This is a genomic window from Rhizobium sp. T1470, assembly GCF_042140505.1.
In the GTDB taxonomy this organism is placed as follows: domain Bacteria; phylum Pseudomonadota; class Alphaproteobacteria; order Rhizobiales; family Rhizobiaceae; genus Rhizobium; species Rhizobium favelukesii.
In genome coordinates, this window is the sequence record NZ_CP148091.1 from 1123867 (window position 1) to 1237212 (window position 113346).

Genomic DNA, 113346 nt, shown 5'->3' on the forward strand with positions numbered 1-113346 from the left:
TGGGCTCGGCCGATACGGCAAATCGGATCATCGCCGATCTGCGCCAGGCGGGTGTGCGCATCTCGCTGGATGATTTCGGGACCGGCCAGTCGAGCCTCGGTCGCCTGCGTGATTTCATGTTCGACAAGATCAAGATCGATCGTGCCTTCGTGTCGCGGATCACTCCGACCGCGCGTCCGAGCACATCATCAAGGCCATCCTCACGATGTGCGAGGGGCTTGACCTGGAAGTGGTCGCGGAAGGAATTGAGGATTATTCCGAGGCCGTCAAGCTACGCTCGCTCGGCTGCGGGATGGGGCAGGGCTATCACTTCGGCAAACCCGCCGATGGCATAGCGACGCTGCGGTTCCTGCACGAAAATTACTACGATACGTCAGATCGCGTCAGCGCCTGAAATGGCGATGGCGCCCTTCCGGACGCCACCTGGTCCTCACTGCGCATATCTTACTTGTTCGTTGTCGAGCCTGTGGCCGTCGTGTCTGTTGTGCCGGCTGGCGCAGGGGCCTTCTCGGCTGCCAGCATCTGAAGCGTCTTGAACTGCGGAGCGGCCTTCAGCGATTCGGCGGTCTCAGAGGTGGTCAGCTTGACGCTGCCGTCCTGCGTGTTCTGGGCGATCGTGATCTTATCCATCGGAACGGCCACGTCCTTCTCGCCGATTCCGAGGAAGCCGCCGACACCGACGATCGCTGCTACCAAGCCGCCGTCCTTCTTCATGATCAGGTCGTTGACGCTACCGATGCTTTCGTTCTGACCATTATAGACCGACTGACCGATATAAGTGTTGGCACTCACTTGGTCGGCAGCCTGCTCGGTCAGGTATGAGCCGCCACCCGCTTTCGCAGTGTCGGTCGTGGCAGCCGGTGCCGGAGCCTGAGCGTCACCAGCCGGTGCCGGAGCCGTGGCACCTGGAACCTTCGGCGGAGCTGCCGGATCGCTTGGCGCCACCTGTGTGGCCGGAGCGTTCGGATCAGCCGGCTGGGTTGCGCTCTGTGAGAATGCCGCCGGTGCGAAAGCCGTGGCAAACAGGGCACCAGCGGCAACGGTTGTGAGAAGTTTGCGGGTCATTTCGAACCTACCTTTCAGTTCAATAATGTTCTCTGGCCAGTTCAGCCGTCCTTCGCAGTCGGGCGTCCACATTGGCCAGTTCCTATCGAAATGAATGAGAATTCTATTGGTTCCCGAAAAAAATCGCGCAAAAATTGCTAATTTCGCGGAACTTTTAGCGCAGCTGCTGCACAGGGCTTTAAACTCAACCATACCGGGGAACAGTAAGGGCGCCGCAGGCAGGCGCCCTTACTATTGTGCCCGGTGTCGCTTCAGATCAGATAAACGGGGTCAAAAACGCCCTTCACCGTGACGTCAAGCTCAAGCAGGGATCCAGCCTGCGGTTGCATGGACCGCGCGTCGTCATCCAGTCCTTCCCACGCCGTAGTGACTGCGAGGCGGTCGCCGTTCGTTCCGATGAAGGCAGGGCAGGATGGCTGGGCCGCCGGCACCTTGTAACGTGATATGCGCAGTCCGTCCGGGCTGTAGCGATCGACCGTGCCGGCACCCCAGCGCGCGTTCCAGATGTATCCGTCGGCGTCGACGACAGAACCGTCGATGCCGCCCGGCTCATCCATGGTATCCACGAGGACGATCGGTTCACCGGTCGGCAGACCGGTCTGCGCATCGACCATCACCCGCATCAGGCGGCTGAGGCGGGTGTCGGTGAAGTATCCCATCGTTCCATCCGGCGAGAAGCAGATCGAGTTCGGAATGCTGATGCCGTCGAAGATCTTTGTCACGCGACCGCTGGCGACATGATAGATGGCGCCTGCGCGGGTTTCCGCCCGCTTGCTCATCGTGCCAATCCACAGTGCGCCAGATGGATGCGTGCGGCCGTCGTTCGAGCGGTTTTCCGGCTTGTCACTTTCGACTGCCGCATAGAAGGTGAGGTTGCCGCTCTTCGTGTCGCGGACGAAGAGGCCCTGTTCGGTCGCAAGCAGCTGGCGCCCCGCATCGATGCGGGCGAGCACGCTCGCCATCATCGGCAGTGCGTGCACCTTCTTTTCTTCCGTCGAAAGGTTCAGCTCGTGCAGCTCCTTGCCGAGAATATTGAACCACCAGACCGTGTTCGTGTCCGGATCGTAGGTGGGGCCTTCACCCAGCACGGAGTTGGTGTTGCAGAGTGTCCTGCCCGCGAACTCATGAATTTCCGTCATAGGCCTTAAGCTCCTACCGCTGCGTCATAGGCGTAAATGGTCGCCTTGGCACGCTCGGCAACCTCTGCGGCGGTCATTCCCGGCTTGTACAGGCTGGTGCCGAGGCCGAAGGCATGAATGCCGGCCTTGGTGTAATCAGCGAAATTCTTGTCCGAGACACCGCCGACGGCTGCGATCACGAGCTCCGGCGGCAGAATTGCGCGGATTGCCGTGATGCCGGACGGTCCCAGAACGCTGGCCGGGAAAAATTTCAACCCCGTCGCGCCGGCGCGGGCTGCAGCCAGCGCTTCCGTCGGCGTGAAGACGCCGGGCATCGTGACCATGCCGTAGTTGCGGGCGAGCACGATGACCTCAGGCTCGACGTTCGGCGTAACCAGCAGCTTGCCACCCGCGGAGTGGAGGCTGTCGACGGCTTCGGTGGTCAGTACGGTTCCGGCGCCAATCAGACAATCGGCAGGCGCCATTTTCGCGGCGATCTCGATAGACCTGAAGGGCTCGGGCGAGTTCAGCGGGATTTCGATCGCGGTCACCCCGTTTTCGATCAGTGCGCCGACCACGCTTTCGGTTTCTTCGGGTTTAATCCCGCGTAGAATGGCAATCAGCGGGCGCTTCATCGTGGGGAAAGGGATGCGGTTCATCGCTTTGGTGCTTTCTTCAGTTCGGCCAAATGGCTTTGGCGGCGGCAGTAAGGCCGCCACGGACGGCCGTATCAGCGTCGATCGTGTTAAAGGATAGAGATAGTGCCTTGAAGGCCGCTTCATAAAGGCCCTGCAACCGCCCGGCGGCGACAAGGGTGATATTGACGCCGGTCCCGGCATTTGACATGGCGCCCGCAATTTCGAGGCCGATCAGGGTTCCGGAGATCTTGGCCTGTGCGGCCGCGGCGGTCAGACCGTGCAGCAGCTGGCCCGAGCGCGCCGTAAAGAAGAGGTTGGTCGCCATTGCGGGATGCTCATAGGCTACCCTGATCGCCGTTTCGAAAGCTGCCTCATCTGCCAGCGTCTGATCGGCGCCGGCTACGGCATGTGACAGGATCGTATACTTGGAGATCGCATCGAAAAGCTCGCCGGTCATGAAACTGGAGAAGCCCGTGACCCGCCCATCCTTGACATGCACCCATTTCGAGTGCGTACCGGGCATGCAGACCGCCTGTGATCCGGTGCTTGCGGGGCCAAGCGCGCCGAGAAGCTGCGTTTCCTCGCCACGCATGACATCGGGCCTTTCCTGATCCCTCTGGGCTAATCCCGGAAGGATACGCACGTCCCGGCTCTGACCGGGAACGGATACCGCGCCGGTCAAGATAGAAGGAAGCGATGCCGGGACGTCGACATAGCCTGCCTCGACCCATCCCTGCTTTGCGCCTGCCATGCCGCAGATGATGACCGGAAGATTTTCCGGCGCATTCACCTTGGCCAAGTGCGAGGCCAGAACGTCGGCAAAGCCGGTCTTCGCAGCCGTGGTCATGCCTTCGTTGCTGCGGCTTTCGCCAAGGATGCTGTCATCCTTGCCCATCAGCCAGAGCCGGAAACTGCTCGTTCCCCAATCCACCGCGACATAAGCGGGGTTCGCCATCAGAAAATGCCTCCATCGACAATAAGGGATTGTGCGCTGATCGCTGCCGCGCAGCTGGACGCCAGAAACAGGCACGGACCAACGATGGCGTCTGCGTGCAGAACCTTCTTGATGCACTGGCGCTGCACGGTCCGAGCAATGCCTTCCTCGGTGAGCCAGAGTTTCATTTGACGATCTGTCACGATCATCCCCGGCAGAATGCAATTGACGCGGATGTTGTCAGGTCCGAGCTTGCCGGCCATGCTCTTGGTCAGCCCGATCACACCCGCTTTTGCTGTTGAATAGGCAGGGAATTCGGGCATGTTAAGGAGAAAGGCGATCGACGACATGTTGATCACCGCGCCGCCGCCGGCGGCGCGCATAGAGGGCGCAACAGCCTGTGTGGTGAAAAAGACGTGGCGCAGATTGATCGCCTGGTTGTCGTTCCAATATTCCTCGGTCACCGCCTCGAAATCGTGCCGGTCGTCGCGCGCGGCATTGTTGACGAGTACGCTGATCGGGCCGGAGTGAGCGACAACCTCATCGACCGTCCTGCGGATGGCTGCAACATCCCGCAAATCCGCCTTGTGGAAGCGAACGGGGTGGAGCGTGTCGCGCGACAGCCTCTCGACAAGGTCATGGCTTTCCGTTTCATCGATGTCGATGAAGGAAACCTTGGCGCCCTGCCTGGCAAAGCCCCCAACAATCGCTGCCCCGATGCCTGACGCGCCGCCCGTGATCAGGACCGTGCGATCCCTGAATTCCGGAAACTGCGCAACAATGTCCACCACTATTTCCTCCCGGCCGTAGTTCTATTATTTGGAACTCAATTTGACTATGTGGAATTATCCAATTACCCTGGCGTCTCTGTCAAGGCGTTTGGGGCAAGGATGAGTGCGGCAAAAGAGAGTGCATCCGAGGCGCGCGACACGGGCACCCTCGGTAAGCTGATGGTCCTTCTCGACCGGGTGACCCACGCAGACGAGCCTATGCGCTTCACCGACATACTGGCGGGCGCCAATCAGCCCCGTGGTACGGTTCACCGTCAGCTGGGCCATCTCGTGGAGGAGGGCCTGCTTGAGATCGATGCAGACGGCCGCTACTCGCCGGGCTTGCGGTTATTGGATCTCGCCTCTCGCAGCTGGGCGCGCAACGAGTTCCGTCTCATTGCGGAGCCGCATCTTAAAGCTCTGCAGGATCTGACCGGCGAAACCGTTCACCTCGGCGTGCTGCGCGGAACCTCGATCATCTATCTCGACAAATTCGAAGGGCAGCAGCCTGTCAGAATGTACTCGCAGATCGGCAACGCCTCACCGGTCTATTGCACCGGTGTAGGCAAGGCTGCCCTGTCCATCCTGCCCAGAGAGCGGGTTAAGGCGTTGGTGGCGGACCTCGCCTTCCATCGGTTCACGGCCAACACCCATACGGCCGAGTCGCTTCTTGCCGAGATTGAGGAGATACGAAGGCAGGGTCATGCCTTCGACCGTGAGGAGCACGAGGTCGGGATCCGGTGCATTGCTGCCCCGATTTGGTCGGAAAACCTGTCGCTTGTCGGCGGCGTTTCCGTAACTGGCCCGGCTTACCGGCTCACCGTGGAAAGGCTTTCGGAATGGGCGGCTGCGATCCAGCAGTCGGCCGAACGGATCATGGAGGCGATGCGCATCGGGCTTGGTCCTCGTCGCTGACGATGTCCCACGATCGGCAGGTACCCACCTAAAGCATAATATTGAGATTTTCTGACGAATCATCACAATTGACGCTCGTCAATCCCCCGTCCTGGGGTGTATGTGCTGGTAAATCGTCACCGGCGATACAAATTAGCGACGGCGCGGACGAGACGTCGCCTCCTTCAGCAATCCATCTTTCGAGTCGAATAAGTAAATGACCCCATCGCAGCCAGGATCTTCCGTGGACGTCCACGTTAGTGAGATCGCCGCACTGAAAACGCAGTTCGATATTTTCCGCTTCATGAAGAAAGTAACGGAAGCCTATCGTGCGCGGGCCTTCATGGTCTTCAATATCCCCTCCGTGACGGCACGTGATCTGCAGAGTAACGCAGTCATCTCGAGTTGGCCGGTGGAACTTCTTGCCGCCTACGATCACGAAGGACTGGTGGCCAACAGCCCAGTCATGAAGCGGCTCCGGACCTCGACCACGCCGTTCTTCAACGACGTGTCACAGGCAAAGCTGGATCGGCCTGATGGAAAGGCTGGCATCGTCAAGGCGCTCTTTGAACGCTTTCGCATGATGCGTTGCGCTTATTTTCCAACCCACGAGGCCTCCGGTGGCCGCGGTGCCGTTTCATTTTCAGGCGATCGCGAGGCATTCACCGCCGAGGAAATGCGCGAACTCCACTATATTTCCATCCACGTCTTCGACCGGCTGGCAGAGATCCGCAGCTATGACAATCGGGTCACGGGCACCTTGACCGATCGCGAGATCGACTGTCTGAACTGGACTGCCGCCGGTAAGACCAGCGTTGAGATTGCCGAAATCCTCAGCCTGTCCGAACACACGGTGAACCACTACCTCAACCGCGCGACCAAGAAGCTCGATACGGTGAACCGCACACAAGCAGTCGCCAAGGCACTGCGGATCGGCCTCATAAAGTAAGGGTTGCGCAAATTGTGGGCTCCACTGGCATTCGCGCCTAAATCTTCGCCAATGCCGACCACTTTGTCACAAGGTCACATCGGCATTTGCGAATGTTTGCCAATTGGCACGCTTTCTGCTTCCTTATCTCCAGCGGTCCAGAGGGGACCTGGGAACGACGCCGGATAAACGGCGCGACCGCACACCGCCAGCCGACGCCACGGTGCCTGATCTCGGGCTTGGGCGTCGGCGGCGGTTGTTGCTTTTGGGACACGCCGTTGACGGCATTCCCCTGCGCCTGGTCTTCCAATGGGCGTTTTGTGCTGGCCTTTTGCCGCGCCTGCTCTAGTTCGCAAGGCTTACCTCGGTATCCTGGAAGGCCGTTGCGACCATCAGGGCGAAAGCCCGGCGGACTTGGTGGACGCAGTGGCCTTTCGGTTGGCCTCGTTTCCCTCAATTGCCATCTGATCAACGATTTTGTTTGGCGAAGGCGCGGCGCTCCTCTATCTAGAATGCCAACATGGGCAGTGAGGATGGAATGACCGGCGTCACGAAGGAACAAGTTCTCGAAACGCTGAAGACGGTCCGCGGCCCCGATCTCGAACACGATATCGTCGAGCTCGGCATGGTGTCTGATGTCTTCATTTCCGATGGCAAGGTCTATTTCTCCATTACCGTTCCGGCGGAGAGTGCCAAGGAGCTGGAACCGCTTCGCCTCGCGGCCGAACGGGTCATCAAGGAGATGCCGGGCGTCAAGGGAGCGCTGGTTGCGCTGACGGCAGACAAGAAGGCCGGTTCAGGCGCGGCGCCCGTTTCGCGCCCTCAACCCCAGGCGGGACATGACCACCATGGCCATGCACACGCGCCGCCACAGCAGCCCCGCGCGGGCAAGCTCGGCGTTCCCGGTATCAACGCCATCATCGCCATTGCCTCGGGTAAAGGAGGCGTGGGCAAGTCCACGACCGCCGTCAATGTTGCGCTCGGTCTCCAGGCAAATGGTCTGCGTGTCGGCATTCTCGATGCCGATATCTACGGCCCGTCGATGCCGCGGCTGCTGAAGATCTCCGGCCGCCCCACCCAGATCGATGGCCGTATCATCAATCCGATGGAAAATTACGGGCTGAAGGTCATGTCGATGGGCTTCCTCGTCGACGAGGACACGGCCATGATCTGGCGCGGCCCGATGGTGCAATCGGCGCTGATGCAGATGCTGCGCGAGGTTGCCTGGGGCGAGCTCGATGTGCTTGTCGTCGATATGCCGCCCGGCACCGGCGATGCGCAACTGACGATGGCACAGCAGGTGCCGCTCGCCGGCGCCGTCATCGTTTCGACTCCGCAGGATCTCGCCCTCGTCGATGCCCGCAAGGGGTTGAACATGTTCAAGAAGGTCGAGGTTCCCGTGCTCGGCATCGTTGAGAACATGAGCTATTTTATCGCGCCCGATACCGGCACGCGTTATGATATCTTTGGTCATGGCGGCGCTCGCAAGGAAGCCGAACGCATTGGCGTTCCTTTCCTCGGCGAAGTGCCGCTGACGATGAACATCCGCGAGACGTCGGACGCCGGAACGCCACTTGTTGCCACCGAACCGAACGGCATTGTCGCCGGCATCTATCGAGAGATCGCCGCCAAGGTCTGGCAGCAGCTCGGTGGGCAGCCGCAGAGGGCCGCGCCGGCGATTGTTTTCGAGTGAACGCTTCGCCGCCGCTAGACTCCCAATTGCGGAGGAAATGTGGTCAAACGGCGCCGCGCACGTAAGATGTCTTGATTCTTTCGCAGCTTTCCGTCATATGGCGCGCCGTCGCCATGAGGCGGCTTTTTGCGAATGCTCGATGATGGCCACCCCGATTGGGACCGGTCACCTGCATGTTCGGAGTTATCTTGGTCGAAGGATTGGTGACTGCGATGCGATTGAGCACGTTGCATATCTCGGCGGTTGCCGGATGTGCCAGGAGTCGTATGAATTTTCGTCAATCGCTTTCGTTAAGATCGGGAACGTGCATCCCGCGCGCGCTCGCAGGCGGCGCGCCGTGGAAGGGCTTTCGATGAAAGCAGTGATGTGCGCAACACGTCCGGATTGCCGGAGGTCCAGCTGGTGATCACGGCCTACTGTTCCGATTGTAAGCCGGTTGAAATCGGCGATCTGTCGCAAGGTTCGTTGCGTGACGATGTGATGTGGATCGACATGATCGAGCCTTCGCGCGAGGAGGAACTCTTCGTCGAAAGAACCCTGGGTGTCGAGGTTCCGACGCGAGACGATCTCAAGGACATCGAGCCGTCGGCCCGCCTCTACATGGAAAACGATGCCGTGTTCATGACCGCATCCCTCGTCTGGAAGGTTGAAACGGACGCGCCGACGCTGACCGACGTTGCGTTCATCCTGGCTGGCAAGCGGATGATCACGATTCGCTACGCGCAACCAAAGTCCTTTTCGCTGTTCATCGCCGCTCTTCACCGCGTGCCGCAACAGTGGCGAAGTGGCGCCGCGTTGCTGGCAAAACTCTTTGAAACCGTGATCGATCGGACTGCCGAAATCCTGGAGCTGTCGGTCGCGCGTATCGACATCCTGTCGACGCATGTGTTTGGCGACCGCGCCAGGAAAGTTCGCAAGCCGTCGAACTATCTGGAAGAAAAGCTCAGGGACATCGCAGGCCATCATCGACTCGTCAGCAAGGTCCGGGACAGCCTCGCATCGCTGTCGCGGCTGATGACGTTTTTCTACACCGTCCCGGCCGTCCAGCAGGATCGTGACACCAAGGAACTCTGCAAGACGGTTTCGCGTGACATCCAGTCGCTCAATGAGCATGCGTCCTTCATCGCCGGCAATATCACCTTCCTGCTCGACGCCTCGCTCGGCCTGATCAACATCGAGCAGAACTCGATCATTAAGATTTTTTCGATCGCGTCCGTGGTGTTCTTGCCGCCGACGCTGGTCGCCTCCATCTACGGTATGAATTTCGAATTCATGCCGGAACTGCACTTTGCCCAGGGATATCCGTATTCGCTTGGGCTCATGGTGCTGTCCGCCGTCATTCCCTTCTTCTTTTTCCGATGGAAAGGCTGGCTCTGAAGAGCCTGTTTTCATTTCATGCACGAAGGCAGCCATTCACACGAACGAAAAATGAAGCCGCGCAAGCTGTTCTATCTGGCGCTGGGCTCCGTCGGCGTCGTCTATGGCGATATCGGAACCAGCCCGCTCTACGCGTTCCGCGAAGCATTGAAGCCCGTCGCGATCGACGGCCTCACACGTTTCGAGGTGATCAGCCTCATCTCGCTGATGATTTGGGCTCTGACCATTATCGTCACCATCAAGTACGTGCTCTTCCTGCTGCGCGCCGACAACGAAGGCGAAGGCGGTACGCTCTCCCTGCTGGCGTTGCTGATGAAGACCGCCAACGGGCATACCGCGCTACTGATGCTGCTTGGTCTCGTCGGTGCAGCATTGTTCCTCGGCGATGCGATGATCACACCGGCGCTGTCGGTTCTGTCGGCCGTTGAAGGTCTGAAGCTCGTGGCACCTAGCCTAACGAGCTATATTGTGCCGATTTCGGTCTTCATCCTGGCCTTGTTGTTTGCTGTGCAGTCGCGCGGAACCGGCGCCATGGCCCGTTTTTTCGGGCCGATCACGGCGCTCTGGTTCATCGTGATGGCCGCCGCCGGCATTTCGCACATCTCGGATGACTTCGGCATCCTTGCCGCCTTCAACCCCTATTATGCGATCAGCTTCCTGCTGCATGAGGGATTTTACGGTGTCGTCGTGCTCGGCGCAGTCTTCCTGACGGTGACGGGCGCGGAAGCGCTTTATGCCGATCTTGGCCACTTTGGCCGTCGGCCGATTCAGTGGGCGTGGTTTGCGCTGGTTTTCCCGGCATTGACGCTGAACTATTTGGGGCAGGGCGCTCTCGTGCTCGGCAATCCGATGGCGATGTCTGATCCTTTCTACCTGATGTATCCGCAATGGGCGCTGCTGCCGGTCGTCATCCTCGCGACCGCTGCGACGATCATCGCCAGCCAGGCCGTCATTACCGGCGCTTTTTCGCTTGTTCGACAGGGCATCAACCTCGGCTTCCTGCCGCGCATGGAAATCCTCTTCACGTCGGAGACGAATACGGGACAGATCTTCGTACCCTCCGTCAACGTCGTGCTCTTCTTCGGCGTCATATTCCTCGTCATCAGCTTCAAGACGTCGGATGCACTGGCAACCGCCTACGGTATCTCGGTGACGGGCGCGATGGTCGTCACTTCGATCATGGCCTTCGAGTTCGTGCGCGTTCGCTGGAACTGGTCTATCCCGGTCGCAACACTCGCCCTGGCGCCGCTCGTCGGTCTTGAACTCATCTTCCTTGGCGCGAACCTGCTGAAGATCCACGACGGTGGCTACATTCCGATCATGATTGCCACGGCGTTCACCGTGATCATGTGGACCTGGCGACGCGGCTCGGCTCTGCTGATGGAGAAGACGCGCCATACCGATATCCCGCTGGCATCTTTCGTCAGCTCGATCGAGCGCAAGAGCGACCATTCCCCCGCCCAGGTGCCCGGCACCGCGATCTTCCTGACCAGCGATCCGGAATCGGCGCCTGCCGCGCTGTTGCACAATCTGAAGCACAACCACGTTTTGCATGACAAGAACGTGATTTTGACGATCCGCACGATCAACAAGCCGCGTGTTTCGAGCGCCGATCGCTACAAGGTCGAGCAGATCTCGGAGCGGTTCTCGCGCGTCGAACTGCTGTTCGGATTCATGGAATCGCAGAACGTCTCGCAAGCCTTGGCGACGCTGCGCAAGTCCGGCCTGAAGTTCGACATCATGTCGACCTCCTTCTACCTCGGCCGCCGCAAGCTGGTTCCCGATGCCAAGTCCGGAATGCCTTACTGGCAGGATCGCCTTTACATTGCACTTGCCAATGCTGCAGCAAATCCGTCGGATTACTTCCGCCTGCCGGCAAATCGCGTGGTGGAACTCGGCTCGCACGTCATTATCTAGCCGAACCAGTGCCCTTCAAAAGCCCGGCCCCGCCGTCGGCCCCGCCGGGCTTTTATTTTTGCTGCCGCTAATGCTTTCGTCTCTGGAAGGCGCCCGCATTAACCATGCATCAAGGTTAATGAGACATTTTCAACGGCATGTTCATGCGTCTCATGCCGGAGTCTCGCGTTGCGTCGAAATAGCCGTTCCCGTGGCAAGCTGCGCCGCTTGCTTCAAAACTGGAGTTCACCCGCGCTCTTCGGCGTTTGCGGGGGGCTGATGTCGCCGACGATGGTGTCCCATGCGGACCTCGCCGCTCTGCTTGCCGGCCTCGACCAGGAACGGGAAAACTGGCGTATGGTATTGACCAATTCGCCGGCAGGGTCGATCCATCAGGCGGAACTGGCCTTTGCCGATCCTGTCGTGACAGGCACGATCGCCGCAGGTGCAGGCATGGTTCTGCCTGACGGGCGCAAGGTCGCCTTTATGGCGAAGGAAAAGGGACATGAGGCGACGCCGGACGAAGACCGGGTCAATCGCCCGTCTAAAAAGGGCCGCGTCGTTGCCGTCGAAAAGGTGCGGCCGCCAAAGGATTTCTCTGCCGGGTCTATCCTCCACAGAACACGCCTGCTTTTTCAGCCCGCCTTCGACGTGAAGGATAAGTCGGCCTTCGTGAAGCCGAAGATCAAGGGCAAGGAAATCCAGATCGCCTCGAATTTCTATAAGAAGGAGCCGCCGAAGCCCGATCGCGGCGTCTCGCCCATGCTAGCCGACCTCGTGACCAACACAAAGGCCGACGTGCTGGCGACGGCCTATGCGCCGGCCACTCCTGATTATTCCCGTCAGTCGCCGTTCGATTCGATTCTGACCGACAAGGCCGACGACGGCCGCTTCGTGCCGCAGATCGGCCCGCGTGACCACGCCTGGGCTGCAAGCATCCTGTCGCCCTCCGTATTCTCGGCGGCCGAGCAGCAGTGCCTGGCATCCGGCATCTATTTCGAAGCGCGTGGCGAAACGGTGAAGGGGCAGGCCGCCGTCGCCCAGGTCATTCTCAACCGCGTCCGCAATCCGGCCTACCCGAAGACGATTTGCGGCGTCGTCTACCAGAACGAGGATTGGCGCAACCGATGCCAGTTCTCCTTTGCCTGCGACAACATCAAGGATCGCGTGAACTCGCAGTATCATTGGAGAATCGCCCGCGACGTCGCCATGGCCGTGACCGCAGGCAAGATCTGGCTCCCGCAGGTCGGTTCCGCCACGCACTATCATGCTGTCTACGTTCGTCCGAAATGGGCCAAGACGATGGAAAAGGTCGGCCGCATCGGCCTGCATGTCTTCTATCGCACCTACGGCGGCGGCTGGAGCTGAGGAAAAAGCTGATCCTGACGCGATTTCGCGTCTCATCGCCGCACACAAAAGCGGATTCTTTCGGTCGATTTTGGCTAAGCTCGTCGAGATCGGCCTAAGCATATGTTTTTTATCGCCTATTTTATGGCTGGACATCGACCTCCTACGCCTTGACTATGCTTTTTGCTAAAACTATGTTGCGCGCGACTTCAGAACGGGCCGAAAGGTTCTCAAACCTTGGGGTCGTTGTCGGAAAACCGGGGTAGCGGGCGGACAGCGACTGGCGGAGGAGAGCACCATGGCGGATGACCGCGAGGAAAGTCTTGAGAAGCGCCGGGCGCAATTGGAAGCGAAGCTCGCAACCAAGCGCGTAGAGGTGGGGAAGGAAGAGGCTATCGAAGCGAGCGCCGAGGCGAGCCGCAAGGGCTATGCCGAGGCGATGAAGCTTTCGAGCGAATTCATCTCCGCAATCGTCGTCGGCGCCGTTCTTGGCTATGTCCTCGACCGTTTTGTCGGCACGGCGCCTTGGGGATTGATTGTTCTTCTTCTTCTTGGATTTTGTGCCGGCGTATTGAACGTTCTGCGTACCGCGGGGAAGGTTGCAAAGCCCGATCCTGCTAAGGGCGAGAATGGCGGAAAATAGGGCAGGGCGCTCCAGCGTTCGATCCAGTGCAATGATCCCGTTTCGCGCGGGCTAAAGATAGAGAGAACAAGCGGTGTCTAACGATCCGACCCATCAGTTCCTGATCCAGAAGATTGTGCCGATCGAAGTCGGCGGAATTGATTTCTCGTTTACGAACGCATCGCTCTTTATGGTAGCGTCCGCTGCCGTCGCCGCTGGCTTTTTGTATTTCTCGACGTCGAACCGGGCGATCGTGCCTGGCCGTTCCCAGTCGGTTGCGGAGATGTCCTACGAGTTCATCGCCAACATGCTGAAGGAAGGCGCTGGATCCAAGGGAATGAAGTTCTTCCCGTTGGTCTTCTCGCTCTTCATGTTCGTGTTGACGGCAAACCTGCTCGGCATGTTCCCGTACTTCTTCACGGTCACCAGCCAGATCATCGTCACCCTCGCGCTGGCGCTGCTCGTGATCGGTACCGTTCTCGTCTACGGTTTCTACAAGCACGGCTTCCACTTCCTGAATATCTTCGTGCCGCAGGGCGTTCCGGGCATTCTTCTGCCGCTCGTCGTGGCGATCGAAATCATCTCCTTCCTCTCCCGTCCGATTTCGCTCTCCGTTCGTCTCTTCGCCAACATGCTGGCGGGTCACATCACCCTTAAAGTGTTCGCAGGCTTCGTCGCCTCGCTTGGAGCGCTGGGTGCACTCGGCGTCGGCGGTGCCATTCTTCCCCTCATCATGACGGTCGCCCTGACCGGTCTCGAGTTCCTCGTTGCCTTCCTCCAGGCTTACGTCTTTGCGGTGCTGACTTGCATGTACCTCAATGACGCGATCCATCCGGGCGGCCACTAAGGATACCGATATTGACGTCCATGGGCGTCAGTCAATTCGCCGTAACAACCATTTCAAAGGAGTGAAAATATGGATCCCATCGCAGCAAAGTACATCGGCGCAGGTCTGGCTTGCCTCGGTATGGCCGGTACGGCTCTCGGCCTCGGCAACATCTTCGGCAGCTACCTGTCCGGCGCGCTGCGCAACCCGTCGGCTGCTGACAGCCAGTTCGGCCGTCTGGTTTTCGGCTTTGCCGTTACGGAAGCTCTGGGCATCTTCTCGCTGCTCGTCGCTCTCCTCCTGCTCTTCGCCGTCTAAGACAGGCGCATTGAAGGATCACGGCCTGCGACCCGCAAGCCGTGATCCTTTGCATTTGCCGTACACCTGGAGGTGAGCATGTTTTTTGTGACCCCGGCTTACGCCGAAGAGGCCCCGGCGGGAACCGCAGAAACTGGCGCAGCGACCGGTACAGACACGCATGCCGCTCCGGCAGCAGGCGAGGTCCACACCGAGACCGGCGTACCAGCCGAGCATCACGGCGGCGGCGTATTCCCGCCTTTCGATTCGACGACCTACGCCTCGCAGCTTCTGTGGCTGGCGATCACGTTCGTTGTCTTCTTCGTGCTCATGCAAAAGGTCATCACGCCGCGCATCGGTGGTATTCTCGAGCAGCGCCACAATCGCATCTCGCAGGACCTCGATGAGGCGGGCCGCCTGAAGGCGGAAGCCGACGCCGACGTTGCTGCTTACGAAGCCGAATTGGCCGCTGCTCGCGCCAAGTCAAACTCGATCGGCACTGCCGCTCGCGATGCCGCCAAACTGAAGGCGGAGGCCGACCGCAAGGCCGTTGAAGCAAGCCTGGCTGAAAAGCTGAAGGCTGCGGAAGGTCGCATCGCCGACATCAAGGCGAAGGCATTCGCTGACGTCGGTTCCATCGCCGAAGAAACCGCAACGGCTGTTGTAGAACAGCTGATCGGCACCACAGCAACGGCAGAGGTTGCTGCTGCGGTTGCTGACATCAAGAAGGGGGCTTGATCGATGGAATTTGCATTGGACGCAACATTCTTCGCATTCGTCGGTCTTGTGCTGTTCCTGGCGCTGGTCGTCTACCTCAAGGTTCCGGGCATGATGGCCAAGTCGCTCGACGACCGAGCCGATCAGATCCGCAACGAGCTGTCGGAAGCCAAGCGCCTGCGCGAAGAGGCCCAGCATCTGCTGGCCGAGTATCAGCGCAAACGCAAGGAAGCTGAAGCAGAAGCTGCACACATTGTCGCCGCTGCTGAGCGTGAAGCCGAAATGCTGACGGTGGAAGCCAAGAAGAAGACGGAAGAATTCGTCGCAAACCGCACCGCGGTTTCCGAGCAGAAGATCAAGCAGGCGGAAGTCGATGCGATGAAGGCGGTTCGTTCCGCTGCTGTCGATCTGGCGATCGCCGCTGCCGAAAACGTTCTGGCGAAAAAGGCCGACACGAAGGTGCAGGCCGATCTCTTCAAGGGGGCGGTCGGCGAAGTGAAGACGCGTTTGAACTGAGCGCTCGGTTCGTTTCAAGTGAAAAGCCCCGTTCAGCGACGGGGCTTTTTTGCTATTGGCGGCACGGCCGTCAAGGTGAAGGTGCCAATGCTGACGGATGAGACGCATCGCGGACCGATCTGTCAAACGATCAGCGCGCCGCCATGTCCGATCTCGTTGTCGAGCGTTTGATGCGCTCGTCGCCTTCATGGAAGAGGAGGCGCTGCGGGGACCGGAAAAATATTGCAGGGATATCGAGCAGGGCCATCACAGGCTTTATTGCGAGGACATCGACTGCATCCGCGCACATCGATCAAATCCTGGCCGGGCGCATGGCCGCCTGATCTGCGGAAAGGCAGCCGCCTGCCATAATGCCGCCATTCAATGGTCGGCGGATCGCCCCGCTATTGCCGCACCAAAAACGTCTCGCAATCACATTGTCGCCGGATCGTTCCTCAACCCTAACCAAGGCCAAGGCAGCGCGCTGCCGTTCACGCCGTATCATCACGGAGGAATGAAATATATGACCACTCGTTACATTGCTGCTGCGTTGTTAACTGCCGCAGCCTTCGGCTTGGTGCCTCTCAGCACGCCTGCGTCCGCACAGCAGGCAGCTCCGGAGACGCAACCGATCCAAGCGCAGCCAGAAAGCAAAGGCGAGGCCGCCGTCAGTGATCAGAAGATCGAGGCCTTTGCGGTTGCCTACCTGCAGGTCGACAAGATCAGGCAGGAATACGCGGCCAAGCTCCAAGCAACGCAGGATGCTGGGGCAAAGCAACAACTGCAGACCGAGGGCAGTAAGCAAATGGTTCAGGCCGTGGAAGGCTCTCCAGGGATATCGGTAGAGGAATACAATTCAATTCTGACAGCCGCGCAGAACGATCCGGCGCTCGTCAAGAGAGTTCAGGAAAAGCTCCAGGAATCGGCACCTACGCAGCAGCCCGCGACGCAGCAGTAGGCGGTCTCCGGGACTGCGCGCTTGAATTCTGGTTCAGGCATGCGAAGCGGCCCGATGGCCGCTTCGCATGCGATCTGTCATGGCTACGACAAAGACGGCCACGCAAGGCCCCATTCTCATAGGCGGGCGACACGGCCAGACGCTACTCCTGCAGCATCTCTTCCGTCGCGCCGCCCTCGATTGCGTCCTTTTTCAACGGCCTGAAACTCATGCGGTGAAGCGGGCATGGGCCATGCCGCTCAATGCCGGCGCGGTGCTGCGCTGTCCCATAACCCACATGTGCGGCAAAGCCATAGGCGGGGAAGACGGCGTGTGCACGCGCCATCATTCGGTCGCGTGTCACCTTGGCGACAATGGAGGCGGCAGCGATGGAAACAGAGCGCGCATCACCCTTGACGACCGCTTGGCCGGGACAGGCGAGACCGGGTGGAACGTCGAGTCCATCGGTCAGCACATAGCTTGCAGGTATCGACAAGCCGCAGATGGCGCGGCGCATGGCGTCTAGGCTGGCCTTGCGGATATCCGTCTCGTCGATGCGCGTCGAGCTCGAGGAGGCGATCGATACGGTCGCCGTCGCAAGAATCTGAACGAAAAGCTCCTCGCGCTTTTGTGCCGAAAGCTGCTTCGAATCGTTCAAGCCATCGGGAATGCGCTTTGGATCGAGAATGACGGCTGCTGCCACCACCGGGCCGGCCAGCGGACCGCGTCCCGCCTCATCAGCCCCCGCGACCGGCCAATGACCGGCCTTGCGCGCCTTCAGCTCCAGCCGGAAATCCGGCACGAGGGGGACATCTTCGAAAAGCATAGGAGAATCGGGTGACGTGCGAGGTTTCATGCGGCTGAACCTCGCACGCCAACCCGATTTCCTGCAAGTCCCCGGATCAGGGCGGCGGGCCGGGGACTTGGGCGCGGACGGGCAGGGCGACCATCCGCAAAGCTCGAATATCAAAGCAGCGACAACTGCACGCCGCTGCCATCAGGCGGAACGAAGAGGTCGTCGCGCAACGGCATGCTGCGCCGGGTCATGCCAAGCCGTTTCGTGGCCATCTCGAAACGACGCGCAATCTGCCAGGCATAGGGGCCAGCTCCCTTCATCCGCTTACCGAAATCTGCGTCATAATCCTTGCCGCCGCGCATCGAACGGACAAGCGACATGACGTGCCGGTAACGTTCGGGGTAGTTTTGCAGCAGCCAGTCGCGAAACAGCGGCGATACTTCGAATGGCAGGCGCAGGATGACGTAACCCGCTTCCTTCGCGCCCGCGGCATGGGCGGAGTCGAGAATGCGCTCCAGTTCGTGATCGTTGAGCGCCGGAATGATAGGCGCTGCCATCACCGATGTCTGGACACCCGCATCGGAGAGTGCGCGGATAGCCTCCAGCCGACGCGTCGGCGTCGAGGCACGCGGCTCCATTGTCCGCGCGAGCTTGCGCTCGAGCGTCGTCACCGACAGCGAAACACGAACAAGGTTCCTCTCGGCCATCGCCGAGAGAATATCGAGATCGCGCAGGATCATTGCCGACTTCGTAACAACCGAGACCGGATGGTTGGCCTTCTCAAGCACCTCGAGAATCTGCCGCATGATGCGCCATTCCTTCTCGATCGGCTGGTAGGGATCGGTGTTGGTCCCGATCGCGATGACGCGCGGCTTGTAACCGGGCTTCGCCAACTCTCGCTCCAGAAGCTTGGCTGCATCCGGCTTGGCAAAGAGCTTGGCTTCGAAGTCTAGACCGGCGGAAAGGCCCATATAGGCATGCGTCGGCCGCGCGAAGCAGTAGATGCAGCCATGCTCGCAGCCGCGATAAGGATTGATCGAGCGGTCGAAGGGAATGTCTGGCGATTCGTTGCGCGTGATGGCCGTCCGCGGCTTTTCGATCTGCACCTCGGTCTTGAACGGCGGAAGATCCTCAAGGTTCTGCCAGCCATCGTCGAAAGTCTCACGGTGCAGAGGCTCGAAGCGACCACTCGGATTGAGTCCGGCCGCACGCCCGCGGCGACGGTCGACATCGATCCGCAGACCGGCAGATACGATCATCGCATCGGCAATATCTGCCGTATTGGCAGGCGCAAATGCGGCCTGCCCGGCAAGGGACTGCTCGTTCATCGGATTCTCCGCTGGCGGAAGCTTTGCTTCCATCCGTTTTGATGATTAAATTCCTATCGGCAAAAATAGAACAATGCAAGAACAAAATGAGGAAAGTGCCGCTGGCAAAATTTTGTGCGGCGCTCTATGAATAGGCAATGTTGACTGTTGTACTTGAATGCCAGGATCAGGAGCCTGAGCTGGCGCAGACGTTATCGGTGTTGGTGGCAGGCGCAGTGGAGGGGCTCGTCAGTGACGTTGTGGTGCTTGACCATGACTCGCGGGACGGGACGTCGAGGGTGGCTGATGCTGCCGGCTGCCGGTTTCATTCGCAATGGGATATCAAAGATATAGTGCGCTCGGCGCGAGGCGAGTGGCTTCTTTTCGTCGAGCCCGGTGCGCGTCCGCAGACCGGCTGGAGCGACGAGATTGCCGAGTACATGGCGCTGAATAAGCTGCCTGCACGGTTCACCGCTTCGCGCGGATATCGGCGTCCTTTTCTGCAGCGCATCCGCCGGGCGTCGTCGCCGCTGGAACTCGGGCTTCTCCTTCCCAAGAAACAGGCGATCGCCGCAGCACGAAGCGGAATGAGCCTCCTCGAATTCGCAAAAGGGCAGAAGCTGCGCAAGCTTTCCAGCGAACTCATTCCCTCTTGGGTTGCGCGCGCGGCGCGGTAGCTGCGCGTGCTCTCTTCGACGCCCCCGCAAATGATGGCGCCCGATACAATTTTGCGCTATAATTCCCGCATGGCGCCGCCCGAGCGCCTCGCTTCGTGACGGTCGACCATGAATGCCGGCAGACGGCAGAACAGGTCAGCGGAAGTCTCCTCTTCTGCCGGTTTCCGGCAAAAGGAGGTGCGTCATGAAACGCAATATGATCCGCGGCCTGTTGTCGGCCGTCATATTGACGACATCGATGATCGCGCATCCGCATTCGGCAGCATCGCAGATGATGCGCAGTTGCGCAGGCCGATCCGAGATCGTCGATTTTCTCGACAAGAACTTTGCCGAGAGGCTGACGGCAGTTGGGTTGGTCAACCAGAACGCAATGCTTGAGATCTACGCCGCGCAGAGCGGCACGTGGACGCTGCTCATCACGGATGTTCGCGGCGTAAGCTGCATCCTGCTGTCCGGTGATAGCTGGGAGACAATGCCTGCACTACCCGGCATAGGGATATAGAACGGCGGCCTGTCTTCGTCTGCCGGGGCAGTCCGTTACTTGCCTGTCCCGCGCTTTAGATGCTCGTCGAGACGCGGCATGATCTCCACGAAATTGCAAGGCATGTGGCGGTAGTCGAGTTGGGATTTGAGGATGCCATCCCAGGCGTCCTTGCAGGCCCCGGGCGAGCCCGGCAGCGCGAAGATGAAAGTTGCGTTGGCAACGCCCGCCGTGGCGCGCGACTGGATCGTCGAGGTGCCGATCTTGTCGTAGGAGATACGGTGGAACACCTCCGAAAAGCCATCCATCCTCTTTTCGAAAAGCGGCTCCAGAGCTTCCGGCGTGACATCGCGGCCGGTAAAGCCGGTTCCCCCGGTGGTGATGACGACGTCGATATCATCGCGTTCGGTCCATGCCTTCACACGCGAAGCTATCGCCTGTGGGTCATCAGGGACGATTCCCCGGTCGACCAAGCGGTGACCTGCCTCCTTGATCCTAGCAGCCAGCGTATCGCCGGAGCGGTCGTCGGCGAGCGTGCGGGTATCCGAGACCGTCAGCACGGCAATACCGACAGGAATGAAGGGACGCATTTCATCCAGCCCTGGCATCGTGTCCTCCAGCAGTCGTTTCCGTTGCTTCGAAATACCAGTCCTGCCGTTCGCTGTGAAGCGCGGCGGCCGCCGTCTCTGCCGCTACACGTGTATCAAAGATGCCGTAGCACGTGGCGCCGGAACCGGACATGCGAACGAGGGAGGCGCCCTGCTTCTTCAGCATCGCCGAGATCTCGGCAATTTCGGGCAGCAGGTCTCGAGCGACCGGCTCAAGGTCATTGCGCATCGAGCCTATCGTCTCGATCCAGGTGGAACGCAGCGTCATGTCGAGTGCCGGATTGGTCTTGCTTGTCAGCCTTCGGAAAACCTCGGGCGTCGATATGCCTTTCAACGGGTTCGCCAGCACCATGGCAAAGGCCGGCATGTCGTCGACAGGGATGATCTGCTCGCCAATGCCGCGCGCGATCAGTGGTCTGCTCGCCAGGCACATGGGCACGTCGGCCCCTAGCCGGAGGGCGACCGCCTCGATGGTCGCATTCGGAAGCGACACGTTCCAGAGCCGCGTCAGGCCGCGAAGCGTCGCTGCCGCATCGGCCGACCCACCGCCGATTCCGGACGCAATCGGCAGGTTCTTCTGGAGATCGATGCGAACCGCGGGAGCGATGCCGCTCTCGTGAGAGATCGCACTGCGCAGGAAATCCCGGGCCTTCAGGACAAGATTGTCGTGGCGGTCGTCGACGAGCGCTTCGGCAAAGCGTCCTGATATCACGAACTCGTCTCGCTCAGCCGGCGTAAATTCAAGCCGGTCGCCATGCCGGGTGAAGGTCACCAGCATATCGAGCAGGTGGTAGCCGTCGGATCTCTGGCCCGTCACATGCAGGGCCAGATTGATTTTTGCCGGAGCGTCCTCGATGACGGTCAGGTCATCGCCCATACTCGCCTCGGGCATCGCCTATCAGGACTTCTTGTCCGTGGGCTTCGGTTCGACCGGCGCCGGATCCGGCTGCTTCTTGTCAGCCGCCTTGGAGCTGTCCGTATCCTGCGGCAAGCCGTTGGCGATCTTTTCCTTGATCTTCGGGATCGCGGATGCCTCGGGTTCGGAGCCGAGCGCCCGGTTCCACTGGTAGACGGCTTCGAGCTTGCGGCCGACACGCCAGTAGGCATCACCCAGATGGTCGTTGATCGTCGCGTCGCCGGCCTTGATCTGTGCTGCTTTCTCCAATTCCTCGACCGCGTCGTCGAAGCGGTTCAGCCGGAAATAGGCCCAGCCAAGCGAGTCGATGATGTAGCCATCGTCCGGACGCAGATCGACCGCCTTCTTGATCATCGCCAGGCCCTCGTCGAGGTTCCGGTTCATGTCGATCCAGGAGTAGCCGAGGTAGTTCAGAACCTGCGGCTGGTCGGGGTTGAGTTCCAGTGCCTTGCGGAAATTCGGCTCTGCCTGGTCCCATTTCTTCAGGCGTTCATAGGCGATGCCGCGCTGGAAGAAGACCGTCCATGCGCCCCTGCCCGGCAACGGGCCGAGGACTTCGACGGCCTTGTCGTAATTGTCGGCCATGGCGGCGTAGTCCTTCGCATCCGACAGCACGCTGCCATAGGCGAGGTAGCTGCGAACGTCCTTCGGATCAGAGGCGATCAGGCTCTGAAGGTGCTTGCGCGCCTCTTCCACCTTGCCGCCCTGCGCAAGGGCAAGGCCGAGCTGCAGCTCGGAGATGCGGCGCATCGGCGAGTTCTCCGGCACCTGCTTGTAGAGCGCGATCGCGCGGTCCATCTGCTCCTGCTTCTCGGCAATGCCGCCGAGCATGACGAGCGTATCGGCGCTATCCGGATCCAGCGTCTTGGCGGTCTGCAGGTAGAGCGAAACGATATCCTCGGCGCCGTCGCGGTTCAGCGCCCCGCCGATGGAGAAAAGTACGCCGGCAGCGCCCTGCTTTGCGGTCTGAATCTGCTGCTCCTGCTTCTCGCCCTTTTCGATGCTCTGGCGCAGCGCATTGAGCGGAGCGTAGTTCGGCAGCAGGTTGTCGCCGACGGAAATCGCGTCGAGCGCCTTCTGCTTGTTGCCCTGCGAGGCTTCCAGTCGGGCGAGAGCCATGACGGCGCGCATGAAGGTATCGGGAGCCGTCGCACCGCCGTCCTTGTCGAGTACGGCGTCGTTGAGGTTCTGGCGGGCGGCCCTTATGTCGCCGTTCACGATCGCGATCGCGCCGGCGTTGTAGGATTTGAAGATGCCGACCCAATCCGGCCCCTTCATCCTCTGAACCATGGAGAGAGCTTCCTTGCCACGGCCGGCGCCGACGCGGGCCCAGGCGGCGAGCAGATCGTTCATCATTCGGTCGAGATCGTTCGGGCCGGTATATTTCAGAAGCGATTCAGCCGTCTTGTATTCGCCGCGTCGAATGGCATCCATGCTGCGCACGACCGTCGTGATGCGTTCGACCGTTGGATCGCCTTTCAGGTCGTTGGCATACTTCACGCCATCCTTGATGTCGCCGTTCAAAAGCAGCGAGATCATCAGGCGCTGGCGGATTTCCGGATTTCCCGGCTCGATCTGCAGCGCCTTCTTGTAGAGTTCAATCGCCGTCTCGTAGTCGTGATCGACATCGGCAGTCCGGGCGGCCAAAAATGCGCCGGAGAAGCTCGTGACGCTATCCGGATCGAAGATCACCGTGGCGGCATCGTCCTTCTTGGCCGTCTCTTCGGCATTCACGCCGCCGAGCGCTGCCAGCGATAGGACCGCTGCCATGGCTGCGCTCGAAAGAAGACGGATGGCAAGTTTTTGCCGCATTAGAAAACCTCTCTTGTCGGGCAGCCGGCCTCGTCCGACTGCAAAATCAGTTGAAATGACTGACTCACAACAGGATGGCTTTTTTGGAGCGGCCCTGCAATAAATTCAGCCCGCGATCAGTGACCGTCGATTAATTGACGCGCTCGATGCAGAAGTCGATGACTTCCAGCAGGGCTGACTTCCATCCCGTTTCGGGAAGCGGCGCGAGCGCATCGCGTGCGATCGTGCCGTAGTGAACCGCCCGGGCAATGGTGTCGTTCAGCGTGCCATACTTGGTAATCAGGCCAAGCGCCTTTTCGAGATTCTGGTCGCTGCTCTCGCCGCCTTCAATGGCCTGTCGCCAAAAAGCGCGCTCTTCCTCGGTTCCGCGGCGATAGGCCAAGATGACCGGAAGCGTGATCTTGCCTTCCCGGAAGTCGTCGCCGACATTCTTGCCGAGATCGGCCGCCTTGCCGCCGTAGTCCAGCGCATCGTCGACGAGCTGGAAAGCGAGACCAAGGTTCATGCCATAGGACTTCAGTGCGTTGCGGCCGGATTTGCCGGCATCGGCGACGATCGGGCCGACTTCGGCGGCTGCGGCAAACAACGCTGCCGTCTTCGCGCGGATGACGGCGAGGTAGTCGTCTTCTGTCGTTTCCATGTTCTTGGCGACGGAAAGCTGCAGCACTTCGCCTTCGGCGATCACGCAAGCCGCCGAGGAGAGCACGTCGAGCGCATCGAGCGAGCCGACATCGACCATCATGCGGAACGCCTGGCCGAGCAGGAAGTCACCGACAAGCACGCTCGCCTGGTTGCCCCAGATCATGCGGGCGGTGGATTTGCCGCGGCGAAGGTCGCTCTCATCGACGACGTCGTCATGCAGCAGCGTCGCCGTGTGCATGAACTCGACTGATGTCGCAAGCTTAATGTGGTTCTCGCCCTTGTAGCCGAATAGCGCAGCAGACGCCAAAGTCAGCATCGGACGAAGGCGCTTGCCGCCGGACGAGATGAGATGGTTGGCCACTTCGGGAATCATCTGGACGTCGGAACCGGCCTTGGAGAGGATAAGCTGGTTCACCCGTTGCATGTCCGCTTTGGTCAAATCGACCAGCGGCTTGACAGATGCCAGTTTGTTTTTGCTTTCTTCAAGCGGTATGACCACGCCCAACGACCCGGACTCCTGTTAAATTATTGAGTTCGACAATAGAAAGGGGCGATTGGCGCGGCAAGGGGTGAATTGTCGCGTCGCGCAAATTTGAAAGGGATTTTCCGGCAAATGCATGAACTTATTCGCGCCAATGATCCCGTGTTGCTCTCCTACGCGGAGAGCCTGCTGAAGGATGCGGGGATCCACTGCTTCATTGCCGATCAAGGGATGAGCATTCTGGAAGGGTCGCTCGGCATGCTGCCGCGCCGGCTCCTCGTCGATGACGAACAAGCCGACCAGGCGCGGCGCATTCTCGTGGATGCCGGGCTCGGTGGCGAATTGCGCGCTCCGAAGTGAGCCTGAGATGACGGGAGATCTTGCCGAGACGATTGACGCCTTTCACCGGGGGCTGTTCCATGTGGTGCAGCCGAAGGGCAGGGGGCATCGCTCCGGCATGGATGCAATGCTGCTTGCTGCGCTCGTCGCCGACGACCGCCCGATCACGGTCGCGGATCTCGGTGCCGGCGCAGGCGCCGCCGGCTTGGCCGTCGCGTCACGGCTGCCGGCCGCCGAAGTCGTCCTCTTTGAGCGTTCCGGCCAGATGGCCGACTATGCGCGCCGCAGCATCCTCCTGCCTGAAAATGCGCATGTGGCGGGCCGCGTTTCGGTCGTCGAGGCGGATGTGACGCTAAGGGCGAAGGCGCGAAACGAGGCTGGTCTCCCCGACGAGAGTTTCCATCATGTGATCATGAACCCGCCGTTCAACGATGCGGGCGATCGCCGGACGCCCGATGCCTTGAAGGCGGAGGCACATGCGATGACGGAGGGGCTGTTCGAAAGCTGGGTGCGGACGGCCGGGGCGATCATGATCCCCGGCGGGCAATTGTCGCTCATCGCACGGCCAGAATCGATTGCCGAGATCATCGACGCTTGCGGACGCCGCTTCGGCGGCATCGAGGTGACCGCGATCCATCCGCGCGACGGTGAGAGCGCCGTGCGTATCCTGGTCACGGCGATCAAAGGATCGCGCGCGCGGCTTTCGCTGCGCGCGCCACTTATCATGCACGAGGAGGGAACGCATAAATTCTCCCCCTTCGTGGATGATCTCAACAATGGCCGGGCGGCCTACAGCAGGCGCTAGCCGACGACGAAGTCGAACAGCAGCTTGACATTGAGACCCGCAATCAGGACCGCGATCACGTAGGCAATCGCACTCAACCAGCGGGGGGCGACCAGCGCGCCCATCTTCGCCCTGCTTGCCGTAAACATCACGAGCGGGAAGACGGCGAAGGAAAGCTGTAGGCTGAGCACGACCTGCGTCAGGATCAGCAGTTCCGCCGTGCCCTTGTCGCCATACCAAATGGTGACGAAGGCGGCCGGAACGATGGCGATCGCACGGGTGATCAGGCGGCGAACCCACGGCTGAAGCCGGATCTTCAGGAAGCCTTCCATGACGATCTGACCCGCAAGCGTTGCCGTAACCGTCGAATTCAGGCCGCAGCACAGGAGCGCGATGCCGAAGAGCGTTGGAGCGATTGCCAGTCCAAGCAGCGGTGCGAGCAACGAAGATGCCTCGCCCAGTTCCACGACATCCGTTTTGCCGTTCGCATGGAAGGCAGCAGCGGCCAGGATCAGGATCGATGCGTTGATCAGGAGCGCGAAGCACAGCGCTACGGTCGAGTCGATCGTCGCGTAGGTCAGCGCCTGGCGCTTTTCCGGCACCGTGTGGCCATAGGCGCGGGTCTGGACGATGCCGGAGTGCAGGTAGAGATTGTGCGGCATCACGGTGGCGCCGAGAATGCCGAGCGCGAGGTAGAGCATCTCGGGGTTGGAAACGATCTCGGTCGTCGGGAAGAAGCCCCGGATCACCGCACCCCATTCCGGGTCCGCCAGGAAGATCTGCACGCCGAAGCACACGGCGATGATGGCGAGCAGGGCGATGACAAAGGCTTCCACCCAGCGGAAGCCGATCTTCTGCAGATAGAGGATGAGGAACACATCGAGCGATGTGATGAGCACGCCGAGTTCGAGCGGGATGCCGAAGAGAAGGTTGAGGCCGATCGCCGTGCCGATCACCTCGGCGATGTCGGTCGCGATGATGGCGATTTCGGCAAAGGCCCACAGCGGAACCGAGACGTATTTCGGGTATGCGTCACGGCACGCCTGGGCAAGGTCGCGGCCGGAAGCGATCGCAAGGCGCGCACAGAGCGACTGCAGGACGATCGCCATCAGGTTGGACAGCAAGGCGACGGTCAGCAGGGCATAGCCGAACTTCGAACCGCCGGCGAGCGAGGTCGCCCAGTTGCCGGGGTCCATATAGCCGACGGCCACCATGTAGCCGGGCCCGAGGAACGCGGCGATGCGGCGCCAGCGTGTGCCATGTGCATGCGTCTGGACGGACCGGTAGACATCGGAAAGCGATGCCTCTTCACGTGCGTGTCGCCAGCCGGCCTTCGCGTTCGGATTTACGATGTCCATGCAGTGTCCGCCTATTATCAATCCGACCAGTATGTCTAATTGGAATGATAATGCAAGTCATTCGCAACAAGATTTGTGAACGACAGATGTTTTCTGCTGCGACCATTGCGTTTGTCGCTCCGTTGCATACATGGAAGACGTTCGCTCACATCGTCGCAAAGGATGGAAAATGGCCGGATTTTTGAAGAGGTTGCTGCCGAAGCGTTTCCGTAAGGAAGGCATGGTGATCCCCGTCGTTCGACTTCACGGCCCGATCATGAGCGGCGGGAGCCAGTTCCGGCCCACCCTCAATCTCGCCTCAACGGCGCAAGTCCTCGAAAAGGCCTTCAGTTTCAAGGATGCGCCGGCGGTTGCCATCTCGCTCAATTCGCCCGGCGGCTCCCCGGTGCAGTCGCGCCTCGTCTTCACCCGCATCCGCGAACTCGCGCGCGAGAAGCAGAAGAAGGTTCTCGTCTTCGTCGAAGATGTTGCCGCATCCGGCGGCTACATGATCGCGCTTGCCGGCGACGAGATCATTGCCGATCCCACCTCTATCGTCGGCTCGATCGGCGTCGTCTCTGGTGGCTTCGGCTTTCCCGAGCTCTTGAAGAAGATCGGCGTGGAGCGCCGGGTCTATACGGCCGGAGAAAACAAGGTGATCCTCGATCCCTTCCAGCCGGAGAAGGAAAAGGACATCGAATACCTGAAGACCCTGCAATTGGAGATCCATCAGGTTTTCATCTCCATGGTTCGCGAGCGGCGTGCCGGCAAGCTGAAGAACGACGACGTAGTCTTCTCCGGGCTTTTCTGGACCGGTATGCGCGCACTTGAGCTGGGTCTGGTCGATGGGCTCGGCGACATGCGGCAGGAATTGAAGCGCCGCTATGGGGCCAAAAGCAAGCTCGAGCTGGTGATGCCAGCGCGTGGTCTTTTCGGACGACGCATTCCGGGTATATCGTCAGCCAGCTTGGAGGGCGCCGGCGCCGGTCTTGCAACCGGACTTGTCGAGGCCGCCGAGGAGAAGGCATTGTGGAGCCGATTCGGGCTCTGAGGGAGTGAAGGCTGGCATCATGCCGCAACTGATAATTATCGTCGTGCTGGTCGTCGGCGCCTGGCTTCTCTACCGCCGCTTCATCGCTGATGCAAAGCGGCTCGCCGAGCGATCCCGTCGTGCCGAGAAGGAGCGCCAGACGGGCGCCATCGGCACGCTGGTCAAGGATCCGGTTACCGGCGAATACCATCTGAAGAAGGACGAGGACGAGTAGGGCCGCAAAAGCCTTGACCCGTTTGGCGCGGCATGGCACCTGTCCGCGCACTTTTGTACGAATTCGGAAGCCGTTCCATGTCTGCAGCCGCAATCCCCGACCATATGAACCCCAAGCGCTCGTTTCAGGCGCTGATCCTCACGCTTCACAACTACTGGGCGGACAAGGGGTGCGCGGTTCTGCAGCCTTACGACATGGAAGTCGGTGCCGGTACGTTCCACCCGGCAACGACGCTGCGTGCGCTCGGGCCCAAGCCGTGGAAGGCTGCCTATGTGCAGCCGTCGCGCCGCCCGTCCGACGGCCGCTACGGCGAGAACCCGAACCGCCTGCAGCATTATTATCAGTATCAGGTCATCCTGAAGCCGAACCCGCCAAACCTGCAGGAACTCTATCTCGCCTCGCTCGCAGCGATCGGTCTCGACCCGCTGCTGCACGACATCCGTTTCGTCGAGGATGACTGGGAAAGCCCGACGCTCGGCGCCTGGGGTCTCGGCTGGGAGTGCTGGTGCGACGGCATGGAAGTGTCGCAGTTCACCTATTTCCAGCAGGTCTGCGGCATCGAATGCTCGCCTGTCGCGGGCGAGTTGACCTATGGTCTGGAGCGCCTCGCCATGTACGTCCAGGGCGTAGACAACGTCTATGACCTGAACTTCAACGGCCGCGAGGGCGACCAGAAGATCAGCTACGGCGACGTCTTCCTGCAGGCTGAGCAGGAATATTCACGCCACAATTTCGAATACGCCAATACGGAGATGCTGCACCGTCACTTCGTTGACGCCGAGAAGGAGTGTCAGGCGCTTCTCGCCGCCGGCGCGCCGGGCGACAATGCGAACCAGCTGCTGCACAAGTGCGTGTTCCCGGCCTATGACCAGTGCATCAAGGCAAGCCACGTGTTCAATCTTTTGGATGCGCGCGGCGTGATCTCGGTCACCGAGCGCCAGAGCTACATTCTGCGGGTGCGCACGCTGGCCAAGGCCTGCGGCGAAGCCTTCCTGCTGACGGACGCGGGTGGGGTAAATCTGGCGAAAACCGCCGCTTGAGGGTGGCGGTCAGCGGCGTTCGTCGCTTCTGACCTCGACACGGCGTTCCACCGGACGCGCCATTTTCTGGACAAAGAAGTACGAAGCGATGGCCAGCGTGTTGAGCAGGAAAAGTACTGCGCTCATACTGAGTGATCCTCGTCGCAAGTTTCTCACGCACGTCTATCTCGATCGTGCAGAATGAAAATATGGTGTCCGCGCACCCTGCGGTATCGTGATTTTTCACTACCCCTTGCAATCGATCGCCCGAAAGAGGCCGGAAATGCGGGATGACAATCTGCAGTAACGCGCATAGTCTCCCGGCATATTTTTTGTCGTTGCGGGGGATTCGCGATGTATTTCGTTCTTGGTCTTGTCGTTCTGGCCGCGCTCTATGCCGTCTTTATTTATAACGGCCTTGTTCGTGCCCGGCAGATGGCTGAGGAAGCCTGGTCCGGCATCGATGTGCAACTGAAGCGCCGCGCCGACCTGATCCCCAACCTGATCGAGACCGTCAAGGGTTACGCGGCGCACGAAAAGACGACTCTCGAAGAGGTCGTTGCGCTCCGCAACAAGGCCCAATCAGTTCCAGCAGGCGATGTCGCCGGCCGCGCCCAGGCGGAAGGTCTGCTCGGTCAGGCACTTGGCCGCGTGCTGGCGCTGGCCGAAGCCTATCCCGACCTGAAGGCGAACGAGAATTTCCGCGAGTTGCAGACCTCGCTCGAAACGATGGAAAGCGAAATCCAGATGGCGCGCCGCTACTACAATGGCGCGGCCCGTGATCTGAACGTCAAAGTCGAGAGTTTCCCATCCAATCTGGTCGCCGGCCAGTTCGGCTTCCAGAAGCGCGAGTATTTCGAGATCGCCAACGAAGCGGATCGCGCCGTTCCGACGGTAAAGTTCTGATATCCGCCATTTGCCTTTGCGCAAAAGCTGCTATGAGCAGGACATGATCGTTGGCTGGAGACGGCCTTCGCGCAAAGACGGAAAAGACAAGGAAATGAGTAAAGACAAGCTCACCATCATCCCGCCGGGCAAGCCGCTGACAGGCCGCGCCATCCCGCCCGGGTCGAAATCGATCACCAATCGCGCGCTGCTGCTGGCTGGTCTTGCCAAGGGCACCAGCCGCTTGACCGGTGCGTTGAAGAGCGACGACACGCGTTATATGGCCGACGCTCTGCGCGCCATGGGAGTGATTATCGACGAGCCTGATGATACGAGCTTCGTCGTCACCGGCAGCGGTAAACTGCTGCCGCCGCAGGTGCCACTCTTCCTCGGCAATGCCGGAACGGCGACCCGCTTCCTGACAGCTGCTGCCGCCCTGGTGGATGGCACGGTTGTCGTCGATGGCGATCAGCATATGCGCAAGCGCCCGATCGGCCCGCTCGTCGATGCGCTGCGGTCACTTTGCATCGACGCATCGACCGAAACCGGCTGCCCACCCGTCACCGTCAACGGCACCGGTCGTTTTGTGGCGAGCCGCATCCAGATCGATGGCGGCCTGTCCAGCCAGTATGTCTCGGCGCTCCTGATGATGGCCGCTGGCGGCGACAAGCCGGTGACGATCGAGCTGCTTGGCGAGGATATCGGTGCGCTCGGCTATATCGATCTGACGACCGCGGCGATGCGCGCCTTTGGCGCCAAGGTCGAGAAGACGAGCCCGGTGACCTGGCGCGTCGAGCCGACCGGTTACACGGCAAGCGACTTTGTGGTCGAGCCGGACGCCTCGGCCGCAACCTACCTCTGGGTGGCGGAGGTGCTGACATCGGGCAAGATCGATCTCGGTGTCGCGAACACCGCGTTTACGCAGCCGGATGCGAAGGCCTACGATCTGATCGCCAAGTTCCCGCATCTTCCTGCCGTCATCGACGGTTCGCAGATGCAGGACGCCGTCCCGACGCTTGCCGTTCTGGCCGCTTTCAACGAGACGCCCGTGCGTTTCGTCGGTATCGCCAATCTGCGCGTCAAGGAATGCGATCGCATCCGCGCAGTCTCGACCGGCCTCATGCAGATCCGTCCGGATCTGGCACGCGAGGAAGGCGACGACCTGATCGTCCAGTCCGATCCGGCTCTCGCGGGCCAGCGCCTGCCGGCCAAGATCGACACCTTCGCCGATCATCGCATCGCCATGAGCTTCGCGCTTGCCGGCCTGAGGATCGCCGGCATCACGATCCTCGATCCGGATTGCGTCGGCAAGACCTTCCCGACCTACTGGCGGACGCTGGCAGGGCTTGGCGTGACCTATGCCGACGCGGGCTGACGTTATCTGATGCGGCCGGGACGCCGCAGGCGAGGGGTATGATGATCCGACGGCTTTTCGGCCTTTGCTTCGTTCTGTTTCTGATGCTTGCGGCGCGTGGCGCCACCGCTGCGGAGGTGATTAACGCATTCGCCTCCGACATCGTGCTGGAAAAGGGCGGCGCGTTGACGGTGACGGAGACGATCACCGTCAACGCCGAAGGCAACCGGATCAGGCGCGGCATCTTCCGCGATTTTCCGCTGACCTATCAGGACGCGAAAGGCCGCCTCCGCCGCGTCGATTTCGACGTGGTCTCGGTCAAGCGCGACGGCCGCGACGAGCCCTGGCACACCGAGTCCATCAGCGGCGGCATCCGCATCTATGCCGGCTCGGAAGATGTGTCGTTAAGCTCTGGCCGCCACCAATACGTCTTCACATACCGCACCAATCGCCAGATCCGCTACTTCGACGATCACGACGAGTTCTATTGGAACGTGACCGGCAACGGCTGGATCTTCCCGATCCTGAGTGCCACGGCGATGGTGAACCTTCCGGATGGGGTCAGCGCGACGGATACCGCCTTCTTCACCGGCCCGCAGGGCGCGACGGACAGGAATGCAAGCGTTTCCGGAGACGGTAATCGACTGCTGTTCTCGACGACCCGGCCGCTCAACGCCGGTGAAGGGCTGACGATCGCCGTCAAGATGCCCAAAGGTTCTATCAATCCGCCGAGCGCCGACGACGAGCGGCGCTGGTGGCTGAGCGACAACCGCGACTACTTCCTCGGTTTCGGTGGCCTCATCCTCGTCTTCCTCTATTACACGCGCTCCTGGCTGAAGGTCGGCCGCGATCCGGCCCGCGGCGTGCTGGTGCCGCGCTGGGATCCGCCCGACGGCATCTCGCCGGCGCTGGTGAACTATGTCGACAATCGCGGCTTCTCGGGGCAGGGCTGGACGGCGCTGTCGGCCACGGCCCTCAACCTGGCTGTGCGCGGATACGTGGTGCTGGAAGACCTGAAGAACGCGATCATCATCCGCCGCACCGACAAGCCGGTCGGCAAGGAGAAGCTGGAAGCCGGCGAAGCGAGCTTGCTCAACGCCGTCGGAGCCAAGGGCTCCCTGACGATCGACGAGGCCAACGGAACGAAGGTGAAGTCGGCGGGGGACAGTTTCCGGGCCGCCATCGAGCGCGAGCACCGCGGCAAATACTACAATGCGAATACTGGATACACGACGGGCGGTATCGCACTCAGCGCCGTCTCGTTGGTGGCCCTCTTCGTCTTTGGAACGTTGGAGCCGGAGACCATCGCTTTGATGATCATTCCGATCGTCGTCGTCGTCTTCATTTCTGTCTTCGTTGCCGGCTTTGCCAAGTCGTTTCGCCCCGGCAGAGCGCTCGGCGCCAAGATCATGTCCGTGATCGCCATCGGTATCGCCGCCTTTATCGGCTTCAGCGTCGTGTCGTCGCTGGCATTGGCGCTGTTCTCCTCGCTGGTCGAGTTCCACGAGACGCCGATGCTGTTTGCCATCGGCGGCATCATCCTGCTGAACCTGCTCTACGTCTTCATCATGGGCGCGCCGACCCCGCTCGGGGCCAAGCTGACCGATGGCATCGATGGTTTGCGTCAGTACATGACGCTGGCCGAGAAGGACCGCATGAATATGGAGGGGGCGCCCGAGATGTCGCCCCGGCATTTCGAGAAACTCTTGCCCTACGCTGTGGCGCTCGGCGTCGAAAAACCCTGGTCGCGCGCCTTCGAGACCTGGCTTGCTGCAGCGGCGGCGGGCGCCGCTGCCGCGGCCTATGCCCCCTCGTGGTATTCCGGCAATTTCGGCAGCGGCAACTTCTCCGATCGCATCGGCGGCTTCTCCTCGTCGATGGCTTCGACGATCGCTTCCACCATTCCGGCACCGCCCTCCAGTTCGTCTTCCGGTTTTTCCGGTGGCGGCTCCTCGGGAGGCTTTTCCGGTGGCGGCGGTGGCGGTGGTGGCGGCGGCGGCTGGTGAGCTTGACCCCGGGGCAAGCATTCTCGCTTGACCTTTCGGCGCTCTCCCCTTAACCGCCAGACGGAAACGCGAAAGGGACGGGCATGAAGGTTCTGTTGATCGGATCGGGCGGACGCGAACACGCATTGGCCTGGAAGCTGGCGCAATCGCCGTTGATGACGGAATTTTACGCCGCGCCCGGCAATCCGGGCATTGCCGAACACGCGACGCTCGTCGCCGTCAATGTCGATGACCACGATGCGTTGATCGCCTTCTGCAAGGACAAGGCGATCGATTTCGTCGTCGTCGGCCCCGAAGCCCCGCTGGTGGCCGGCATTGCCGACAAGCTGCGCGCAGAAGGATTTGCCGTCTTCGGCCCGTCGGCTGCTGCGGCCCAGCTCGAAGGCTCCAAGGGCTTCACCAAGGATATCTGCGCCCGCTACGACATCCCGACTGGTGCCTACCAGCGCTTCAACAATGCGCCGAAGGCCAAGGCCTATATCCGCCTGCAGGGCGCCCCGATCGTCGTCAAGGCCGATGGCCTTGCTGCCGGCAAGGGCGTGACCGTCGCGATGACCGTCGATGAAGCACTCGCCGCCGTCGACGATTGCTTCGAGGGCGCCTTCGGTGCTGCGGGCGCCGAGGTCGTTATTGAGGCCTATCTCGATGGCGAGGAGGCGAGCTTCTTCTGCCTCTGCGACGGCAAGCACGTCCTGCCGCTCGCAACCGCCCAGGACCACAAGCGGGTGGGCGAGGGTGACACCGGCCCGAACACCGGCGGCATGGGCGCCTATTCGCCGGCGCCCGTGATGACGGCCGACATGGTCGAGCGCACCATGAAGGAAATCATCGAGCCGACCATGCGCGGCATGGCCGAAAGCGGCTATCCCTTCTCGGGCGTCTTCTTCGCCGGCCTGATGATCACCGCCAAGGGGCCGGAACTCATCGAATACAATGTCCGCTTCGGCGATCCGGAGTGCCAAGTGCTGATGATGCGGCTGGAGAGCGATCTGCTGCCGCTTCTCTTTGCCACCGCCAACGGCACACTCGATCAGGTGTCCGCCGAATGGACCGACGACCCGGCCCTGACTGTCGTCATGGCGTCGAAGGGTTATCCGGGCTCCTACGACAAGGGGACGCCGATCCGCCATATCCCGGAAGCGGGTGATGGCGCCAAGGTGTTTCATGCCGGCACAGCCCTGACGGACGGCGCGCTGGTCGCGACCGGCGGGCGGGTGCTCAACGTCACGGCCACGGGCAAGACGGTTGGCGAAGCACAGGCGCGCGCCTGTGCGTTGCTCGACAAGGTCGATTGGGACAACGGCTTCTGCCGCCACGACATCGGCTGGCGCGCGATCGAACGCGAAAAAAGCGCTGTTCGGTAGACCTGCCACCAACTTGCTTCTGTGTCTCGATACGCCCTGGCGGGCAGCCTGGAACGACCTAGCACCCTTGATGTGAATAGGAACTCAAGCCAGCGGGGTGATGTTCTGATTGAGGCGGAACATATTGTGCGGATCGAGCCGCGTCTTTAGGCGTGCAAGCCGCTGGTACTTGTCCGGACCATATGCATCTAAAGCTACGACCGTGCCGGCATCGGCCTGCTCGTTGACGTAATTCCCAGCCATCGAGAATGTGGAAAGCGATTTGCCGGTGATCCGCCCCCAGGCAATGCATCGATCGTCATCGGCAGCCTCGTCCCAAACCGGCTCTGCAAGCCAGTAGTAGCTTGCGCCTCTTCCCGTATACGCAGTTGCCTCGTCCGCTACATCGGCAACCGCTCCTCCGAGCTGCAACACGTAAATTTCGGAATCTGGCGTTGGTGCATCGGCGATGGAAAGCAGTAAGGCGTCGATTGCTTCATCGGTGATATCGGACCAGAATCCTCCCTTGCAATAATACCGTCGCGACCAGCAAAGATGCTCGTCGTTGCGGCTCTGCAGGCTGAGATAGGGCAGCTTGTCGACGCTCCCGATGCCGCCATCAGCCAGCGCTCCGAATGGTGACAGAACCGCGTGAGCGAGGGCAGCATCCCCCGACCAAACTGCCGTAACGCTGAGACCCGTGGCTGTCGCGGTGAAGTTGAGGGTAAAGTCGCGCGGTTGGCCATGCGCGCGGTCGCGCAGCGCCTGTAGGGCTTGCCGCATGTTGGCCGCCGGATAGTTCCATTCGCCGACTATGATGGAACCCAGCGGATGCATCCTGAACTTAAATCGGGTGACGACGCCAAAGTTGCCACCGCCGCCGCGGATGCCCCAGAAGAGTTCAGGTTCAGATGTTGCGCTTGCCCAAATGATGTCGCCAGCCGCGGTCACGATCTCCGCGCCCAGCAAGCTGTCGATGGTAAGGCCATATCTCCTGCTGGCCCATCCCATGCCGCCACCCAGGGTCAAACCTGCCACACCGGTATGCGAAATCACGCCCGCCGGTACCACGTAATCTTCAGGAACTGTCGCGCGATCGAGATCGCCTAGTAGTGCCCCGCCGCCGACCTCGATCGTGCGCGTATCTCGATCGACGGCGACGGCAGCTAGGTCCGATAGATCGAGAACAAGTCCCCCATCGCAGGTTGAGAATCCCGCAAGACTGTGGCCGCCGCCGCGCACCGCAAGCAGGGCGCGAGATGCAGCCGCTGCATGCACGGCCTTCCGGACGTCATCTACACTCTGCGGGCGGACGATCGCAGCAGGCCGCCGATCGGCGACACCATTCCATATTTTGCGATAGCGATCATAATCCTGATGGTCCGCCGTGATGACAGGGCAGCGGTGCCCTGCTAAAGAAAGTTCCTTCAGCAATAAGTTGGACATGTTGCGTCCCCCGACCCTCGCACAACCTCTAGCACATCCTGATCCGATCCAGAAACATCCTCCGATCGAAAAAATGAGAGGCAGGCAGTATATTTATCGAGATGGTTTCGCGTCGCATCGTGTTACGCTTCATGTGAGCCAATGGAGCGTTCAGCCGCTTTTGAGCGCAGAAGCGGTCAGAGGTTGGCATGTGCTACCGAACAGTGCAAAAAAGCGTGAGCAAGACGCGAAATCGGGTCAGTTCCCTAAATTTTTACCCTTTCCCCTGACGGGATGGAAACAAAGGCGCGCTAGTCTCTTCTCAACGTGAGACGGAGTGTTCCATGCGTCAGGTCTTCTTTGCTGCGATAGCTGTGTTTGCCGCGGGATCCGCCTGCGCCTCTTCGATCGAGGTGGTCGGCAAGGACACGCGCACCAATGGCGGGAGCATCAGCCAAGAAAGCTGCCCAAGCTGCCCGGCGCTCGAACCCGTCGAGCGCAGGAGGGACTACGTTGTCCCGACGCTCACACCCGGCTCGCTGCAATCCTCGGAAATCCGCGACGTCGATGGCGAGAAGAAGCTCTATCGCACCGAGGGCTGGATGGGCGGCTCGCCCGTCGTGTTCGTCACGAAGGCTCCGCCCGAGCCGATGACGGCATCCGCACCGCCTGCCGACAATATCGACCGCGCTTCGACGACGGCCGCTGTGATCGGTGGTGACGTCAAGCCGATCGCTGCAAGCGTGATAGGTGCGCCGAAGGAACAAACGGTCCCGCTGGACGTTTCCACCTTCGAGCTTCGGCTCTGATCTCCAGTTCCCTGCCCCAGCCTGACCAAAGTTTCGGTCGACCGGGCTCCACCCCCGCGGTGGATGAAATGCGTCCCTGAGAGAAGCAGGGACGCATTTTTCGTATCTCGTTGGCCTTGCCGGCGGGCACACCCGCTAATCTCATCCCGTCGAGGACGGCAGCGATGCGGTCTGGATACTTACCCGCTTGACCGGCGCGGACGCGCTCAATCGTGATATCAGGCGTCAGGCGTCAGGCGTCTGAGCGCGGCAAGGTGGCGATGGGCTTCCTCCATGCGCCCGAGATGCGCGCTCGCAGCAATGAGCACCCACAGCGTTGCCTCGAAATTCGGATTGCTGGCAAGCGCTCTTGATGCCCAGGCCACGGCCTGGTCGTACTCTCCGAGGATCACATGGGCGTGCGCTATGCCGCAAAGCGAGAAATGCGCGCCGCGATCTCCCGGCGTCAAGCGATTGGCTCTGTGGAAGTGCCTGAACGCATCCCTGATGTCACCGCAATGAAGATGCCCGACGCCGGCCCTGACGACGGCCATCGGATTGTTGGGATTGGATTCAGCCGCCGCCTAAAGGACGGCGAGGCCCCAGTCGTAATCCTTTGCCATCTGCATCAAGGCGACGCCGCAATGGGCCATGACCATCGCGTCGCCGGCGCCGTGCTCCAATGCTCGCCGCGCCAGTGCGGCACATGCCTGCACATCGTCGTCGGTGAGCGCCGGCCAGCCCATCGTGTAGCGATGCTCGAGCGCCCCATGTAGCATGGGCAAGCAGCTGTGCATTGTCCGGCTCGGCGGCAAATCCCTGCATGAGAAGCGCATAGGCGGCCGCGTTGTCGCTTTCGGTTTCGCTCGAGATCTTGGCCAGTGCCTGCAGGTAGATGTCGTAGGTCGCCACGCTTCCGGGACGTTCGCGTCGCGATCGCTCGATCTCGGCCGTCTGGATCAACGGCTCGATCAGCGTCGCGACGCGCTCGGTGATTTGATCCTGAAAGTCGAATATCTCGTCCAGAGCGCCATCGAAGGTCTGCGCCCACATATGCGTGCCGCTTTGGCCCTCGACAAGCTCGGCCACGATGCGCAGCCGAGTGCCCGACTGCCGGATGCTGCCTTCGAGCACGTAGCTGACGCCAAGTTCCGCGGCGATCTTGCGCACATCCGTTGCATTGCCCTTGTAGGCAAAGGAGCAGTCCCGGGCGATCACGGCAAAGCTCCGGAAGCGGCTGAGTGCCGCGATGATCTCGTCAGCGATCCCATCGGCAAAGGAGTCCTGCCTTGGATCGCCGCTAAGATTGCTGAAGGGGAGGACCGCGAGGGCAGGCCTCACCTCCGGCGCTGGCAGAGCGGCTTTCGTGTCCGCATCGACGCGGATGAACCGGTAACCGACGCGCGGTACCTGGCGATCCACTCCTGTCCCCCGGGCGCTGGGCCGAGCGCCTTGCGTGGTGCTGCGACCTGGATGGTGAGGTTGCTTTCCTCGACCGCGATTCCGGGCCAGACGCGCTCCATCAGCGCAGCCTTGGAAACGACAGTCCCTCGGGCTTCAAGCAATGCCTCAAGAAGCGCGATGCCGCGGTGGCCGAGCGCCACCGACCGCCCGTTGCGCAGGAGGCCGCAGCCGGGATCGAGGACAAATTCGCCGAAGGCATGCGAAGGCTGCACCATGTGGGAAATATAGCCTAACGACCATGGTCGGAAAACGAGACAACGTGCCTTTGCTAAATCACTTCAACCTATGGAGGCGAATTGGTTCAAAATTTCCGCCAACTGCAAGAATGCGCTGATTACATTTGACAATCCTGGGAGGCTCGCCACTTGGCAAATGTTAATCCCTCCACTCTAATTCTAACAACGAAGGCCGGAAGACGCATGATTGTCGTCGCCAAGCGCGGTTCAGCGCAGAGGTCGGGAGTTCACCGATCCGGAATTGCCGAACCCACCGATTTTGCGAGACATTCAATGAAAAAGCTTAAGATCGCCCATCAACTTTTTGCCCTCGTGGGGGTGCTCATGGCGGCTTTCGCCATTGCCACCTACTTTCAGATCAAGACGACGTCGCAGGTGATCTACGACGATCGCTTCGACCTTCTGCGCACGCAGGTCGAGTCCGGGATCTCAGTTCTCGATTCCTACTACCAGCGCGAAAAATCAGGCGAGATGACGCACGAAGCAGCGCAGGCCGAAGCGTTCAAGGTTCTCTCGAAGGTCAAGTTCGAGCCAACAGGCTATCTATTCGGCTATGACTACAACGTCGTTCAGCGCTTCCACCCGAAGCCGGATAACATCGGCAAGGACATGAGCGGTCAGGTGGACCAGAACGGCACCTATTTGAGCAAGGACATGGTCGCCAAGGGTAGAGCCGGCGGCGGCCGGACGATTTACTACTGGAGCAAGCCCGGCCAGCCAGCAGACAAGCTGTTCGAGAAGGGCTCGTACTCGGCAGCCTTCGAACCCTGGCAGCTGGTCGTTTCCAGCGGCGTCTATCTCGACGATCTGCAGGCGCAAATCAATGCCGCTGTCTGGAAGGCGCTTATTGCCTGCGTTATCGTCGGCGTCGCCGGCATCGCTGCCGCCTACTACTTCATCCGCGGCATCTCCAAGCCCCTGCAAGATGTCCATCAGGCATTGAAGGCCGTGGCCGACGAGAACGTGACGCTCGCCATTCCGCATGCCGACATGAGCAACGAAGTCGGAATGATGGCCAAGGCGACGCAGTCTTTGCAGCAGAAGGTGAAGGAGCGCCACGCCATGTCCGAGCGCGAGGCCGCCCAGCAGATGGCGCTTGAAGGCGAGCGCGAGAATAGCCAGCGCCTGCAGCGCGACGAAACGACCGCCCAGAACCATGTCGTCACGACAATCGGCCGGGCGTTGGAACAGATCGCGCGCGGCGACCTGACGGTTCGCTGCGCCGATCTCGGCCAGAAATACGCGGCCCTCCGCGACAATTTCAACGATGCTCTGTCGCATCTCGAAGCCGCGATGGCCAAGGTCAGTGCCAAGGGCGGCGACATTGCCGTCAGCAAGGAAGAGATCCGTCGCGCCTCCAACGATCTGTCGCAGCGTACCGAGCGCCAAGCCGCGAGCCTGGAAGAAACCTCCGCAGCACTTGATGAGCTGACCGTCGCGGTCCGCCAGACCGCTGACGGCGCCCATGAGGCAAGCAAGCGCGTCGAGGCCATCAGCGGCGAGGCGAGCCGCAGCGATGCCGTTGTCTCCGAAGCGATCGAAGCGATGAGCGGCATCGAAAAGTCGTCTGCCGAAATCGGCAAGATCATCGGCGTCATCGACGACATCGCCTTCCAGACGAACCTTCTAGCGTTGAATGCCGGCGTTGAGGCTGCACGTGCCGGCGAATCCGGCAAGGGCTTCGCTGTCGTCGCTCAGGAAGTTCGCGAACTTGCACAGCGCTCGGCCGCCGCTGCCAAGGAGATCAAGGATCAGATCGCCCGCTCGTCCGGTCAGGTCGATCACGGCGTCCGCCTGGTCGGCGAAACGGGCGAGGCGCTAAAGCGCATCTCCGATCAGATCAAGGCTGCCAACGAGATCGTTGCCAAGATCGCCCACAGCGCCTCCGAGCAGGACACGACGCTGCGTTCGATCTCGTCCTCGATGAACCAACTCGATGCCGCAACCCAGCAGAACGCCGCGATGGCGGAGGAAACGACCGCTTCGGCAGAGTCGCTGGCGAGCGATACCGACGAGCTCTTGAACCTAATCCGCAGCTTCCGCGTCGGCGGCAGCAACGACCATGCCGTGCAGGCTCGTCGCGCCGCCTGAGGTTGGGCATCGAGACAAAAGAACGGCCGCCGGAGCGATCCGGCGGTCGTTTTGCATGGAGGAGGCCAAGCAGAAGCGCTCAGGCGGCGTGGTGGGCCTCGTCGGCGGCGAGCCCTGCAACAAGCTGCTCGACTTCGCGATCGGAGTAGACGGCGATACCAGCCTGCTTCAGAAGCGCGGCAGTCACGCCATTCCCCGCTTGCCTGTGTCCGGAGAACGTCCCGTCATAGACAAAGCCCGAGCCGCAGGAGGGGCTGCCGTCGATCAGCAGCGCATAGCGGCAGCCGGTTTCGGTCGCGAGCGCCAGCGCATTTTCGGCCGCCTGCCCGAACTCTTCCGTCACATCGCCGCCAGTGATGTCGACGACGCGCGCACGGCCAGCGAGCACATCCTCGCCCGTGGCGCCGCCTTCGATTTCGGCGGGCGGACGCGGCACCGGCATTCCGGCCGACATCTCAGGACAGATGGTTACCAGCCTGCCTTCCTCGATCCACCGCGCGATCGCGGGGTGGGCAAGGGGCTTCGACTGCCCGTCATAGCGGACAGCATGGCCCATGAGGCAGGCGCTGACGAGAATCTTGTTCATGGCTTTGGCATAGCCTCAAGGACGTGATAGTGCCAGCCCGCAGTCAGGCGTAATGAAGGGGAACAGAGTGCAGCGAAGCATTGGCGTGGACAAGACATGACCGATCTTGCGGTCTATGCCGGTCTTTTCCTGGTGGCCTTTGCGGCAGCCACGATATTGCCGATGCAGTCGGAAGCCGGACTGGTCGTGCTCATCCTGGCGAAGCAGTATCCGGTCCTTGCGCTGATCGCGGTGGCGACCGTTGGCAACGTCCTCGGCTCGGCCGTCAACTGGCTGCTCGGCGTCGGCATCGAGCGCCTTCGCGGCAAACGCTGGTTTCCAGTAAGCCAACCCGCGCTCGACACGGCACAACGCTGGTATCGCCGCTACGGCAAGTGGTCGTTGCTTCTGAGTTGGATGCCCGTGGTCGGCGATCCCATCACCGTCGTTGCCGGTGTGCTGCGCGAACCGTTTCCGATATTCCTGTTGCTCGTCACCATCGCGAAAACAGCGCGCTACGGCGTCCTCGCTGCCGCTACTCTCGGCGTGATGAGCTGACGCAGGTTCCAATTCCATCCTTCAATCAATTCTGAGCAAGGATGGAATTAGATAGAAAGCGCAAGATGTTACGGCGTTGCAGCTTAGCCCGAGATCTTCGAGAAGTCGGCGACGGTGCCGGTTGCCTCGCGGATCAGGCGCAGCAGGGCAAGACGATTGGCGCGAATGGCGGCCTCTTCGTCATTGACCAACACGTCGTCGAAGAAGCGGTCGACCGGTGCGCGCAGCCTGGAGAGTGCTTCCATCGCCGAGCGGAAGTCTTCCTTTGCAACGGCCGTTGAGGCTTCCGCGGAAGCCGTGGTGATGGCGGCAAAGAGCTCCTTCTCGGCGTCGAGGCGGAAGAGGTTTTCGGAGACGCCGTCGGCGATCACCGTACCCTTCTTCTCCTCGGCAGCCAGAATTTGCGTGGCGCGCTTGGTGCCGACCAGGAGATTTTTACCGTCCTCCGAGGTAATGAACGCCGTCAGCGCCTCGACACGGCGGGCAATCATCAGAAGATCGTCGGCTTCGGGCGTAACCACGGCGTCAATCAGGTCGTAGCGCGCGCCTTGGTCGCGCAGATAGACCTTGAGGCGGTCGTGGAAGAAGGAGAGGAGGTCGAGTTGACGTGACATCCCATCGCCGACGATAGCACTGCTTGTCATGTAGTCGCCACCTTGGAGCTTCTTTTCGGCGGATGCTCTGTCTAGGAGATCTGCATCGATCCGCGCCATGTGCGAGGCAATCGGCGTTAGCAGCGGGATACGAACCTTGCGCTCGAGCAGGATGCGGATGACGCCGAGTGCTGCGCGGCGAAGCGCGAAGGGATCCTTGGAGCCGGTGGGCTTCTCGTCGATAGCCCAGAAGCCGGTCAGCGTATCGAGCTTGTCGGCGAGCGCGACGGTGATCGCAATCTTGTCCTCCGGAACGCGGTCGTTCGGCCCCATCGGCTTCCAGTGATCCTCGATCGCTGCTGCGACCGAGGCGTCCTCGCCCTGGAGCGCGGCATAGCGGCGGCCCATCAGGCCCTGCAGTTCCGGAAACTCGCCGACGGCCTCGGTGCGAAGATCCGCCTTGGCCAGAACCACGGCCCGGTCGACAAGCTTGTAGTCTGCGCCGATCTGCATGACGAGCTTGGCCGCAAGCGCGCGGATGCGCTCCACGCGTGCGCCCTGCGTTCCGAGCCTGGCGTGGAAGGTCACGTTGAGCGCGTTGAGCTTGGCCATGCGCTGGTCAAGCGGCTTGGAGAGGTCGAGGTCGAATTTCTTCGCCGAAGCTTCCAGCGTTTCGAGGTCCGGCAGATTGCCCTGGTCGCGCTTCCAGAAGTGTAGCGCGTCGGAAAGACGGGCCCGCACGACCTTGCCGTTGCCGTGGATGATCTCCTTGCCGCCATCGCTCGCCTGGATGTTCGAAACGAGGATGAACTTGCTGGAAAGCGTGTCGCTGCCGATCGGGCGCGTCACGAAGCACTTCTGGTTCGTCTTGATCGTCAGGCGGATGATGTCGGCCGGGATCGAGAGGTAGTCTTCCTCGAAGCTTCCCATCAGCACCTGCGGCCATTCGACGAGACCGGAGACCTCTTCCAACAGGCCCTCGTCCTCGACCAGGTCAAGGCCGCTCGCAAACGCGATGTCGCGGGCGTCGTGCAGGATGATGTCCTTGCGCCGATCGGCATCAAGAATGACCTTCGCCTTTTCGAGATTGGCGACATAATCGTCGAAGCGCTTGACGGTGATGGCATCAGGCGCATGGAAGCGGTGGCCGCAGGTCACGTTGGAGGCGACGATGCCGTCGATCGAAAACGGAATGACAACCGTTTCCTCATGCTCGGTGCCGAATGTGCAGACGATCGACTGCAGCGGCCGCACCCAGCGCAGCGAACCGGGCTTGGCGGATGCAGCACCCCAGCGCATCGGCTTCGGCCAGGGGAAATCGCGGATGATGCCGGGCATCACGTCACTGATGATCGCTTCGGCGGCGCGGCCCGGCTTGGAGATGACGGCGATGTAGAAGTCGCCCTTCTTCGGGTCGCTCTGGATCTGCGCCTCGGAAATGGAGGACAGGCCGGCGCCGCGCAGGAAGCCTTCGATCGCCTTCTCGTTGGCGTCGGTGCGGGGGCCCTTCTTCTCTTCGCGCACGTCGGCGGAGCGCGCCGTCAGGCCACGAATGTCGAGTGTCAGCCGGCGCGGCGTCCAGTATTCGCGCGCACCCTCGTAGGACAGTCCTGCTTCAACAAGCGCATCGGTGACGAGCTTCTTCAGGTCGCCGGCAGCCTTGCGCTGCAAACGGGCCGGGATCTCTTCGGAGCGGAGTTCTAGGAGCAGATCTGGCATGTCACTTTCCTTGCCTTCGGTGGGGAAGGCGCCACTAAGGCGGGTCTGAAAACGGTCGCCTCTGCTAGCAAAGAATGCCGCGTCAGCACAACCGCAAAAACAGCCACCGGCCGTGCTATGTTGCTGTGGATAGGGACGTCGGGCATTGCCTTGCCGCTTTTCGCCGCTATGGTCCCGCAACTTTCGTGAAACGCAGGAACTCTCATGGCCGCTGACCTTCGCTCGCTTGCCGCTGTCATCTCTTCCGAAATCAACGTCCGGCCCGATCAGGCCAAGGCGGCGATCGAGCTGCTGGACGAGGGAGCAACGGTGCCCTTCATCGCCCGTTATCGCAAGGAAGTGACCGGCGGCCTGGACGATACGCAGCTGCGCAATCTCGCCGAGCGCCTGGTCTATCTGCGCGAACTGGAAGCTCGCCGCGACACCATCGTCCAATCCATCACCGGCCAGGGCAAGATGACCGACGAGTTGATGGCAAAGATCGCCAAGGCGGGCACCAAGGCCGAGCTCGAAGATCTTTATCTCCCCTACAAGCCGAAGCGCCGCACCCGCGCCGAGATCGCCCGTGAGCGTGGCCTCGGGCCGCTGGCAGAAGCCATCCTAACCGATCGCTCGAAGGAGCCTGCGATGCTGGCGGAAGGCTACATCACCGCCGATGTGCCGGATGTGAAGGCGGCACTCGAAGGCGCGCGCGACATCGTCGCTGAAGGCATTGCCGAAAATGCCGATCTGCTTGGCAAGTTGCGCGCCCATATGCGCAACGCGGCCCTGCTGAAGGCCAAGGTGGTCGACGGCAAGCAGGCATCGGGCGAGAAGTTCTCCGACTATTTCGACCATTCCGAACGTTGGGCAACCGCCCCCGGTCACCGCGCGCTGGCCATGCTGCGCGGCTGGAACGAGGAGGTGCTGACGCTGACGATCGACGCGGATGTCGAGACCGCATCGCCCAACAAGCCGGTCGAGCGCATGATTGCAGCGGCCTACGAAATCGGCAACAGTCGCCCATGCGACCGTTGGCTGATGGAGGTCGCGAGCTGGACCTGGCGCGTCAAGCTCTCAATGTCGCTGTCGCTCGACTTGATGCGCGAGCTTCGCGAGCGCGCCGAGGAAGAGGCTATCCACGTCTTCGCCCGCAATCTCAAGGATCTGTTGCTGGCAGCGCCCGCCGGTTCGCGCCCGACCATGGGCCTTGATCCGGGCATCCGCACCGGCGTCAAGGTCGCCGTCACGGATGCGACCGGCAAGGTGGTCGCGACGTCCACCGTCTATCCCTTCCAGCCGAGAAATGACGTGCGCGGTGCGCAGGTCGAACTTGCCTCGCTGATCCGCAAGCACAATGTCGAGCTGATCTCGATCGGCAACGGCACCGGCAGCCGCGAGACGGAAAAGCTGGTGGCCGACATGCTCGCCGAACTGCCAGGCGCCAAGCCGACCAAGGTGATCGTCTCGGAGGCCGGTGCTTCGGTCTATTCCGCCTCGGAAACAGCGGCACTGGAGTTCCCGAACCTCGACGTATCGCTGCGCGGTGCCGTTTCCATCGCGCGCCGCCTGCAGGATCCGCTGGCCGAACTCGTCAAGATCGAGCCCAAATCGATCGGCGTCGGCCAGTATCAGCACGATGTCGACCAACAGAAGCTGTCACGCTCGCTGGATGCCGTCGTCGAAGACGCGGTGAATGCCGTCGGCGTCGATCTCAACACCGCCTCCGCGCCGCTGCTCTCCCGCGTCTCCGGCGTTGGCGCCTCGATCGCCGAGGCGATCGTCAAGCACCGCGACAGCGAAGGCCGCTTCGAGACCCGCCGCGATCTCCTGAAAGTCGCGCGCCTCGGCCAGCGCACATTCGAGCAATGCGCTGGCTTCCTGCGCATTCGCGATGGCAAGGAGCCGCTCGACGCCTCCTCGGTCCACCCGGAAGCCTACGGCGTTGCCAAGAAGATCGTTGCCGCCTGCGGTCGCGACCTGCGCTCGCTGATGGGCGACAGCGCTGTCCTAAAGGCGGTCGATGCGGGTAGGTTCATCGATGAGAAATTCGGCCTGCCGACGGTGAAGGACATTCTCGCCGAACTGGAAAAACCCGGCCGCGACCCGCGCCCGAGCTTCAAGACCGCGACCTTCGCCGAAGGCGTTCACGAGGTCTCTGATCTCAAGCCCGGCATGATGCTGGAAGGCACGGTCACCAACGTCGCGGCCTTTGGCGCTTTTGTCGACATAGGCGTACATCAGGACGGATTGGTTCACGTTTCCCAGCTCGCCGATCGCTTCGTCAAAGATCCTCACGAGGTTGTGAAAGCCGGCGACGTCGTCAAGGTTCGCGTCGTGGAGGTCGATGCCAAGCGTAAACGCATCGGTCTGTCGATGAGAAAGGACGACGGTTCGCAGCCTTCGGCGCCGCGTGGTGAGTCGCGTGGAAACCAGCCGGTGCGCAGCCAGAACGACCGACGCGCGGCCCCTTCAAAGCCGGAGAGCCATGGCGCCTTTGGAGCTGCGTTGGCCGAAGCGATGAAGCGAAAATAAGCGCTTAGCAGACGCATTTGCAAAAATGTCACACATCGGCGACCATGTTGCCGAGGTGCGAAATACGGCGCTTGTAAGGCGGATGATAGATACTAAGTTGATCGGACTGTCCTGTCACATTGCGAGGCCTTATCAATGGCGTCGGCTTTCTTATCGATTGTCAAAAAACTTATCCGCAAGGGTAACCTGAAGCTCACACTCGCCAATGGCGAGAGGCATATGATTGGCGACGGTACTGGTGATCTGGTCGTCGTTCGCGTTGCCGACGAGGAGGCGGAGAAGTTGATCCGCCGCGACCCCACCCTCAAGCTCGGCGAAATGTACATGGAGGGCCGGTTCATACTTGAACACGGCAGCATCTACGATTTCCTGGAGATGGTGAAACAGAACACCACCAACGAAATCTTCGATATCCCGATGGCGGCCCTTCTGATCAGCCGCATCGCTCTTCAACAGCTGAAAAGCCGTCTGCCGGTCAATCGCAACAAGCGCAACGTCGCACACCACTACGATCTGTCCGAAAGGCTGTTCGAACTCTTCCTCGACCAGGATTGGCAGTATTCCTGCGCCTACTACGACCCGCCGGGCATCAGCCTGGAGGAGGCGCAGGTTGCCAAGAAGCGCCACATTGCCGCCAAGCTCCTGCTGGAACCGAACCAGCGCGTGCTTGAGATCGGCTCCGGCTGGGGCGGCATGGGCATGTATCTGGCGGAAGCCGCGCCCGGCCTCGATGTCACCGGCATCACGCTCAGCGAAGAGCAGCTGAAGATCTCGCGCGAGCGTTCGAAACAGCGCGGTCTGGCCGACCGTGTCCGCTTCGAGTTGCAGGACTACCGGACGATGACCGGTCAGAAGTTCGATCGTATCGTCTCGGTTGGCATGTTCGAGCATGTCGGCATCGGCAACTTCGACAAGTACTTCAAGAAGGTGCACGCGTTGCTGGCCGATGACGGCGTCATGGTCCTGCATTCCATTGCCCGACCGAAGCCGAGCTTCGCGACCAACGCCTTCATCGAAAAGTATATCTTCCCGCAAGGCTACATCCCCTCGATCGGAGAGACGATCCCTGCGATCGAGAAGGCCGGTCTTCTGGTGCGCGACGTGGAAGTGCTGCCGCTTCACTACGCCCAAACGCTCCGCCATTGGCGCGAGCGCTTCGTGGTGAACAAGGCCGCGGCTGTCGCCCTTTACGACGAGCGCTTCTTCCGCATGTGGGAGTTTTATCTGGCCGGCTCGGAAATTGGCTTCCGCTGGGACGAACTCTTCGTCATGCAGATCCAGATTTCCAAGAACCAGTTTTCCACGCCGGATAATCGCAACTACATCGCGCAGAACGAGGCGAAGTTGAAGGAATTCGAGGCGACGCGTCCGCCGCTCGAAAAGGTTATATTGTGATCACCAGGAAGGCGCGGCACCCACCGCGCCTTTTCTTTTCTGGAAAGGGGCCGACACATGAGCATTGCGTTTCCCGAGATCTATCTCGTCCGGCACGGCGAAACGGAATGGAGCCTTTCCGGAAGACACACCGGCCGCAGCGATATTCCTCTGACAGAAAATGGTGAAGCGGCGGCGCGCCAGGTCGGTCCGCGCCTTGCGGACAAGCGCTTCACCGCTGTGTGGTCCAGCCCGTCGCAGCGCGCCCGCAAAACCTGCGAACTCTCCGGCTTTGGCGCCAGCGCGATCGTCAAGGACGATCTCGCCGAATGGGACTACGGCGCCTATGAGGGCATCACGACCAAGGAAATCCTTGCAACCCGACCCGGCTGGCAGCTGTTTCGCGATGGCTGCCCGAAAGGCGAGGCGGCGCAGGACGTCGGCGCAAGAGCCGACCGGATCATATCGGAACTGCAGCAGGCCAATGCCCCGATCCTGATCTTCTCCAGCTCGCATTTCCTTCGCGTGCTTGGCGCTCGCTGGCTAGGACTGTCGCCGACGGACGGCGCGCGCTTCATCCTCGACACGTCAAGCATCAGCGTTCTCGGCTACGAGCACGACCTGGCGGAGCCGGTGATCCGGCGTTGGAATGGCATTTAGCAATACGACTTTGACGCGCAGTTCCGACTCAGATTGAGTGTCGACAGTTGAGGCGCGAGGGGAGCGTGGGATGCTACGCGAGACTTTCAGCATTATCGGTAGAAACCGGGCTATGTACGTGACGGTGGTCATCGCTACGATCGCGCTTGTCGACGGCTCTCCAGTAGAACGACGTCCAGCGGAGCGACAACCTTCATGTGGAGCTATCTCGCAATGTGTGTTCAAGGAGCGGTGCTCTACGCCGGACCGTTCGGTGAGGTTGGAAAGCGCGCAGGCTTCGCCAAAACAATTCCTTACTTTCTGAAGACGGCAGCGCTCCTGGTAGGCGCGCTCGTCATCTCGCTGCCGGTGTTCATGTTTTTGCCCTCGCAGATAGGTGTGTCGGCAAGCGTGCTGATCTTTGCTTCCGCTACGTTGATTGTTTACGCACTGGTACTGTCGCTATTGGGAACCTGGCCGACCTCGAGCATCACCGGTCTTGGGACATCGCTTGTAGATGCTCTCCGGCGTGGCATAGCTCGATTTTTCCCAACGTTCGGTCGGCTCATCGCGGGGATCATTTTGCCGGTGGTCCTTTCGATGCTGCTCATCGTGGTTGCGTACCGGTTTGCGACCTCGCCATTGCTGTTGGTCGATGGAAAACCGAACATCCTTATCCTCGCCGTCTCGGCGACTGCTGCATTCCATCAGGCAGTTGGCGTGAGCTATGCCGCGGTTGTTCTTGCCCGCGTTTACATTTCCGCGGAGCAGGGCTCTAAGGAGTTTAGCGGTGCGGCCGCATGACGGCTTGACCCGTGCTTCAACCGATCGCTAGATGGCGGCATGCAACAGATCGGCGGAATAAACGGGCGCGTTGCGGATGCGCCTTCGAACAACTGGGTTTATCGGGTCCTGCCTCCCTGGCTCTGGCCCTATGCGCAGCTTGCGCGCTGGGATCGGCCGATCGGCTGGCAGCTCTTGATGTGGCCCTGCTTTTGGTCAGCGGCTATGGCCGCGAATGCGGCGGCTTATGTTGGCCAGTTCTCCGGCGGAGAGCTGATTTTCCATCTCGTGCTGTATTTCATCGGCTCTGTCGCGATGCGCGGCGCAGGGTGCACCTACAACGATCTTGTCGATCACAAGATCGACATGGAAGTGGCGCGTACCCGCTCACGTCCGCTGCCGTCGGGCCGGGTCACGCGCACGCAGGCGAAGGTGTTCATCGTCCTGCAGGCGCTGGTAGGGCTGCTGGTCGTGCTGCAGCTTAACTGGTTCTCGGTCATCCTCGGCGTCGTCTCGCTCGCCATTGTGGCGCTCTATCCCTTTGCCAAGCGCTTCACGGACTGGCCGCAGTTCTTCCTTGGCCTTGCCTTCTCCTGGGGCGCCTTGATGGGCTGGGCGGCGATCTTCGGCAGCCTTTCGCTGGCGCCGATCCTCCTCTACGTCGCCTCGGTGGTCTGGACGATCGGTTACGACACGATCTACGCCCACCAGGATAAGGAAGACGATGAGCTGATCGGCGTTCGTTCCACCGCGCGGTTATTCGGCGACAAGACGAAACAGTGGCTGGTCGGCCTCTATGGTCTGACGCTTGTGCTCGCCTTCTGCGCCTTCCTGGTCGCAGGCGTCGGCCTATTTGCCTATCTCGGTCTGCTCATTGCGGCCGGCATGTTTGCCTGGCAAATCGTAACGCTGGATATCAACGACGGCGATCAGTGCCTGGCATTGTTCAAGTCCAACAATCGCGTTGGCCTGATCATCTTTCTCGGCCTCTTTCTTTCGCTTCTCTTCGTCCTGCCCTGAGGCGAAAACGACAATGCCCGGCACAAAGGCCGGGCATTGATGATTTGAAACGCCGCACCGCTCAGCTGCGGGCGATGATTTCCTTGCCTTCGATCTTCATGGCGACGCCGAGCTTACCGGTTGTGCGGCGCACGAGGAAGCGCGGGCGGCGGTTGGCGAAGTAGGAGTGGCGGCGGCGCGGCTTCAACGCGCTGGTGCGCAGGTCGCCGAGATGTTCTTCCAGTGGACGTGCAACCCCGTCGGCCTCGACCATCAGCATCGGAATGCGGAAGGCCTCCGACCAGCCGCGCCAGTCGGCGGCTATGTCGGAGAGATCATGGGCGACCAGCAACGGGACACAGAGATCGGGATCTTCGTGGTGAAGTTCCAGGGTGACGGTGACTTCGCCGTCACCATGGTCGATGGCGCGGGCGGCAACGCCCTTGAAGGCGCGCTTGGGAAGGGCGATCGAAAGCGGCAGGCCGCTCGAGGGAAGAACCTTGCGCAGGATCGCGCCACGTTCGTCGATCGTTATGCTCACGTCACTTGAGGAGTCATGGATGGCGTAGCTGACCTGCTGGGGAAAGCGAGACGGATCGAGACGCAGTGTCGTTCCAGCCCACACGGGCTTCATAACGGTGTTGTTCATGTTCATTCTACCCTTGTCTTACCTGAGAGCCGGCTTCCGGTCTTCTCCTCGGGGCTTTTCGCCCTCTATGGCTCGACAATAGGCGGCGGCTGTTCCGGACAACTTAAAAATCGCGGTTAAGAAAACTTTGCCTCGGTGGATGGTTATCAAAACCGAAGCCGGCAAGGTTTCCGGAGGGTGAACGGCGGATGTGCCGTTTTGCAACGCGGTGCGAGTAAGTCTCGGGTAAGCTTTTTATCGCAGAATGCCGCCAACCACTCTGTCATAATTTGAAGACTTTGCCGGAAAAGGGCACGTTATGATCTCTGCTTCGATGGCCTACAACATATTGTCAGGGAACATGAAGCAAAGCCTGGACCGCGTCGCATCGCAGGCCACGGTCAAGCGCGATGCCGAGTACTACGACGACAACATCAACAAGGTCAAAGACGTAGACGATTTCCTCGGCGACTACAGGCTCTACAGCTATGCGATGAAGGCCTACGGCCTCGATGACATGACCTACGCGAAGGCCTTCATGAAAAAGGTCCTGGAAAGTGACCTGACCGACGCCAACAGCTTTGCCAACAAGCTCTCGGATACGCGTTACAAGGAATTCGCGGCCGCCTTCAATTTCAATACGCCGGCGGCGGACGCCCAGAGCGACGCACAGGAAGACGATCTCATCGGTCTCTATACGCAGTCGTTCGCGGACGAGGGCAAGAACGCCGCGACCGAAACGACATACTACAGCAACGCGATAGACGCCGTGCAGAACGTTTCCGATCTCGTCGGCGACAGCCGGGTCCGCACCTATGTTCTGAAAGCTTACGGCATCGATCCCACCTACGTTTCCAAGGACTTCCTGGCGCAGGTGTTGACGAGCGACGTCAGCGATCCCAACAGCTTTGTCAATCTCAACGGCAACGACAAATACAAGGCGCTTGCCGCACAATTCAGCTTCAACGCAGACGGTACCGTCAACGGCGCGGCGCAGACGGCCACCCAGAAGAACACCGTCATGGAACAGTATAATCTGACTGTCCCGTCGATCACCACCGCAGCGGCTGCCGATTACAACAAGGCCTACTATCTGTCCAAGATCGGGACGATCACCAACGTCAACGATCTGATCGCTAACAGCCGGCTGACGTCCTATATCAAGACGGCCTTCAGCATGGGGGACGATTTCAGCAATGCAGCGCTCCGGCTCGTGCTTACCGATGCGAGCTACGCAAGTTTGATGGATTTCAGCGTTGTCAATCAGAGCTTCAATTTCAACGCGGACGGAACCGTCAACTCGGCCGCGGCGTCCTATGTCGCGCAGACGTCGGACCAGATGAAAGCGATGTCCAACCAGGCCGCAAACACGACGAGCTACTACCAATCAAAAATCGTCGGCATCACCAACGTCGATGACCTGATCGCCGATACCCAGCTGACCCACTACATCAGGGATGCCTACTCCCTTCCCCAGAGCGTCAGCGATGCGGATCTTCGCAGCGTCTTGACGGATGCGAGCTACGCAAGCCTGCTGGGCTACGACGACGTCCATGCGTCCTTCAATTTCCGGGCCGATGGTAGTGTTGCCGATGGCGCAGGTGCGCAAACGATCGGTCAGGCACGGGCTACGAGTTCGCAAGTCAGCGCCAACCTCTCCTACTTCCAGACCGTGATCCCGACGATTTCCAATGTCGACAACCTGATCGCCGATGGGCAGATGATGAACACCATACGGTCAGTCTATGGAGTTCCGGGAAGCGTCAGCGACGCGGATCTGAAAAGCATACTGACCGACGCGAGCTTTGCCGCCAGCCGGGGTTTGAGCACGCTCAACGCGGCATTCAGCTTTGCCGCCGATGGTTCGGCTGCCAGCGCATCCGGCCCGCAATCGAGCACACAGTTGATGGATACGACGACGTTCTACGGCGCTCGATATGCAGACGCGCAGGACGAGGCGATCGACGAAGCCGTGGCAAACTACAAGAAGCGGATGACTGACGGCAATATCAAGAGGGTCGATGACTTTCTGCGCTCCAACGCTGCCGCAGACTTTGACAGGAAGAACGATGACCTGCCTGAGCTCTATGATATGGCGCTTCGCGCCTACGGGCTGACGGAGCAAGACGTGTCTCGCTCAATGTTCCGCAAGCTGCTGAAGAGCGACCCATACGATCCCGACGGCTACGTCGCCTCGCTGAAGGACGAGCGGATCACCAATCTGGTTCGCGCCTTCAATTTCGGAGCAGACGGCAAGGCATCTGCCGAAATACAGCCGCTGCCGTCCGCGGTCATGGCGAAATACGCGACCAACTATAAGTCGCGCACGCTGATGGGCATGAGCGATGGCCCGCTCAGGGACAAAGCCTCCGAGGATGCGACGAAGGTCGTCGATGCCTTCGCCAAGGGCATGGCGAAGGTGAGCACTCTCGACGACTTCCTGTCGAACGACAAGCTGACCAGCCTGGCCTTGACCGCAAACGGTCTCGACCCGAAGAAATACGACGAGGAGACGCTGCGGAAGATTTTCACCTCCGATCCGTCTGATCCCAAGAGCTACCTGAACACGAAAGCCGAATCGAAGTTCAAGGAGATTGTCTCGGACTTCAACTTCGATACCGATGGCAACCTGACGCGCGCCAAGATCGGAGCGGTCCAGAACGTGGGTGCCGAAGACCGGACGCAGCAGAAGTATGTTCAGCAGACGCTGGAAACGCAGGAAGGCGAAACGAACGACGGCGTACGCCTCGCGCTATATTTCGCCCGCAGCGCGCCTGATATCACATCGCTCTACACGATCCTCGGCGACAAGGCGTTGTTCCAGGTGATCACAACCACCTTCAGCCTGCCGAGCAGCGTATCGAACATGGATGTCGCCAAGCAGTTCTCCATGCTTGGGAAGTTCGTCAATCTCGACGATCTTCAAGACTCAAAGAAGGTGGACAAGCTGCTGCGGCGGTTCACCGCGATGTACGATCTCGCCAACAATACCAACAGTTCGCCGGCGCTGCAGCTTCTGACCAACGGCGGCACGAGCAGCTAGTTTGTCGGCAACGCCTGGTCGACACTGACAACCTTGCCGGGGTTCATGATGCCAGCCGGGTCGAAGGCGCGCTTAATCCTGCGCATCAGTTCCATTTCGATCGCCGGCCGGATCGAGGCCAGTTCATCGCGCTTCAGCTGACCGATCCCATGCTCTGCGGAAATCGACCCGCCATGCGCCAGTACGAAGCCATGGACGATGTGGTTCATATCGCGCCAGCGTGCCAGAAACGCCTGCTTGTCCGCGCCGACCGGCTGGGAAATGTTGTAGTGGATATTGCCGTCGCCCATGTGGCCAAAGGCGCAGATGCGGGCGCCGGGCATGGCGGCCATGACCGCATCCCCGGCCTCGCGCATGAAGGCCGGGATCGCCGAAACCGGCACGGAAACGTCGTGCTTGATCGATCCGCCTTCCGGCTTTTGGGCGTCCGACATGCTCTCACGCATATGCCAGAGCGCCTTCTGCTGCGCGACCGAAGATGCGATTGCAGCGTCCTGAACCAGCCCTGCCTCGAAACCATGCTCGAGCAGCGCCGTCATCATGCGCTCGGCAGTCTCGGGGGAATCGGACGTCGAAATATCGACGAGCACATACCAGGGATGGGCCGATTCCAGTGGATCACGCACGCCTTCGATGTTGCGGGCGGTAATCTCGACGCCGAAACGCGGCATCAGCTCGAAGCCTGTCAGGGACGTGCCGCAAAGGCTGGAAGCAAGGTTGAAGAACGATAGGGCATCCTCGACCGAATTAACACCCGCGAACGCGACCTGTTTTCCAAGCGGTTGCGGAAACAGCTTCAGCACCGCGCCGGTGATGATGCCGAGCGTGCCTTCCGCGCCGATGAACAGGTCGCGTAGATCGTAGCCGGTGTTGTCCTTCTTCAGTCGACGCAGGCCGTTCCAGATTTCGCCGGTCGGCAGCACGACTTCGAGGCCGAGGCAGAGATGTCGCATGTTGCCATAGGCAAGCACGGCCGTGCCGCCGGCATTCGTTGAAAGATTGCCGCCGATCCGGCACGAGCCTTCGGAGCCGAGCGATAGTGGGAACAGCCTGCCGTGCGTCTCTGCTGCCTTCTGCACATCAGCGAGGATCGCACCGCCATCAGCGACTATGACATTGGCAACCGGATCGACATCGCGGATCTTGTTCATGCGTTCGAGCGAGATGATGATATCAGATTTGCCCTCGCGCGGCGTCTGCCCGCCGACGAGGCCGGTATTGCCGGTCTGAGGCACGACCGCAGTTCCGGTCTCGGTTGCGAGCTTCAGGATCGCCGACACTTCTTCGACGGAGCCAGGCTTGAGAAGGAGAGGCGAGGAGCCATGGTATAGGCCGCGGTTCTCGATCAGATGGGGCGCGAGATCCGCCTCGCTGCGAAGCGCGTGTTTCTCGCCGACGATGGCGGCGAAACGGTCGAGAAGTTCGGGGGAAACGCTGCTCATCGAAACCTTGATCCTTCTTGCTTATTCGCGTGGCGCGGCGGCGCGGCGCAGTCGATCGTTGATTGCCTCGCCGAGCCCTTCGTCGGGGATGGCTGAAAAGGCGATTGTCGCGGCGCCGCTGGCATCGGCTCTCTTCATATAATCGAACAGATTGGCCGCCGCTTCCGCAAGATCTCCGTCCTGGCTGAGATTGAGGACGATTCTGGCGTCTTCGGCGCCGGCAACAGACGTCTTGCCGAAGGCAATCAACGCCTCGCCGGCATCGACACGGGTTGCGTCCAGCCGGACAGTTGCGCCGGGCGCATAGTGGGATGCCAGCATTCCCGGCGCCTCGATGGCCGCCGAGGCCTTCTTGGATCTCAGAAGCTTTTGCCCTGCCACACGCTCAATCTCAATCGCCGGCAAACCGCCGGGTCGCAGGAGCCTGAGCTTGCCGTCCTCGACCTTGACGATCGTGGACTCGACACCGACGGTGCTCGCACCGGCATCGAGGATCAGCCTGATGCGCTCGCCGAGATCGGCGTCGACATGGGCAGCGCTCGTCGCACTGATCTTGCCTGACGTATTGGCGCTGGGCGCGGCGAGCGGTCGCCCGAAGGCGCGGATCAGTTCGCCTGCAAAGCCTTTCGGAACACGGATGCCGACGGTATCGAGACCCGCAGTTGCGAGCGAATGAATGGCGCTCTCCGGCTTCAGCGGCAGCACGAGCGTCAGCGGGCCTGGCCAGAAAGCTTCGGCCAGCGCGCGCGAAACGGGGTCAAACGCCGCGTGTCTTTCCGCCATGGCAAGATCGGCCATGTGGCAGATGAGCGGGTTGAAGCGCGGGCGTCCCTTGGTCTCGTAGATGTGGGCGATCGCGATCGGATTGGTGGCATCGGCGGCGAGCCCGTAGACGGTTTCCGTCGGGATTGCTATCGGGAATCCCGCGCCAAGTACTGCGCAACCGGCTTCGATAGCCTGCTGCCTGTCCTTCGTGATGTCGATCGATCGTGCCATGCGCCGCCCGGATTGCTGTCGGGCAGTCCTTATGCCTTCCGGGCGATCCGATCAATATCAGAGCTGGCCGATGATCCCGATCAGAGTTGACGAATGATCTCGCGCAGTTGTTCGTTGCGCGCGCCGAGCAACAGCACGTTCCTGATGGCGATTTGCGGATCGTCGGTACGGAAAAGCAGACCGTTGCCCCGCACTGAGCGGTCGATCGTCATTTTTTCGGGCGTATGCTCGCCCGGCTTGATGGCGACGGCGAAGTACATGCGCGAATACTTCACGTCGATCTGCTGGAAGAAATTGTCGTTGTCGCCAATGTCGGCGTAGAAATTCGCGATGTAGAAGGCCCAGCTGACTTCTTGGTAACGGGCGAATTTCGTCCGCGCCGCCGTCACGTGGCAGTAGCCGAGATGCGGGCTATCCTGCAGCGTCCGATGGAAGAGCATCTTCGGAAACCGGATCGAATGGTGAAAACCGTTGATATGCTGATGCGTCTTGGCGCCGGCCGTCTCCAGCTTGCGGCCCGTCCTCTCGGCGACTTCGTCATGCGAGAGGTAGCGCCGCTCTTCGGCGAGCCAGTGCGAGCGGGTCCGCGTAATCTTTCCAGTGCGCAGGAATTCCGAATGCGCGGCGACTGGGACCTCGCGGGCATTGATGCTGTTACCGGCGTCGAAATAGCGAAGCTTCGCCATGGTGCATATCCGCATGCGTGTTTGATGCCGCAAGGATAGGCAATCATGCTTAACGGTATATTAAACCCAGCGGTCATCGCGGCTTCATAGGAATGGACCGATACCATCATGTCGCAGATGCGATAGTCACGGCAAAGTCGCCTGGAAGCCCAGCTGCGAATTGGGTTGCGCCGATGTCGTAATTTGCCTTAGCTGCCAGCAACGGAGCGTGCAGAGGCGGAATGCTGTCTTCAATTCCGCACTCCTTTGCCGCCTGTCGTCATTTTCGAAGCCGATGTCGCTTTACAACCAAACGCCGCGCGCCGGCGATGTTTAAATGCCTTTCAAGAAAATCTCCTGACGGAGAGGGAGTGAAGCTCCGGCGGCTCCCGCCTTCGACCAAGCGGCGGGCCCACTATACGAGGATGTGCAGATGGATATTCGCAGCAACGTATTGCGGCAACTCAAGACCCGGCGGGAAGGCTTCAGCCTCGAGCAGCCCTTCTATATCGACGAAGATTATTTCAAGCTCGATATGGAAATGATCTACTATCGCGATTGGCTGTTCATGGGCCACGACTGTGAACTGCCGAAGGCCGGTGCCTATTTCACGGTGCAGATCGGCGAATACCCTGTTGTCATCGTTCGCGGCCGCGACAACGTCATCCGTGCCTTCCACAACAGCTGTCGCCATCGCGGCTCGCGTGTCTGCACGAAGGAGCACGGTTCCTCGGTTCGCCTCGTTTGCCCCTATCATCAGTGGACCTACGACCTCGATGGCAAGCTTGCTTTCGCGCGCCATATGGGTGACGATTTCGACAAGACCGGCTACGGCCTGAAGCCCGTTCATTGCGAGAGCTTCGGCGGATACATCTTCATCTGTCTCGCCCAGAATGCGCCGGACTTCCAGCCCGTCCGCGACATGGTGGCGCCCTACATGGTGCCGCATCACCTGAGCGACGCGAAGGTGGCCTTCCAGAGCACGATCATCGAGAAGGGCAACTGGAAGCTCGTCTGGGAGAACAACCGTGAGTGCTATCACTGCGCGGCCAACCATCCGGAGCTTTGCCGCACGTACCCGGAAGCGCCGAGCGTCACGGGCACGGATGGCGGCGCTGACGATCCCGAGATCGCGGGTCACTGGGCACGCTGCGAGGCGGCCGGATTGCCAAGCAAGTTCCAGATTTCTCCCGATGGTCAGTTCCGCACGGCCCGCATGCCATTGATCGAGGACGCCGAGAGCTACACCATGTCCGGCAAGAGCGCCGTCAAGCGGTCGTTGTCAGACGACGTGACGATCGATCGCATCGGCACGATGCTGCTCTTCCATTATCCGACGACGTGGAACCACATTCTCGGCGACCATGCGATCTCGTTCCGCGTGCTGCCGCTCAGCGCCAACGAGACGGCAGTCACGACGAAGTGGCTTGTGCACAAGGATGCCGTCGAAGGCGTCGACTACGATCTCGCCGAGCTCACCCACGTCTGGACCGAAACCAACGACCAGGACCGCCGTATCGTCGAGGAGAACGCCTTCGGTATTCACTCGCCGGCATATGAGCCCGGCCCCTATTCGATGCTGCACGAAGGCGGCGTCATGCAATTCCTCGAATGGTACTCAAACTTCATGGTCAATCGCCTGCAAAGCGATCAAGCGAAGCTCTCCGTCGTCGCCTGACCTGAGAAACCTACCTCCCGAGTGACCTCGTCTCCCGAGAGGCGGGGTCTTTTTTTGCACAGGGCTCCTCAGAAGTCGCGACGGGTACGGGCCACGTCGCTCTGCGGTATCGAGGAGGTGACGATGGGGTCCGGCACAACAGGTACGGGGGCCGCCGGGCCTTGGGCGGGTCTTCCGCGCGGCTCCATCTCCATCTTGGCAAGGATGAGCGGCGGGTCGGGCTCGTGCGCAGGCAGAAGATTGCCCCGAGCCCACACCTTTGCGAGCTCGGCCCGGTTCATCGGCGCGACGTTGACATCGATATCGGTCAGGGTGCCGGGGACGCGATAAGGGCAGCGGCGCTTGCTGCAGTTCATTCCGGACGAGAACTGCCACATCAGGTAGTTATCCCAGTTTCCCATCGGGAACACGCCCTTCACGTCGGGCTTGTAGCGCGCATACCAGATTGGCAGCCGCGCCAGCACCGGGTAGTCGTTGCGGTAGGCGGCGATGTAGCGGGCGGTATTGTGATTGGTGTAAAGAACGGGATAGCGTCCGGTCCGCGCCCTGATATGGCCCGCGAATATCTGCGCGTCCTCCAGCGACATGAACTTCTGCGGATCGATGCCCTCGAGGTCGAGGATCATCATCTCGTCGTCCTTGGGATCGGCGTAATCGAGGAAATGGTTGGCTTGGTCGACCGGGTTGCCCGGCCGTGCAAGGTGATAGGAGCCCCACAGCAGGCCGGCCGCCCGGGCAACAAGCCGCCGCGTCTGGAAGAGTTCGCGGCTCACCGCATATTTGCGCCACATGGTCTTGCAGTGCGCGACCGTGTCCCCGGCATGATCGCCGGTGCAGGAGAAGCTCTCCGGAAGTCCGTCGGAGGCCTTCGAGATGAAGGCGGTTATGCGCTTGTCGGAAAGCAGAGAATTCCAATCGATCGTATTCAATTCGTATGCGTCGACGACGAGCGCGTTGTTGGGATTCTTCCAGGGGAGAGTGTCCGTTGCCGCAGCCTGAGTGACAGCGCCGGCGGCAAGCGCTGGAACCATCAGGCGAAGCAGAAGATTTCTCCAGGATTGCTTCATGGAAAGAGCCTGGTGAAAGTCGGTTAATGTCGGGTTAATCCGCGATCGCTTAAAAACGGAAAGTCGCGAGAACGGCATGAAAACGGATCATTGGAACGTTTTCCTAGCCTTCGCGTTATCATGCGCGCGTATTCCAGCCTGGCAATGGAGATTGCCATGACGGGATTTTTTAAGAAGATAGCGATTGCCGCCGTTTCCTTCGTCACGTTGGCAAGTGGCTTTACGCCCTCGCAGGCGATGCAGAGGCAGGCCCTGCCGCATGTCGAAAAATCTGGTGACGTCCAGAACGTCCAGTATTGCCGTGGTCCCTATTGCCGCCTTCCCGGTTATCGCCCGGGAAATCGGCCTGGCTACTATCCCGGCTATCGCCCTGGTTATTATCCAAGGTATCGCCCAGCCTATCGTCCTGGCTGGTATGGTGGCTACCGCGGCTATCCCTCTTATCGAAGCGGCTACCGCTACTACAACGGATACTGGTTCCCGCTCGCTGCCTTCGGAGCCGGCGCGGTGATCGGTGGCGCCATCGCCTCGCAGCCGCCCTATGTCGCTCCGGCGGCTCCGCTTGGGTCGGGCCATGTGGCCTGGTGCGAAGCGCGCTATCGCTCCTATCGCGCCTACGACAATACCTTCCAGCCGTACAACGGCCCACGCCAACAGTGCGTTTCACCGTACTACTGAGGGAAACTGGCTTACGTCTCAAGGCCCGGCAGAAATACCGGGCTTTCTCCATTCAGAGGATGCGAACGCGCTTCAGCAGCCACCATGCCAGCAGGATCGACGCGATGATGAGGGCAACGGCATATTCCGTGCCGCCGCTCCCTTCGGCAAAAGGCAGGTTGGCCGTATTCATACCGAAGAACCCCGTCACCAGGGTCGGCGGCAACAGGAAGGCTGTCATGATCGACAGAATGTAGAGGTGTCGGTTCGTCTCGGAAGACAGTTTCGAGTCGATCTCCTCATGCAAAAGCCGCGCGCGGTCCTGCAGTGCGTAAATGTCGTGATCGACCGTTTCAAGGCGGCCTGTCAGTCGTCCGGCGACGTCCTCGAAGCCGAAGGGCATTTCGTCATCATGCGAGGCGGCCGCGCGCCGCATCAAAGCGAGCACGGTCCGCAGATGTCGGTGGAGCTTGACGACCGTGCGCCTGACTGGCGCCAGCCGCCGACGTTCGTCGCGAGGCGTCGTGTCGTAAACGAAGTCCTCGATAACATTGAGCTCGTCCGTCATCTCCATGACGATGGAGATCAGCGTCCGCTGGAATTCGATCATCAGGGTCTCAAACAAGTCGACGGGCCGTTCGAACTTTGCCGGGTTCTTCTCGATGAGCGCGCGAGCGCGTTCGACGCTGCGTAGCGGCTGCAGCCGTGTGGTGATGATGAAGCGATCGGATATGGCAAAATGCAGCCAGCCGAGATCAGCGGTCTCGTGATCGAACTCGCGTTGGCAATCGACAAGCGTGCCGTAGAGCATCTGTTCGTCAACGGTAATTGCTGCATGCGTGTCGCGTGTGATCAGTGCGGCCTTCGCATCGTCGTTCAGGCCCTCGATGCTGTCGAGCAGGCCGGGTACCCGGGCATCGGCAAGACTGAGATGCAGCCAGAAGAAGCCGCTGCCGTTCGTCAGTTCGGCTTGCGGCGCGCTGTTTGCAAGGCGAGTCGCCTTGCCGCCATCCTGCCGAAAGCGGTAGGCCCACACGAGTCCCGGTATGTTGGCGGGCAGGGTATCCATAATGCGCCGGTCCTCTTGCGATGGCGGTCTGTGTCCTTAGAGATTCTCTATGACGGTTGATTGTGCAAGTGCGTAATAACGAAGAGAACTCGTCCTTCCGCCACTTTTAGAGAGAAAGTTTGAAATTGACGTTTACGTAAAAATCAATTAGCTCTGCCCGTGGAGGTGCCGAAGGGCGTTGTCGCTCGACGGCTTGTGATGCGAGGAGATCACGAATGTACAAGGCGCCCGTCGAGGAGATCGCGTTCACGCTGAAGCATGTCGCCGGTTTGGGCAGCGCAATGGAGGCCGGCTTGCTTGGCGATCTCGGCGAGGATCTCGTCGATGCCATCCTTCATGAAGCCGGACGATTCGCCACGGACGAAGTGGCGCCGCTCGCCGAGATCGGCGACCGTCAGGGTTCGCGCCTCGTGGATGGCAACGTGGTGACGCCCGACGGTTGGCGGGATCTCTATAAGAACTGGATCGCTGGCGGCTGGAATGGCCTAACCGCACCTGAGGAGTTCGGCGGGCAGGGGCTGCCCCATATGTTGAATGTCGCCGCGCTCGAGATGTGGAACTCTGGTTCGATGGCATTCGCGCTCTGCCCGACGCTCACCATGGGGGCGATCGAGGCCATCAACATCCATGCCTCCGACGAACTCAAGAGTACCTACCTCGCAAAACTTGTCTCCGGCGAATGGACCGGCACGATGAACCTGACGGAGCCGCACGCCGGCTCCGACCTCGGTGTGCTCAAGACGCGCGCCGAACGCCACGATGACGGCACCTACCGCATCTTCGGCCAGAAGATCTTCATCACCTGGGGCGAACACGACGCCGCCGACAACATCGTTCACTTGGTGCTTGCCCGCCTGCCAGATGCACCGGCCGGAACGCGCGGGATCTCGCTGTTCCTGGTGCCGAAATTCCTCGTCTATCCGGACGGATCGCTCGGTGCCCGCAACGATCTGTTTGCGCATTCGCTGGAGCACAAGTTCGGCATCCACGCCTCGCCCACATGCACCATGATCTATGGTGACGGCAAGTTTGGCGAGGAGCAGGGTGCGATCGGCTGGCTGGTCGGCGAGGAGAACAAGGGCCTCGCCTGCATGTTCACGATGATGAACAACGCCCGCCTTGCCGTCGGCATGCAGGGCGTTGCGATCGCCGAGGCGGCGACGCAGAAGGCAACGGCCTATGCGAAGGAGCGCACCCAGGGCAAGGCGCCGCGCTGGACGGGCGGCGGGATGAGCCCGATCATCGAGCATCCCGATGTTACCCGCATGCTCCTGACCATGAAGGCGCTGACACAGGGCGCACGCGCGATTTCCTACGCCTGCGCGCATGCCATCGACATGTCGCATCGCGCAGCAGACCGCCTAAAGCATTGGCAGGAACGCGCTTCGCTGCTGACACCGATCGCCAAGTCCTTTTCCACCGATGTCGGCGTCGACGTTGCCTCGCTCGGCATTCAGGTCCACGGCGGCATGGGCTTCATCGAGGAAACGGGCGCTGCGCGTTACCTGCGCGATGCGCGCATCGCACCGATTTACGAGGGCACGAACGGCATCCAGGCAATCGATCTCGTCACCCGCAAATTGACGCTAGCGAATGGCGAGCAGGTGCACGGGTTCATCGCTGAGCTGAAGCAGATCGCCGATCAGGTCCGCCATTCCAACCTCGATGGCTTTGGCGCGACGGCAAACCGGCTCGACGCGGCCATTACCGACCTCGGCGAAGCGACAGACTGGCTGCTGGCGCAGGTCCGCGACGGCAAGACCACCGAGGCGCTGGCCGGCGCGACACCCTATCAGCGCCTTTTCGGCCTTGTCCTGACAGGTTGCTACCTCGCCAAGGGCGGGCTCGCGCAGGCGCCGGACGGTGGCGTTGGGGGCCGCATCGCGCTCTGCCGCTTTGCTGCGGAGAATCTTCTTTCAGAAGTTACGGCGCTGAAGGACTGCGTCATCACAGGTGCTGCAAGCCTTGCGGCCGCCAAAATCGTTCTCGCCTGAGGAACCATCATGACAGAGCACGTCATCGTCGACCAGGATGCAACCCATCCCGGCATCCAGATCATCCGTTTCAACAGGCCGGAAAAGAAGAATGCGATCACCCGTGCGATGTATCGGACGATGACGGACACGCTGATCGCCGCCGATGGCGACACGGCGATCCGGGCGACAGCCTTTCTCGGCACCGAAGGCTGCTTTTCCGCGGGCAACGACCTGGGTGACTTCCTGGCCGCGGCCATGGGGGGCGCCATGCCGCGGGAGATCGTCGAGTTCCTCTATGCCATGGTCCGCTCTGAAAAACCGATCGTCTCCGGCGTGGACGGGTTGGCGATCGGCATTGGAACCACCATGCATATGCATTGCGACCTGACCATCGCTTCAACGCGCAGCCAATTTCGGACACCGTTCGTCGATCTGGCGCTCGTTCCGGAGGCGGCGTCCAGCCTGCTTGCGCCGCGCATCATGGGACACCAGCGCGCCTTCGCGCTGCTGGCAGCCGGCGAGGGGTTCTCGGGCGAGGAAGCACGGGAAGCGGGACTTGTCTGGAAGGTCTGCGCGCCCGATGAGGTCGACTCCACGACACTCGCCACCGCCGCCAAGCTCGCGGCCAAGCCGCCGGAAGCGCTGAAGATCGCGCGCAACCTGATCCGCGGCGACCGCGATGAGGTTATTGCCCGCATCGATGATGAGGCGCGCCATTTCTTCGATCGCCTGCATAGCGCCGAAGCGAGGGCCGCCTTCGAAGCCTTCATGCGCCGCTGACGTGGAATATTTGAACTTCGTCAAATTTTGAGCCTGTTTTAAACGCCCCTCTAATATTAGGGGCATGACGGCGCGCGATGTCGCGGTCGTCCTGGCGCATGAGGCGCTTTGTCCCGCTTTGCCCATGGCCCGCCGCATCGAGTGGCCCGTGTTCGTCAAGCACTGCGCGGACTGCTCCCGAAAGGAAATAATCCTTGAAAAAGAAGACGAATTTGATGACGCGCATCCTCGTTGCCGCGTCCGCCGTTGTTCTCGGGGCTTTCGCCGCCTTTTCCTATTACATCAATTCCGTCGAGCGAAGCACCGCGACGGCCGCGATCGAAGCCAACATCAGCTCTTCCGGCGAGCAGGCCGCCAATAGTCTTGCCAACTGGATGAACGGCCGTGTGACGCTGACGGCAATGGTTGCAAACGCCATCGGCCGCACTGCTGACCAGCCGGGCGTCAAGGGAGTGCTGCAGAACGATGTCCTTCGCAGCCAGTTCGTCAGCACCTATCTCGGCGATGAGAAGGGCGTCTTCACGTCCTGGCCGGATCTTCCGCTGCCAGCTGACTACGATCCGCGCAAGCGTCCATGGTATCAGGATGCCGTCAAGGCCAATGCCCCTGTCTTGACCGAACCCTACAACGACGCGTCGAGCGGTGACCTCATTATCAGCGCGGCCATTCCGGTCAAACGCGACGGCAAGTTGGCCGGCGTCGTCGGCAGCGACTTCTCGCTGGAGACCATGGTGGACATGATCAAGGAGATCGACCTCACGGTCTGCGTGGTTTGCCGAGGGGTGGTTAATTCCATTGTTGGCAGCGCGGTCAACACGATGGATCAGGGGACGCAGCAGAATGCGGCCATGGTCGAGGAACAGACGGCACCAAGCCACGGGCTGGCGGCTGCCGACGATGATTAAAAGTACTACTTTTAATCAAATCTTACGGATCTTCGTCTCTAGTGAGATCCAATGCATGACGCAGGACGGCTATCGTCCGTACCGTTCTCCCCGACACCATCAAGGCGAGTGACTGCGCGGGCGATCGATCCTGATCGGTTGCGCCTTGTCACTTTAGCCGTATGAGACCGCCCCCATGTCCAAACTGAAGATAAAAACGCTCCTTCCACTTCTCTTTCTGTCTCTTGTTTTCATTGCCTTGGTACAGGGTGCGGTCGCGGCCTTCTCGTTGACCAATCTGGAGGCGAACACCCGGCAGATCGGCGCGCAGAACATCCCGAACACGGAGCGGCTTTACGCGATCGTCACGACGCTGAACGATGTTCGCCGCAGCTACGCTGACTATCTCCTTGCAACGGGCAAGACGGACTTCCGTAACGCCGAGACGACGCTGAAGACCCGCCGTGAGCGCCTCGCCACGGCCATCGACGCCTTCGAAAAGCAGCCGAAGAGCGACTATATGAGCCAGAACTTCGGCCGGCTGCAGAAGGCGCTCGCCAACGATGCTACGCTCGCCGACAAGATCATCGCGCTGGCGCTCGACAGCAAGCGCAGCCAGGCAAACAGCCTCTTTCGCGGCGAACTTTCGATGTCCGCGAACAACATTCAGACCCTCGTCGACGGAATGCTCGCAAAGGACCGGCAGTCGACCGATGCGGCGCTCGCTGCCGCAGCCGGCAATTATAACGCAGGCGTCCTGTCGATCGTCGGTGGCCTCGTCGTCGCGCTCGCCGTCGCCGTCGCTGCTGCCTTCCTCGCGTGGAAGCGCATTTCGCGGCCGATCTCGACGATCGCAGGCCGCATGGCGCGTCTGGCAGACGGCGATCTCGACACCGCCGTCCCTTACGCCGGGCGCAAGGATGAGATTGGCGACATGGCGGCTGCCGTTGGCGTCTTCCGCGACAACTCCTTCGCACGCCTCGACCTCGAACGCAGTGCAGACCATACCCGAGAGCAAGCTCGGCAGGAGCGTTCTCGCAACGAAGCCTCGAAGGCCCGCGAAGCGTCAGAAATCCAGCATGCCGTGGGTGCGCTTGCCGAAGCGCTGGGCGCGCTCTCGGAAGGCGATCTCACTCGGACGATCGAGACATCATTTGCCGATCACCTTGATCGGCTGCGCAGCGATTTCAATGCCTCCGTCGCCAAGTTGCGGGCCGTCCTTCAGGAGGTCGGCGACAATGCTCATGCGATTGACGCGGGCGCCGGAGAAATCCGCACGGCCGCGGACGGTCTTGCCCGGCGCACAGAGCAGCAGGCTGCCTCAATCGAGGAAACGGCAGCCGCACTCGAGGAGATTACGACGACGGTCAAGGACACGGCGCGGCGCGCTGAGGAGGCCGGCACGCTTGTCACTCGTACGCGCTCGGGCGCCGAAGAGTCGGGCAACATCGTCCGCAAGGCGGTTTCGGCGATGACCGAGATCGAACAGTCTTCCGAAAAAATCGCCAATATCATCAGTGTCATCGACGACATCGCCTTCCAGACGAACCTTCTGGCACTGAACGCCGGCGTAGAGGCTGCGCGTGCCGGTGAAGCTGGCAAGGGCTTTGCCGTGGTGGCTCAGGAAGTGCGCGAACTGGCGCAGCGTTCGGCTCAGGCCGCGAAGGAAATCGAAAGCCTGATCACCGCATCGAACGCACAGGTTCGCTCCGGCGTGACGCTGGTCGGCAATACCGGCAAGGCGCTCGAGGCGATCGTCGGCCAGGTTCAGGAAATCAGCCGTCACGTCGATGCCATCGTCACGGCAACTCGCGAGCAATCGACCGGCCTTGCCGAGATCAACACAGCGGTTAACACGATGGACCAGGGGACGCAGCAGAATGCCGCCATGGTCGAGGAGCAGACGGCAGCGAGCCATGGGCTGGCCCAAGAAGCTGCCAAGCTGATGCAGTTGCTTAGCCAGTTCAACCTGCAGACCGCATCGCAGGCTGCAGCATCATACGGCCGTCGCGCCGCCTGATTTGCGACCGATGCATCAAGTCAGAACGCCCGCGCTCGTCGCGGGCGTTTTTGGTTTGGAAGATCGCCTCTACTTTTCCAGCGTCGCGACGACTTCGACGTGCGGCGTCCACAGGAACTGATCGATCGGCGTCACACCGGTAATGCGATAGCCTCCCCCGACGAGAAGAGCGAGATCGCGAGCGAGCGTCAGCGGATTGCAGCTGACGGCCACGACTTTCTTGACGTTCGAACGCGCCAATTCCTTGCATTGAAACTCGGCCCCGGCACGCGGCGGATCGAAGACCACGGCGTCGTAGACCTTCAGCTCGGACGTCATCAGCGGCCGGCGGAAAAGGTCCCGTTTTTCGACGCTAACCGGTTTCAGGCCCTGCGTGTTGCGGGCGGCATGATCGAGCGCTGCGAGAGGTTTATCCTCGCTCTCGACCGCGTGCACGCGACCGACCCGGGCAAGGCGGAGCGAAAATGTGCCTGCACCGGCAAAGAGATCAGCGATGCGCTTCGCCTTGCCGACATGTGCCAGAAGGACTTCCGCCATTGCGTCTTCCGCCGGCTTGGTCGCCTGCGTGAAACTGCCGGGCGGAGGAACGACATGGACGCCGCCGAAATCGACGAGCGGCTTGGATGGTTCGACGAGAATCTCGCCGTTGAGCGAGACGCGGGCGATGCCACGCAAGGAAAGCACCGTCTCGATTGCCTTGCGACGCTGCTGGTCTGAGAGGTTCTTGATGCCGTCGACCGCAAGATCGAGGCCCGACAACGTCTCCAATACGGCAATGCGGAACGCTTCCGCGCTATTGGCCAGCGCCGCACCAATCGCCGTGATCGCCGGCAGCCTGGCAATGATGCCCGCCGACGAGATGGGACATTCCTCGATGGCGACGATGTGGTGGCTTTCGGCCTGATTGAAGCCGATCAGCATGTCCTTCTCGGTCCGCCGCGCGGCGAAGACCACGCGCCGGCGCTCGCCGGGATGAGCGGCGACGAGGTCGGCGACCTCGGGCGTCAGTCCCTTCGATTTCAGCGCATCGACAACCAGCTGACGCTTGAAGCTGCGGTAGGCCGCATCATTCATGTGCTGCAGGCTGCAGCCGCCGCAGGTGCCGTTCAATCCGTCGGGTCCGAAATGCCGGCAAGGTGGGTCTTGGCGATCGGCTGATGGGTCCGAGATGGACATCAGCGTGCCATGGGTCTTGATCCGCGCAATGGCGACGGTTTCACCCGGCAGGGTGAAGGGCACGTAGATCGGCCCACCGTCTGCATGCACGATCCCGTCGCCTTGGGCGCCGAGCTTTTCGATCATAACTGTTTGCGTGCTCACGGTTTTGTTCCTGCGAGTAGAAATTCCTGGTTGCCGTCGCCGCCGGCAATCGGGGAGGGGATCAGTCCGAGGCTCTCCCAGCCCATGTCCTCGACGAACCAATGCTCGAGTTCGGCTGCGACATCAGGCGCAGACGACGGATCCTTGAGAAGCCCGCCCTTGCCGATCGCATCGCGCCCGGCCTCGAACTGCGGCTTGACGAGGAGAGCGGCGACGGCTCCCGCTTCCGCAAGATCAAGGGCAGGGGCCAGCGCCAGTTTCAGCGAGATAAACGAGACGTCCGACACAATGAAGGTGATCGGGTGCCCGATATCCTCGGCCGTCAGGTTGCGCGCGTTCAGACCCTCGATGTTGGTCACACGGGGATCGTTCGATATGCGCGGATGCATCTGGCCATGCCCGACGTCGATCGCGGTGACCTGCGCCGCACCGCGCGCCAGCAGGACTTCCGTGAAGCCGCCGGTCGAAGCGCCGACATCGAGACAGCGATGCCCCGACGGATCGAGCTTGAAATGATCCAGCGCGACGGCGAGCTTCAACGCTGCGCGCGAGACATATTCCTGCGCCGGATCGTCGATCTCGATTGCGGCATCTTCGCCAAACAGCGCGCCGGCCTTGGTCACGACCTTGCCACCGACTTTGACGGTGCCGCGCTGCACGGCATCGCGCGCGCGGGAGCGGCTGGCGAAGAGACCAAGGCTGACGAGAAGCTGGTCGAGGCGTTGCGTGTTCTGATCTGACATGCGCTGTCCATGACGGGCAACGCCATCGGTTGCAAGCCTTTTGTTGCAAGTGGGCGCGAGGCCTAGTTCCAAGAATTCGTCCCGAGATCTCTCTTGCCGACTATTACTTCGACTGACTTCGGTCCGGTTTTGACCCACGTCTCGCAGATTTCCCTGCCGGCGTCGCGGCCACCCTTCCAGGTTCGACAGAATTTGTCCTTCTTGACTGCCCAGACGCCTTCGATCGGAATCACTTGGCCGCTGTCGAGCTTTACCTGTCCCATTGCTGTCCCGTTGGCGTCGAGCGTAAGGCTGCCCGCGTATCCTTTGCCGGGACCGCCCAACATCAGCTCCTTGCCTTGACCAAGAAGCGCAGTCAATTCCTTGCCTGTCATCTTTTCTGCGGCTGCCGCGGGACTGCAAATCGCGAGCGTCGTTGCGAGTGCGCCAATGACAACACGCATGGCATCCCTCCCTTTCTGATGATGTGCCAATGTACACCTCAGACAAGAAAAGTGAAGATAGAAATGCACGCTTAAGGTTGAGAATGCGGCGTCGTTGCGACGATGCTGCGTCGCACAAACTTAAACAAATTTAAAGTCTGCCGTCATAGGGTCAGGCAGATTGCAGCGGCTCGCCGAAGCTGCTTCCCGCCATGATGGCTTCCTCCCATTTGCTGATCATGTTCGCTATCCGAGGAGCGTGCATTGGCATGCCCGACTTCCCCATGGCCGCAGGCCGCCAGGAGAGATTGACTGATGTTTGCTAGAAACATGTCCTTGAACGGTAAGCTCGCTACGACATTCGCAGTGCTGATCCTTATCTTTCTGTCCGTTTCCGCCTTTGTCTACTCGAAAGCAGGCGCCGTCGCGGCCGCCTCCGAGCAGCAGAAGAAGTCCGAGCGTCTGGTCAACCAGATCGACGACGCGCTGCAGGCCATGCTCGAACAGGCGGTGAACCTGCGCGGCTTCCTGTTGTTCCGTAGCGACAGCACCTATGGTGACATCTTTGCCAACCGCGAGCGCATGCTGAAGGCGATCGCGGCTGCACGTGAAACCGCAGCCGGCAACAGTGATTTCATCCAGCAGATCGACGGTATGCAGAGGGCCGCCGATCTCTATTTCCACGAGCTTGCCGAACCGCAGTCCAAGGCTCGCAAGGAAACCGACATGCCGATCGACCAGATCGTCAAGATCGGCGTCAACCAAACAAAGGGCCAGCTCGACGGGTTCCGTCAGGCGTCCGCCAAGATCAAGGCTGCCGCGCGCGACGAGTCGAACGCGCTTGCGGCTCTGCAGGCAGATGCCAGCAGCGATCTCCGTGCCACGCTGCTGACCGGCGGCATCGCAGCCGCTTTTGCCGCCGTCCTTCTTGCCTGGATGCTGTCGCGCAGCATCGTCCGCCCGATCGTCGGCATGACCTCGGCGATGGGACGCCTTGCCGGCGGTGAGAACAACATCGACGTCCCGGCCCTGCACCGGCAGGACGAAGTCGGCCGCATGGCCCAGTCGGTTCTCGTTTTCAAGGATGCGGCAATCGAGAAGCTTCGCCTCTCCGACGAAACAGACCGCATGCGTAGCGACGCCGAGCATCAGCGTCAGGCGGGCGACGAACAGAAGGCCCGCGAGGAAACAGAACTTCGCTTTGCCATCGAAGGCCTCGCAGGCGGTCTGTCGGATCTCGCCAACGGCAACGTCGCCGTTCGCATCACGACGCCCTTCGCATCGCAATTCGATCGCCTGCGCAGCGACTTCAACAACGCCGTCGAGAAGCTGCAGGGTGCTCTTCAATCCGTCGGCCGCAATGCTTCCGCGATCAATGCCGGCGCTGGCGAAATCCGCTCGGCTGCCGACGATCTCGCCCGTCGGACCGAGCAGCAGGCGGCCGCCGTCGAGGAAACTGCAGCAGCCCTCGAAGAGGTCACAACCACCGTTCGCGACTCCGCCAAGCGGGCCGAGGATGTCGGCCAGCTGGTCGAGCGCACGCGTCTCGGCGCCGAGAAGTCCGGTGATGTCGTCCGCAAGGCCGTCTCTGCGATGCAGGAGATCGAAAAGTCCTCCGGTGAGATCAGCAATATCATCGGCGTGATCGACGACATTGCCTTCCAGACTAACCTCTTGGCGCTGAATGCAGGGGTCGAAGCGGCACGTGCCGGTGAGGCGGGTAAGGGCTTTGCCGTCGTCGCGCAGGAAGTACGCGAACTGGCGCAGCGCTCGGCAAATGCGGCCAAGGAGATCAAGGCGCTGATCAACACGTCGGGCACGCAGGTCAATGCCGGCGTCTCGCTGGTCGATGAAACCGGCAAGGCGCTGGCCGAGATCGTCGGCGCCGTCCAGGAAATCAACAAGCACGTCGGCGCCATCGTCACCGCGACCCGCGAACAGTCGATCGGTCTGCAGGAGATCAACACTGCGGTCAATAACATGGATCAGGGCACGCAGCAGAATGCTGCGATGGTCGAGGAGCAGACGGCGGCCAGCCATTCGCTCGCTCAGGAGGCCGGCGCGCTCGACGATCTGCTGCGGCAGTTCAATCTCGGCAACAATGTCGTCGCCGCAACCCCCCGCGCAGCTTCGGCCCGCCCGGCATCGCGTCCGGTCGCCTCTCCGGCCCGCGCCTTGAACAATCGTGTCGCCAGCGCCTTCGGGGGCCAGGCGGCAACCGCCGCAGCCGTCAAGGAAGACTGGACCGAGTTCTGAGACACGGGCTCATCATTGAACGAATAAGAAAGGGCGGTCCAATCGGGTCGCCCTTTCCAATTGGGTGTAAGACACACCCCGCGACACGCTCACCATCTAGCCGGCCGCCACTTCACGCCAACAAAGATGCAGGAATTTAGCCTGCGACGCCGACAGCCAGGCCGCGGCCAAGCGCCTTGAAGACCGTCGAAACGATCCCCGCACGATCCAGCCCCGCGTGGGCGTTCATCACTTCCGGCTTTGCCTGTTCCATCCATACGTCGGGCATGACAAGCGATCGGATCTTCAGGCCGTTGTCGAGGAGACCGTCCATCGCCAGGAACTGCATGACCTGGCTGCCGAAGCCGCCGACTGCACCTTCCTCGACGGTGATCAGGATTTCGTGGTGGCGGGCAAGCTGGCGGATCAGTTCGTGATCCAGCGGTTTGGCAAAGCGCGCATCGGCAACCGTCGTCGAAAGGCCGGCGGCATCCAGATCCTCTGCCGCAAGCAGACAGTCGGCAAGGCGGGTGCCGAAGGAAAGCAGCGCCACCTTCGCGCCTTCCTTGACGACGCGGCCCTTGCCGATCTGCAGGATCTCGCCACGTACCGGCATCTCGACGCCGACGCCTTCGCCGCGTGGGTAGCGGAACGAGATCGGACCTGCATCATAGGCGGCTGCGGTTCGCACCATATGTTTCAGTTCGGCTTCGTCTGCCGCCGCCATGACCACAAAGCCGGGCAGGGTGGCAAGGAAGGTCGTGTCAAAGGATCCGGCATGGGTCGGCCCATCGGCGCCGACGAAGCCAGCGCGATCGATCGGGAAGCGAACCGGCAGACCCTGGATCGCAACGTCGTGCACGACCTGGTCGTATGCGCGCTGCAGGAAGGTGGAATAGAGAGCGGCAAACGGCTTGAAGCCTTCAGCGGCGAGGCCAGCCGCAAAGGTCACCGCATGTTGCTCGGCAATCCCGACATCGAAGCAACGGGACGGGAAGACGCTTGCGAGCTTGTCGAGCCCGGTGCCGTTCGGCATGGCGGCGGTGATGCCGACGATCTTGTCGTCGAGCTCTGCTTCCTGCACCAGGGTCTCGGCGAAAACGCTCGTGTAGCTCGGTGCGTTCGGCTTCACCTTCGCCTGCGTACCGGTGATGACGTCGAACTTGTTGACGCCGTGATATTTGTCGGCAGCGGCTTCCGCCGGCGCGTAGCCCTTGCCCTTCTGCGTCACGACATGGATCAGAACCGGGCCTTCCGCATGGTCGCGCACATTGCGCAGCACAGGCAGCAGGTGCTCGAAGGAGTGACCGTCGATCGGGCCGATATGATAGAAGCCCATCTCCTCGAACATGGTGCCGCCGGTTACATAGCCGCGGGCATGCTCGACGGCGCGGGTGATGGCGCGATCGACATTCTTGCCGAGGTAGGCTGTCAGTTTCTTGCCGAAATCGCGGAAACCCATATAGGTGCGGCCGGAGGCAAGGCGTGCAAGATAGGCGCTCATCGCACCGGTCGGCGGCGCGATCGACATGTCGTTGTCGTTGAGGATGACGATCAGCCGGGCGTCGAGCGCGCCGGCATTGTTCAACGCCTCGTAGGCCATCCCGGCCGACATCGCGCCGTCGCCGATCACGGCGATCACGCGGCGGTCCGTCTTGTCGAGCTCGGAGGCAACCGCCATGCCGAGGCCGGCGGAAATCGAGGTGGAAGAATGAGCGGCCCCAAACGGATCGTATTCGCTTTCCGCGCGGCGCGTGAAACCGGAAAGGCCGCCCTCCTGACGCAACGTGCGAATGCGATCGCGGCGGCCGGTAAGAATCTTGTGCGGATAGCACTGGTGCCCGACATCGAAGATCAGCCGATCTTCCGGCGTATTGAAGACGCTGTGGATCGCGATCGTGAGTTCAACCACCCCAAGGCCGGCGCCAAGATGGCCGCCGGTGCGCGACACCGCATCGATCATTTCGTCCCGGACCTCGCGCGCAAGCTGCGGCAGGTTGCGATCCTCCAGCTTTCGGAGGTCGGCTGGATAGGCAACCTTGTCCAGCAGCGGCGTCTTCGGCGGTTGTGTCACGGGTGGGCGCTCTTTCTTGTCATTCTTGGGCAGGATGCCTTTAAGCCATAAATTGCGGTGAAAAAAGTCGATTTCAAGAACGGCGGAAACTCCTTTCTAAAGGAGATCAGCCTTCCGGCAAAGGTATGAATTCTTCTTCATCCCCCGGAACGATGTCGAACCTGCCGGTCCGCCATTCCTCTTTTGCCTTTTCAATGCGCTCTTTCGAGGACGAAACGAAGTTCCACCAGATGTAGCGCTTCGAGTTCAGCGCGGCTCCGCCAAACAGCATGAGATGACAGCCCTGGCTGCCGGCTTCGAGCGTGATGGCATCGCCGGGCCGGAAGACGAGCAGCTGATCGGCGGCAAATGTGTCGCCTGATATCACGACTTCGCCGGACAGCACGTAGGCCGCCCGCTCCTCGTGTCCCGCAGCGAAGGGAAACGTCACTCCTGCCTCGAGACTGATATCGGCATAGAGCGTGTCCGACAACACCTTCACCGGGGAGGACATTCCCTCGAACGTTCCGATGACGACACGCCCGCGCACGCCGCGTTCGTCGATCACGGGCATGTCGCTCTTTTCAGTGTGCGCAAAGGAGGGATCGATCTCCTCCTTGTCGTCGGGCAGCGCGAGCCAGGTCTGCAAGCCGGACATCAACAGCGGATGGCCCCGCAGGTTGTCGGGCGTGCGCTCGGAATGCACGATGCCGCGTCCTGCCGTCATCAGGTTGATGTCGCCGGGACGAATGACCTTCTCGGTGCCGAGGCTGTCCAGGTGCCGGATCTCGCCGTCGAAGAGATAGGTGACCGTCGAAAGCCCGATATGCGGATGCGGCCGCACATCCAGTGCCTCGTTCGGCTTGAGGATCGCCGGCCCCATGCGGTCGAAGAAAATGAACGGCCCGACGAGCCGCCGCTGTCGCGTCGGCAGCGCGCGCCGCACCTCGAAACCGCCGATATCGCTGGTGCGCGGGATGATGAGGTTCTCGATCGCGTCGCAGCCGAAGGCGTCGCCGGGCAGGGGGTCTTTACCGGGGAAGAAGGACATCGCAGATCTCCGATGAGCGTTGCGTCTACGCTAGACCCATTGCGGATGGCGGACTAGGAAAACTTGTGGCCCGAAGGGCGACGCTCTGTTCTTCAGGATGATGGTCGTGCTGACGATGGCTTACGCCCCGTCCAGCGGCTCGACGCCTTGTGGCTTGCCGGCGCGGTCAAGGCGGATCTTTTCGATGCGGTTTTCGGCGGCCGAGAGCAGCGTTTCGCAATGCTTCTTCAGCGCTTCGCCGCGCTCGTAGATCTCGATGGATTCGTCCAGCGCCACGTCGCCGCGTTCCAGCCGGGCCACGATGCTTTCGAGTTCGGCAACCGCCGTCTCGAAGGAAAGACCGGAAACCTCCGGCTTGGCGCTGTCAGTCATACTCAACCCTTCATCATTCTAAGAATGTGCAACCCGGCCGATTCGGCGAGGCCTTCGAGATCATAGCCGCCTTCCAGCAGGCTGACGACCCGGTTCGCGGCACTTTTGTCGGCCACCTCGAGCAAGCGCCCGGTCGCCCAGTCGAAATCCTCGCCGACCAGATTGATCTGCGCCAGCGGATCGCGGTGATGCGCGTCGAAGCCGGCGGAGATGATGATCAAGTCCGGCCGGAAATCGAACAGCGCCGGCAGCACGCGCGATTTGAATGCTTCGCGGAAATGATCGCTACCGACATTCGGAGACAATGGCGCGTTGACAATCGTCCCGTGCTTGCCGCTTTCATCCTTCGCCCCGCTGCCGGGATAAAGCGGCATCTGGTGCGTCGAGCAGAACAGCACCGAGGGATCGTCCCAGAAGATGTCCTGGGTGCCGTTGCCGTGATGCACGTCCCAGTCGACGATCGCCACGCGTTCAGCGCCGTGCGCCTTCTGCGCATGACGGGCGGCAATGGCGGCATTGTTGAAGAAGCAGAACCCCATCGCCGTCGATTTTTCGGCATGGTGGCCGGGCGGACGCGAGGCGACGAAGACGTTGTCCGCCTTGCCGGTGAAGACGTCGTCGACAGCGGCCATGGCGCCGCCGATTGCCGTCAGCGCCGCTTCCAGACTTTTCTGGCTCGCATAGGTGTCGGCTTCGAGCTGATTGATCTCGCCATCCTCTTGCGGCACCTGGCGCATGACCGAAAGCAGGTGCTCTTCCGGATGGGCGAGCAGAACGGCCTCCTCTGCGGCCTGCGGCGCACGCTTGCGGTCGAGCGATGCGAAATTCGGATGCTCCAGAGCCACGTTGATCGCCCGCAGACGGTCGGACCGTTCGGGATGGCCGGCGGGCGTTACGTGTTCCAGGAAGATCGGGTGCTCGTAAAGGCGGGTGCTCATGGGATCACTCTATCGTTCCGTCCCGTCATGATCCACAGCAGATGGGGCTCGACGCTGCGATTTCAACAAGCGGGCGCCGCTGCCACCGCGTCAGTCCGCCGTTTACTTCGGTCGACCTCGCCGCTAGTGTCTGGAGAGGGGAAAATTGGCAGAAAGATCAATGAACGAGGTCACGCGCACCGTTGAAATGAATGTGCCGTTCCGCGACGTCGACATGAACGGCCAGGTATTTTTGGGTTCCTATATTTCCTATGCCGAGTCCGTGCTGGCAACCTTCTGGTCGTCGAGGCCGCAGCTCGAGGATGAGCCGCTTTATATCGCCAGCAAGCTGACCTGCATCCTGCATCGGCCGCTGCATTATGATGAGAGAGTGGTGTTCACTGCGTCGGTCGACAAGATCGGCGTGCGTTCGGTTGGCTTCATTATTGCGGCCGACATTGGCGATGAGCGCTCTGCCGAGGTCGAGATCATCTTGCAGGCGCGCTCGCGCGAAGATCGTTCGCCAGTCCCGCTTCCCGAAGACACGCGCGACTGGCTTTATGGCTTTGTCGACTAGCTGCGCACCGGCAGCAGCGGATAGCCGACCATCACTGCGCGGCCCACGAGTGCTGCGACAAACGCCTTGATGACATCACCCGGGATAAACGCCATCGAGCCAAGGAAGGCCTTGGAGAGGCCAAGCTGGGCGGCGACGGCCAAATAGACGATGCCGAAGGCGTAGAGAACCACGATTCCGCCGATCATCGCCGCAAAGAAAAAGCCGACTGTTTGCACCAGCGCTGACTGCTCGGACTTGACCAGCCGCTCGCTGAGATAGCCGGTGACGAAAGCGGCAAACACCCAGCCGATGAGGTAGCCGGTGGTCGGTGCGGCGAAGGCGGCAAGCCCGCCGCGGCCGCCGGACAGGACCGGAAGGCCGATCGCGACAAGCACCAGCACGATCAGGACAGCGATCGTGCCGCGGCGTGCGCCGAGTACGACGCCTGCCATCATCACGCCGAGCGATTGCGCCGTGATCGGCACCGGAATGAAGCCGAGTGTGATCGGCGGAAGAATGCCGAGCGCGACGATGATTGCCGCAAAGAGGGCGGAGAGAACGAGGTCGCGGGTGTTCATGCAGGGCTCCTGTTAGCGAGTTCTCAAATTGACATGCCGCCGAACGCCGCGCGCGTCAATCGCCGCGGCAATGTTATCCGCATCCCTCAGTGTCAGGATGATCAGCGGTACGAGCACTGTTGTCGGCCTTACCTTGAGGCCGCGCGCGGCGTGCGCTTCGCGGATAGCCTGGTAACGGCCAAGAATCTCTGGAACAAAGCGGACGACGAGCCCGACAGCGAGCCCGACGTCGTCGGCCTGCACCACGCCGATGCTCTCTAATGGTCGAGCGAGCTGCGTAATCTCATCGATGAATTGCGCGATCGTCGTCGTCGCCGTGACCGTGGCGGCAAACAGCATCAAGGCGGTCAGCCGCAGCAATGCGACGACCGCAACATGCCAGGGATTGAAGGCAAGACTGAACAGCGCAACGACGAGGATGGTCAGGAATATCGGCTTTAGCCGCGCAAGCGCTGACCGCGCCGGGAGGCCGATGCTGAAGTAGATCGTGGCCGCTACGACGACGGCTATAGCAAGCAGCAGAAGGTTCGCCGAAACGAACAGCATGACGCCGAGAGTGGCGAGCGCAAGCAGCTTGGCGCGAGCCGACATGCGGTGCATGGCGCTATTGCCTTCGACGAAGAGCGACTTCATCAGCTGGCGATCTCCTTGTAGCGGCGGATCGCTTCTGCGGCAGCTGTGTCGGCAACAAGGCTGCCCTCATGGAAAACCAGCACGCGCTCGTAATCCGCAACCAATTCCAGATCGTGACTGATGACGATTGCGCTTTCAGGAAGGCTTTCAACCAGTTTTTGCACGAGGGCGCGGTTCTTGAGGTCCAGCTGGTTGGTCGGCTCATCCAGGATAAGAATGTCGGGTCCGGTGGCCAGCACCGAGCACAGTGCCGCAAGTTGAAGCTCCCCGCCGGAAAGCTCGTGGGCCCGGCGGTCGGCGAGATGGGCGGCGCCAAAGCGCTCTAGGACTGCCTCCACCTTCGCGGTGATTTCTGCCGGCTTGTAGCCGCGGCTCTTCAGTCCGAAGGCAATGTCGTCACGCACGATAGGCAGGATGATCTGGTTTTGCGGGGACTGGAAGATGAAGCCGACATCGGTAAGGACCGCCATCGCGTTGGCTGTGTCACGGCCGTTGACGACGACGCGTCCGACACTCGGCTTGGTCAGGCCGTTGATCAGACGCGCAAAGGTCGTCTTGCCCGAGCCGTTCAGGCCGATGATGCCGACGCGCTTTTCTGTGAGCTGGAGCGTCACCGGTGCCAGGGCGACGCGCGCACCATAGTTGACCCCTGCGCCTTCGAAACGGATATCCACTTGGTCCCTCGTGAATGAAGAGGCCGTTCTATAATGAATTTCGCGCTTTGAAAGCTCAAAATCTCGCAATGAATGCCGCTTGCTCTTACCTGACTGCTCGCGCAAACTTACCGGGTGGCTAGGAACATTTTCCGTCCTATGATGCGCACATGACGAATCTCATTTTGAATTCCGATGCCCGCCGCATATTTCTCGCCAAGCAGGGTCTGAGCGCGCCGCCGAACAAGGCGCTGACGAAGGCCGGACTGCTGCAGCTCATCCACGATCTCGGCTTTGTCCAGGTCGACAGCATCCAGACGGTGGAGCGGGCGCACCACCAGATCCTGTTTTCCCGCAACCAGACCTACAAGCGCGAGCACCTGACGGCGCTGCTTGAGAAGGAGGGCTCGCTTTTCGAACACTGGACGCATGATGCCTCGATCCTGCCGAGCGCCTTCTTCCGCTACTGGAAGCACAAGTTCCGCCACGAGGAAGAGGTGATTATCGAGCGTTGGCGTAAATGGCGAGGGGAGGGCTTCGAGCACGCCTTCGATGAGACGTATGAGCGGGTCCTTCGTGACGGCGCGATCATGGCCCGCGAGATCAAGGCCGATGGGCACGCCTCCGGCGGCTGGTGGAACTGGCATCCGAACAAGACGGCGCTGGAATATTTCTGGCGAACCGGCAAGTTCGCCATCGCCGGACGCTCCAATTTCCAGAAGATCTATGATCTCGTCGAACGCGTCATTCCTGTCGAATTTCATGAACCCGAGGTCAGCCACGAAGAATTTGTCGACTGGGCCTGCCGCAGCGCGCTGACGCGACTGGGCTTTGCCACGCACGGCGAGATCGCTGCTTTCTGGGATTTGTTATCGCCCGACGAAGCGAAAGCCTGGGTGAACACGCATCGCGGCGACCTCGCCGAGGTACTGATCGAACCGGCGCTCGGCGGCAAGCCGCGGGCGTCCTGGGCGTTCCCCGATTTGCTCGCGAGCCTTTCGGACTTTCCAGAGGCCCCGCCGCGGGTTCGCGTGCTCAGCCCTTTCGATCCGATGATCCGCGACCGCAATCGCACCGAACGCCTCTTCGGCTTCTTCTATCGCATCGAGGTTTTTGTGCCCGAGCCGAAGCGCGAATACGGCTATTACGTCTTTCCGCTCCTTGAAGGCGACAAGCTGATCGGGCGCATCGACATGAAAGCCGACCGCAAGAACGCAAGCCTTGACGTCAAGCGTCTATGGCTGGAGCCTGGAGTGCGCGCATCGACCGGGCGGTTGGACCGGCTCGACGCAGAGCTGCAGCGCCTCGCGCGCTTCTCCGGTCTCGAGAAGATCACTTATCTCGACGGTTGGCGCGCTTAATAGATCTCGGTCTTGCTGATCTTGATGCCGAAGCCTTCGAGGCCGACATAGTGGCGCTCGCGGCTGGTCAGCAGCCGGATCGAGGATACGCCGAGGTCCTTGAGGATCTGCGCGCCGAGACCGATTTCCAGCCATTCGCTGTCACGGATCTTTGCCTCGACATGTGCTTCCCGGCCCTGGCTGCGCGACTTGCGGCCGCTATCGGAATGACCGACGCCGACAGATCCTTCGCGCAGATAGACGATGATCCCACGGCCTTCGTCGGCGATCTTCTTCATGTAATGGTCGACTGGGCGGCGCTTGCCGAAAAGGTCCTCGGCGACGTTCTCCGGATGCAGACGCACCGGAATGTCGATGCCGTCGCGAATGTCGCCGAAAACGACGGCGAGGTGCTGCATCGTATCCCAGGGAAGCGAATAGGTATGTGCCTTGGCCTTGCCGAAGGGCGTTTCGATATCGAAACTCTGACCGAGTTCGATCAGTGTTTCCTTGCGTTGGCGATAGGCAATTAGATCGGCCACCGACACGAGCTTCAAGCCGTTCGTCTCCGCGAATTCGACCACCTGCGGTCCGCGCGTGACAGTGCCGTCATCATTGACGAGCTCGCAGATCACGCCAATCGGCGGAAGCCCGGCAAGCTTGCAGAGATCGACGGCGGCTTCGGTGTGGCCCGAGCGCATGAGCACGCCGCCTTCGCGCGCGACAAGTGGAAAGATGTGGCCCGGACGCACAAAGTCGCTGGCGCCGACATTAGGGTTGGCCAGGTTGCGAACGGTCAGCGTCCGGTCATCGGCGGAAATGCCCGTCGTCGTGCCGTGCTTGAAATCGACCGAAACGGTGAAGGCCGTCGTGTGAGCCGAGTCGTTTTCAGCAACCATCGCATTAAGGTTGAGCCGGCGGGCTTCTTCCTTCGGCATCGGCGTGCAGACGATGCCGGAGGTATGGCGAACGATGAAGGCCATCTTCTCCGCGGTGCAGTGGACAGCCGCAACGATCAGGTCGCCTTCGTTCTCGCGGTCGTTGTCATCCATCACCACGACGATTTCGCCGGCCTCGAAGGCTCGGATCGCATCGACGACGCGCTTCTGATCGTAAGGCATGTCAGTGTTCCTATTTCAGCCGGCCGGTCTGGCCACGGTCACGCAGATAGTGGTCGGCAAGGGCGCAGGCGACCATCGCCTCGCCGATCGGCACGGCGCGGATGCCGACGCATGGATCGTGCCGCCCCTTGGTGCGAACATCGACATTTTTGCCGTCGGCATCGATCGATTGGCGTTCGGTCAGGATCGATGAGGTCGGCTTGATGGCGAAACGCGCGATGACAGGCTGGCCTGTGGAGATGCCGCCGAGGATGCCGCCGGCCTTGTTCGACAGAAACAACGGCTTGCCGTCATTGCCCATGCGCATCTCATCGGCGTTTTCCTCGCCGGTGATCTCGGCGGCTTCGAAGCCGTTGCCGATTTCGACGCCCTTGACGGCGTTGATCGACATCAGCAGCGAGGCGATGTCCTGGTCGAGCTTGCCATAGATCGGTGCACCCAGACCTGCCGGTACGCCTTCGGCCACGACCTCGACAACGGCGCCGATCGAGGAGCCGTTCTTGCGAATGCCGTCGAGATAGTCTTCCCAGACAGGAACGATCTTTGCATCGGGTGCAAAGAACGGATTCTGGTCGACCTGATCCCAATCCCAGTTCTGGCGATTGATCTTGTGCTTGCCGATCTGTACCAGCGCGCCACGTACCTTGACGCCGGGCGCGACAAGACGGGCAATGCCGCCAGCTGCCACACGTGCAGCCGTTTCGCGGGCTGATGAACGGCCGCCGCCGCGGTAGTCGCGGATGCCGTACTTTACATCGTAGGTGTAGTCGGCATGGCCCGGCCGGTACTGCCGCGCGATTTCGCCGTAATCCTTGGAGCGCTGGTCGGTATTCTCTATCATCATCGAGATCGGCGTGCCGGTCGTAATCATCGTCTCGCCGTCGGCATCCAGCATCACGCCGGACAGCACCTTGACCAGATCGGCCTCGCGCCGCTGCGTCACAAAGCGCGACTGGCCGGGTTTTCGCTTGTCGAGCCAGGCCTGAATGTCCTCGAGCTTGAAGCGCAGGCCGGGAGGGCAGCCGTCAACGACGCAGCCGAGCGCCGGTCCGTGGCTCTCGCCCCAGGTGGTTACGCGGAAAAGATGACCGAATGTGTTATGCGACATGTGTTCCGACCGGATCGCGCCACCCGGTCGTCACCGGCAGCGTCGTTCATCTGAAAAATGCGCGACACTCATAGGCCAAAAAGCCGCGGCGACAAAAGCCTTTCTTTGCTCGAAACCGTCAACGAAAGGAAATGGTGTTTCCGCAGATTGTAAACGATGGTTTTCAGGACGCGATGCGCCAGGAACTTTCGATCGCCATAAGCGTGAAGTCCTCGAAGGACAGCGGGCGGGAGAATGCGTAGCCCTGCAGGAGGTCGCAGCCGAGTTCGTTGAGGAGAGTGGCGTGAGCCGTCGTTTCGACGCCTTCTGCTACCGTCTCGACACCGAGCGAGCGGGCGATCTCGATGATCGAGCTGACAAGGGCGCGCTCCTGCGGCGAATTCATGATCGGCTGGACCAACTGCCGGTCGATCTTGAGCCGCTTCGGCTTCAGCTTGAGGAGGCTGACGATCGATGTGTGTCCGGTTCCAAAATCGTCGATCTCGATGTCGATCCCAAGTGCCTTGATCCGCTCGAGGTTATGGGCAGCCACATCCTCGCTTTCGTCGAGAAAGATCGACTCGACCAATTCGAAGGACAGTTCACCGGGCCGAATCTGCAGGCCGCTCAGTGTCTCTGCCAGTGTCTCGTCATGCAGCCGTCGCGCCGAAACGTTGACCGAGATCTTCGGAACGTAGATGCCCTTTGCTGTCCAGCGCATCTTATCCTTCAGCGCGGTGTCGAGAACGATACGGTCAAGGGTTTGGACCACATTGATCTCGTCGGCGATCTTCAGGAATTTGTCCGGGGTCAAAAGTCCCCGGGACGGATGATGCCAGCGAACCAGGGCTTCGATGCCGGTCAGTTTCATCGTGCGCGCTGAGAACTGCGGCTGATACCAGGCGGTAAATTCGCCGTTCTCGATACCCGTGAGGATCTCGTCGGCCAGGCGCTTGTTGTTGATGATGTCAGCCTGGAGGTTGTGGTTGAAGAATTCGTAGCGATTCCGCCCCTGGCTCTTGGCGCGGTAAAGGGCGATGTCGGCGTTGATCAGCACCTTGCGCGCATCGACGCGCACGCCGTTGGCGAGTGCAATGCCGATGGAGACACCGCAACGGCAGGCGAACCCTTCGAAGTCGATCGGCTGGCGCATTTGTTCGATGATCCGGCCGGCAAGCGCGGACATATCGCCATCACTGGCATTGAGGGCCAGGATCACGAACTCGTCGCCGCCGATGCGCGCGACGAGGTCATCGCCGCGCAGATTTCGCGACAACACCTGCGACGCATGGATCAGCATCGCATCGCCGGCGGCGTGGCCGAGCGTGTCGTTGATCTCCTTGAACCTGTCCAGGTCGATGTGGAGGATGGCGAACTTCTGCCGTTCGCTGCAGCCGTCAAGCGTCAGCCTTTCAAGGGCGATGTCAAGTTGGCGGCGGTTGGCGAGAGCCGTTATACCAGCGTGAGCGATCTCTGACTCTTTTTGAGGTTTCCAAATCAGTTGAGTTCTGAATCAATACCGCAAACGGAGGTTTGCGGATGACATCAGGAATTCCACTGCGCGATGACTTCGACGGCTTCGCTCTTCGGGCGTTGGCCAAAGGCACGAAGGATGCGGCACAGGCTCGGCGGCTTCTTGCCCTTGCCGAAATCTATGATGGCCATTCCCGCAGCGATGCGGCCAGGATCGGAGGCGTGACCCTGCAAATTGTCCGCGACTGGGTTATTCGCTTCAATGCGCGTGGCCCGTCGGGGCTCATCAATGGCAAAGCACCCGGCAATCAAGGAAAGCTTTCCGACGTGCATCGCCAGGCTTTGGCAAAGATCGTCGAAAGTGGCCCGATACCGGCGGTGCATGGCGTTGTGCGCTGGCGGCGCAAGGATCTTGCTCAATGGCTGTTCCAAGAATATCGGATATCCGTCGATGAAACGACCATTGGCCGCGAATTGAAGGCGCTCGGCTTTGCAAAGCTGTCTGCCCGCCCGCGCCATTACGCCCAGAACGAAGGCGACCTGGAGAGTTTTAAAAAAAGTTCCCCGCCACACTGGCAGCCATCAAAGGCAGGCTCCCGAAGAACGTCGAGATTGAGCTCTGGTGGGCCGACGAAGCTCGGATAGGCCAAAAGAACAAGATCACCCGGCGATGGGCACGCAGGGGAACAAGGCCTTCGGCACCACACGATCAACGCACGATGTGGACCTATATCTTCGGCGCTATCTGCCCCAAGAAGGGCAAAGGTGCGGGTCTCGTTCTTCCCTACTGCGACACCAGCGCCATGAACCAGCATTTGATCGAAATCAGCCAGGCCGTCGATGACGGCGCTCATGCCGTGCTGATCGTTGATCAGGCGGGGTGGCATGTCACGCCGAAGCTCGATGTGCCCGACAACATCACACTGCTCTTCCTGCCGCCACGCTCGCCCGAATTAAATCCCGTCGAGAACGTGTGGCAATTTCTGCGTGACAACTGGTTGTCCAACCGGATCTTCAAAGATTACGAGGACATCGTCGCCCATTGCTGCGACGCATGGAACAAGCTGGTCGCTCAGCCGTGGAAGATCATGTCGATTGGAATGCGTGACTGGGCGCACCGGTTTTGATTAGCGCTCGTTGGTATTAGCGGGTCGTGCAGCGAGTTGTGTTCGATGCGGTTCTTGGCAATCTCGAGCTCGATGTTCTTGGCGATCGCCTCGTCCTTGGCCGCCTTGAGTTGGGCCGTCATCAGCGCATCTTCGGTGATATCGAAAGCAACGCCGATGATCTTCATGTGACCGCTCGGGGTCTGGTGAACCTTTCCGGTCGAGCGTACGTAACGCATCAAACCGTCCTCGGTCGGAACCCGACAGATCAGGGTATGAGTGTCACCGAGTTGCTTGAAATGACGAGCGCTCTCGAGCGCAAGGTCTCGGTCTTCGGGCAAAATGCAGGACAGCCAGACCGGTTCGGTCATAAAGCCGGCCCTTGGCTTCAGCCCATAAAGCTCGTGCATCCGATCGTCCCAAATGGAACCCTCATCGCCGAGCGTCGCTTCCCAGATGCCGCATTGATACGAGTCGAGTGCCAGGTCGAGCTTGCCGGAGAGCTCGGAAAGTTCGGCCTCGCGCCGTGACAGTTCGTCCAGCGCCATCTCCAGTTCGGCATTCTTGATGTCGCTGACATCCTTTGCCTTGCGCAGGGTCTCGGCCGCTTCCGCGTCGGCGGTGACGTCCCAGACGATGCCGATGGTTTTGTCGTCGCCGGCCGCATCCGTATAGAAGGAGCCGATGGAGCGCAGGTGTCGGACAGTGCCGTCCTCGGCCACGACACGGTATTGTGTTTCATAGGCGGAACCGGCGACGTTGTAATTGAAGAAGTGGACTTCCGCGATATGCCGGTCTTCGGGAACGATCGCAGCAAGCCAGTCTTCCAGCGAATGGCTCCCGTCTTCTGCGGGTTTGCCGTGGAGCGCTGCGGCGCGGGCATCCCAGAACAGCGTATGCCCGTGATCATGCAGCTCCCATATGCCGATGTTCGACGATTCCAATGCCAGATCGAGGCGTTGCGACAGCTTCAGCAGCGCAGCCTCGCGCACCTTGAGCTGCTCGATATTGCGGTTGCGCTCGCCAAGTAGCAGGGTCGCAAAGAAGACCGGAATGATCGTGATGCAGGCGGCGGCCGCGATGATCAGGCGAAGCGTTGACTGGTTGTCGGGAACCGCATTCCAGCCGGTCTTCGGGACTGCCGCGATCTGCCAGCGCCCACCGGCAAAGGCGATCTTTCGCGTTATACCAACGAGCGCTAATCAAAACCGGTGCGCCCAGTCACGCATTCCAATCGACATGATCTTCCACGGCTGAGCGACCAGCTTGTTCCATGCGTCGCAGCAATGGGCGACGATGTCCTCGTAATCTTTGAAGATCCGGTTGGACAACCAGTTGTCACGCAGAAATTGCCACACGTTCTCGACGGGATTTAATTCGGGCGAGCGTGGCGGCAGGAAGAGCAGTGTGATGTTGTCGGGCACATCGAGCTTCGGCGTGACATGCCACCCCGCCTGATCAACGATCAGCACGGCATGAGCGCCGTCATCGACGGCCTGGCTGATTTCGATCAAATGCTGGTTCATGGCGCTGGTGTCGCAGTAGGGAAGAACGAGACCCGCACCTTTGCCCTTCTTGGGGCAGATAGCGCCGAAGATATAGGTCCACATCGTGCGTTGATCGTGTGGTGCCGAAGGCCTTGTTCCCCTGCGTGCCCATCGCCGGGTGATCTTGTTCTTTTGGCCTATCCGAGCTTCGTCGGCCCACCAGAGCTCAATCTCGACGTTCTTCGGGAGCCTGCCTTTGATGGCTGCCAGTGTGGCGGGGAACTTTTTTTAAAACTCTCCAGGTCGCCTTCGTTCTGGGCGTAATGGCGCGGGCGGGCAGACAGCTTTGCAAAGCCGAGCGCCTTCAATTCGCGGCCAATGGTCGTTTCATCGACGGATATCCGATATTCTTGGAACAGCCATTGAGCAAGATCCTTGCGCCGCCAGCGCACAACGCCATGCACCGCCGGTATCGGGCCACTTTCGACGATCTTTGCCAAAGCCTGGCGATGCACGTCGGAAAGCTTTCCTTGATTGCCGGGTGCTTTGCCATTGATGAGCCCCGACGGGCCACGCGCATTGAAGCGAATAACCCAGTCGCGGACAATTTGCAGGGTCACGCCTCCGATCCTGGCCGCATCGCTGCGGGAATGGCCATCATAGATTTCGGCAAGGGCAAGAAGCCGCCGAGCCTGTGCCGCATCCTTCGTGCCTTTGGCCAACGCCCGAAGAGCGAAGCCGTCGAAGTCATCGCGCAGTGGAATTCCTGATGTCATCCGCAAACCTCCGTTTGCGGTATTGATTCAGAACTCAACTGATTTGGAAACCTCAAAAAGAGTCAGAGATCGCTCACGCTGGTATTATCGGTTGCTTGTCGTGCAGATCCTGCGCACCGAAGAAGGGCGTGGCCGAGTCCGCCATAGCGAGGTCGCGTACCGAGATCGAGAGGTGATCGAGGTGCGGATACTTCTCCTGATTCTCGCTGTTGCGCGCTGGCTGCAAGCCGGTGTTCTGATAGAACATGTCTGCGTCGATCATAACCTCGACCGCGCCCCAGACCCGGCGTTGCCCATTCTCCTTCACGAAGACAGGAAAGAAGATCGCGAAGGCTTCCGTGCCGTCGGCCGCCGTGATCGGGCCAGAGAAGCGCGCCTGCTGCGTACCGGCGGTGCGCATCACCGACTGACGCGCAGCGAGAACGTCGCGGACATCTTTCCCGATTCGGCCTTTGCCGGCCTGTGGCGGATAGACGGCGCTGACGATGAAATCCGGTGCGACGGCAATAGTCAGGAAGTGGGGGTTCTGGATGAGCAGCCAGTTGATCTGCCGCTCCATCTCATCGGCGTTTACGCTGGAATTGACCGCCACCATGTTGGCGAGGTCGCGAACGACCGTGATGTCCATGTTGATCTGCGCGGTCATCCGCGCGCGTATCAAACTTACTTCGTTTTCTGTCCGCATCGTCAGTTCGCGCAGATGAGCGGCAGTATTGGCGCGGTCTAGTCCGAAGCCGACGACGACGACAACAATAGCAACGAGGCTGGAAACCAGGAAGGCGATACGGGTATTCCTGAAGACGCGCCGCAACGTATTGCTGCCTTTGAGGCGGAATAGCAAAACCCAGTCTCCCATGTTCGTGGACGACTTTAGATAGAAGCGGTTAATTTACGATTGCCCGCAGATGCTCTTTGCCGGGCGTGGAAACGTACTGGAAATGCGATTAACGGACGCATGCGGTTATTGTTAAAATACTATTCACCAATTTGGCGCGATGGGTCATTCTTCAGGGCAAATTTCGCCATATTCGGGAGGTTATCTGTGCGCCGTCGGATTATCGAGTCGCGTTTTCGAGGGAATGCCGCCATGCGCTTCGTAGTAGCTACGCTTTTGGCCACAGCCAGTTTTTTGTCGCCGATCAGCGGATTTGCAGAAAGCGCGGATGTCGAGGCGACGATCAAGAAGGTCGATATGACCAATCTCAGCCTCACGCTGGATGACGGAAAAACCTATCAGGCACCGGAGGAGTTCAATTTCGAGGGGCTGAAAGCGGGCGTGAAGGTTATCGTCTTCTACACTGAGGTCGATGGCAAACGCGTCATCAACGATCTCGACATCGTTCAGTAGGCGGACCTAGATCCAGCCGATCAACCCGTTCTCCCGATCGATCTTCAGGATGCGGTCCTGTGGAATTTCACCTTCGGCAGCCTCTTCCTTGGGCAATGCGGCAATCGTCCTGAAGAGACTGCGTATGACGCCGCCGTGGGTCACGCAAACCGTTGGTTTGTCGACGGAATTCAGCCAGGATGCAACGCGCCAGGACATGATTTCGTAGCTTTCCGCGTCGTCTCCCGGCGGAATGAAATCCCATTTGTTGAGATTGCGCTCGGTGACGCGGTCACGGGCCGTGGCCTTTAATTCCTTGATCGTGAATCCTTCCCAATCGCCAAAGGAAACCTCGACGAGGCGCTCGTCGGTCCGATAATCTTTCGATGCAAGACCCATTGCTTCGCGCATGATCTCCATGGTGGCGCGGGTGCGCGCCAGCGGGCTTGCTACGAAATCGAAGGGGATTGCCTCGACTTGGAGGATTTCTGCTAGATCGGTACCGTTCTGCCACGCTTGCGCTCTGCCGACGGCATTGAGCGGAATGTCCTTCTGCCCCTGCAGGCGACGTTCCGCGTTCCAGTCTGTCTGGCCGTGTCTGACGACGTAGATAAGCAATGATCGGCTCCGTTTAGGGCGCGCAACCCCTCAATCGCTGTCGCGAAGAAAGGGGTCGCGAGCACGACGCAGCAAAGGGAGCGCGATCAGTCCTTTATGACGGAAATGTCCGGCGCGTCTACCGCCTTCATGCCGATGACGTGATAGCCGCTGTCGGCGTGGTGGACTTCGCCGGTGACCGAGCGCGAGAGATCGGAAAGCAGATACAGGCCGACATCGCCGACTTCTTCGATCGTCACGGTGCGACGCAGCGGCGCATTGTATTCGTTCCACTTCAGGATGTAGCGGAAGTCACCGATGCCGGACGCCGCAAGCGTCTTGATCGGCCCGGCGGAAACGGCATTGACGCGAATGTTCTTCGGTCCGAGGTCGACCGCCAGATACTTGACGCTGGCTTCGAGTGCCGCCTTGGCAACGCCCATGACGTTGTAGTTCGGCATAACCTTCTCGGCGCCGTAATAGGTGAGCGTTAGCATCGAGCCGCCGTCCGTCATCAGCTTCTCGGCGCGACGCGCGACCGAGGTGAACGAATAGACGGAGATCTGCATCGTCTTGGCGAAGTTGTCAGCCGAGGTATCGACATAGCGACCGGTCAGTTCGTCCTTGTCGGAAAAGCCGATCGCGTGAACGATGAAGTCAATCCTGCCCCACAGCTTTTCGACGTGGTCGAAGACGGCATCGATGGTCGACTCGTCGCTGACATCGCAATGTCCGGCAAGAACGCCGTTTACCTCGGCAACCAGTGGCTCAACGCGCTTCTTCAGCGCATCGCCTTGGTAGGTAAAGGCGATTTCGCCGCCCTGTGCATGAATAGCCTTGGCAATACCCCACGCAATCGAACGATTGTTGGCAACGCCCATGATGACGCCGCGCTTGCCTGACATGAGGCCTGTTGCCTGAGCCATATTTTGCCCCCTAAGGAATTCTGATCGGTCCTGCCTATGGCATAGGCTGCTAATCGGTTCAAGATTGGCAGCAATCATCAACTGTTAGGGATCGTAACAAAGGGTGCGTATGTCACCAAAATTTCACAGAAACAGCCCGTTCTTCATGATTCGCATCAGATCGGTGACTTTGTCGTCGGGTTTTTCCCACAACATAATACGCAGTTCGACGACAAGATCGCCCCTGCCGCCCTCGGCGTTCGCCAGCCCCTGACCCTGAAGTCGGATCGTCTTGTCGGAGCCTGACCAAGCGGGAATCGTGACGGTGATGGGACCATTGGGGCCTTCGAAGCGCGCCTCGGTTCCCAGTACGGCATTTTCGATTGTTACCGGCAACGCCGTATGCAGATCGAAGCCATTGATCGTAAACCGTTCATCGGTAGCAATGTGGATGCTGACAACGGCATCGCCGCGCTGCATGCCGGCGAGCTTGTGACCCTGGCCCTTCAGACGGACCTGATGACCTTCCGTCGTGCCAGCCGCCAGCGCAAATCCGATGTCCCGGCCTTCACCCAGGTCGATGGAGACCCAGCTGCCCTTGATGACCTCGTCGACGGTGACGGTCTTGGTTACGAATTGGTCCGGCGCTTTTTCCGGCGCGGCAGCGCCGCTGCCGGTAAAGCGGCGAACGAGCGAAGTCAGCAAGCTAAGCGGCTGCATGACCGCAGAGGCCTGAGCGGCTGCGTCCTCAGCAGCCTGCTGTTCAGCCTCGGCCTTGCCGGCATCCGGCTGTTTGTCTGAGGTCGCAGGCTCCGCTTCCGGCCGCTTTGCAGCACCGGCGGTAAAGCCTTGGGCGCGGCCGCCACCGGCCGCAGCGCGTGCCTGCGTGCCGAAGATCCGTTCGATCATTTCTTCGGGCGGCTCGGCCGTGCCCGTCTTCTGCTGCATTGCGACGTCGGCTGCAGCCTTTTGCGCGGCGGCGCGGGCAAGCTCTTCCATCACGCGCTCGGCATTGGCCTGCGCTGCCTTGGCACGCACGGCAGCTTCACGGGCTGCCTGGCGCTGCTGCATGATCGTGCCTTCGTTGGCCTTGGCTTCGGCCATGCGGGCGGCATTGTCGAACAGAACCCGCTTCTTCGGATCTTTGAGCGTTTCATAGGCACGGCCGATTTCGGCAAAGCGGGCGCTCGCCGTCGGGTCACCCTGATTGTGATCAGGGTGAACTGCCTTGGCCATGTTGCGCCAGGCTGCCTTGATTTCGTCCTGCCCCGCGTCTCGCTTGACGCCCAAAATCTTATAAGGATCGCGCATGTTCCAAACCGCCGGTGTTCCGATGCGGTGTGCCTGTCCTCTGCCCTAGCACCCCGAAGCCTCTCATTCGGCGCCCGAGCTCATCCCCAGGAAGAAACCGAGCGCACATGAGGAACGATTGTCGGGAGAAGTTGCTAATCAGTTCTTATTCAGCGCGGCGGACATCTCGCTTTTGCGCCGAATGGTTAGCCTTTTGCTAAACATCAGAAGAGAAGGGGGAGCGCGTGTTAAGCATGCTCCCGGTGTTAATTAGCTTTCCGGCTGGAAACTCATGAGTTGCCAGTTGCCACCGCCGACCAGGCAGGTCTTGCCGTAGAAATTTGCGATGCCGACATAGGAGTGCCGCGTTGTGCGGAACTGGCGGCAAACCTGGCCGGAATCCGTATTCTCGACAATGGTGTCGATGACACCGGCGCTGCCGGTCGAAGCATTGGCCCAGGGAAGGGGGCGCCCCTCCAGCCCCTGGATATCGGCTGAGGTCACGGCGTTGCCGACGGTCATTTCGTCGGAAATCGAGTCACTCGTCGGCGCCGGCTGTGGCACGGTGCCGGTTGCAACCGACCGATCGACCTTCGAGCTGCTGAAGAGATCCAACCCGCTGGAGACGCAACCGGACAGGGAGAGCACCGCCGTACCGACAATGCAGAAGGTCGCGCTTCGACGCAGCAGACCCTTTGTATGACGATCTGACTTTGCTATGACTTCCACCCTGCGTCCTGTCCAGTAGCTAAAGGCTGGGCAAATTTCGAATAAACCCGGGGCATTTGAGCTAATATGTCGGCAAATGAGTTAATAAGCGGTGACTTCACCGAGCGAAACGAACCGTTCGATCTTTTTGCCGAGTGGCTGAAGGAAGCTGAAGCTTCCGAGATCAATGACCCGAATGCGGTAGCGCTTGCGACGGTCGATGAGGACGGCCTTCCCAATGTCCGCATGGTTCTCCTTAAGGGATTCGATCACGACGGTTTTGTCTTCTACACGAATTTCGAGAGTCAGAAAGGCCAGGAAATTCTCGGGCAGAAGAAAGCGGCCATGTGTTTCCACTGGAAAACGCTGCGCCGGCAGGTTCGGCTGCGCGGGCCTGTGGAAGTCGTAACGGACGAAGAAGCCGATGCTTACTTCAAGACGCGAGCCCGCGGCAGCCGGATCGGTGCCTGGGCATCGAAGCAGTCGCGGCCGCTGGAGAGCCGATTCGCGCTAGAGAAAGCCGTGGCTGAATACACTGCCCGCTATGCAATCGGCGAGATCCCGCGTCCGTCGCATTGGTCAGGCTTCCGGATCCGGCCGGTGTCGATCGAGTTCTGGAAGGATCAGAAGTTCCGTCTTCACGATCGCATCGAGTTCCGTCGAGCCTCGCCCGATGGCGATTGGAAAAAGGTTCGCATGTATCCCTGATCAGGCATAAGCAGGAGTGCTCATGCCCTGTTTGATTCGAACTGGAACGGGATGCCCGAGGCCAGCCCGGAAACGTACCGCACCTTCTGGTAAAGGCCGTTGATCGAGAGCCTTGGCAGATAGGTGATGCTGCCGATCGAGCGCTGGGTGACGACGCCGGGCTGCGTCGTCACGGCAATGTCAAAGCCGACCTCGCGTGCGATCGCGGCTTGCCTCTGCGTTACCGCCTCGCGAGTACCGTAGGGGTAGGCGAAGGAGCCGGGTCGGGCGCCGGTGATCGCTGCGACGTAGTCGCGGGAAGCCTCCATCTCGTCGCGAACCTCCCGGTCTGAGAGGCGCGAGATCGCCCTATGGCTGATTGTATGAGCGCCGAGCGAGACCAGCGGGCTAGCTTCAAGCAAATTGAGTTCCGCCGGTGTCATGACGAGATCATCAACGATTTCGTCCGGATCGATCTCGTGCGTTCGCGCCATCGCGTCGATGGCTGTGACGGCGGCGGTCTCGTCATGTCGATGAAGATGGTTGGCGAAACGCGCGAAGGCGCGTTCCTTGGCGAGTGGAACCGCGACGTCCAGCATCTCATGGCCGTGGCCGAAATCGAAGCCGAGCTTCTCTTCCTTGCGCAAAACCGCCGCCAGCGTCTCCCACCAGATCGTATGCGTGCGCTCGGAAAGACCCCTAGCGACGAAGACGGTGAAGGGCACCTTGTGTTTCTCGAAGATCGGCAGGGCGTAGACAAGATTGTTGCGGTAGCCGTCGTCGAGCGTGAAAGCGGCGAAGGGTTGGCTGGAGCCGGATTGCGAAAGCAGCGCGGGAATCTCGTCAAGCGCCACGAAGCGATAGCCGTCCCTTTTCAGGCGAACGAGGACTAGATCGAGGAATTCCGGCGTGATCTCCAGATGCGCATTCGGCGCGAAGGCGGTCTCTTCGTGTGGGCGGACATGGTGGAGCGTGAAGATGGCGCCAAGTCCGCGGGCACCGCGCATCACGCCGGCTGCACGCAGGAGATTGGCAGTCTCAAGGCTGCCTGCAATCGCAATCCGCTTCGCAAGCGTTTTGACACTCGCCGTCATCTCATCTGCCCACTGGTTTCTGGAGCGGCGAAACTAGCAAATCCGCGGTTAAGTCTTGCTGAATGAAGATTTTCGAGTGTCCTCTTTACGGGATTTTCACTATGAAGGGTAAAACTTGACAAAAATGGTACCAGTTGCCGCAAAGTCGCGCCACATTGGCGGCTTCTGTAGCGGAACGGGACAAATCCGAATGGCGCCGGCTATTCGTTCATCGAGGGGAATTGCATGAAGAAGCTGTTGGCCGCGATTATGACCGCGACGCTCGTCGCTATGGCGCCGTTGACGGCGATGGCAGGCAGTGCCTCCCTCATTCTGGATGCCCGAACCGGCAAGGTGCTCAGCGCCGAAAATGCCGACGTCCTGAACCACCCCGCTTCGCTGACGAAGATGATGACCATCTACATGGCTTTCGAGGCGATCAACCGCGGCAAGCTCAGCTGGAACACACCGCTCGTCATGTCGAAATACGCCGCCTCGCGTCCACCGACGAAGCTCGGCGTTCGCGCTGGTGATTCCGTTACGGTTCGCGACGCGATCCTCGGCATGATCACCAAGTCGGCCAACGATGCCGCTGCTGCCATGGCCGAAAAGCTCGGTGGTTCGGAAAGCAATTTTGCTCGCATGATGACGCAGAAGGCACGGCAGCTCGGCATGACCCGTACGGCCTTCTATAATGCGTCCGGCCTCCCGGATGGACGCCAGGTCACCACGGCGCGCGACATGTCCACGCTTGCCGTGGCGCTCATGCGGAATTTCCCAAGCGAGTATCGCCTGTTCTCGACAGCCAGCTTCACTTTCCGTGGGCGCACGATCCGAGGCCACAACAACCTGATGTACCGCTATCAGGGCATGGATGGCATCAAGACCGGTTACACCAACGCGTCCGGCTTCAACCTCGTCAGCGCCGTAAAAGACGGCAACCGCCGCGTCGTCGGTGTCGTGCTTGGCGGCCGCACGGCCCGCAGCCGCGACGCCAAGATGGCGGGTCTGCTCGACAAGTATCTCGGCCGTGCGTCAACCAGCGGCAAACTGGTTGCAAGCGTCAATGCGCGCCAGCAGGTGGAAGTCGCCTCGGCCGCCGATGACAGCGACATGCCGGTCCCCGAAACCACGCCGCGCACAAATGAACTCTCGCCAAAGGCGCTCGGCTATCTGAGCGATGCGACGGTTCCGATGGAGCGCCCGTCCGCTCTTGCCGAAGTAGCCAATGCCGGCAAGTCCGCCGGCGCGCCGTCTGCTTCCGGCGACTGGCAGATTCAGATCTCGGCGGCACCGAGCGATGATGCTGCTCGCGCTCTCCTTGCCCAGGCCAAGGCCGAGGGTGGTCCGGCCCTGAAAACCGCGTCGCCCTTTACCGAGGCTGTCGGCAATGGTGCCAACAAGATCTATCGCGCTCGCTTCGTCGGATTCCAGAGCCGCGAAGCTGCCACGGCAGCCTGCGATGCCCTGAGACAGCGCTCCTACGACTGCATGCTGCTGCCTCACCACGGCTGAACCTTCTGGACTTTCCAGCAGAATCAAGGTCCTCCTTTGTAAACAAAAGGAGAACGCCATGCTGAATGATCTCGCCGAAAAATTCGAGCGCGCTTCGCGCACCTATGCCGATGCCAATGGCATAGCGCGCGACGCCGACTGGTTTCTCCTGAAGCTTCAGGAGGAAATCGGCGAGCTCACCCAAGCCTGGAACCGCGTCAGCGGCAGAGGGCGTCGGAAAGGCAGGTCGGATGAGCAACTGGCGCGCGACCTCGCTGATGAAGCAGCCGATGTGCTCGGCCACATCCTGCTTTTTGCGCATAGAAACGATCTGGATCTCGCAGCGGCGATCAAGCGCAAATGGCTGTTCCAGCCAGAGCGGGGCTAGCTTTCGGCCGTGCCGATCCTGCGCCGGTAGAATTTGGTATCCACGGCCATCAGCGGAAATGATCGCGGAAGATCGCCCTTGGGAACCTCCGTGAATCCGTTCTTTTCGTAGAACCGATGCGCGGCGAGGAATTTGTCCGTCGTTCCAAGGAAGATCTCCTTGATCCCCTGATTTTCTGCGTGTCCCACCAGTTCCGCCAGAAGTCGTGCCGCGACGTTATGCTCGCGACCGCGCACATCAGCCGCGACAAACATCTTGCGCAACGCCGTCTGGTTGTTGCCGATGTCCTTCAGCCCAAGCGTGCCGACAACCTGGCCGTTATACCAGCGTGAGCGATCTCTGACTCTTTTTGAGGTTTCCAAATCAGTTGAGTTCTGAATCAATACCGCAAACGGAGGTTTGCGGATGACATCAGGAATTCCACTGCGCGATGACTTCGACGGCTTCGCTCTTCGGGCGTTGGCCAAAGGCACGAAGGATGCGGCACAGGCTCGGCGGCTTCTTGCCCTTGCCGAAATCTATGATGGCCATTCCCGCAGCGATGCGGCCAGGATCGGAGGCGTGACCCTGCAAATTGTCCGCGACTGGGTTATTCGCTTCAATGCGCGTGGCCCGTCGGGGCTCATCAATGGCAAAGCACCCGGCAATCAAGGAAAGCTTTCCGACGTGCATCGCCAGGCTTTGGCAAAGATCGTCGAAAGTGGCCCGATACCGGCGGTGCATGGCGTTGTGCGCTGGCGGCGCAAGGATCTTGCTCAATGGCTGTTCCAAGAATATCGGATATCCGTCGATGAAACGACCATTGGCCGCGAATTGAAGGCGCTCGGCTTTGCAAAGCTGTCTGCCCGCCCGCGCCATTACGCCCAGAACGAAGGCGACCTGGAGAGTTTTAAAAAAAGTTCCCCGCCACACTGGCAGCCATCAAAGGCAGGTTCCCGAAGAACGTCGAGATTGAGCTCTGGTGGGCCGACGAAGCTCGGATAGGCCAAAAGAACAAGATCACCCGGCGATGGGCACGCAGGGGAACAAGGCCTTCGGCACCACACGATCAACGCACGATGTGGACCTATATCTTCGGCGCTATCTGCCCCAAGAAGGGCAAAGGTGCGGGTCTCGTTCTTCCCTACTGCGACACCAGCGCCATGAACCAGCATTTGATCGAAATCAGCCAGGCCGTCGATGACGGCGCTCATGCCGTGCTGATCGTTGATCAGGCGGGGTGGCATGTCACGCCGAAGCTCGATGTGCCCGACAACATCACACTGCTCTTCCTGCCGCCACGCTCGCCCGAATTAAATCCCGTCGAGAACGTGTGGCAATTTCTGCGTGACAACTGGTTGTCCAACCGGATCTTCAAAGATTACGAGGACATCGTCGCCCATTGCTGCGACGCATGGAACAAGCTGGTCGCTCAGCCGTGGAAGATCATGTCGATTGGAATGCGTGACTGGGCGCACCGGTTTTGATTAGCGCTCGTTGGTATTACGGACGGCGACCCAGAACTGACCCTTTCCGGACTGATAGAAATCAGAAATAACCGCGAGATCCGGCTGGTCGTCGGCCGTGATCGCGATGCCGAATTCCTCGCGCTGGATCGGCAGGATCACCGAGAAAACATCATCGAGATCGGCGGCAACGAACGGTCTGATCTCGATTTCGCTCACCACCGCTCCTCGTTCCCGACTAGGCCTTCGTGCCGCCCACGGTCACCTGGTCCATCCGCAGGTGCGGTTGGCCGACGCCGACGGGAACCCATTGCCCGGCCTTGCCGCAATTGCCGATGCCGGTGTCGAGTTTCATGTCGTTGCCGACCATCGAAACACGCTTCATCGCCTCCGGGCCGTTGCCGATCAGCATCGCGCCCTTGATCGGCGCGCCGATCTTGCCGTTCTCGATCAGGTAGGCCTCGGTGCAGCCGAACACGAACTTGCCGGAGGTGATATCCACCTGGCCGCCGCCGAAGGAGACGGCATAGATGCCCTTCCTTACGGAAGAGATAATTTCCTCCGGCGTCTTGTCGCCGCCGAGCATGTAGGTGTTGGTCATGCGAGGCATGGGAACGTGCGAATAGCCCTGACGGCGGCCGTTGCCAGTTGGCTTCATGCCCATCAGACGGGCATTCTGTCGGTCCTGCATGTAGCCGACAAGCTTGCCATTTTCGATCAGCACATTGTAGGCCGAAGGCGTCCCTTCGTCGTCGATGGTGATCGAGCCGCGGCGGTTGTCGATCGTGCCGTCGTCGACGACGGTCACGCCGGGTGCCGCGACCATCTGGCCGAGCAGGCCGGCAAAGGCGGAGGTCTTCTTTCGGTTGAAATCGCCTTCGAGCCCGTGGCCGACGGCTTCGTGCAGCATGACCCCCGGCCAGCCGGAGCCGAGCACGACATCCATGGTGGCGGCCGGCGCGTCGATTGCCTCCAGGTTCACCAGTGCCTGGCGTAACGCTTCGTCGGCGCCGTACTGCCAGCTGTCCTCGGCGATGAAATCGCCAAAGCCGACACGCCCGCCGCTGCCATAGGAGCCGCTCTCCTGGCGCTCGCCTTCACCGACGATGACCGAGATATTGATGCGCGTCATCGGCCGGATATCGCGAACGCGGTGACCATCGGCGCGCAGAATGTCGACGACCTGCCAGCTGGCGGCGACCGATGCGGTCACCTGGCGCACCTTGTCGTCCTTGCCGCGTAAATAAGCGTCGATATCCTGCAGCACCTTGACCTTCGCCTCGAAGGTCGGCGTACCGATCGGGTTCTCGTCCGAGTAGAGCTTCTTGTTGGTTCGCTGGGGAGCCGCTGCATAGCTGCCGGCATAGCCACGGGTGACGGCGCCAACTGCATCGGCTGCACGCTTCAAGGCCGCAACGGAGAGGTCGCCCGCATGCGCATAGCCGACCGCTTCGCCGGCAACCGCGCGCAGGCCAAAGCCCTGCTCGGTGTTGAAGCTGCCGCCCTTCAGGCGCCCGTTGTCGAACATCAGCGATTCCGCCTGGGCGTGTTCGATGTAGAGCTCCCCGTCGTCCGCGCCCGAAAGCGCCTCGGCAACGAGCGAGCGCATCTTCGCTTCGTCGGCATCGAAAAGCGTGAGGAGATCCGTATTCATGTCTTTATGCTCCGCTGAAGCAGGAATGCTTTCAGCCGATGTAGGTCCGGTTTACCGTTGCAGCAAGCCCCGAAATCGAGACGATCAGGGGAGGGCGTCGTAGCCTTCGGCAAAACCCTTGAGATCGACGGGGATGCCGATGCCTTCCTCAGGCGTCTGGAAAACGATGAAGGTGGCGCTGGCGCCGCTGCGGAAGGTCTTCAGCAGTTCGTCCTCGAGCACGACTTCGGCATAGCAGCCATCGGCAAAGCAGCGGACGAAATAGGCGCGGCCGATGTCCTTGCCGTCGACATTGAGGCCGAGGCCGTTCGGCAGCAACACGCCGAGCGGGGCCAGAACGCGCAGAATCTTCGACTTGCGGTCGGCGGTCTTCAGCACGACGACCGAGAGGCCGACCTCCGGCCGGTCTTCGGCAATGACGTTCTGCATCAACGCGCACTGCTCGGTCGCGGCGCCCGCCGGCTTGTCGCACACGACCGACCATGCGCCGTGGTTCGACTTTACGGTGCCGGGTGCCTGCGGCTGCGTCTGGCCGGGCGTTGCCCGCGCTGCCGGAGGCGTTGGCGCAGGTTGTGCCGGCGCGGGTTGCTGCTGGGCGAAAGCGGGAGCAGTCGCTGCGGCCGCGATGCACGCTGTCAGCACGAACGGCCGTGCGAGGGAACGGAAACCCATGAAAACCTCTGCAATTCGAATCAGTGCCGCTAAGTTGGGGCGCGCCATCAAAAATGAAAAGCCCCACCCGCTGAAAAGCCGGGGACTACGGCGGAAATGGGACGTTTCCCAGAGAATGTTGGCGCGGCGGCGCGAGTCGCAAGCTATATTTCGCGAATGATAACGAAAAGGTGGAATGTTTCGTTATGCTTGGGTCAGCCTGTTTGAAAGCGAAAATGCCGCACAGACAAATGCTTTGGCCTGTTGCGGCGAATGGCAAACTGTGGTTTGAAGCGCAGAAGATGGCAAGGATTCTGCGTGCATTTTACGCAGATCAGCGCTCGAGGGAGATATTAACGTGATTAAGAAGGCTTATGCAGCTCTGACCGCGCTGGTCTGTCTGCTTTTTGCTTCCGGCAGTTATGCCGACCAGCCGAAGCCGTGGCAGGCGACCTTACAGCCGGCAGCCACGCCTATCATGCGGGACATTCATTGGTTCGAGCAGTATACCTTGTGGTTTATCGTTCCGATCACGCTCTTCGTACTGGTTCTTTTGATCGTTGTCTGTTTCAAGTTTCGTGCCGGTGCCAATCCGGTGCCGTCCAAGACGAGCCACAATACGCTGATCGAAGTCGCCTGGACCGTGGGGCCGGTTCTCGTTCTTCTGTTTCTTGCCGTTCCTTCCTTCAATTTGCTGACCGCCCAGCTCACGCTTCCGGAAAATCCGGATGTGACGATCAAGGCGACCGCAACCCAGTGGCAATGGAATTACGAGTATGAAGGCACCGACGACAGCCCGCTCGCCTTCGATTCCTTCTTGCTCAAGGATCAGGACCGTGCCGCTGCCGGCAAGGAAGACAAGGCGATCTATCCGCGCCTGCTGACTGTCGATAACGAGCTTGTTCTGCCGATCAACAAGACGGTCCGCGTTCTTGTGACCGCCGCCCCGACCGACGTCATTCACGCATTCGCCATGCCGTCCTTCGGCGTCAAGATCGACGCCGTTCCGGGTCGTCTAAACGAAACCTGGTTCAAGGCCGAGCGCGAAGGTCTCTTCTATGGCCAGTGTTCCGAGCTCTGCGGCAAGGACCATGCGTTCATGCCGATCGCCATTCGCGTTGTCTCCGAGGACAAGTACAAGCAGTGGCTCGCCGCTGCCGCTACCGATCTGCCTGGGGCGTATAAAACACTCATGGCCGCAACCGATGGTCCCGCAAAGACCGTCGACGTTGCCGAAAACGTCGCACAGTAAGGGAAGAGGGAACGGGATATGGCTGGACCTTCCGCACACGACGATCATCACTTGCATGATCACTCTCATGGCGCGCACGCCCATGACGACCATCACGATCACTCGCACAAGCCGAGCTTCATCAATCGTTGGTTCTTTTCGACGAACCACAAGGACATCGGCACGCTTTACCTGATCTTCGCGATCATCGCCGGCATCATCGGCGGCGCGCTCTCCGTTGCCATGCGCATGGAGCTGCAGGAGCCGGGCATCCAGATCTTCCACGGTCTGGCATCGATGGTTTACGGTTACGAAGGCGACGCGGCCATCGACGGCGCCAAGCAGATGTTCAACATGTTCACCACCGCTCACGCGCTGATCATGATCTTCTTCATGGTCATGCCGGCGATGATCGGCGGCTTCGCCAACTGGATGGTGCCGATCATGATCGGCGCGCCTGACATGGCGTTTCCGCGTCTGAACAACATCTCCTTCTGGCTGATCGTTCCGGCCTTCCTTCTGCTCATCCTGTCGATGTTCGTCGAAGGACCTGCCGGCGCTTACGGTGCGGGCGGCGGCTGGACGATGTACCCGCCGCTGTCGAGCTCGGGTACGCCCGGTCCTGCAGTCGACCTTGCGATCTTTGCGCTCCACATTGCCGGTGCGTCCTCGATCCTCGGTGCGATCAACTTCATCACCACGATCCTGAACATGCGCGCTCCGGGCATGACGCTGCACAAGATGCCGCTCTTCGCCTGGTCGGTGCTGATCACCGCCTTCCTGCTGTTGCTGTCGCTTCCGGTTCTGGCCGGCGCCATCACCATGATGCTGACGGACCGCAACTTCGGTACCTCCTTCTTCGTACCGGAAGGCGGCGGTGACCCGATCCTCTACCAGCACCTGTTCTGGTTCTTCGGTCACCCGGAAGTGTACATTCTAATCCTGCCGGGCTTCGGCATCGTCAGCCACATCATCTCGACCTTCTCGAAGAAGCCGATCTTCGGCTATCTCGGCATGGCCTACGCCATGGTCGCGATCGGTGCCGTCGGCTTCGTTGTCTGGGCGCACCACATGTACACGGTCGGCCTGTCGCTCGATGCACAGCGTTACTTCGTGTTTGCAACGATGGTCATCGCCGTTCCGACGGGCGTGAAGATCTTCTCCTGGATCGCAACGATGTGGGGTGGCTCCATCAGCTTCCGCACGCCGATGGTCTGGGCGATCGGCTTCATCTTCCTGTTCACGGTCGGTGGGGTGACGGGTGTACAGCTCGCCAATGCCGGTCTCGACCGCTCGCTGCATGACACCTACTACGTCGTGGCCCACTTCCACTACGTTCTGTCGCTTGGCGCCGTCTTCGCCATCTTCGCTGCCTGGTACTACTGGTTCCCGAAGATGACCGGCTACATGTACAACGAGTTCCTTGGCACGCTGCACTTCTGGGTCATGTTCATCGGCGTCAACCTGGTGTTCTTCCCGCAGCACTTCCTGGGCCTCGCGGGCATGCCGCGCCGCTACATCGACTATCCGGATGCATTTGCCGGCTGGAACTACGTTTCCTCGATCGGCTCCTACATCTCGGCCGTCGGTGTGCTGATCTTCCTGGTCGGCGTCTTCGAAGCCTTCGCCAAGAAGCGCGTTGCCGGTGACAATCCGTGGGGTGAGGGCGCAACGACGCTCGAATGGCAGCTGTCTTCGCCGCCGCCGTATCATCAGTGGGAACAGCTCCCGCGCATCAAGTAAGATGCAAGGATGATGCAAGAAATTGCGACCGCCGCGTGCTACAGTGCGGCGGTCGGCTTACAAGTTTGCAGGACAAGAGAATGACAGTAATCGGCAATCGCAAAGCTCTGGCACACGACGGCGAGTTCCGCCTGTCGGAGGCGAGTGCGCGCGATTATTTTGAGCTCCTGAAGCCGCGCGTCATGTCGCTCGTGGTCTTCACGGCATTTGCCGGTCTCGTTATGGCGCCGGGCCACATCAATCCGGTTCTCGGCCTTATTGCCATCCTTTGCATCGCCATCGGCGCGGGCGCTTCGGGCGCACTGAACATGTGGTACGACGCCGATATCGATGCGATCATGACCCGCACCGCCAAGCGCCCGATCCCGGCCGGCCGGATTGCGCCGCGCGAGGCGCTGGCATTCGGTCTGGTGCTTTCCTGTTTTTCGGTGACGATCCTCGGCCTCGCCGTCAATTGGCTCGCAGCCTTCATCCTCGCCTTCACGATTTTCTTCTATGCCGTGATCTACACGATGTGGCTGAAGCGCTCGACGCCGCAGAACATCGTCATCGGCGGTGCTGCCGGTGCCTTTCCTCCCATGATCGGCTGGGCCTGCGTGACCGGTACGGTCACGATCGAAAGCTTCGTCCTTTTCATGATCATCTTCCTGTGGACACCCGCGCATTTCTGGGCGCTGGCTCTTTTCAAGATGGAAGACTATGAGGCGGTCGGCGTGCCGATGCTGCCGAATGTCTCGGGCGAGCGCACGACCAAGCATCAGATCGTCGCCTACGCCGTCCTGACGGCGGTCTGCGGTGTTCTGCCGACAGCCCTCGGCTTTGCGAGCCTCGGCTATGGCCTGGTCGCCGCGGCGCTCGGCGCGATCTTCATCTACTGTTCCATCGCCGTCTGGCGGATGCCAGACGGCGATGAGAAGATGATCCCGGCGAAGAAGCTCTTCGGCTTCTCGATCCTGTATCTCTTCGCGATTTTCTCCGCCCTGATGTTCGACCGGCTCGCGGCCGTGCTCGTTTCACATGCGGGAGGCATTTTCTGATGGACGTCGTCAAGCTCACGGAAGCGCAGCGCAAGTCGCGCCGCAACCGCAACGTCGCTCTTGGTCTGGTTCTGGCCGGCCTCGTCGTGCTCTTCTACGCGATCACGATCGTGAAGTTCACCTCGGGGCATATGTGATGAGCGAGATGCAGAGCGCACCGAGGAAGCCGCGCAACAACGGCGCCATCGTTCTCATGTGCCTTTCCTTCGTCGTCGGCATGGGCGCTGCGAGCTATGCCGCGGTGCCGCTTTACAGGATGTTTTGTCAGCTCACTGGCTACAATGGGACGACGCAGCGCGTCGAGCAGGCCTCCAGCGTGGTTCTCGATCGCAAGATTCGCGTCACCTTCGACGCAAACATTGCGCCGGGTCTCGACTGGGAGTTCAAGCCGGTCGAGCGCGAGGTCAATCCGCGCATCGGCGAAACCATTCAGGTGAATTTCGTCGCGGTGAACAAGTCGAACGAGCCGCAGCGCGGTCAGGCGGTATTTAACGTGACGCCCGGTGAGGCGGGTGCCTATTTCAACAAGGTGCAGTGCTTCTGCTTCAATGAAACCATTCTGAAGCCGGGCGAAAAGCTCGAAATGCCGGTCGTGTTCTATATCGATCCTGATATTACCAAGGCTGTGGAATCGAAGGATATCCACACCGTTACCTTGTCCTATACGTTCTATCCCAAAGAGGGTCCGAAGCCGCTCGCTTCGAACGAGGGTGGAACGGTAAAGCTTGAAAAGAAACTTTGATTGAGGTTCGTTTCCGGCTATGCCGGAGCGGAGAGGAAGAGATCCGGGGATAGCTTACATGGCTGATGCTCATCAGAAACATCACGACTACCACATCATCGACCCGAGCCCGTGGCCAATAATTGCGTCGCTAGGGGCTTTCATCATTACGTTCGGTGGCGTCGGCTTCATGCGCTACCTCAACGGCGGCTCGCTGCACCTCTTCGGCGTCGAATGGGCTCATCCGTGGCTGTTCTTCATCGGGCTTGCGATCATTCTCTACGTCATGTTCGGCTGGTGGTCGGACACTGTGAAGGAAGCTGATGAGGGCGCCCATACGCGCGTCGTCTCGCTACACCTTCGCTACGGCATGATTATGTTCATCGCTTCGGAAGTGATGTTCTTCGTCGCCTGGTTCTGGGCGTACTTCGACGCGAGCCTCTTCCCGAATGAAGCGATCCAGGCCTCGCGCCTTGCCTTCACCGGTGGCCAGTGGCCGCCGAAGGGAATTGAGGTCCTCGATCCGTGGCACCTGCCGATCTACAACACGGTCATCCTGCTGCTCTCTGGCACGACGGTGACCTGGGCGCACCACGCGTTGCTGCACAACGATCGCAGGGGCCTGATTCAGGGCCTCACGCTGACCGTTCTGCTCGGTATCCTGTTCTCCACGGTGCAGGCTTACGAATACGCACACGCTCCGTTCGCCTTCAAGAATTCGATCTACGGCGCGACCTTCTTCATGGCGACCGGTTTCCACGGTTTCCACGTTCTGGTTGGTACGATCTTCCTGCTGGTCTGCCTGCTGCGCGCGATCCGCGGCGACTTCACGCCGAAGCAGCATTTCGGCTTCGAGGCAGCGGCCTGGTACTGGCACTTCGTCGACGTCGTCTGGCTCTTCCTGTTCTTCTGCATCTACGTCTGGGGCGGCTGGGGCGCGCCGCTGGCCGCAGGCTGAACGGACAGCATGGAATCGAAAAGGGCGGGTGCCACGGCACCCGCCCTTTTTTCCGGTCACCGCATGGCGGCGATCCGCTCGAATGCCGAGGGTTCGGGAATGCCGAGGTCCAGGCGCTGCCGGATTGCTTCGGCGCATTCGAAGGGTGTCAGCACCGAGGTATCGACCTCAAGATCGTAGATACCGGGGATATGGACCTGCTCCTGCCAGAGCTGGACGGGATTGGGCACGGCTTCGTCCTCGGTTGCGCGCACATACAGCGTGTGTCGTCCCGGCGAAGGGATGTCCCTTCTCTTCAAGATGACCTCGATCGGACATCTGACGCCGACGAAAAGAACCGGCAATCCCTCAAGCCGGCGCGCGCAATCGGCGAGGATGCCGAGCGGCTGAGAGTAGCTGTCGTGATGGCCGAGGTCGGCAACCACATTGAGGCCTAGTCCGGCATGAATGGCGATCGACTCGTAGAGCGCCACATAGAAAAACGGCACCATCTCCTCAAGATCGGGCCGTTCCCCTCCCGGGCGCAGGCCTATGCCCGGCAGATAGCGCTCCGGCGTCATCTCGTTGTAGGTGTCGACGCCAAGGTTCATCCATGGGCCGTCGAAGTGCTCCTGGATTGCGTTGGCGATCGACGATTTTCCACTGCGCGGGGCGCCGTTCAGAATAATGATCTGTCCGGACGAGCTGTCATATGTCATCAGTTTTCTTCTTCTGTTTGGCGCGAATCGCTGAGGCGAAAGAGCGCAGGTATTTCCTTTCCCTCTGCGAATACTTTATGGGTGAGTTAAGGCGGACGCTCCGGTTGGCCATAGGCAATTGGAAGGATGGCATGAACGACGACAGCGCGCATTTCCCACCGGTCGATCCGGTGAAGACAGGCATCAAGGGGTGCTGCCCGCGCTGCGGCCAGGGAAAGCTGTTCAACGGCCTGCTGGCGCTGAAACCGCGCTGTTCTGCCTGTGGCCTCGATTACGCCTTTGCCGATGCCGGCGATGGTCCCGCGGTGTTCGTCATTCTCATTGTCGGCTTCATCGTTATCGGCTCGGTGCTGTGGCTGGAGGTCAACTACGCGCCGCCGATCTGGCTGCACATTCTGCTGTTCGCTCCCCTGACGATCGTCCTCTCCCTGCTTGCTCTTCGTTGGTGTAAGGGAATTCTGATCGCGATGCAGTATCGCCACAACGCCAGGGAAGGGCGCCTTTCCCGTGACTGAACGTCAAGTGTCGGCGCCCAGTCGAAAGCGGTCGGTCCTGACCGGCATCGCCGTGCTGGTCGCGCTCGCCATCCTCGTTTCGCTCGGGACGTGGCAGGTCGAGCGGCTGCGTTGGAAGGAGAAGCTGCTCGCCGATATCGCCGAGCGCCGCCAGGCGCCGCCGGCATCGCTTGCAGATATCGAAGCTTTGGCGGCAACAGGCGAGGATATCGACTATCGTCACGCCACGGTCAGCGGCGAATACGTAAACAGCAAGGAGCGGCACTTCTTCGCCACCTGGCACGGCCGGACGGGTTTTTACGTTTACACACCGCTGCAGCTTGCCGATCGCCGCTATCTCTTCGTCAATCGCGGGTTCGTTCCCTATGAGAATAAGGAACCCGCAATGCGCATGCAGGGCCAGCTGACCGATCAGCAGACGGTGACCGGTCTTGCCCGCGCGAAGCTGCCCGGCAAGCCATCCTGGGTAGTGCCCGACAACGATGTCGCCAAGAACATCTTCTACTGGAAAGACCTCGATGTGATGGCGTCCAGCGTCGAGCTCGACAAGGCGCAAGTCGTTCCCTTCTTCGTCGATGCGGACGATACCCCCAATCCGAAGGGTCTCCCGATCGGCGGCGTCACCGATGTCGATCTGCCCAACAACCATCTGCAATATGCCTTCACCTGGTACGGCCTGGCGGCAACGCTTGTTGTGATCGTCGTGGTGGCCCGTTTCCGCAAGCGCGGTCCGGCGCAATAGTATCGCTTCAATTCTTGCCTATATTGGGCTAGAGAGCCCTATCCCTACAAACCGGAACAGACATGAATATTGCGGCGAAACCTCCTTTGACGATCAGGCTGTGCGGACCGCGCGGCTTTTGCGCGGGCGTCGACCGTGCCATCCAGATCGTCGTGCTGGCGCTGAAATCCTACGGTGCGCCGGTCTATGTCCGTCACGAGATCGTCCACAATCGTTATGTGGTCGAAGGCCTGGAAGCCAAAGGCGCCGTCTTCGTCGAAGAGCTCGCCGAGATCCCGGAAGAGCACCGCGCCCAGCCGGTCGTCTTCTCCGCCCATGGCGTGCCGAAATCCGTTCCGGAAGACGCGAGCGCCCGTAATCTCTTCTACCTCGACGCCACATGTCCGCTGGTGTCGAAGGTTCACAAGCAGGCGATGCGCCACAACCGCCTCGGCCGCCATGTGATACTGATCGGTCATGCCGGTCACCCTGAAGTCATCGGCACGATGGGCCAGTTGCCGGAGGGCTCCGTGTCCCTGATCGAGACCGTCGAGGACGCAGACGCCTACAAGCCCGCCGACCCGGATAATCTGGGGTTTGTGACGCAGACGACGCTGTCGGTGGACGACACGGCCGGCGTCATCGCGCGCCTGCAGCAACGCTTCCCCAATCTGACGGCGCCGGCCGCCGACTCGATCTGCTACGCCACGACCAACCGTCAGGAAGTGGTCAAGCAGGCTGCCCCCGGCTGCGATCTGTTCATCATCGTTGGTGCGCCAAATTCGTCCAATTCCAAGCGGCTGGTCGAGGTTGCGTTGCGGGCAGGGGCCAAGAAGTCGCTGCTCGTGCAGCGCGCTTCGGAACTCGATTGGGCGGACATCGGCCCGATCTCGACGCTCGGACTTTCCGCCGGCGCATCGGCGCCCGAGGTGATCGTCAACGAGATCATCGAGGCCTTCCGCGCCCGCTTCGATGCCAAGGTCGAGCTCGCCGAGACGGTTCAGGAAAACGAACATTTCCTCGTCAACCGCGAGCTGCGCAACATAGAGCTGACGACATCAGACATGGCTTTCGTAAACGGGTGAGTCGTGATCCCGCTTGAGCGGGAGCAATCGTCGAGGGGATGATTGCAGCGGCCGCCAGCGCCCGGACCGGGCGGGGGCCTTCCATTGATCAAACACTTTCGCGGGACGTAAATTGGCTGTCTACACCGATATTTCCGAAGACGATTTGAAGTGGTTCCTGACGGAGTACGATACCGGCACGCTGCTGTCCTACAAGGGCATCGCGGAAGGTGTCGAGAACTCGAACTTCCTGCTGCACACCACCAAGGAACCGCTGATCCTCACGCTTTATGAAAAGCGAGTCGAAAAGAACGATCTGCCCTTCTTCCTCGGGCTGATGCAGCATCTGGCCGCCCGTGGACTGTCCTGCCCGCTGCCGCTGCCGCGGAACGATGGTGCGCTGCTCGGGACGCTCTCCGATCGCCCGGCCGCGCTGATCTCGTTTTTGGAAGGGATGTGGCTGCGCAAGCCGGAGGCCAAGCATTGCCGCGAAGTCGGAAAGGCGCTCGCGCAGATGCATGTCGCCGGTGAAGGCTTCACGCTGAAGCGGCCGAATGCGCTGTCGGTCGATGGTTGGAAGGTGCTGTGGGAGAAGTCGGAGGCCCGTGCCGACGAGGTGGAAAAGGGCCTGCAGAACGAGATCCGCGGCGAACTCGATTTCCTCGCCGCCAACTGGCCGAAGAACCTGCCGGATGGCGTCATCCACGCCGATCTCTTTCCCGACAATGTCTTCTTCCTCGGCGACGCGCTATCCGGTCTGATCGACTTCTATTTCGCCTGCAACGACCTGCTTGCCTATGACGTCTCGATCATCCTGAACGCCTGGTGCTTCGAAAAGGACGGCGCCTACAACATCACCAAGGGAATGGCGATGCTGGAAGGCTACCAGAGCGTCCGACCGTTGAGCGCTGCCGAGCGCGCCGCGCTGCCGATGCTGTCGCGCGGCTCAGCGCTGCGCTTCTTCCTGACGCGCCTGTACGACTGGCTGACGACGCCCGAGGGCGCGCTGGTCACCAAGAAGGATCCGCTCGAATATCTGCGCAAGCTGCGCTTCCACCGGCAGATCGGCTCTGCCGCCGAATATGGGCTTGCGGCATGAAACACGTCGATATCTTCACGGACGGCGCCTGCTCCGGTAATCCCGGGCCTGGCGGCTGGGGCGCGGTTCTGCGCTATGGCGAGGTCGAAAAGGAGCTCTGCGGCGGCGAGGCCGAGACGACCAACAACCGCATGGAACTGCTCGCGGCGATCTCAGCTTTGTCAGCTTTGAAAGCACCCTGCGAGGTCGATCTTTATACCGACAGCGTCTACGTCAAAGACGGGATCTCCAAGTGGATCTTCGGCTGGAAGAAGAACGGCTGGAAGACCGCCGACAAGAAGCCGGTGAAGAACGCCGAGCTCTGGCAGGCGCTCGAGGAAGCCCGCAACAGGCACAAGGTCACGCTGCACTGGGTCAAGGGCCACGCCGGCCATCCGGAAAACGAGCGCGCCGACGAACTCGCCCGCAAGGGCATGGAGCCGTTCAAGAAACGCTAGAACGTTCTGCGCAAAATTTCGTAGAAACAAAGACGTGGGGCGTTTGGCTGAATCAAGTCGGGAAACGCGTTAGCGCGAAGCGGGAGGAATGCCGTGCGGATTGTCTCGCTGAATGCATGGGGTGGAAAGCTGCATGCGCCGTTGCTTCACTATCTCGCCGAGATCAACGCCGATGTTCTCTGCCTACAGGAAATTACCCGTTCCGTTGCCGTTGCCAGTGACTGGCTGGTCTACCGCGACGGCAGTCATATCCTGCCGCAGCGCGCCAATCTGTTTGCCGAGATCAAGGCGATCCTTCCCACGCACGATGCGTTCTTCGCGCCGACCGCCAGAGGCGAGCTTTTCGACGGCGATGCGTCGGTCATGTCGGAATTCGGTCTGGCGACCTTCGTGCGCGCGTCTCTTCCGGTCATCGGCCAAGCCACGGATTTCGTCCATGGCGACTTCTCGAGTGACGGCTATGGGCCGCATCCTCGGGCGCGCAACGCCCATTGCCTTCGCCTGTTCGATTATCGCGCCAACCGCGCGATCACCGTCGCCCAGCTGCACGGCCTGCGCGATCTGGCCGGCAAGGGCGACACACCGGCGCGTCGCGGGCAGGCGGATGCGTTGGTCGCTCTCATCCGCCGCATATGGCGCGAAGGCGAGCCGCTGGTCGTCTGTGGCGACTTCAACGTTCTCCCCGAAAGCATGATGTTCCAAGCACTTGCCGCGCTCGGCCTCAGCGACCTCGTGACCTTCCGCGGCCATACGGACACGAGAACCTCGCACTACATGAAGGAAGGCCGCTACGCCGACTACATGCTGGTGAGCGCCGATGTGGAGGTCAGGTCCTTCGAGGTCGTCAAGCAGCCTGAGGTCTCCGACCATCGTGCCCTTCTGCTGGAGATTGAATAGGCAAGCCTTGCCGCAGCAGCCGTTCGGGGCGACGCCGAGCATATCCGTGCCATCGCGCTCGTGGCCCTCGGCATCGGCCACAGCGCGAGCGGGCTGTTTGCCCATGAGGGGGCAGGGGGCGATACGTCGCTCCCTGCCAAAAGCCTGGGAGGCTTGTCGATTACGCTGCCTTGGCGACCTCGCCATGCGGGTCGAGGACGAACTTCGTCGCTGCGCCGTGGTCGAAGCTTTCGTAGCCCTGCACCGCCTCTTCGAGAGGAATGACCTTGGCATTGACGATATCGGCAATCGGCAGCCGGTCGTGCAGGATCGCCTGCATGAGCTGGCGATTGTACTTCAGCACCGGCGTTTGACCCGTATGGAAGGACTGGGCCTTTGCCCACCCTAGGCCGAAGCGCAGCGACAGGTTGCCGTGCTTGGCGGCATTGTCGACAGCACCCGGATCCTCGGTCACGTAGAGGCCGGGAATGCCGATTGAGCCGGCCGCGCGGGTGATTTCCATCATCTGGTTCAACACGATCGCCGGCTGTTCGCCGCCGCTATGGCCGCGCGCCTCGAAGCCGACGGCGTCAATGGCGCTATCCACCTCGTTGCTGCCGGTCACCTGCGCGATCATGTCGCCCAGGCGATCGCTCTTCGAAAGATCGATCGGTTCGAAGCCAACCTTGGCTGCATGGGCAAGGCGATCCTTGTTGAAGTCGCCGATCATCACGACGGCGGCGCCAAGAATGCGGGCGGAAGCAGCTGCCGCGAGCCCGACCGGGCCGGCACCGGCAACATAGACGGTGGATCCGACGCCGACGCCGGCCCGCACCGCGCCGTGGAAGCCGGTGGGCAGGATGTCCGAAAGCATGGTCAGGTCGCGGATCTTCTCCATTGCCCGGTCGCGATCGGGGAATTTCAGCAGATTGAAATCGGCATAGGGAATGGTGACGTAGCGGGCCTGCCCGTCGATCCAGCCGCCCATATCGACATAACCATAGGCACCGCCGGCGCGCGACGGGTTGACCGTCAGGCAGACGCCGGTGTCCTGCGACTTGCAGCAACGGCAGCGGCCGCAGGCGACGTTGAACGGCACCGAGACGATATCGCCGACCTCGAGCATCTCCACGTCGATGCCTTTTTCGATGATCTCACCGGTGATCTCGTGGCCGAGGACGAGGCCGGGCATGGCAGTGGTGCGGCCGCGGACCATGTGCTGGTCCGACCCGCAAATATTGGTGGAAATCACTTTCAGGATGACACCGTGCTCGATTCTGCGGCCATCGGGCGCTTCAAGCTTCGGATCGTCGATGTCGTGGATTTCGACCTTGCCGGGTCGCATATAGACGACGCCTCGGTTCTTGCTCATTTCCATCTCCTCCGTTGAAAACCTGCCGACCGTGCGTGGCTCCTCAACCCCATACAGCCGTTGATGACAGACTAGAGAAGAATGACCGCAGCACCGTTCCGATTACGACGGTTTGAGGGACGGAAATGGTCGTCGGCCGCGGAGAGCTTCGTTTCCTGTTGAGAGCAGGCTTTATTGTTGCCCCGTCGACACTTCTCTCTCTATGTTTGCAGGCAATGTTGTTTGGGAGGATGCCATATGATCCTGCACTGCGTGCTGATGCGGCTGAAAGCCGCGATGACGGCCGAAGAGAAGCAGTCCTTATTTGAATCGATCGTCGCGTTGCAGCAGGTGATCCCCGGCATCATCGATATCAAATACGGTCCGAACGTCTCGCCGGAAGGTCTGCATGCCGGTTACGTTGACGGTTTTGCCGTGACGTTCGAAAGTGCCGAGGCGCGCGATGCCTACCTTGTGCATCCGGAGCATGTGGATGTCGGCGAGCGCATCGTCTCCTCGACAGATGGCGGATTGGGTGGCTTGATCGTTTTCGATCTCAATTATTGAGGCCGGGCCGAGTCTTTGCGCAATCCGGTGTTTGCCGTCAACTGGCCTTTGCCATGGCCGCCACGAGTTGGTCGACATTATAGCGGAACATCTTTTCGTAGGTTGATGCAGGTCCTTTGGCGTCGGAAAGAGATTCGACATAGAGCTCGCCACCGGGCTCGGCGCCTGTCGCCTTGGCAATCTGCCTGACGAGGCGCGGGTCGTTGGAGTTCTCGAAGAAATACGTCTTCACGTGCTCGGCCTTGATCTGTTCGATCAGTCTTGCGATCTCGGCGGCCGAGGCTTCGCTCTCCGTCGATACGCCGATCGGCGCGAGGAACTGCACGCCGTATTCACGTCCGAAATAGCCGAAGGCGTCGTGGCTGGTCAGGACCTTGCGATGGTCCAGCGCGATCTTTCCGAGTTTCGAATGCGCGTAGGCATCGAGCGCATCGAGCTTCTTCATGTAGGTCTCGGCATTGGTTTTGAACGCAGCGGCATCGGCCGGAGCTGCCTTCGCAAGCGCTTGCTCGATGTTGGCGACCCAGACCTTGACATTGACGGGGCTGTTCCAGACATGTGGATCGGTCACGGTTTGCGCATTTTCGGCCATGGTCCGGAACTTTATCCCGTCTGAGACGACGACCGGCTTGCCCTTATAGCCTGAGGCGCTAATCAAGCGATCCATCCAGCCCTCCAGACCATCGCCGCTGACGAAAGCGATCTGTGCCGCATTGAGGTTCTTCGCGTCGCTTGGCGATGGTTCAAACTCATGGGGATCGCCGTTCGGGCCGACAAGGCTCGTGACCGTTACGTGGTCGCCACCGACTTGGTGGACCACGTCGGCGAGCACGGTGAAGGAGGCGACGACCTTCAGCGGCGCGGCGGAAGCCGACGACGTCGTCGAAAGCGCCACCAGCGCCGGGATCATCACTGAGAGAAGCA

The 113346-nt window shown here is 60.7% G+C and carries 105 protein-coding genes and 7 pseudogenes (2 of these 112 cut by a window edge); 61 read left to right on the top strand and 51 right to left on the bottom strand.

The genetic code is table 11. The features are described from left to right. A pseudogene (locus WGT02_RS05645) lies at positions 1-394 on the top strand (putative bifunctional diguanylate cyclase/phosphodiesterase); it begins 487 nt to the left of the window's first position. A 50-nt stretch (positions 395-444) separates the two neighbouring features. On the opposite strand, the gene WGT02_RS05650 reads toward WGT02_RS05645, so the two are convergent. The 5 genes from WGT02_RS05650 to WGT02_RS05670 all read right to left on the bottom strand — a co-directional run bounded on the left by WGT02_RS05650 (position 445) and on the right by WGT02_RS05670 (position 4537). Beyond that, a complete protein-coding gene (locus WGT02_RS05650) occupies positions 445-1065 on the bottom strand; it encodes a PRC-barrel domain-containing protein (protein ID WP_208248706.1) in 621 nt (206 codons plus the stop codon). A 251-nt stretch (positions 1066-1316) separates the two neighbouring features. After that, the gene (locus WGT02_RS05655) at positions 1317-2204 is read right to left on the bottom strand and encodes an SMP-30/gluconolactonase/LRE family protein (RefSeq protein ID WP_024314320.1); all 888 of its coding nucleotides are present in this window, start codon (positions 2202-2204) and stop codon (positions 1317-1319) included. 5 nt (positions 2205-2209) lie between these two features. Then, positions 2210-2842, bottom strand: coding sequence for a 2-dehydro-3-deoxy-6-phosphogalactonate aldolase (locus WGT02_RS05660; RefSeq protein ID WP_024314319.1), 633 nt, complete (start codon positions 2840-2842; stop codon positions 2210-2212). A 16-nt stretch (positions 2843-2858) separates the two neighbouring features. Beyond that, entirely contained in the window at positions 2859-3776 is a 918-nt protein-coding gene (locus WGT02_RS05665) for a 2-dehydro-3-deoxygalactonokinase (RefSeq protein WP_024314318.1), read from the bottom strand. Further along, entirely contained in the window at positions 3776-4537 is a 762-nt protein-coding gene (locus WGT02_RS05670) for an SDR family oxidoreductase (RefSeq protein WP_024314317.1), read from the bottom strand. Before WGT02_RS05670 ends, WGT02_RS05665 begins: the two co-directional genes overlap by 1 nt. Positions 4538-4645: 108 nt before the next feature. Here WGT02_RS05670 and WGT02_RS05675 point away from each other — a divergent pair, with 108 nt between their 5' ends. The 12 genes from WGT02_RS05675 (at position 4646) to WGT02_RS05730 (ending at position 16575) form a co-directional block, all read left to right on the top strand. Beyond that, positions 4646-5440 carry an IclR family transcriptional regulator gene (locus tag WGT02_RS05675; RefSeq protein ID WP_024314316.1) on the top strand — a complete coding sequence of 265 codons (795 nt, stop codon included), beginning with the start codon at positions 4646-4648 and terminating at the stop codon, positions 5438-5440. A gap of 196 nt (positions 5441-5636) precedes the next feature. Then, positions 5637-6368, top strand: a complete 732-nt coding sequence (locus WGT02_RS05680) for an autoinducer binding domain-containing protein (protein WP_024314315.1) — start codon at positions 5637-5639, stop codon at positions 6366-6368. Positions 6369-6885: 517 nt separating this feature from the next. Continuing rightward, entirely contained in the window at positions 6886-8040 is a 1155-nt protein-coding gene (gene apbC / locus WGT02_RS05685) for an iron-sulfur cluster carrier protein ApbC (RefSeq protein ID WP_024314314.1), read from the top strand. A 402-nt stretch (positions 8041-8442) separates the two neighbouring features. Further along, positions 8443-9417 carry a magnesium transporter CorA family protein gene (locus WGT02_RS05690; RefSeq protein WP_024314312.1) on the top strand — a complete coding sequence of 325 codons (975 nt, stop codon included), beginning with the start codon at positions 8443-8445 and terminating at the stop codon, positions 9415-9417. Positions 9418-9435: 18 nt separating this feature from the next. Further along, the gene (locus tag WGT02_RS05695; protein WP_024314311.1) at positions 9436-11334 is read left to right on the top strand and encodes a potassium transporter Kup; all 1899 of its coding nucleotides are present in this window, start codon (positions 9436-9438) and stop codon (positions 11332-11334) included. A gap of 168 nt (positions 11335-11502) precedes the next feature. Beyond that, positions 11503-12681, top strand: a complete 1179-nt coding sequence (locus WGT02_RS05700) for a cell wall hydrolase (RefSeq protein ID WP_208248703.1) — start codon at positions 11503-11505, stop codon at positions 12679-12681. Between the two features lie 277 nt (positions 12682-12958). After that, positions 12959-13303, top strand: coding sequence for an AtpZ/AtpI family protein (locus WGT02_RS05705; protein ID WP_208248700.1), 345 nt, complete (start codon positions 12959-12961; stop codon positions 13301-13303). 73 nt (positions 13304-13376) lie between these two features. Further along, complete coding sequence (locus WGT02_RS05710; protein ID WP_024314309.1) at positions 13377-14129, top strand: F0F1 ATP synthase subunit A; 753 nt, start codon at positions 13377-13379, stop codon at positions 14127-14129. 69 nt (positions 14130-14198) lie between these two features. Further along, a complete protein-coding gene (locus tag WGT02_RS05715; RefSeq protein WP_016552934.1) occupies positions 14199-14426 on the top strand; it encodes a F0F1 ATP synthase subunit C in 228 nt (75 codons plus the stop codon). A gap of 78 nt (positions 14427-14504) precedes the next feature. Beyond that, positions 14505-15143: a F0F1 ATP synthase subunit B gene (locus WGT02_RS05720; RefSeq protein WP_024314308.1), complete on the top strand. Its 639-nt coding sequence runs from the start codon at positions 14505-14507 to the stop codon at positions 15141-15143. Positions 15144-15146: 3 nt separating this feature from the next. Then, positions 15147-15638: a F0F1 ATP synthase subunit B gene (locus tag WGT02_RS05725; protein ID WP_024314307.1), complete on the top strand. Its 492-nt coding sequence runs from the start codon at positions 15147-15149 to the stop codon at positions 15636-15638. A 187-nt stretch (positions 15639-15825) separates the two neighbouring features. Beyond that, a complete protein-coding gene (locus tag WGT02_RS05730) occupies positions 15826-16575 on the top strand; it encodes a DUF4168 domain-containing protein (protein ID WP_309475094.1) in 750 nt (249 codons plus the stop codon). Between the two features lie 142 nt (positions 16576-16717). On the opposite strand, the gene WGT02_RS05735 is transcribed toward WGT02_RS05730, so the two are convergent. Together WGT02_RS05735 and WGT02_RS05740 are read right to left on the bottom strand one after the other, a co-directional pair. Continuing rightward, positions 16718-17410 (bottom strand): ribonuclease HII, encoded by a 693-nt coding sequence (locus WGT02_RS05735; protein WP_024314305.1) that lies wholly within the window; start codon positions 17408-17410, stop codon positions 16718-16720. Positions 17411-17520: 110 nt separating this feature from the next. Beyond that, entirely contained in the window at positions 17521-18678 is a 1158-nt protein-coding gene (locus WGT02_RS05740; protein WP_208248697.1) for a PA0069 family radical SAM protein, read from the bottom strand. Positions 18679-18815: 137 nt separating this feature from the next. Between WGT02_RS05740 and WGT02_RS05745 the strand changes: the two genes are divergently transcribed. After that, positions 18816-19334: a glycosyl transferase gene (locus WGT02_RS05745; protein ID WP_208248696.1), complete on the top strand. Its 519-nt coding sequence runs from the start codon at positions 18816-18818 to the stop codon at positions 19332-19334. Between the two features lie 184 nt (positions 19335-19518). After that, a complete protein-coding gene (locus tag WGT02_RS05750; RefSeq protein ID WP_024314302.1) occupies positions 19519-19836 on the top strand; it encodes a hypothetical protein in 318 nt (105 codons plus the stop codon). 35 nt (positions 19837-19871) lie between these two features. Here WGT02_RS05750 and moaB read toward each other — a convergent pair whose 3' ends face one another. From moaB to WGT02_RS05770, 4 genes are all read right to left on the bottom strand, one after another. Then, a complete protein-coding gene (moaB, locus tag WGT02_RS05755; RefSeq protein ID WP_024314301.1) occupies positions 19872-20423 on the bottom strand; it encodes a molybdenum cofactor biosynthesis protein B in 552 nt (183 codons plus the stop codon). Beyond that, positions 20407-21315, bottom strand: a complete 909-nt coding sequence (locus WGT02_RS05760; protein WP_024314300.1) for a 4-(cytidine 5'-diphospho)-2-C-methyl-D-erythritol kinase — start codon at positions 21313-21315, stop codon at positions 20407-20409. Before WGT02_RS05760 ends, moaB begins: the two co-directional genes overlap by 17 nt. A gap of 6 nt (positions 21316-21321) precedes the next feature. Further along, the gene (locus WGT02_RS05765; RefSeq protein WP_024314299.1) at positions 21322-23151 is read right to left on the bottom strand and encodes a tetratricopeptide repeat protein; all 1830 of its coding nucleotides are present in this window, start codon (positions 23149-23151) and stop codon (positions 21322-21324) included. Positions 23152-23281: 130 nt separating this feature from the next. After that, positions 23282-24298 carry a polyprenyl synthetase family protein gene (locus tag WGT02_RS05770; protein ID WP_024314298.1) on the bottom strand — a complete coding sequence of 339 codons (1017 nt, stop codon included), beginning with the start codon at positions 24296-24298 and terminating at the stop codon, positions 23282-23284. A 108-nt stretch (positions 24299-24406) separates the two neighbouring features. On the opposite strand from WGT02_RS05770, the gene WGT02_RS05775 reads away from it, so the two are divergent. Beyond that, positions 24407-24634, top strand: coding sequence for a DUF2007 domain-containing protein (locus WGT02_RS05775; RefSeq protein ID WP_024314297.1), 228 nt, complete (start codon positions 24407-24409; stop codon positions 24632-24634). A gap of 7 nt (positions 24635-24641) precedes the next feature. Continuing rightward, positions 24642-25418 (top strand): tRNA1(Val) (adenine(37)-N6)-methyltransferase, encoded by a 777-nt coding sequence (locus WGT02_RS05780; RefSeq protein ID WP_024314296.1) that lies wholly within the window; start codon positions 24642-24644, stop codon positions 25416-25418. Here the strand turns inward: WGT02_RS05780 and WGT02_RS05785 are convergent. Then, a complete protein-coding gene (locus WGT02_RS05785; RefSeq protein WP_208248694.1) occupies positions 25415-26755 on the bottom strand; it encodes an Nramp family divalent metal transporter in 1341 nt (446 codons plus the stop codon). The genes WGT02_RS05780 and WGT02_RS05785 overlap by 4 nt on opposite strands. Positions 26756-26924: 169 nt before the next feature. Between WGT02_RS05785 and WGT02_RS05790 the strand changes: the two genes are divergently transcribed. The 7 genes from WGT02_RS05790 to purD all read left to right on the top strand — a co-directional run bounded on the left by WGT02_RS05790 (position 26925) and on the right by purD (position 34627). Continuing rightward, the gene (locus WGT02_RS05790; protein WP_024314294.1) at positions 26925-27785 is read left to right on the top strand and encodes a S49 family peptidase; all 861 of its coding nucleotides are present in this window, start codon (positions 26925-26927) and stop codon (positions 27783-27785) included. A gap of 19 nt (positions 27786-27804) precedes the next feature. Further along, positions 27805-27999 (top strand): membrane protein, encoded by a 195-nt coding sequence (locus tag WGT02_RS05795; protein WP_007789132.1) that lies wholly within the window; start codon positions 27805-27807, stop codon positions 27997-27999. Between the two features lie 104 nt (positions 28000-28103). Next, a complete protein-coding gene (locus WGT02_RS05800; RefSeq protein ID WP_024314293.1) occupies positions 28104-29039 on the top strand; it encodes a glycine--tRNA ligase subunit alpha in 936 nt (311 codons plus the stop codon). A 333-nt stretch (positions 29040-29372) separates the two neighbouring features. Next, positions 29373-29924, top strand: a complete 552-nt coding sequence (locus tag WGT02_RS05805) for a LemA family protein (RefSeq protein WP_024314292.1) — start codon at positions 29373-29375, stop codon at positions 29922-29924. Positions 29925-30018: 94 nt separating this feature from the next. Next, entirely contained in the window at positions 30019-31278 is a 1260-nt protein-coding gene (locus WGT02_RS05810; protein ID WP_208248692.1) for a 3-phosphoshikimate 1-carboxyvinyltransferase, read from the top strand. A gap of 41 nt (positions 31279-31319) precedes the next feature. Further along, the gene (locus WGT02_RS05815) at positions 31320-33263 is read left to right on the top strand and encodes a DUF2207 domain-containing protein (RefSeq protein WP_208248689.1); all 1944 of its coding nucleotides are present in this window, start codon (positions 31320-31322) and stop codon (positions 33261-33263) included. Positions 33264-33346: 83 nt separating this feature from the next. After that, positions 33347-34627, top strand: a complete 1281-nt coding sequence (purD, locus tag WGT02_RS05820; RefSeq protein ID WP_024314289.1) for a phosphoribosylamine--glycine ligase — start codon at positions 33347-33349, stop codon at positions 34625-34627. A gap of 84 nt (positions 34628-34711) precedes the next feature. On the opposite strand, the gene WGT02_RS05825 is transcribed toward purD, so the two are convergent. Then, complete coding sequence (locus WGT02_RS05825; RefSeq protein ID WP_208248687.1) at positions 34712-36052, bottom strand: FAD-binding oxidoreductase; 1341 nt, start codon at positions 36050-36052, stop codon at positions 34712-34714. Between the two features lie 323 nt (positions 36053-36375). Between WGT02_RS05825 and WGT02_RS05830 the strand changes: the two genes are divergently transcribed. After that, positions 36376-36840: a plant virulence effector HPE1-like domain-containing protein gene (locus WGT02_RS05830; RefSeq protein ID WP_024314287.1), complete on the top strand. Its 465-nt coding sequence runs from the start codon at positions 36376-36378 to the stop codon at positions 36838-36840. A 124-nt stretch (positions 36841-36964) separates the two neighbouring features. Here WGT02_RS05830 and WGT02_RS05835 read toward each other — a convergent pair. Then, positions 36965-38498 (bottom strand): annotated as a pseudogene (locus tag WGT02_RS05835) (winged helix-turn-helix domain-containing protein); the annotation flags it as partial. A gap of 294 nt (positions 38499-38792) precedes the next feature. Between WGT02_RS05835 and WGT02_RS05840 the strand changes: the two are divergent. Next, a complete protein-coding gene (locus WGT02_RS05840; RefSeq protein ID WP_208248685.1) occupies positions 38793-40610 on the top strand; it encodes a methyl-accepting chemotaxis protein in 1818 nt (605 codons plus the stop codon). 79 nt (positions 40611-40689) lie between these two features. On the opposite strand, the gene WGT02_RS05845 is transcribed toward WGT02_RS05840, so the two are convergent. Continuing rightward, entirely contained in the window at positions 40690-41196 is a 507-nt protein-coding gene (locus WGT02_RS05845) for a DUF523 domain-containing protein (protein WP_024314286.1), read from the bottom strand. A 96-nt stretch (positions 41197-41292) separates the two neighbouring features. Here WGT02_RS05845 and WGT02_RS05850 point away from each other — a divergent pair, with 96 nt between their 5' ends. Beyond that, positions 41293-41733, top strand: coding sequence for a YqaA family protein (locus tag WGT02_RS05850; RefSeq protein WP_024314285.1), 441 nt, complete (start codon positions 41293-41295; stop codon positions 41731-41733). A gap of 83 nt (positions 41734-41816) precedes the next feature. Here the strand turns inward: WGT02_RS05850 and glyS are convergent, their stop codons facing one another. Beyond that, positions 41817-44045 (bottom strand): glycine--tRNA ligase subunit beta, encoded by a 2229-nt coding sequence (gene glyS / locus WGT02_RS05855; RefSeq protein ID WP_208248684.1) that lies wholly within the window; start codon positions 44043-44045, stop codon positions 41817-41819. A 204-nt stretch (positions 44046-44249) separates the two neighbouring features. Between glyS and WGT02_RS05860 the strand changes: the two genes are divergently transcribed. The 5 genes from WGT02_RS05860 to ubiA all read left to right on the top strand — a co-directional run bounded on the left by WGT02_RS05860 (position 44250) and on the right by ubiA (position 50375). After that, positions 44250-46559, top strand: coding sequence for a Tex family protein (locus WGT02_RS05860; protein WP_208248680.1), 2310 nt, complete (start codon positions 44250-44252; stop codon positions 46557-46559). 135 nt (positions 46560-46694) lie between these two features. Then, positions 46695-47954: a cyclopropane-fatty-acyl-phospholipid synthase family protein gene (locus WGT02_RS05865; RefSeq protein WP_024314282.1), complete on the top strand. Its 1260-nt coding sequence runs from the start codon at positions 46695-46697 to the stop codon at positions 47952-47954. 57 nt (positions 47955-48011) lie between these two features. After that, entirely contained in the window at positions 48012-48593 is a 582-nt protein-coding gene (locus tag WGT02_RS05870; RefSeq protein WP_024314281.1) for a histidine phosphatase family protein, read from the top strand. Between the two features lie 195 nt (positions 48594-48788). Then, positions 48789-49376: a hypothetical protein gene (locus WGT02_RS05875; RefSeq protein WP_225039579.1), complete on the top strand. Its 588-nt coding sequence runs from the start codon at positions 48789-48791 to the stop codon at positions 49374-49376. Positions 49377-49415: 39 nt separating this feature from the next. After that, positions 49416-50375 carry a 4-hydroxybenzoate octaprenyltransferase gene (gene ubiA, locus WGT02_RS05880; protein ID WP_024314279.1) on the top strand — a complete coding sequence of 320 codons (960 nt, stop codon included), beginning with the start codon at positions 49416-49418 and terminating at the stop codon, positions 50373-50375. A 61-nt stretch (positions 50376-50436) separates the two neighbouring features. Here the strand turns inward: ubiA and WGT02_RS05885 are convergent, their stop codons facing one another. Then, the gene (locus WGT02_RS05885) at positions 50437-51003 is read right to left on the bottom strand and encodes a DUF6101 family protein (RefSeq protein ID WP_024314278.1); all 567 of its coding nucleotides are present in this window, start codon (positions 51001-51003) and stop codon (positions 50437-50439) included. 298 nt (positions 51004-51301) lie between these two features. On the opposite strand from WGT02_RS05885, the gene WGT02_RS05890 reads away from it, so the two are divergent. Continuing rightward, positions 51302-54025, top strand: coding sequence for a DUF1217 domain-containing protein (locus WGT02_RS05890; protein ID WP_024314277.1), 2724 nt, complete (start codon positions 51302-51304; stop codon positions 54023-54025). On the opposite strand, the gene WGT02_RS05895 is transcribed toward WGT02_RS05890, so the two are convergent. The 3 genes from WGT02_RS05895 to WGT02_RS05905 form a co-directional block, all read right to left on the bottom strand. Then, positions 54022-55467 (bottom strand): FAD-binding oxidoreductase, encoded by a 1446-nt coding sequence (locus WGT02_RS05895; protein ID WP_208248678.1) that lies wholly within the window; start codon positions 55465-55467, stop codon positions 54022-54024. The two genes, WGT02_RS05890 and WGT02_RS05895, sit on opposite strands and share 4 nt — an antisense overlap. A 21-nt stretch (positions 55468-55488) precedes the next feature. Further along, positions 55489-56463, bottom strand: coding sequence for an L-threonylcarbamoyladenylate synthase (locus WGT02_RS05900; protein ID WP_024314275.1), 975 nt, complete (start codon positions 56461-56463; stop codon positions 55489-55491). An 80-nt stretch (positions 56464-56543) separates the two neighbouring features. Further along, positions 56544-57149: a DUF6656 family protein gene (locus WGT02_RS05905; RefSeq protein ID WP_024314274.1), complete on the bottom strand. Its 606-nt coding sequence runs from the start codon at positions 57147-57149 to the stop codon at positions 56544-56546. A 412-nt stretch (positions 57150-57561) separates the two neighbouring features. On the opposite strand from WGT02_RS05905, the gene WGT02_RS05910 reads away from it, so the two are divergent. Continuing rightward, entirely contained in the window at positions 57562-58806 is a 1245-nt protein-coding gene (locus tag WGT02_RS05910) for an aromatic ring-hydroxylating dioxygenase subunit alpha (RefSeq protein WP_024314273.1), read from the top strand. A gap of 68 nt (positions 58807-58874) precedes the next feature. On the opposite strand, the gene WGT02_RS05915 is transcribed toward WGT02_RS05910, so the two are convergent. Then, a complete protein-coding gene (locus WGT02_RS05915) occupies positions 58875-59837 on the bottom strand; it encodes a glycoside hydrolase family 25 protein (protein WP_024314272.1) in 963 nt (320 codons plus the stop codon). 192 nt (positions 59838-60029) lie between these two features. Here WGT02_RS05915 and WGT02_RS05920 point away from each other — a divergent pair, with 192 nt between their 5' ends. Continuing rightward, complete coding sequence (locus WGT02_RS05920; RefSeq protein WP_024314271.1) at positions 60030-60551, top strand: BA14K family protein; 522 nt, start codon at positions 60030-60032, stop codon at positions 60549-60551. A 52-nt stretch (positions 60552-60603) separates the two neighbouring features. Here the strand turns inward: WGT02_RS05920 and WGT02_RS05925 are convergent, their stop codons facing one another. Beyond that, on the bottom strand, positions 60604-61599 hold the full coding sequence (locus WGT02_RS05925) for a transporter (protein ID WP_024314270.1): 996 nt from the start codon (positions 61597-61599) through the stop codon (positions 60604-60606). A 215-nt stretch (positions 61600-61814) separates the two neighbouring features. Here WGT02_RS05925 and WGT02_RS05930 point away from each other — a divergent pair, with 215 nt between their 5' ends. Continuing rightward, positions 61815-63593 carry an acyl-CoA dehydrogenase gene (locus WGT02_RS05930; protein ID WP_024314269.1) on the top strand — a complete coding sequence of 593 codons (1779 nt, stop codon included), beginning with the start codon at positions 61815-61817 and terminating at the stop codon, positions 63591-63593. 9 nt (positions 63594-63602) lie between these two features. Further along, a complete protein-coding gene (locus WGT02_RS05935) occupies positions 63603-64355 on the top strand; it encodes a crotonase/enoyl-CoA hydratase family protein (RefSeq protein ID WP_208248676.1) in 753 nt (250 codons plus the stop codon). On the opposite strand, the gene WGT02_RS05940 is transcribed toward WGT02_RS05935, so the two are convergent. Continuing rightward, positions 64342-64581: a hypothetical protein gene (locus tag WGT02_RS05940; RefSeq protein WP_208250599.1), complete on the bottom strand. Its 240-nt coding sequence runs from the start codon at positions 64579-64581 to the stop codon at positions 64342-64344. The two genes, WGT02_RS05935 and WGT02_RS05940, sit on opposite strands and share 14 nt — an antisense overlap. Here WGT02_RS05940 and WGT02_RS05945 point away from each other — a divergent pair. Together WGT02_RS05945 and WGT02_RS05950 are read left to right on the top strand one after the other, a co-directional pair. After that, positions 64550-65113: pseudogene (locus WGT02_RS05945) on the top strand (cache domain-containing protein); the annotation flags it as partial. The gene WGT02_RS05940 and the pseudogene WGT02_RS05945 overlap by 32 nt on opposite strands. A gap of 322 nt (positions 65114-65435) precedes the next feature. Continuing rightward, a complete protein-coding gene (locus WGT02_RS05950; protein WP_208248674.1) occupies positions 65436-67259 on the top strand; it encodes a methyl-accepting chemotaxis protein in 1824 nt (607 codons plus the stop codon). Positions 67260-67328: 69 nt separating this feature from the next. On the opposite strand, the gene WGT02_RS05955 is transcribed toward WGT02_RS05950, so the two are convergent. The 3 genes from WGT02_RS05955 to WGT02_RS05965 all read right to left on the bottom strand — a co-directional run bounded on the left by WGT02_RS05955 (position 67329) and on the right by WGT02_RS05965 (position 69765). Beyond that, positions 67329-68579, bottom strand: a complete 1251-nt coding sequence (locus tag WGT02_RS05955) for a class I SAM-dependent RNA methyltransferase (RefSeq protein WP_208248671.1) — start codon at positions 68577-68579, stop codon at positions 67329-67331. Then, positions 68576-69322 (bottom strand): TlyA family RNA methyltransferase, encoded by a 747-nt coding sequence (locus WGT02_RS05960; RefSeq protein WP_024314264.1) that lies wholly within the window; start codon positions 69320-69322, stop codon positions 68576-68578. The genes WGT02_RS05955 and WGT02_RS05960 overlap by 4 nt, the downstream gene beginning before the upstream one ends. 62 nt (positions 69323-69384) lie before the next feature. Continuing rightward, entirely contained in the window at positions 69385-69765 is a 381-nt protein-coding gene (locus WGT02_RS05965; RefSeq protein WP_024314263.1) for a hypothetical protein, read from the bottom strand. A gap of 294 nt (positions 69766-70059) precedes the next feature. Between WGT02_RS05965 and WGT02_RS05970 the strand changes: the two genes are divergently transcribed. Then, complete coding sequence (locus WGT02_RS05970; RefSeq protein ID WP_024314262.1) at positions 70060-72000, top strand: methyl-accepting chemotaxis protein; 1941 nt, start codon at positions 70060-70062, stop codon at positions 71998-72000. A gap of 136 nt (positions 72001-72136) precedes the next feature. On the opposite strand, the gene dxs is transcribed toward WGT02_RS05970, so the two are convergent. The 4 genes from dxs to WGT02_RS05990 all read right to left on the bottom strand — a co-directional run bounded on the left by dxs (position 72137) and on the right by WGT02_RS05990 (position 76393). Beyond that, complete coding sequence (gene dxs / locus WGT02_RS05975; protein ID WP_208248669.1) at positions 72137-74053, bottom strand: 1-deoxy-D-xylulose-5-phosphate synthase; 1917 nt, start codon at positions 74051-74053, stop codon at positions 72137-72139. Positions 74054-74159: 106 nt separating this feature from the next. After that, entirely contained in the window at positions 74160-75083 is a 924-nt protein-coding gene (locus tag WGT02_RS05980; RefSeq protein ID WP_024314260.1) for a pirin family protein, read from the bottom strand. 120 nt (positions 75084-75203) lie between these two features. Further along, on the bottom strand, positions 75204-75455 hold the full coding sequence (locus WGT02_RS05985) for an exodeoxyribonuclease VII small subunit (RefSeq protein WP_024314259.1): 252 nt from the start codon (positions 75453-75455) through the stop codon (positions 75204-75206). Positions 75456-75457: 2 nt separating this feature from the next. Next, complete coding sequence (locus tag WGT02_RS05990) at positions 75458-76393, bottom strand: histone deacetylase family protein (RefSeq protein WP_024314258.1); 936 nt, start codon at positions 76391-76393, stop codon at positions 75458-75460. A gap of 160 nt (positions 76394-76553) precedes the next feature. Here WGT02_RS05990 and WGT02_RS05995 point away from each other — a divergent pair, with 160 nt between their 5' ends. Next, the gene (locus tag WGT02_RS05995; protein ID WP_024314257.1) at positions 76554-76949 is read left to right on the top strand and encodes a thioesterase family protein; all 396 of its coding nucleotides are present in this window, start codon (positions 76554-76556) and stop codon (positions 76947-76949) included. Here the strand turns inward: WGT02_RS05995 and WGT02_RS06000 are convergent. The 3 genes from WGT02_RS06000 to WGT02_RS06010 are packed head-to-tail and all read right to left on the bottom strand — an operon-like array spanning position 76946 to position 78816. Then, positions 76946-77509 carry a biotin transporter BioY gene (locus WGT02_RS06000; protein ID WP_024314256.1) on the bottom strand — a complete coding sequence of 188 codons (564 nt, stop codon included), beginning with the start codon at positions 77507-77509 and terminating at the stop codon, positions 76946-76948. The two genes, WGT02_RS05995 and WGT02_RS06000, sit on opposite strands and share 4 nt — an antisense overlap. A gap of 12 nt (positions 77510-77521) precedes the next feature. Then, complete coding sequence (locus tag WGT02_RS06005) at positions 77522-78142, bottom strand: energy-coupling factor transporter transmembrane protein EcfT (protein ID WP_024314255.1); 621 nt, start codon at positions 78140-78142, stop codon at positions 77522-77524. Further along, complete coding sequence (locus tag WGT02_RS06010) at positions 78142-78816, bottom strand: energy-coupling factor ABC transporter ATP-binding protein (protein WP_024314254.1); 675 nt, start codon at positions 78814-78816, stop codon at positions 78142-78144. The genes WGT02_RS06005 and WGT02_RS06010 overlap by 1 nt, the downstream gene beginning before the upstream one ends. Positions 78817-78965: 149 nt before the next feature. Here WGT02_RS06010 and WGT02_RS06015 point away from each other — a divergent pair, with 149 nt between their 5' ends. Then, complete coding sequence (locus WGT02_RS06015) at positions 78966-80156, top strand: winged helix-turn-helix domain-containing protein (protein WP_024314253.1); 1191 nt, start codon at positions 78966-78968, stop codon at positions 80154-80156. On the opposite strand, the gene ribB is transcribed toward WGT02_RS06015, so the two are convergent. The 3 genes and pseudogenes from ribB to WGT02_RS06030 all read right to left on the bottom strand — a co-directional run. Next, positions 80153-81256, bottom strand: a complete 1104-nt coding sequence (ribB, locus tag WGT02_RS06020) for a 3,4-dihydroxy-2-butanone-4-phosphate synthase (protein WP_024314252.1) — start codon at positions 81254-81256, stop codon at positions 80153-80155. The genes WGT02_RS06015 and ribB overlap by 4 nt on opposite strands. 10 nt (positions 81257-81266) lie before the next feature. Then, positions 81267-82364, bottom strand: a complete 1098-nt coding sequence (gene aroC, locus WGT02_RS06025) for a chorismate synthase (protein ID WP_208248666.1) — start codon at positions 82362-82364, stop codon at positions 81267-81269. 163 nt (positions 82365-82527) lie between these two features. After that, positions 82528-83835 (bottom strand): annotated as a pseudogene (locus WGT02_RS06030) (putative bifunctional diguanylate cyclase/phosphodiesterase); the annotation flags it as partial. A 47-nt stretch (positions 83836-83882) separates the two neighbouring features. Between WGT02_RS06030 and WGT02_RS06035 the strand changes: the two are divergent. After that, a protein-coding gene (locus WGT02_RS06035; RefSeq protein ID WP_208245220.1) for an IS630 family transposase occupies positions 83883-84943 on the top strand; the annotation gives its coding sequence in 2 pieces (ribosomal slippage) (positions 83883-84375 and positions 84375-84943; 1062 coding nt in all). A 17-nt stretch (positions 84944-84960) separates the two neighbouring features. Here WGT02_RS06035 and WGT02_RS06040 read toward each other — a convergent pair. From WGT02_RS06040 to WGT02_RS06050, 3 genes and pseudogenes are all read right to left on the bottom strand, one after another. Then, positions 84961-86103: pseudogene (locus WGT02_RS06040) on the bottom strand (PAS domain-containing protein); the annotation flags it as partial. Between the two features lie 21 nt (positions 86104-86124). Next, a protein-coding gene (locus WGT02_RS06045; protein WP_208245220.1) for an IS630 family transposase occupies positions 86125-87185 on the bottom strand; the annotation gives its coding sequence in 2 pieces (ribosomal slippage) (positions 86125-86693 and positions 86693-87185; 1062 coding nt in all). Positions 87186-87270: 85 nt separating this feature from the next. After that, positions 87271-88026 (bottom strand): annotated as a pseudogene (locus WGT02_RS06050) (CHASE domain-containing protein); the annotation flags it as partial. A gap of 246 nt (positions 88027-88272) precedes the next feature. Between WGT02_RS06050 and WGT02_RS06055 the strand changes: the two are divergent. Next, positions 88273-88533: a DUF1344 domain-containing protein gene (locus WGT02_RS06055; protein WP_024314249.1), complete on the top strand. Its 261-nt coding sequence runs from the start codon at positions 88273-88275 to the stop codon at positions 88531-88533. 6 nt (positions 88534-88539) lie between these two features. Here the strand turns inward: WGT02_RS06055 and WGT02_RS06060 are convergent, their stop codons facing one another. The 4 genes from WGT02_RS06060 to WGT02_RS06075 all read right to left on the bottom strand — a co-directional run bounded on the left by WGT02_RS06060 (position 88540) and on the right by WGT02_RS06075 (position 92033). Further along, positions 88540-89130, bottom strand: a complete 591-nt coding sequence (locus tag WGT02_RS06060; RefSeq protein ID WP_024314248.1) for a histidine phosphatase family protein — start codon at positions 89128-89130, stop codon at positions 88540-88542. Positions 89131-89216: 86 nt separating this feature from the next. Further along, positions 89217-90035: an enoyl-ACP reductase FabI gene (fabI, locus tag WGT02_RS06065; RefSeq protein ID WP_024314247.1), complete on the bottom strand. Its 819-nt coding sequence runs from the start codon at positions 90033-90035 to the stop codon at positions 89217-89219. Between the two features lie 123 nt (positions 90036-90158). Continuing rightward, entirely contained in the window at positions 90159-91325 is a 1167-nt protein-coding gene (locus WGT02_RS06070) for a DnaJ C-terminal domain-containing protein (protein ID WP_024314246.1), read from the bottom strand. A gap of 249 nt (positions 91326-91574) precedes the next feature. Next, positions 91575-92033 (bottom strand): RT0821/Lpp0805 family surface protein, encoded by a 459-nt coding sequence (locus tag WGT02_RS06075; protein WP_024314245.1) that lies wholly within the window; start codon positions 92031-92033, stop codon positions 91575-91577. A gap of 66 nt (positions 92034-92099) precedes the next feature. Between WGT02_RS06075 and pdxH the strand changes: the two genes are divergently transcribed. Continuing rightward, entirely contained in the window at positions 92100-92720 is a 621-nt protein-coding gene (pdxH, locus tag WGT02_RS06080; RefSeq protein WP_024314244.1) for a pyridoxamine 5'-phosphate oxidase, read from the top strand. Between the two features lie 20 nt (positions 92721-92740). Here the strand turns inward: pdxH and WGT02_RS06085 are convergent, their stop codons facing one another. Further along, positions 92741-93793, bottom strand: a complete 1053-nt coding sequence (locus tag WGT02_RS06085; protein WP_024314243.1) for a polysaccharide deacetylase family protein — start codon at positions 93791-93793, stop codon at positions 92741-92743. Between the two features lie 225 nt (positions 93794-94018). On the opposite strand from WGT02_RS06085, the gene WGT02_RS06090 reads away from it, so the two are divergent. Both WGT02_RS06090 and WGT02_RS06095 read left to right on the top strand, forming a co-directional pair. Continuing rightward, complete coding sequence (locus tag WGT02_RS06090) at positions 94019-95287, top strand: D-alanyl-D-alanine carboxypeptidase family protein (RefSeq protein ID WP_208248656.1); 1269 nt, start codon at positions 94019-94021, stop codon at positions 95285-95287. A gap of 58 nt (positions 95288-95345) precedes the next feature. Beyond that, positions 95346-95654 (top strand): pyrophosphatase, encoded by a 309-nt coding sequence (locus WGT02_RS06095; RefSeq protein ID WP_024314241.1) that lies wholly within the window; start codon positions 95346-95348, stop codon positions 95652-95654. On the opposite strand, the gene WGT02_RS06100 is transcribed toward WGT02_RS06095, so the two are convergent. Further along, a complete protein-coding gene (locus WGT02_RS06100) occupies positions 95651-96127 on the bottom strand; it encodes a GNAT family N-acetyltransferase (RefSeq protein WP_208248653.1) in 477 nt (158 codons plus the stop codon). The genes WGT02_RS06095 and WGT02_RS06100 overlap by 4 nt on opposite strands. On the opposite strand from WGT02_RS06100, the gene WGT02_RS06105 reads away from it, so the two are divergent. Beyond that, positions 96060-97120 (top strand): IS630 family transposase gene (locus WGT02_RS06105; RefSeq protein WP_208248648.1). Its coding sequence is split into 2 segments (ribosomal slippage): positions 96060-96552 and positions 96552-97120, totalling 1062 coding nucleotides; the frame shifts between segments, so codons are not numbered across the junction. The genes WGT02_RS06100 and WGT02_RS06105 overlap by 68 nt on opposite strands. Before the next feature lie 15 nt (positions 97121-97135). Here the strand turns inward: WGT02_RS06105 and WGT02_RS06110 are convergent. The 3 genes and pseudogenes from WGT02_RS06110 to WGT02_RS06120 form a co-directional block, all read right to left on the bottom strand. Continuing rightward, positions 97136-97318 (bottom strand): annotated as a pseudogene (locus WGT02_RS06110) (GNAT family N-acetyltransferase); the annotation flags it as partial. A 19-nt stretch (positions 97319-97337) separates the two neighbouring features. Beyond that, the gene (gene tldD / locus WGT02_RS06115; RefSeq protein ID WP_024314239.1) at positions 97338-98753 is read right to left on the bottom strand and encodes a metalloprotease TldD; all 1416 of its coding nucleotides are present in this window, start codon (positions 98751-98753) and stop codon (positions 97338-97340) included. 84 nt (positions 98754-98837) lie between these two features. After that, a complete protein-coding gene (locus WGT02_RS06120) occupies positions 98838-99425 on the bottom strand; it encodes an invasion associated locus B family protein (protein WP_024314238.1) in 588 nt (195 codons plus the stop codon). Between the two features lie 337 nt (positions 99426-99762). On the opposite strand from WGT02_RS06120, the gene coxB reads away from it, so the two are divergent. The 6 genes from coxB (at position 99763) to WGT02_RS06150 (ending at position 105094) form a co-directional block, all read left to right on the top strand. Then, positions 99763-100656, top strand: a complete 894-nt coding sequence (gene coxB / locus WGT02_RS06125; RefSeq protein ID WP_024314237.1) for a cytochrome c oxidase subunit II — start codon at positions 99763-99765, stop codon at positions 100654-100656. An 18-nt stretch (positions 100657-100674) separates the two neighbouring features. After that, positions 100675-102378: a cytochrome c oxidase subunit I gene (gene ctaD / locus WGT02_RS06130; RefSeq protein ID WP_024314236.1), complete on the top strand. Its 1704-nt coding sequence runs from the start codon at positions 100675-100677 to the stop codon at positions 102376-102378. A gap of 80 nt (positions 102379-102458) precedes the next feature. Next, positions 102459-103415, top strand: a complete 957-nt coding sequence (locus tag WGT02_RS06135; RefSeq protein ID WP_024314235.1) for a heme o synthase — start codon at positions 102459-102461, stop codon at positions 103413-103415. Then, positions 103415-103552, top strand: coding sequence for a hypothetical protein (locus WGT02_RS06140; RefSeq protein WP_024314234.1), 138 nt, complete (start codon positions 103415-103417; stop codon positions 103550-103552). The genes WGT02_RS06135 and WGT02_RS06140 overlap by 1 nt, the downstream gene beginning before the upstream one ends. Beyond that, entirely contained in the window at positions 103552-104157 is a 606-nt protein-coding gene (locus WGT02_RS06145) for a cytochrome c oxidase assembly protein (RefSeq protein WP_024314233.1), read from the top strand. Before WGT02_RS06140 ends, WGT02_RS06145 begins: the two co-directional genes overlap by 1 nt. Before the next feature lie 58 nt (positions 104158-104215). Further along, a complete protein-coding gene (locus tag WGT02_RS06150) occupies positions 104216-105094 on the top strand; it encodes a cytochrome c oxidase subunit 3 (protein WP_024314232.1) in 879 nt (292 codons plus the stop codon). Between the two features lie 56 nt (positions 105095-105150). On the opposite strand, the gene WGT02_RS06155 is transcribed toward WGT02_RS06150, so the two are convergent. Continuing rightward, on the bottom strand, positions 105151-105792 hold the full coding sequence (locus tag WGT02_RS06155; protein ID WP_024314231.1) for a chloramphenicol phosphotransferase CPT family protein: 642 nt from the start codon (positions 105790-105792) through the stop codon (positions 105151-105153). Between the two features lie 131 nt (positions 105793-105923). Here WGT02_RS06155 and WGT02_RS06160 point away from each other — a divergent pair, with 131 nt between their 5' ends. From WGT02_RS06160 to WGT02_RS06185, 6 genes are all read left to right on the top strand, one after another. Then, on the top strand, positions 105924-106307 hold the full coding sequence (locus WGT02_RS06160) for a DUF983 domain-containing protein (protein WP_024314230.1): 384 nt from the start codon (positions 105924-105926) through the stop codon (positions 106305-106307). Beyond that, positions 106300-107049 carry an SURF1 family protein gene (locus tag WGT02_RS06165; protein WP_024314229.1) on the top strand — a complete coding sequence of 250 codons (750 nt, stop codon included), beginning with the start codon at positions 106300-106302 and terminating at the stop codon, positions 107047-107049. Before WGT02_RS06160 ends, WGT02_RS06165 begins: the two co-directional genes overlap by 8 nt. A gap of 62 nt (positions 107050-107111) precedes the next feature. After that, entirely contained in the window at positions 107112-108113 is a 1002-nt protein-coding gene (gene ispH / locus WGT02_RS06170; protein ID WP_024314228.1) for a 4-hydroxy-3-methylbut-2-enyl diphosphate reductase, read from the top strand. A gap of 112 nt (positions 108114-108225) precedes the next feature. Then, positions 108226-109191 (top strand): homoserine kinase, encoded by a 966-nt coding sequence (locus WGT02_RS06175; protein ID WP_024314227.1) that lies wholly within the window; start codon positions 108226-108228, stop codon positions 109189-109191. Further along, complete coding sequence (rnhA, locus tag WGT02_RS06180; protein ID WP_024314226.1) at positions 109188-109628, top strand: ribonuclease HI; 441 nt, start codon at positions 109188-109190, stop codon at positions 109626-109628. The genes WGT02_RS06175 and rnhA overlap by 4 nt, the downstream gene beginning before the upstream one ends. A 93-nt stretch (positions 109629-109721) precedes the next feature. After that, positions 109722-110525, top strand: a complete 804-nt coding sequence (locus WGT02_RS06185; protein WP_024314225.1) for an endonuclease/exonuclease/phosphatase family protein — start codon at positions 109722-109724, stop codon at positions 110523-110525. A gap of 160 nt (positions 110526-110685) precedes the next feature. Here the strand turns inward: WGT02_RS06185 and fdhA are convergent, their stop codons facing one another. After that, entirely contained in the window at positions 110686-111876 is a 1191-nt protein-coding gene (fdhA, locus tag WGT02_RS06190; protein ID WP_208248646.1) for a formaldehyde dehydrogenase, glutathione-independent, read from the bottom strand. 237 nt (positions 111877-112113) lie between these two features. Between fdhA and WGT02_RS06195 the strand changes: the two genes are divergently transcribed. Then, positions 112114-112422: a Dabb family protein gene (locus WGT02_RS06195; protein ID WP_024314223.1), complete on the top strand. Its 309-nt coding sequence runs from the start codon at positions 112114-112116 to the stop codon at positions 112420-112422. A 37-nt stretch (positions 112423-112459) separates the two neighbouring features. Here WGT02_RS06195 and WGT02_RS06200 read toward each other — a convergent pair whose 3' ends face one another. Then, positions 112460-113346, bottom strand: partial view of a metal ABC transporter solute-binding protein, Zn/Mn family gene (locus WGT02_RS06200; RefSeq protein WP_024314222.1) — the 3' portion only. 16 nt of this gene lie beyond the right edge of the window; only the last 887 of its 903 coding nucleotides appear in the window; its start codon lies off the right edge, out of view; it ends in the stop codon at positions 112460-112462.

Bases quoted from the DNA above. Each gene is read 5' to 3' on its own strand.
- WGT02_RS05650 (WP_208248706.1), bottom strand. From the start codon at position 1,065: ATGACCCGCAAACTTCTCACAACCGTTGCCGCTGGTGCCCTGTTTGCC.
- WGT02_RS05655 (WP_024314320.1), bottom strand. From the start codon at position 2,204: ATGACGGAAATTCATGAGTTCGCGGGCAGGACACTCTGCAACACCAAC.
- WGT02_RS05660 (WP_024314319.1), bottom strand. From the start codon at position 2,842: ATGAACCGCATCCCTTTCCCCACGATGAAGCGCCCGCTGATTGCCATT.
- WGT02_RS05665 (WP_024314318.1), bottom strand. From the start codon at position 3,776: ATGGCGAACCCCGCTTATGTCGCGGTGGATTGGGGAACGAGCAGTTTC.
- WGT02_RS05675 (WP_024314316.1), top strand. From the start codon at position 4,646: ATGAGTGCGGCAAAAGAGAGTGCATCCGAGGCGCGCGACACGGGCACC.
- WGT02_RS05680 (WP_024314315.1), top strand. From the start codon at position 5,637: ATGACCCCATCGCAGCCAGGATCTTCCGTGGACGTCCACGTTAGTGAG.
- apbC (WP_024314314.1), top strand. From the start codon at position 6,886: ATGACCGGCGTCACGAAGGAACAAGTTCTCGAAACGCTGAAGACGGTC.
- WGT02_RS05695 (WP_024314311.1), top strand. From the start codon at position 9,436: ATGCACGAAGGCAGCCATTCACACGAACGAAAAATGAAGCCGCGCAAG.
- WGT02_RS05705 (WP_208248700.1), top strand. From the start codon at position 12,959: ATGGCGGATGACCGCGAGGAAAGTCTTGAGAAGCGCCGGGCGCAATTG.
- WGT02_RS05715 (WP_016552934.1), top strand. From the start codon at position 14,199: ATGGATCCCATCGCAGCAAAGTACATCGGCGCAGGTCTGGCTTGCCTC.
- WGT02_RS05720 (WP_024314308.1), top strand. From the start codon at position 14,505: ATGTTTTTTGTGACCCCGGCTTACGCCGAAGAGGCCCCGGCGGGAACC.
- WGT02_RS05725 (WP_024314307.1), top strand. From the start codon at position 15,147: ATGGAATTTGCATTGGACGCAACATTCTTCGCATTCGTCGGTCTTGTG.
- WGT02_RS05730 (WP_309475094.1), top strand. From the start codon at position 15,826: ATGGAAGAGGAGGCGCTGCGGGGACCGGAAAAATATTGCAGGGATATC.
- WGT02_RS05735 (WP_024314305.1), bottom strand. From the start codon at position 17,410: ATGAAACCTCGCACGTCACCCGATTCTCCTATGCTTTTCGAAGATGTC.
- WGT02_RS05740 (WP_208248697.1), bottom strand. From the start codon at position 18,678: ATGAACGAGCAGTCCCTTGCCGGGCAGGCCGCATTTGCGCCTGCCAAT.
- WGT02_RS05745 (WP_208248696.1), top strand. From the start codon at position 18,816: ATGTTGACTGTTGTACTTGAATGCCAGGATCAGGAGCCTGAGCTGGCG.
- WGT02_RS05750 (WP_024314302.1), top strand. From the start codon at position 19,519: ATGAAACGCAATATGATCCGCGGCCTGTTGTCGGCCGTCATATTGACG.
- moaB (WP_024314301.1), bottom strand. From the start codon at position 20,423: ATGCCAGGGCTGGATGAAATGCGTCCCTTCATTCCTGTCGGTATTGCC.
- WGT02_RS05760 (WP_024314300.1), bottom strand. From the start codon at position 21,315: ATGCCCGAGGCGAGTATGGGCGATGACCTGACCGTCATCGAGGACGCT.
- WGT02_RS05765 (WP_024314299.1), bottom strand. From the start codon at position 23,151: ATGCGGCAAAAACTTGCCATCCGTCTTCTTTCGAGCGCAGCCATGGCA.
- WGT02_RS05775 (WP_024314297.1), top strand. From the start codon at position 24,407: ATGCATGAACTTATTCGCGCCAATGATCCCGTGTTGCTCTCCTACGCG.
- WGT02_RS05780 (WP_024314296.1), top strand. From the start codon at position 24,642: ATGACGGGAGATCTTGCCGAGACGATTGACGCCTTTCACCGGGGGCTG.
- WGT02_RS05785 (WP_208248694.1), bottom strand. From the start codon at position 26,755: ATGGACATCGTAAATCCGAACGCGAAGGCCGGCTGGCGACACGCACGT.
- WGT02_RS05790 (WP_024314294.1), top strand. From the start codon at position 26,925: ATGGCCGGATTTTTGAAGAGGTTGCTGCCGAAGCGTTTCCGTAAGGAA.
- WGT02_RS05795 (WP_007789132.1), top strand. From the start codon at position 27,805: ATGCCGCAACTGATAATTATCGTCGTGCTGGTCGTCGGCGCCTGGCTT.
- WGT02_RS05800 (WP_024314293.1), top strand. From the start codon at position 28,104: ATGAACCCCAAGCGCTCGTTTCAGGCGCTGATCCTCACGCTTCACAAC.
- WGT02_RS05805 (WP_024314292.1), top strand. From the start codon at position 29,373: ATGTATTTCGTTCTTGGTCTTGTCGTTCTGGCCGCGCTCTATGCCGTC.
- WGT02_RS05810 (WP_208248692.1), top strand. From the start codon at position 30,019: ATGAGTAAAGACAAGCTCACCATCATCCCGCCGGGCAAGCCGCTGACA.
- WGT02_RS05815 (WP_208248689.1), top strand. From the start codon at position 31,320: ATGATCCGACGGCTTTTCGGCCTTTGCTTCGTTCTGTTTCTGATGCTT.
- purD (WP_024314289.1), top strand. From the start codon at position 33,347: ATGAAGGTTCTGTTGATCGGATCGGGCGGACGCGAACACGCATTGGCC.
- WGT02_RS05825 (WP_208248687.1), bottom strand. From the start codon at position 36,052: ATGTCCAACTTATTGCTGAAGGAACTTTCTTTAGCAGGGCACCGCTGC.
- WGT02_RS05830 (WP_024314287.1), top strand. From the start codon at position 36,376: ATGCGTCAGGTCTTCTTTGCTGCGATAGCTGTGTTTGCCGCGGGATCC.
- WGT02_RS05840 (WP_208248685.1), top strand. From the start codon at position 38,793: ATGAAAAAGCTTAAGATCGCCCATCAACTTTTTGCCCTCGTGGGGGTG.
- WGT02_RS05845 (WP_024314286.1), bottom strand. From the start codon at position 41,196: ATGAACAAGATTCTCGTCAGCGCCTGCCTCATGGGCCATGCTGTCCGC.
- WGT02_RS05850 (WP_024314285.1), top strand. From the start codon at position 41,293: ATGACCGATCTTGCGGTCTATGCCGGTCTTTTCCTGGTGGCCTTTGCG.
- glyS (WP_208248684.1), bottom strand. From the start codon at position 44,045: ATGCCAGATCTGCTCCTAGAACTCCGCTCCGAAGAGATCCCGGCCCGT.
- WGT02_RS05860 (WP_208248680.1), top strand. From the start codon at position 44,250: ATGGCCGCTGACCTTCGCTCGCTTGCCGCTGTCATCTCTTCCGAAATC.
- WGT02_RS05865 (WP_024314282.1), top strand. From the start codon at position 46,695: ATGGCGTCGGCTTTCTTATCGATTGTCAAAAAACTTATCCGCAAGGGT.
- WGT02_RS05870 (WP_024314281.1), top strand. From the start codon at position 48,012: ATGAGCATTGCGTTTCCCGAGATCTATCTCGTCCGGCACGGCGAAACG.
- WGT02_RS05875 (WP_225039579.1), top strand. From the start codon at position 48,789: ATGTGGAGCTATCTCGCAATGTGTGTTCAAGGAGCGGTGCTCTACGCC.
- ubiA (WP_024314279.1), top strand. From the start codon at position 49,416: ATGCAACAGATCGGCGGAATAAACGGGCGCGTTGCGGATGCGCCTTCG.
- WGT02_RS05885 (WP_024314278.1), bottom strand. From the start codon at position 51,003: ATGAACAACACCGTTATGAAGCCCGTGTGGGCTGGAACGACACTGCGT.
- WGT02_RS05890 (WP_024314277.1), top strand. From the start codon at position 51,302: ATGATCTCTGCTTCGATGGCCTACAACATATTGTCAGGGAACATGAAG.
- WGT02_RS05895 (WP_208248678.1), bottom strand. From the start codon at position 55,467: ATGAGCAGCGTTTCCCCCGAACTTCTCGACCGTTTCGCCGCCATCGTC.
- WGT02_RS05900 (WP_024314275.1), bottom strand. From the start codon at position 56,463: ATGGCACGATCGATCGACATCACGAAGGACAGGCAGCAGGCTATCGAA.
- WGT02_RS05905 (WP_024314274.1), bottom strand. From the start codon at position 57,149: ATGGCGAAGCTTCGCTATTTCGACGCCGGTAACAGCATCAATGCCCGC.
- WGT02_RS05910 (WP_024314273.1), top strand. From the start codon at position 57,562: ATGGATATTCGCAGCAACGTATTGCGGCAACTCAAGACCCGGCGGGAA.
- WGT02_RS05915 (WP_024314272.1), bottom strand. From the start codon at position 59,837: ATGGTTCCAGCGCTTGCCGCCGGCGCTGTCACTCAGGCTGCGGCAACG.
- WGT02_RS05920 (WP_024314271.1), top strand. From the start codon at position 60,030: ATGACGGGATTTTTTAAGAAGATAGCGATTGCCGCCGTTTCCTTCGTC.
- WGT02_RS05925 (WP_024314270.1), bottom strand. From the start codon at position 61,599: ATGGATACCCTGCCCGCCAACATACCGGGACTCGTGTGGGCCTACCGC.
- WGT02_RS05930 (WP_024314269.1), top strand. From the start codon at position 61,815: ATGTACAAGGCGCCCGTCGAGGAGATCGCGTTCACGCTGAAGCATGTC.
- WGT02_RS05935 (WP_208248676.1), top strand. From the start codon at position 63,603: ATGACAGAGCACGTCATCGTCGACCAGGATGCAACCCATCCCGGCATC.
- WGT02_RS05940 (WP_208250599.1), bottom strand. From the start codon at position 64,581: ATGCGCGTCATCAAATTCGTCTTCTTTTTCAAGGATTATTTCCTTTCG.
- WGT02_RS05950 (WP_208248674.1), top strand. From the start codon at position 65,436: ATGTCCAAACTGAAGATAAAAACGCTCCTTCCACTTCTCTTTCTGTCT.
- WGT02_RS05960 (WP_024314264.1), bottom strand. From the start codon at position 69,322: ATGTCAGATCAGAACACGCAACGCCTCGACCAGCTTCTCGTCAGCCTT.
- WGT02_RS05965 (WP_024314263.1), bottom strand. From the start codon at position 69,765: ATGCGTGTTGTCATTGGCGCACTCGCAACGACGCTCGCGATTTGCAGT.
- WGT02_RS05970 (WP_024314262.1), top strand. From the start codon at position 70,060: ATGTTTGCTAGAAACATGTCCTTGAACGGTAAGCTCGCTACGACATTC.
- WGT02_RS05980 (WP_024314260.1), bottom strand. From the start codon at position 75,083: ATGTCCTTCTTCCCCGGTAAAGACCCCCTGCCCGGCGACGCCTTCGGC.
- WGT02_RS05985 (WP_024314259.1), bottom strand. From the start codon at position 75,455: ATGACTGACAGCGCCAAGCCGGAGGTTTCCGGTCTTTCCTTCGAGACG.
- WGT02_RS05990 (WP_024314258.1), bottom strand. From the start codon at position 76,393: ATGAGCACCCGCCTTTACGAGCACCCGATCTTCCTGGAACACGTAACG.
- WGT02_RS05995 (WP_024314257.1), top strand. From the start codon at position 76,554: ATGAACGAGGTCACGCGCACCGTTGAAATGAATGTGCCGTTCCGCGAC.
- WGT02_RS06000 (WP_024314256.1), bottom strand. From the start codon at position 77,509: ATGAACACCCGCGACCTCGTTCTCTCCGCCCTCTTTGCGGCAATCATC.
- WGT02_RS06005 (WP_024314255.1), bottom strand. From the start codon at position 78,142: ATGAAGTCGCTCTTCGTCGAAGGCAATAGCGCCATGCACCGCATGTCG.
- WGT02_RS06015 (WP_024314253.1), top strand. From the start codon at position 78,966: ATGACGAATCTCATTTTGAATTCCGATGCCCGCCGCATATTTCTCGCC.
- ribB (WP_024314252.1), bottom strand. From the start codon at position 81,256: ATGCCTTACGATCAGAAGCGCGTCGTCGATGCGATCCGAGCCTTCGAG.
- aroC (WP_208248666.1), bottom strand. From the start codon at position 82,364: ATGTCGCATAACACATTCGGTCATCTTTTCCGCGTAACCACCTGGGGC.
- WGT02_RS06055 (WP_024314249.1), top strand. From the start codon at position 88,273: ATGCGCTTCGTAGTAGCTACGCTTTTGGCCACAGCCAGTTTTTTGTCG.
- fabI (WP_024314247.1), bottom strand. From the start codon at position 90,035: ATGGCTCAGGCAACAGGCCTCATGTCAGGCAAGCGCGGCGTCATCATG.
- WGT02_RS06070 (WP_024314246.1), bottom strand. From the start codon at position 91,325: ATGCGCGATCCTTATAAGATTTTGGGCGTCAAGCGAGACGCGGGGCAG.
- pdxH (WP_024314244.1), top strand. From the start codon at position 92,100: ATGTCGGCAAATGAGTTAATAAGCGGTGACTTCACCGAGCGAAACGAA.
- WGT02_RS06085 (WP_024314243.1), bottom strand. From the start codon at position 93,793: ATGACGGCGAGTGTCAAAACGCTTGCGAAGCGGATTGCGATTGCAGGC.
- WGT02_RS06090 (WP_208248656.1), top strand. From the start codon at position 94,019: ATGAAGAAGCTGTTGGCCGCGATTATGACCGCGACGCTCGTCGCTATG.
- WGT02_RS06095 (WP_024314241.1), top strand. From the start codon at position 95,346: ATGCTGAATGATCTCGCCGAAAAATTCGAGCGCGCTTCGCGCACCTAT.
- tldD (WP_024314239.1), bottom strand. From the start codon at position 98,753: ATGAATACGGATCTCCTCACGCTTTTCGATGCCGACGAAGCGAAGATG.
- WGT02_RS06120 (WP_024314238.1), bottom strand. From the start codon at position 99,425: ATGGGTTTCCGTTCCCTCGCACGGCCGTTCGTGCTGACAGCGTGCATC.
- ctaD (WP_024314236.1), top strand. From the start codon at position 100,675: ATGGCTGGACCTTCCGCACACGACGATCATCACTTGCATGATCACTCT.
- WGT02_RS06135 (WP_024314235.1), top strand. From the start codon at position 102,459: ATGACAGTAATCGGCAATCGCAAAGCTCTGGCACACGACGGCGAGTTC.
- WGT02_RS06140 (WP_024314234.1), top strand. From the start codon at position 103,415: ATGGACGTCGTCAAGCTCACGGAAGCGCAGCGCAAGTCGCGCCGCAAC.
- WGT02_RS06145 (WP_024314233.1), top strand. From the start codon at position 103,552: ATGAGCGAGATGCAGAGCGCACCGAGGAAGCCGCGCAACAACGGCGCC.
- WGT02_RS06150 (WP_024314232.1), top strand. From the start codon at position 104,216: ATGGCTGATGCTCATCAGAAACATCACGACTACCACATCATCGACCCG.
- WGT02_RS06155 (WP_024314231.1), bottom strand. From the start codon at position 105,792: ATGACATATGACAGCTCGTCCGGACAGATCATTATTCTGAACGGCGCC.
- WGT02_RS06160 (WP_024314230.1), top strand. From the start codon at position 105,924: ATGAACGACGACAGCGCGCATTTCCCACCGGTCGATCCGGTGAAGACA.
- ispH (WP_024314228.1), top strand. From the start codon at position 107,112: ATGAATATTGCGGCGAAACCTCCTTTGACGATCAGGCTGTGCGGACCG.
- rnhA (WP_024314226.1), top strand. From the start codon at position 109,188: ATGAAACACGTCGATATCTTCACGGACGGCGCCTGCTCCGGTAATCCC.
- fdhA (WP_208248646.1), bottom strand. From the start codon at position 111,876: ATGAGCAAGAACCGAGGCGTCGTCTATATGCGACCCGGCAAGGTCGAA.
- WGT02_RS06195 (WP_024314223.1), top strand. From the start codon at position 112,114: ATGATCCTGCACTGCGTGCTGATGCGGCTGAAAGCCGCGATGACGGCC.